This window comes from Acinetobacter sp. 22301, from assembly GCF_052045285.1.
Classification (GTDB): domain Bacteria; phylum Pseudomonadota; class Gammaproteobacteria; order Pseudomonadales; family Moraxellaceae; genus Acinetobacter; species Acinetobacter pittii.
Genome location: NZ_JBQEOR010000005.1, coordinates 115,344 through 230,686 on the forward strand (window position 1 = coordinate 115,344; position 115,343 = coordinate 230,686).

The following is a 115,343-nucleotide window of genomic DNA, read 5'->3' on the forward strand; positions in this document are numbered from 1 at the left end:
CTGAAGAGTTTTATGCAATTATTCAGTTTAAAGAGCAGTATTTAAAATTTGATATTAAAGAAAATGATTCGACAATTATCTTTCAGGATATGAATGGGAACATTTTTAAAAGTAACTTTTAATTTATGAAATAAAATCTAAAAAAAAAGCGACTTAACGTCGCTTTTTTTAATAAATAAATTTGGAAATTTTGTTTGCTGTTTCAACAACTAAACTTGCGATATCTTCTTTAAATGTTCTTTCATCGTAAGTCGTAATTGGACAACTCACAGAGATAACAGCGACCATTTTCCCGTTTGACTGTTTAAAAATAGGTGCCGCACAGGCTGCCATATCATGATTGTAATGACCCCAGCTCACCATGGTTTTTTGAGTTTTTACGTAAGAGAGTCTTTGCAATAAAGCTTTTAAATTAGTTGGCGTCAGTTCAGAGAAACTGTCCCAATCATTGAAGTTACGATAACGCTGACGTACTTCAGTTTCAGGTAAATCAGACAATAACATTTGACCAATGACGGTTGCATGGGCAGGCCAGCGAGTTCCTAAGCTAATGTTGCTCGTAAAGGTTCCCATCGACTGTATATTATTTACAAAGACAATATGAGTGCCTTCTAAAATAGAAAGATGTACCGCGAGTTTGGTCTGGTCACGTAGTTCTTTCATTAAAGGTGTCGATAAATCAAGTAATGAAAGTTTAGATAAACTGTTAAAACCAAGTTCCATGACTTTGGAATCAAGAGCATAAGTTTTTTGAGATGCTTTTCTTAAATAGCCACAAGATTCGAGTGTATAGATCAGACGAAATGCACTAGAACGGTTCACTTCTAAAATTTCAGCAATTTCTGTAATGGTCATTTCTTGCGCTTGTTGGTTAAATGCTTGCAAGATAGCTAAACCCCGTACAAGTCCGGGAACTAAATATCGATCATCATTTTTTGTTGTTTCCGATTCTTGCGAATCTTCATCAATTGCTATGCTCATTCGTGTCATTTTCCTATAAATAAAACATGATTCAATTTGGGGCATGCTGCTTTATTTTATAACTATTGTAATTGTTAAAAATGCATAAAACAATTTTTATATTTAAAACTTTGTTTCCTTCTTGAAACGTAACAAAATATTTATAAATTAATAAACCAATGAATTTTATATTTATTTTTACTTTGACAAAAAATGATCAAGGGGATTATGCTTAGCTTGTGTTTTGAAAATCAAATTATGTTTTGTATATAAAACAAAATGAGGACGCAAGGTATGAGTTGGATCTCAGTTTGTCAGCAGGGTGACGTTAGCGAAGATGAGCCGAAAGCCATCGAAATTGAAGGGAAAAAAATAGGCGTATTTTTCGTCGATGAAAATTACTTTGCTATCGAAAATGTTTGCCCTCATGCGTATGCCTTATTAACCGAAGGATTTATCGAAGATCAGACTGTTGAATGTCCATTGCACGAAGCAATTTTTGACATTCAAACAGGTGAGCTAAAAAGTGGGCCAGGGTGTAGAAACCTATGTACGTACCCAGTTCGTGTTGAAGGACAGGATATTCAAGTTCAACTCTAGTCCTCACATGTACAAGGAAGCAGAACAATGAAGACATTTAATGAAAAGTTGGCAAGCTGGATTCATGCAACGCCGGCAACCGAAGCAGGTATCAACAATATTCAAATTCCAGGTCAATCTGAATTGTTGGTTTGGCAGACACGTTATAAAGAGCCAACGCTCTATGAACAGGATTTTGTAAAAAACTTGATTCAGGCATTTTCTGCGGGCGCAACAGAGTTAGATGACGTTGTTTCTGCACTTAATCAACAGGGTTTCCGCTGTGAATCTGGTGATGAATGGACTTCTGCAAGCTTTACAGAAGAAATGCAACGTTTAGGTTATTGATTCAGGGAAGAATAAAATGAACGCAATCGTATCAACTTCACAAAGCGCTGAAGAATATTTAGAACTTGGTTTACGTGACCAATGGCATCCGGTTTTGGCAAGTTGGGAAGTCGCTGCTAATCCAGTCGGAATTACCCGTTTAGGCGAAAATATTGTGGTTTGGCGTGATGCCGAAGGTCAGGTTCATGCGCTTGAAGATCGCTGTCCACACCGCGGTGCTCGTCTTTCCCTTGGTTGGAACTTAGGTGACCGAGTTGCTTGCTGGTATCACGGTGTTGAAGTTCGTGCTGATGGTGTGGTTGCTGATGTGCCAGCGGTTCATGAATGTCCAATGACTGGAACTAAATGTTTAAAGAACTATCCGGTAATTGAGCAGCATGGCGCAATCTTCATCTGGTTTGGTATTGATGCAAATGAACAACCAGCACCGCTTGAGTTCCCAGAGCAACTTGCAAGTGAAGAGTGGAGTGCATTCCTTTGCCAAGCAGACTGGAAAGTAAACCATCAATACGCGATTGATAACGTGATGGACCCAATGCATGGGACCTATTTACACGCGACATCACACTCGATGGCTGATGGTGAACGTACTGCAGAGATGAAGCACCGCACCACAGATAATGGCTTTGTTTTTGAAAAAGAAGGTCAAACAGGTGTGAACTTTGACTGGGTTGAATACGGTTCAACAGGTGCAAGCTGGTTACGTCTTTCAATTCCATACCGCAAACAATTTGGCCCAGGTGGTGAATTTTGGATTGTGGGCTATGCAACGCCAATTGATGCCAATAACACTCGCGTATTTTTCTGGCGCTGCCGTAAGGTGAGTGGCTGGCAACGTAATGTATGGCGTTTCTTATATCGCAATCATTTAGAACAGTTGCATTGGGATGTATTGGAACAAGACCGAATTATTTTAGAAAACCTTGCTCCAAATGCGCGTGAAAAAGAGTTCCTCTATCAACACGATGTGGGTCTTGCACGTTTACGCCGTTTAATGAAAAAAGAAGCTGAGAAGCAATTAAAGAAAATTGCTGCACTAAATGCATCAAACCGTATCGAGATGCAGGAAGAAGCTCATGGCTAATGTAGCGTTGTTGCAAGGCAAAAAAGTTTTAGTGACTGGTGCTGCGCGTGGTTTAGGCCGAGATTTCGCGCAAGCGATTGCCGAGGCTGGAGCTGAAGTTGTGATGGCAGATATTTTGTCTGACTTGGTGCAACAAGAAGCACAAGCGTTACAGCAACAAGGGCTAAACGTTCATGCTGTCACCGTTGACCTTGCCAATGCAGACTCTATTGAAAGTGCGGTTGCAAAAAGCGTGGAAGTATTACAAGGACTAGATGGCCTTGTGAATTGCGCGGCCCTGGCAACCAATGTGGGTGGAAAAAATATGATTGATTATGATCCTGAACTTTGGGATCGGGTCATGAATATTAATGTGAAAGGCACATGGCTCATCAGTAAGGCATGCGTTCCCCATTTAAAGCAATCGGCTGCTGGCAAAATTATTAATGTCGCTTCCGATACAGCACTTTGGGGCGCACCCAACCTGATGGCTTATGTTGCAAGTAAAGGTGCAATTGTTGCAATGACGCGTTCAATGGCAAGAGAGTTGGGACAATCTAATATCTGTGTCAACACATTGTCACCGGGCCTTACTCTGGTTGAAGCAACCGAATATGTGCCACAGGAGCGCCACGATTTATATGTGAACGGAAGAGCGATTCAACGTCAGCAACTTCCACAAGATTTAAATGGAACAGCATTGTATCTACTGTCGGATTTGTCCTCTTTTGTGACAGGTCAAAATATTCCGGTCAATGGCGGTTTTGTCTTTAACTAAGGAGTAGTCAAATGATTACAGGGATCGAGATTTTAAAGTTTGGAGTTGAAGATAGAGCCGCTTCAAACAAGTTTTTGGCAGATTTTGGTTTAAGCCAAAGTAGTTCGGATATTGAAGGCACTGATCTTTACCAAACCCAAAATGGTAGCAAGATTTATCTATTTAATTGTGATGATGATCGTTTGCCAACTGCTATTGAGCAAGGTTCAACTTTACGTGAAGTGACTTGGGGTGTTGAAAGTGTTCAAGACCTTGATGACTTGGCAGCTCGTTTAGCCGATGTAGAGGGTTTTAAACGTACTGAAACGACAGTTCAGTGTCTTGACCCAAATGGCATGACCATTCGTTTTGAACAAAGTTTTGTTAAAGAAGTACCTGAACTTAAAACGGAAGGTATTAACCAGTACGGCAACATTCAACGTGTGAATGCCGCAAGTCCTGTCTATGAAAAGGGTCAACCTGTTGCGATTGGACACGTGGTGTTCTTCACACCGGATTTGGCAACAACTGAAAACTTCTATATCGAGAAAGTAGGTTTCCATTTATCTGATGCTTACAAAAATCGCGGTGCATTCTTACGTTGTCGCGGTGAAGGGTATCACCATGATTTATTCTTGCTCAGTGTTCCAAATAAACCTGCTGGCTTAAATCATGTTGCGTTTGTAGTACGTGATATTCATGAGGTGATTGGGGGCGGTTTAAATATGAATCGTTCGGAGTGGTCAACCTTTATTGGACCCGGACGTCATCCAATTTCTTCTGCTTATTTCTGGTACGTCAACTCACCATTAGGTGGTGCATTTGAATACTACACTAACGATGATTATTTGACAGAAGAATGGCAACCACGTGTAGAAGAACATCGTCTAGAGCTTTTCACCGAGTGGGCGATTGAAGGTGGTCTTGATGACACAACTCGCCGTCAGGTGAAGCCTGTTTAACAGGTGTTGCTGAACAAGGAAGATGGCTATGGAAAAGATTGTAATTGTAGGTGCCGGACAGGCAGCGGGTTGGGCAGTAAGTACCTTACGTCAAAATGGGTATGTGGGCGAAATTCACGTGGTTTCAAATGAAGATCAAGTGTTTTATGAGCGTCCACCACTGTCTAAGCAAGTACTTTCAAAAGAAGCAACATATGAAAGTTTGAATCTGTTCTCACCTGAACAGGTTCAAGAGTTCAACGTTCAATGGCATAAACCGGAAATTGCAACAAAAGTCGATCGTGAGCAAAAACAGGTTCATTTAGAAAGTGGTCAGATTTTGCCGTATGACAAATTGCTGATTGCAACTGGAAGCCGTGCGCGTGTACCCGTCAATACATGGCAGTTCATTCCAAATGTTGTGACTTTACGCAATGTGCATGACTGTGAACGTTTGGCTGAAATTTTAAAGAATGCAAAAAATGTCGCTGTGATAGGCGGTGGCTGGATTGGTTTAGAAATTGCTGCAACTGCACGTAAGCAAGGTAAAGATGTTCATATTTTTGAGTATGGCGACCGCTTATGTGCAAGAAGCGTGAGTCCGGAAGTTTCTGCATTTTTAAAAAATATGCATGAAACCCAAGGCACAAAAATTCATTTAGACAGCAAGAGCCTTCATTTAGTTGAAGCGCCGAATCAGAAAGTTGAAGTGGTGAACCATCCTCAAAATAGTCAGTTATTTGACTGTGTTGTGGTAGGTGCAGGCGCTGAAATTGCCAAAGAGTTAGGTGTACATGCTGGTCTCGATGTGAAAGATGGCATTGTAGTGAATTGTTTTGGGCAAACTTCAGATCAAAACATTTATGCCGCAGGTGATGTCGCGATTCATCCTGGTTTGGGTTATTGCATTCAGTCTTGGGCAAATGCACAAAATCAGGCAATTGCAGCAGCAAAGTCGATGCTCGGCATTGAAACTGAATATAGCGATATTCCATGGCTTTGGTCAGATCAATATCACTTTAATATCCAGATTTTAGGTACGTATCAGCCTGAAAAAACGAAGGAAGTAGTCATTCGCCAAGGCGGGGAAGATCAGGTGAGCTATTTATATCTGGACCATGAAAATCGTTTGCTCAACATGATAGCCATTAATGATTCTAAACTGGTCAAACTGGCAAAACGTTGGATGCAAGCCAACACCGTTTTAGATCCAAAACTATTAGCAGATGCTGAATTTAATGTCATGAAGTTAAAACCGTAAACATTAAATCTGGTTCTCATTACCAAATCGAAGGAATGACACATGAGTAATGAAGAAAAAAATGGATTGAAGCATTGGGTACCTGCTTTTGTCCTTATGGTATGTGTGGTACTGGCGTTTTTCGACAAGATTAGTATTGCGGTTTTATTTTCAGATCCTCATTTTCAAAGTGCAATGGGAATTGCTGAAGATAAGGCCAAGCTCGGATGGCTCATGACAAGTTTCTTACTTGCTTATGGTTTTTCATCAGTCTTTCTCAGCTTTTTGGGTGACATCTTTAACCCAAAGAAAATGCTGTTCTGGAGCGTAACGTCGTGGGGCGTACTCATGTTCTGTATGGGGTTCACCACCAGTTATTCAGGCATGTTGGTTTTACGTGTACTGCTTGGTTTAGCAGAAGGCCCGTTATTTGCCTTGGCATACACCATTGTTAAGCAGACTTATACGGACCGTCAGCAGGCACGTGCTTCTACCATGTTCTTACTTGGAACACCGATAGGTGCATTCCTTGGGTTCCCGATCACTGCAAATGTTTTAGCTCACCACGACTGGCACACCACTTTTTTTGTGATGGCTGCGCTAACCCTGATTGCGATTTTTAGCATTGTTTTTGGTCTGCGTAACTTGCAGCTCAAGAAAACTGTCGAAATTGAGGGCGAGAGTAAACGCACTAATTTCAAAGGTCACATTGCCAATACTAAATTGCTGCTCAGCAACAGCGCATTCTGGTTGGTTTGTCTCTTTAACATTGCGCTGATGACGTATTTGTGGGGCTTAAACAGCTGGGTTCCTTCTTACTTAATGCAAGACAAAGGATTCAATCTCAAAGAGTTTGGGATGTATTCAAGCTTTCCGTTCATTGCCATGTTAATTGGCGAAATTATCGGTGCGTTTTTATCTGACAAGTTAGGCCGCCGCGCAATTCAAGTATTTAGCGGTTTACTACTCGCAGGCATCTTCATGTATGTGATGGTCATTATGACTGAGCCACTATTGATTATTGCTGCTATGTCTTTAAGTGCTATGGCGTGGGGTTTTGGAGTAGCAGCTGTATTTGCTCTACTTGCAAGAGTAACGACCTCAAATGTAGGGGCGACTGCGGGTGGAATATTTAACGGTTTAGGTAATTTTGCAAGTGCAATTGCGCCTGTTCTTATCGGTTACATCGTGATGCAAACACACAGTTTTAATTTAGGAATTACCTTCTTGGCTGCTGTCGCTGTCATTGGGTCATTGTTCTTGGTTCCTCTTTTAAAACGTTATTAATTCACTGTATAGGAGTTTAAAAAATGACTACACAACAATTCGAATCGTGGGCACAACCAGAGGGTGCTTCTTTAGAAGATTGGTTAAACACACGTATTGCTCGCTTTGAGACACGTAAATACGACTTCGATGCTTTGAAGTTCCAAGCAGATTACGACCCGAAATATCGCCGTGCACAAATGCGTTACATGGGTACGGGTGCAACAGGTGTTGCAAATGACGGTAACACCGTTCCAGCAGAAAACTTCACGTTTTCAACCATGGTTCTACCACCACAGTGTGAAGGCCCTTTGCACATTCACCATGATGTTGAAGAAGTGTTCTTTATGCTTCGCGGCGAAATTGATTTGTTCATTGAACACAACGGCGAAAAATTTGAAACCCGTTTAAAAGAGCGTGACCTGATTTCAATTCCACCGGGTATCTACCGTGGTTTGTTTAACCCAGGTCAAGAAGATGCCTTGATGTGTGTGATGTTGGGAACAGGTAAACCAACCATTCCGAACTATCCACCAGAGCATCCATTGTCTCAAATCAAACGTTAATTGTTTGATGAAGTGAATGAAGGAAAGAATTGAAAATGATGACACTCATTGAAAAGTTAGCAGAATTTCCGGTGAAAACCGTTACTGTTCAAGGCCAGCAGCAAGCCTATCGAGAAGCCGGTCAGGGCGAGTACCTTGTGCTGTTGCATGGTATTAGTTCAGGTTCTGCTTCATGGGTAAACCAACTTGAAGTGCTGTCTCATCATTTTCATGTCATTGCCTGGGACGCACCGGGCTATGGCAAATCAGATGAACTTTTAACTGATCAGCCCAATGCGACCGACTACGCAAAGCGTTTGGCAGGGTTGTTCGATGCTTTAAAAATTGAAAAAGCAATTGTAGTGGGACACTCATTAGGTGCCTTACAGGGCAGTGCATTTGCTGCACTTTACCCAGAGCGAGTGAAACACTTGGTGGTCGCTAACTTGGCGCAAGGCTACCAACGCCACGATGAACAGACACAAATTCAGGTTTTTGAAAAAAGACCAAAAATGTTGAAAGAACTCGGTGCTAAAGGAATGGCCGAAAGCCGTGGACCTCATTTGATTTATAAACAAGAGCCACAAGCCTTAGCTTTAGTTTCAGAGGTGATGCAACAGTTGACCCTACAGGGTTTCACACATGCATCGTACTTACTGGCATATGACGAAATACGTAATTATTTAACCCATTTAAAAGTCCCATGCACAGTGATTGCAGGGCAGCAAGATCAAATCACTCCTGCGTTAGGTATACAAGAGCTTGCTCAGGAATTGCAGTTGGAACAGCGCTTCGTCATAGAAGATGCAGGACATTTAAGTTATGTCGACCAACCGCAAGCATTTAACCAAATTATGTTGACGATTCAGGAACAATCGTAAGAGAGATTAAGGATTATGAGCTTCCAAGTTGAAGGAAAAGTTGCAGTTGTTACCGGTGGCTCATCTGGGATTGGGCTGGCTGCTGTTGAAATACTGGTTGCAGAGGGTGCAAAAGTTGCTTGGTGTGGTCGCGATGAAGAACGTTTAAATGCTTCTAAGCACTATATTTTAGAAAAATTTCCACATGCCAATATTTTTACCAAAGCATGTAATGTTTTGAAAAAAGAAGAAGTTCAGCAATTTGCCAAAGACGTCAAACTCAATTTGGGCAATGTGGACATGCTCATTAACAATGCTGGGCAAGGCCGTGTTTCAAATTTTGAAAACACACAAGATGAAGACTGGATGAAAGAAATCGAGCTGAAATATTTCAGTGTTTTACATCCGGTACGGGCTTTTCTTGATGACTTAAAACAGTCGGCAAATGCCTCAATTACCAATGTGAACTCGTTACTGGCATTGCAACCGGAACCGCACATGATTGCGACGTCATCTGCACGCGCTGCACTGTTGAACTTAACCCATTCTCTGGCACATGAGTTTACTCAATATGGTGTTCGTGTGAATTCGATTTTACTCGGAATGGTTGAGTCTGCGCAGTGGAAACGCCGTTATGAAACCCGTTCAGATTTAAATCTGTCATGGGAAGAATGGACGGGGAATATCGCAAAAAATCGTGGCATTCCCATGCAGCGCTTAGGCCGACCAGAAGAGCCCGCACGTGCTTTGGTTTTCTTGGCATCACCATTGGCATCTTACACCACAGGTTCGGCAATAGATGTCTCAGGTGGTTTTAACAAACATTTATAAATATCAGGTGCTGTCATGAAAAAGTTGATGATGATTGGTTTTGGCGCAATGGCAGCAGAAGTGTATGCCCACTTGCCTCAAGATCTGCAACTCAAATGGATTGTCGTGCCATCTCGCAGTATTGAAAAAGTGCAGTCACAAGTCTCGTCTGACATTCAGGTGATTTCAGATATTGAGCAATGCGATGGTACGCCAGACTATGTCATTGAGGTGGCAGGTCAAGCAGCAGTGAAAGAGCATGTTCAAAAAGTTTTAGCGAAAGGCTGGACCATTGGTCTGATTTCGGTGGGTACTTTGGCTGATAGCGAATTTTTGGTTCAGCTTAAGCAAACTGCCGAAAAAAATGATGCACATTTGCATTTGCTTGCAGGGGCTATCGCAGGTATTGACGGTATTTCTGCGGCCAAAGAAGGTGGTTTGCAAAAAGTCACTTACAAAGGCTGTAAAAGTCCAAAAAGCTGGAAGGGTAGTTATGCAGAGCAATTGGTCGATCTAGACCATGTTGCTGAAGCTACAGTCTTTTTCACAGGAACTGCGCGTGAAGCTGCCATGAAATTTCCAGCTAATGCCAACGTTGCAGCAACCATTGCACTTGCAGGACTTGGTATGGATGAAACCATGGTTGAGTTAACTGTTGATCCAACCATCAACAAAAACAAACACACCATTGTGGCAGAAGGTGGTTTTGGACAAATGACCATTGAACTGGTGGGTGTGCCGCTGCCAAGTAACCCGAAAACATCAACTTTGGCTGCGCTTAGCGTGATTCGTGCTTGTCGCAACAGTGTAGAAGCAATACAGATTTAAGAAGGATTTGATCATGGCAAAGGAAATTTATATTGCGGGTGAATGGCGTTTAGGCCGTGGTGCGGTCATCCAAAGCCTGTTTCCGGCAGATCAGTCTGTCAATGCAGAAATTTCGACTGCAACGCTTGAAGATGTGAATGAAGCGATTGAAAAGGCTGATCAGGCTTGGCGTCAACCCAACTGGAGAAACAGCTTGCCGCATGAGCGCGCACGTATTCTTTACAAAGTTGCAGACATTATTGAAGCGCGTGCAGATGAATTAGCAAAATTACAAACACGCGATAATGGGAAACCTTTAACCGAAACTCGCGGTTTGGTGATGAGTGCTGCGGCGACTGCACGTTATGTTGCAGCGGCATGTGAAACGCTGAATGATGAGCTAACTACTCAACGTGCTCCAGACTTTATGACCATGAGCGTGCATGAACCTGTGGGCGTTGTGGCAGCAATTACACCTTGGAACTCTCCAATTGCGAGTGAAGTTCAAAAGCTTGCTCCAGCTTTGGCAGCAGGAAATGCAGTGGTGTTAAAACCAGCAGAAGCAACCTCACTCATTGCTTTAGAACTTGCCAAAATTTTTGAAGAGGCAGGTTTACCAAAAGGCTTACTCAGTGTGTTAGTTGGTCGTGGTTCGGTAATTGGCGATGCAATTGCTCAACATCCGTTGGTTCGTAAAATCTCTTTTACAGGGGGAACGACCACGGGCCGTCATTTGGCGCATATTGCAGCGGAAAAACTCATTACCACTTCGCTTGAGCTAGGTGGCAAGTCACCAACAATCGTTCTGCCAGATGCTGATGTAGAACTTGCTGCCAAAGGTGTAGCGTACGGTATTTTTAGTTCGGCAGGCCAAGCGTGTATCGCAGGCTCTCGCTTGTTTATTCATAGCAGTCTTTACGATCAGTTTTTAACGCGTCTGGTTGAAATTACCAAAGGCTTACGTGTGGGCCATCCTGAACAGGCTGGTGTGCATTTAGGACCACTCGTAAATGACAAACATTTGCAGTCGGTTGATCGCTATGTGCAGCTTGCTAAAAGTGAAGGTGGGCAAGTTTTGGTGGGTGGCGAAGCATTAACAACTGGTGACTATGCCAAAGGAAGTTATTACTTACCAACCATTATTACGGGTTTAAGTAATAGTGCCCAAACCTGTCAGGAAGAAATTTTTGGTCCTGTTTTAGTCGTTATGAAATATGACAACGAACAAGATTTAATTGCCCAAGCCAATGACAGTTGTTTTGGTCTCGCAGCTGGCATTTGGACTGAAAGCTACCGTAAAGCTTGGCGTATTGCCCGTGTGTTAGAAGTGGGAACCGTGTGGATTAATACCTACAAAAAGTTCTCGATTAGTGCACCGTTTGGTGGCTTTAAAGACAGTGGTATTGGGCGCGAAAAAGGCCGTTTGGGCATTTTATCGTACATGCAGCAAAAGAGTATTTATATGGGGCTGAATGAACAGCCTAACCCTTGGTGCGATTAATAGATTCAAGGACTGAAAACAAATTTTGAGGAACAGACATGACTGAACGTGTAAATGTAGGCGAAGCAATCGCAAGAGTTTTAGAAGCGCACCAAGTTGATAGTATTTATGGTGTTATTTCCATCCACAATTTACCTATTGCTGACGCAGTAGGGCGCCGTGAAAAAATGCGCTTTGTAGCAGCCCGCGGTGAAGCGGGTGCGGTAACCATGGCAGATGCACATTCACGCTTTAAAGGCCTAGGTGTAGCGTTGACCAGTACGGGTGCTGGGGCTGGCAATGCGGTAGGTTCGCTGATTGAAGCGATGAATGCGGGTAGCCCTGTATTGCATTTAACAGGTCAAGTTGAGCGTGAGTATCTCGACCGTGATGCAAGTTTCATTCACGAAACCAAAGATCAACTTACGTTTTTACGCGCATCAAGCAAAGCAGCATTTCGTATTACAAGTCCAGACAATGCAGTGGGCGTAATTCGTGAAGCGATTCGTGTGGCGACAACAGTTCCAATGGGGCCGGTAAGTGTTGAGTTGCCAATTGATGTACAGGCAGCAGAAATTGATTTGCCACTTAACCTTGGACCAGTCAAAGCATTGCAATTGCCACAAGCGGATCAAGCTGAAATTGATCTTCTTGTGAGTGAAATCAAAAAAGCAAAACGCCCAATTTTCTGGATTGGCGGTGGAACTTTAAATAGTGTTGCCGAAGTTAAAGCAATTGCAGATTTAGGTATTCCGGTTGTGTCATCTACACACGGTCGTGGCGTATTGGCAGATGATCATCCACGTAGTTTAGGTGCATTCCACAACTCGGCAGCGGTTGAGCAGTTATTAAAAGATGCCGACTTAATGGTTGTATTGGGTTCTCGTTTACGTAGTAATGAAACCAAAACTTATTCGGTTGAGTTCCCTGAAAACATTATTCAAGTTGATGCCAATCCAGTGGCTCAGCAACGTAATTACAAAATTCGCAACTTCATTTGTGGCGATGCTAAAGATGTCTTAACACGTGTGTTGGCTCAGCTTCAAGGTACTTCAAAAGTTGATGCCGATTACGATGCTGCTGTAGTTGCTGCAAAACAAGCTGCAATTGATGCACTGCGTAAGCAAATCGACCAATACGCTTTAATTTGTGATCACTTGCGTGCAGCTTTACCTCAAGACGGCATTTTTGTACGTGACATCACCATGTCAGGTAGTACATGGGGCAGCCGTTTATTCCCTGTACAAGCACCGAACCAAAACATTCACTCACTCGCGGGTGCAATTGGTTTAGGTCTTGCAACTGCAATCGGTGCTTCGGTTGCTAACCCTGACAAAAAAGTGATTGGTTTGGTCGGTGATGGCGGCTTAATGCTTGGCATTGGCGAAATTGCAACCATGGTGCAAGAAAACACCAACATGGTCTTAATGATTATGAATGATGGTGGCTATGGCGTAATGCGTGGCATTCAAAATAACTACTTTGGTGGTCGTCAGTATTTCAATGAATTGCATACACCAGACTACAAACTTCTTGGCGAATCAATGGGTGTGAAGAGCTGGAAAGTCGGTAGTGCAGATGAGTTTAAAACTGTCATTCAAGAGGCGGTTGCATTTGAAGGACCAACGGTAATTGAGCTCGATATGAACTCGATTGGACCATTAAACTTTGCGGGTCCACCGCAAAAGAAACTGTATTAACCAGTTTGGATGGTTTAGTACATATGCGATGGGAGCTGCTAAGCCATCCTTTTTTTAGATATATTTTTTTATCTAAAAAACAATAAAAACGAAGTTTTACAGGTAAAACAAATAAAGTTCCAGCAGGATGCTGGAACTCAATCAAGGATGTAGAGATGAAAAAGACTTCATTGATCATGGCATTCATTGCACCACTCGCTATGGGGATGAGTGCAAGTGCGTTTGCAAAAGACTCATTACTTGAATGGAAAAGTGATGATGGAACTGACTCTTTAAAGTTAGGTGGGGTGGTTCGGTTAAATCAGCGCTATGAAGATTGGGAAGGGCCAAATCGTGGTTTTGGTAAGCTCTATTTTGATATTTTCAGGGTAGATCTAAAAGGTAAGTTTGATGATGCATACATCAATGCGAGCTATCTGTTCCAAGACCAACAGAAAACCTCGATTGAAAAAGCATATGTCGGTTATAACCTAGATGCCAATAACAGTATTGAAGCAGGTTTGGTCTATAAGCCATTTACCATTTATCCATATCCACAAAATGGCTGGACCTATCACATTCCGTTCTTTTTAGGTTATGGCAACAATATTGCACCGGGACTTAACTGGAATTATCACGACAAAGATTGGGATGTAAAGCTCGGTTATTACCCGCAAATGCTAGAGACCAACTTGCGCTATTCGCCTGAAAGTGCAACTTATGATGACTTAGCAGGAAATGCGTTTCCATCTCAAAAGGCCTACCAGAATGAAAAGCGAAATCAGTTTAATACCCGCATTGTGCGTAAGTTAGAAACTGATTTTGGTAAACAAGAGGTTGGTGTGTCGGGTGCAATTGCCCAGTTACATAACAAAGTCACTGATAAAGATGGCAAGTATTATGCGGTTGGTTTGCATACCGACAACAACTACAAGCGTTTTAACTTACAAAGTTCAGTCATTCACTATCAATATGATGCTAAAAATCCGGACGGTGTAAATAGTGATATGACTTTAATGGGCAATAACGGTTTTACACCTGCCTATTTCATTGCTTCGGAAGGAACGATTGCCAGTTTAAACCTTGCTTATACTTTGCCAGTCACGAATATGGGTAAGCTAAAAGCCATTAAGTTTTATAATGACTATAGTTATCTCGATAAAAAACGTGATGATTGGTCAGATTCGCAAATGAACACCACAGGGATGATGTTTATTGCTTCACCATTTATGGTTTGGGCGGATTATACGTGGGGTAAAAACTCCAACATTATTGGTGGCTCGACTAACTCAACGGGTTATACCTCTGCAACCTCGCCAAACAGCGATAAATGGCTATACCGTATTAACTTTAATATTGGCTTTACTTTCTAAAGTAAGCAGCAATAAAAAACCACGCGATCGGCGTGGTTTTTTATTTAATAAGTGAAAATTTTTAATACCTGTTTTTTTCAAACTTATTCCAAAATACAAAGGCAGTCACAAAGGCCAAAATGGTTAGCGCGAAAATATAATACATCGCACCAATATCACTATATTGACTGAGCCAATGCACTAAAGGCAGAGTCATACCGCCAACAATCGCATAAGACAAATTATAAGAAAATGAAATACCCGAGAAACGCACAGGCGCGGGGAACATTTTGACCATACTGCTCGACACCATGCCGACAGTACCAGAGCATAGACCCAACAACATATATAAACCAAAAATGGTTGAATGTGCTGCGTGTCCTAAACTGTTATAAAAAACTGCTGCTGTGAGTGCTACGGCAAGTGCACCGAACATCATCACTTTGCCACAGCCAAAACGGTCAGCAAAATAGCCTGCTAAAATACAGCCGACCATTTGCATAACAATGGCTGCACTTTGCATTTCAAAAGTTTGAGCACGCTCAAAACCAAACGTACCAGTTAATAAATTTGGCATGGCTAAAATCACCACCACCACACATCCCGTTAAAAACCATGTAAATAACATGCCAATCGCAACAGCTGTTTTATGCGTTTTTAAGACTTGTTTTACAGGCATTTCTTTAGAAATTTCTTTACGGGCCTGCATGGCTTTAAACACAGGTGTTTCTTTTAAATAAGTTCGTAAATAAAGTGCAACGAGACCAAAAATACCACCTGCAATGAAAGGAATACGCCATGCCCAGTCATGGATTTGTCCTTCACTAAAATTCAGTGAAATCCATAAAGACATCAGTGCACCTAGTAAAATTCCTAAAGACAGCCCAGCGGTGAGTAAACCATTGGCCAGTCCGATTTTTCTTTCAGGTACATGTTCAGACACAAATGTCCACGCGGCTGGAATTTCCCCCCCGATTGCAATCCCTTGTACTACACGCATGAGTAACAAAAGTAGCGGTGCCAAATATCCGATATTTTCAAAGGTAGGCAATATCCCGATAAATAGAGTAGGCAGTGCCATCAGCAAAATAGAAAGCGAAAATAGTTTTTTACGCCCGACCAAATCACCAAAATGGGCCATAACAACCCCGCCCAAAGGTCTGAAAAAGTAACCTGCTGCAAAAATACCGTAAGTGTTGAGCATGGCCCAAAACGGACTAAGTGTGCTGGGGAAAAAGAGGTCGGAAATGATTTTGGCGTAGAACACATAAATCACAAAATCATAAAACTCTAAAGCTCCACCCAATGAAGAAAGGGCGAGGGTTCGTTTATCTTCTTTATTAAGATAGTTCGCATCCTGCAAAGTTAATTCCTGATCCATTTTTTACTTAATTGTTGTAATTGAAGTTTGGATATTAATGGAAAAGTGAAGTAAAAGTAAATGGAGGAAATTTGTTCTATGTGGCAACGTCGATTGGACCTGCTCAGATCAAAAAGCTTTAAAACAAAAAACGCTTTAGATGAAACAAAAACAGATGTAGGAATGGCTTTTCTTTTGTTTCGTTCAGCGACACAATAAAACTTGTCATAGCCAGTTTAATGAGAGAGTCAAAGGATGAGTGTAGTTTTACCTGTCGCGAAGCGTGGTGAAGATATTTTGAAATTGATTGCGGCTCCCGTCTCGGCAAATGAGTTAAACAGTAATTGGCTTTATCAGCTTGCTGACGCTATGCACGCGACAATGCTTGAGCGTAATGGGGTAGGGATTGCTGCACCGCAAGTTTATATCTCTAAACGCGTCATTATTGTGGCGTCTCGACCAAACCCACGCTATCCCGATGCACCTGAAATGGAAGCAGTGGTCATGGTGAATCCTGAAATTTTAGAGTTCTCAAACGAAGTTTGTTTAGGTGAAGAAGGCTGCTTAAGTGTGCCAGACGAACGTGGACAAGTGGAACGTGCCGAAATGGTTAAGGTGAAATACTTAACACTTCAGGGCGAGACGGTGGAAACAATTTTTCATGGTTTTCCTGCTCGTATCGTTCAACATGAGGTCGATCATTTAAATGGAATATTGTTTGTAGAAAGAATAAGCTAATCTTCAGTTTAAAGTTTTGAAAAACCTATAATGAGCTTGAAAAGGATAAGTCATCGGAATTACAATACTTATAGCGTAATATTTAAATCATTACAAAAGATATAATTTTAATATTATCAGCAGGTTGTGCTGAAATTTTGCGCGATGTTGTAAATCTCCTCATTTAAGGTTACTGACCATGCAAACCCCTCTCCCAGATTATTTGGCAAATGTTATAGAAGCCTGTGACATCGATAACAGCGGTCATCTCGCCGATTATATTCCTGAGTTGGCAAATGCAAACCCAAATCGATTAGCTTTAGCAATGTCTACGGTAGATGGTGAAATTTATTCGGTTGGCGATGATGATGTTGAATTCACCATACAATCAATTTCTAAACCATTTGTATATGCTTATGTTTTACAACAGCTTGGCATTGATGCAGTACTTGCGAAAGTAGGGGTAGAGCCTTCGGGAGAAGCCTTCAATGAAATTTCATTAGGTAAAGACGGACGTCCAAAAAATCCGATGATTAACTCTGGCGCAATTACTGTACATTCCTTGATTCAGGTCAAGCATGGTTTACATAGCGCAGAAATTCTACGCCGTTTTATGAGCGAGCTTGCTGGTCGTGAATTAAGTTTTGATGAGTCTGTTTATGATTCGGAAGTCAAAACAGCCTACCGTAATCTTTCGATCGGTTATATGTTGCGCACGGTGGGGATTTTGGAAACTGACCCTGTCGATATTGTGAATGGTTACATTCGTCAATGTGCGATCATGGTTACAGTTAAAGACTTGGTACGTATGGGCAGTGTACTTGCTAATGGCGGGGTCGATCCTAGAACTGGAAAGCGCCTATTAAATCGATCTGTAGTTAGACAAGTCCTCAGTGTCATGATGAGCTGTGGTATGTATGATGCCGCGGGTGACTGGCTTTCAACTGTAGGTATTCCTGCTAAAAGCGGTGTAGCAGGGGGTATTTTGGGTGTGCTACCGGGGCAGGTCAGTATCGCTGCTTTTTCACCTCGATTAGATGAGCATGGGCATAGTGTTCGAGGTATCGATATTTTAGAACGATTATCTCGTGATATGGGATTACATCTCATGGAAGGTACACCTTCTGCCCAGACCATTGTACAAAGTCATTACCGTACAGGAAAAGATGCATCATTAAGTGTGTATGTGCTTCGGGGCGTATTGAAATTTACCGAAGCTGAAATGTTGTTGCGTATTTTACAAGACGAGACAACTGATCAAAGCACAATCGTTATTGATTTAACCCAGATTTCACTTATCCACGATGTGGGTAAACGTATGTTTTTAGAAGGCGTAGATCGTCTGATTGATGATGGCCATACTCTTGTCTTAGTCGACCCTGAACAGCGCTTAGATCATGCCAGAACTGGTAAAGATCGTGAGCTTCATGTCTATCATGATTTTGATGATTTGCTCGAAAAGCATGACCTACCTGCAAAAAAAAAGACTTATAGCGACATCGCGGCACTTCTAAACTGCTGAGGTGTTTTTCCTAGATGTCGCTTAAACATTGCACTGAACGCGCTGGGGTTTGTATACCCCAGTGATTCTGAAATTTGAGCAATAGATTCACCATTCGCGATTTTACTCAAGGCGAGTGCAATATGCATTTGTTGCAACCATGCCCGATATGACAGCCCAGTTTCTTTTTGGAACATACGCATTAGGGTTCTAGAACTCGCACCAATATCATCAGCCCAATCTGTTAAATCTTTTGAATGGTCAGGCGTATGTAATAACTCTTGGCAAATTTTTAAGAGTCTTTTGTCTTTCGGCCAAGGAATCTGGATGGGCAACAAATTGGCCCGATGAATTTCTTCAAAAATCAAAATTTGTAAAGAATGGGAAAGCTCTTGAGAAGTGGCCGTATTTGGAGTGCCTTCTCGTTCGATTTCATTTAAACGTATTAAGAGTTCATGCAACAGATTGCTTACCCGAATAATAAAACAATGTTGTCCCATTAAAGCTGCTGCATTTACTTCAACCAATGCCGTATTTAACTTCACGTGACTCAGTGAAATCACGCTGTGCTCTACATGTGCTGGAATCCATAACGCGCACATGGGCGGCACAATCCACACATGATTAGGCGTAAAAACCTGAATAGTTCCAGTAGAGGCATATAAAAACTGCGCACGTGTATGCGTATGGGTAGGCGTGATTTCTCGGTAAGAATGCTCAGAAGATAGCCCAATCACAAGTTCAGACAAATCAGACTGAATAAGAGAATCGGACATAAACTATCCTAAAAATTGTCACTTATACGATGATTATTGGAAGATAACTTTATAAGCGACAATTTACAATAAGCATCTCATTTAAAAATATTGGAGTTTTTCAGGTATGACGTCTTCAATACAATTGAAAGATGGTATTGCCAATACCGTTGCAAATGATCAGCCTCAAGGAATGATTATTAAAATTGTAGGCGCCGTGGCAGTCGCACATTTACTAAATGATTTAATTCAGGCGGTGCTACCAGCTATCTATCCAATGCTAAAAGCAAACTTTTCACTGAGTTTTGCCCAAGTCGGCCTGATCTCGTTTGTATATCAAATTACAGGTTCACTGCTACAGCCTTGGATTGGACTTTATACCGATAAACATCCAAAACCGTATCTTCTCCCACTCGGAATGGTCGTCACATTCTGCGGCATTATCTTGTTAGCATTTTCACCAAGTTTTGCTGTGTTGTTGTGTGCATCTGCGCTTATTGGGGTTGGGTCTGCAACCTTTCACCCAGAAGCTTCGCGGGTGGCACGAATGGCATCGGGCGGGCGCTTCGGTACAGCTCAGTCGACTTTTCAGGTGGGCGGAAACACAGGTACAGCCATTGGGCCATTGTTGGCAGCTTTACTCATTGTCCCATTTGGGCAGCATGCAGTTGCCGGCTTAGTGATATTTGCACTTTTGGCGATTTGGGTTTTATTTGGTGTAAGCCGTTGGACTGTGAGCCATGCTAAAAATCAGATAGCTGCACGTGCAACTCAAGCACATACTAAATTGCATGGTCGTAAGCTCATTATTGCTTTGAGCACAATTAGTGTATTGATGTTTGCCAAATTTACCTACATTGCCAGCATTAGTAACTACTTTACTTTTTACTTAATTCAAAAGTTCCATATCAGTATTCAAACAGCTCAATTGCATTTGTTTGCCTTCTTGGCAGCTGTTGCTTTAGGTACATTTGCAGGTGGCCCAATTGGTGACAAAATTGGCCGTAAAGCGGTTATCTGGGTTTCATTTGTTGGTATGGCGCCGTTTGCATTAATGATGCCGTTTGCAAACCTATTTTGGACAACAGTTTTCTCAATTATTGCAGGTTTAGTGTTGTCATCGGCTTTTGCTGCAATGGTAGTTTACGCACAAGAAGCTGTTCCGGGCCGTGTGGGTATGATTGCAGGTTTAATGTTTGGTCTGATGTTTGGGGTAAGCGGTATTGCCGCAGCTGGGTTAGGACATTTAGCCGATATTAACGGCATTGAATGGGTGTTTGGTTTATGTTCATTGTTGCCATTACTTGGTTTTGCAACTGCATTTTTACCCAACACAAAAGTAAAATAAATGAAAAGACTCTCAGCCATATTTAGCTGAGAGTCTTTGTAATATGAACATAGCCTCATTAGAAAGACTATTTTTGAACACCAAACTTAAATACGGTGACACTGTTATAAGTTTGATTTGGGTTTAAACGTGTAGAAGGGAAAGCTGATTGATTCGGGCTATCTGGAAAATGCTGTGTTTCTAATGCTAGCGCATCTGCTTGTCGATAGAGTACGCCATTTGCACCAGTAACATTTCCGAGTAAATGATTGGCTGTATACATTTGAACGCTTGGTTCAGTGGTTAAAACCTGCATGGTTCGTTTAGATTTTGGGTCAACCACAATAGCTGCAAGATTGAGTTTCCCTTGAGACTTTTGATTAATTACCCAAGTTTGGTCATAGCCATATCCATAGGCCAATTGCTGATTATTCGCTCGAATATCTTTTACGATTGCTTTAGGTGTCCGAAAATCAAAAGGTGTACCTGCAACCGAAGCTATTTCACCTGTGGGTAAAGAGTTTTGATCGGTTACCAATATACGGTCTGCATTGAGTTGTACCACATGATCTAGCACGCCATAAGGGGTATTGCCAGCGCCTGATAAGTTGAAATAACTGTGGTTGGTGAGATTGACGACTGTCGGTTGATCAGTTTTGGCTTTATATTCAATCTGGAATTCATTTTGATCTGAAAGACTGTAGATCACTTCTACATCTAATTTTCCGGGAAAACCTTGATCACCATTTGGACTGGTTAACTTAAGAGAAGCTTTAACGGTTTCACCTTTAGAAACGAGGGGCTTAACTTGCCAAATACGTTTATCAAAACCGGGATTACCGCTATGTAATGAATTCGGCCCATTATTTTTTTCAAGGTTATACGTTTTTCCATCTAAGTTAAATTTAGCATCGCCAATACGGTTCGCATAACGACCAATTAATCCGCCAAAATGAATGCCTTCCTTGGTATCAGTGACTTCATAACCTTTTAGATCATCAAAGCCCAAAACAATATTATTTTGTTTACCTTGTGCATCGGGAGTCAAAATCTGTGTAATTACACCACCGAAGCTAATAAAAGATACCGAGACTCCTTTGTTATTGCTCATGGTGTATAAATCAACTTTTTGACCGTCTTGAGTCGTACCATATGGTTTTACATTTAATGTGGCTGCATTGGTAAGTTGTGCAAAGCTATAAATCGTAACACCTAAAATTGCTAATTTTTTCATGTTTATACTCTATTTTTTAATAGTAAGACTGGATGAATATAAGATTGATTTTTCATCTTTTTAAAGAGGTTTTTATTATATGTAGTGTTAATAATAATTGATTAGTTAATGTTAAATATTGGAAAAACTGGTTCAATTTATGTTTATAAAGAAATTAATCTTATGAGCAAAATTCAACGGTAAGTTATTTTTATGACTCATCCCGACTCGGTTTTAAAATTTTCACTTGGTCTAAATAGTCTCTCGTTTGATGTAGACAGCCAACACATTCACCTTGAGCAGGGCTTAGGTTTTGTTAATTCAAAAAGTGTCAGCGATGGCGTGATTGATGAACTCGCTATCGAAAAGATGATTTATTTTATTGAAGAAATCATCGAGTCAAAGCCCCTCAGAAATTTAAATATAAGTGGGGTAGCTGTTACGTCTGATGCTGCTATGACACACCTCAGTCAGTTATTTTTTAGTGCTAAAAAGCAAATCAGCCGTATTGAGCTTGAGCATGGATTTAATGATTTTATTGAGCGTTTGAGCTACTACACAAATCAAATGGCTCCAAATCAGCTTTATGTTTTTACCTACTTTGTATTTGTTCGAGAGATGATGCATCACTTAAGAGTTGAGCAAATTCAGATCATTTAAGAAATGATTTCTTAGCCTGCCAACTCATCATGAATCCAGTTTAAAAACAGCTCAATTTTAGGAATAAATTGATGGGTTCGTGGATATACCAAATGATGAGCAGAGATAGGAATCGATAACTCATCTGCAAAAACTCTAACCAACTTTCCAGATTCTAAGTAATTTTGAGTGAGTAAATTACTTTCTAAAACAAATCCTAGTCCGTGTGTGGCTGCCTCAAGTGACATATAAGAGCGGTCAAAACTCAAAGTGTAGGGAAACTCAGGAATAGTTAGACCCTGATGGGCAAACCATTGTGGCCAAGTGACTAAGGTCGAGCGCGATAAAATCAGTTCTTTCTTTAATAAATCTTGAGGTTTATAAACCGGACTACGTTCCAGCAGCTTAGGGGACGCAAGCACTTCAAGCTTTTCATTACGAATCGTTCTGATTTCTACCCCTGTCCAGTTGGGCAAACCATGACGAATATCAATGTCGATCTTGTCGCGAGTAAAGTGCAAATTTTCATAGGAACATGACAAGTTAACCTGAACCATGGGGAACTTTTCTTTAAATGATTCAAGGCGCGGTAATAACCAAAGCAAACCAAAACTTGGGGATGAGTGAATATATAAACTGTCTTTAGGGCTTTTATCGGCAGCTTTTTCCGTGGCTAACATCAGGTTATGCAAAATGGTGGTGACATCTTGAAAATAGCGTTCGCCAGAAGGGGTAAGCGTCACACCCCGGGCGCCACGAATAAATAAACTCTGCCCAATCATTTCTTCAAGCTTAGCAATTTGATGACTTACTGCCGAAGGCGTGAGATTCAAATGCTCGGCTGCCTTGGCAACATTGCCGAAACGGGCGGTTTGTTCAAAAGCCTGTAAGGTTTTAATTGAAGGCATGTGGTTGAAATTGTTTTCACTACTATCCATGAAATGATCCATTTTTATCCCTAAAACTTATTTGAAAATAGCACAGGCATGAATTTTTTTCATGTTTTGTTGAATTTGAGCTGATTGCTGGGCTTTGTGAAAAAAGAGATTCTAAGTCAGAACTCAGAAAATAAAGCGTAAAAGAGGATTGAACATGTTACTACAAGAAAAAGTGGCATTAATTACGGGTGCAGCATCAGAACGTGGAATTGGGCGAGCAACCGCAGAAATCTTTGCACAACAGGGTGCCAAAGTCATTATTGTTGATTTAGATCTTGCTCAAAGCCAAAACGCTGCAAAGGCGCTTGGTGAAGGACATTTAGGCCTTGCTGCAAACGTTGCGAACGAAGAACAGGTCAAAGTAGCTGTTGAACAAGCACTACAGCACTATGGCAAGATTGATATTTTAATTAACAATGCTGGTATTACTCAGCCAGTTAAAACCCTCGATATTCAACGCAGTGACTATGACCGTATTTTAGATGTCAGCCTGCGCGGAACACTGATTATGTCGCAAGCTGTTATTCCATCTATGAAAGCAAACGGTGGCGGAAGTATTGTCTGTCTATCTTCAGTTTCAGCACAACGTGGTGGTGGTATTTTTGGCGGGCCACATTATAGCGCTGCCAAAGCAGGCGTGTTAGGTCTGGCAAAAGCGATGGCTCGTGAGTTTGGTGCTGATCAGATTCGTGTAAATTCTCTTACTCCAGGTCTAATCCAGACTGATATTACTGGCGGTTTAATGAATGATGACCGTCGTCACGACATTTTGGCAGGTATTCCACTCGGCCGCTTAGGTAAAGCGCAAGATGTTGCAAATGCAGCATTATTTTTGGCAAGTGATCTGTCAGCTTACTTAACTGGTGTCACACTCGATGTAAATGGTGGCATGCTGATTCATTAATCGCTCACTATTTCAAAACTAAAAATAGAATGATGGTCACAAGAGGATACTGTGGCCAAATGTAAAGGGATTCGCATGATGGATACAGTATTTTCATCTGAAGTAGATACGGCGGTTCGTAAATCTGCCTATCGAAAAATTGCATTTCGGCTCATGCCATTTTTAATGCTTTGTTATTTTTGTGCCTATTTAGATCGAGTAAACGTGGGTTTTGCCAAGCTCCAAATGATGAGCGATTTACAGTTTAGTGAAGCTGTATATGGTCTAGGCGCAGGGATTTTCTTTATTGGTTATTTCCTCTGTGAAGTACCAAGTAACATTGTACTTCACAAGGTAGGCGCAAGACGTTGGATTGCCCGAATCATGATTACATGGGGCATTTTGTCAGGTTGTTTTGCTTTTGTTCAAACCGAATGGCAATTTTACACCTTACGTTTTTTGCTTGGTGTTGCTGAAGCTGGACTAGCTCCGGGTTTGTTGCTCTACCTCACTTATTGGTTTCCATCTTACCGCCGTGCACGCATGACCGTACTTTGGTTTATCGCGATTCCAATTTCAGGAATGATTGGTGGACCACTTTCAGGCTTAATCATGGACCGAATGAGCGGCGTACATGGCTGGTTTGGATGGCAGTGGATGTTTGTAATTGAAGCCATTCCTACTGTACTTGTTGGCCTGCTTGTACTTGCTGTTTTAAAAGATTCAGTTCAAGACGCCAACTGGTTAACCCAAGATGAAAAGAACTTGGTGAAGCAAGAACTTGCTCAGGATAACCAGCACAAAGAAGGTCATGCTAGCGTCAAAGAGTTCATTGCAGATAAACGCTTATGGCTACTGGCAGGTATTTATTTTTGTGTCGTGATGGGGCAATACGCCATTACATTTTGGCTACCAACTCTTATTCGTAATTCGGGCATTAGTAATAACTGGCATATAGGTTTGCTCACAAGCCTGCCTTATATGTGTGCCATTGTGGTCATGATTTTGGCAGGGCGTAGCGGTGACCATTTTCAAGAACGCCGCTGGCACTTAATTATCCCGATGTGTGCAGGCGCTTTAGCACTTACATTTGCGACTTTATTCGCTTCAAATCTAACGCTTTCTTTAATTTGCCTTTGCATCGCAGCCTCAGGTGTGCTGACGGCATCCTCTTTATTCTGGATGTTGCCGACCAACTTTTTGGGTGGTGTTTCCGCAGCGGCAGGTATCGCAGCAGTGAATAGCTTCGCCAATCTTGCAGGATTTTGCTCACCTTATTTAATCGGTTGGGTCACTACCAACACGGGTTCAAATGCAATCGGCATGTTCTTAATCACAGCAGTATTAATTTTCGGTGCCAGTTTGGTTCTGCGTGTTCCGGCAAAACTGGTCAATCGTTAATAAGGAATAGTAAATGACAATGTTAAATGTTGATAAAGCAGGCCAAATTGCCGAGTTGCAACAACGTGCCTACCACATTCGCCAACATGCTTTACGCATGGGGCAAGTACAAGGCCAAGGCTATGTTGGACAAGCTTTAGGTGCAGCAGATTTGCTCGCCGTGTCTTATTTTCATGCGATGAAATATCAGCCAGAAAACCCTGAATGGGAAGGCCGTGACCGTTTTTATCTTTCTATTGGGCACTATGCAATTGCACTCTATGCAGCCTTAATTGAAGCAAAAATTATTCCGCTTGAAGAGCTTGAAACCTACGGAGCCGATGACAGTCGGTTACCAATGTCGGGCATGGCTTCCTATACACCCGGTATGGAAATTACAGGTGGCTCATTGGGTCATGGTCTTGGAATTGCAGTCGGTGCTTGTTTAGGGCTAAAACAGAAAAAGTCGGATGCTTTTGTTTATAACTTACTGTCCGATGGAGAGCTAAATGAAGGCTCAACATGGGAGGCAGTGATGTCTGCTTCGCATTGGAAACTAGATAACTTGATTGCCATTATTGATGTGAATAATCAGCAGGCAGATGGGCACTCCAGCGAAATTTTAGCGTTTGAGCCAATTGTTGATCGTTGGCAGTCATTTGGTTGGTACACCCAACGTGTAGATGGCAACAACATGGAAGCTTTGCTTGAAGCATTCGATCAAGCGCGAAACCATGAAGGAGCATGCCCACGCGTCATTATTTGTGACACCAAAATGGGTAAAGGCGTGTCGTTCTTGGAAAGCCGCGAAAAAACACACTTTATTCGTGTTGATGAACATGAATGGGACGATGCTTTAAATATTTTGACCCACTACGGACAGTAAGGAATACACCATGAGCCAGTTAGCCAATCCTCCTAAGAAAAAACTAACCACTTCGGCAATGATTGCTTCTATTGCTGCCGAGGGCCAACCGACTAAACCAGCTCCATTTGGGCATGCACTGAATGCCTTGGCAAAAGAGCGTGACGATATCGTAGGTTTATCAGCAGATTTATCAAAATATACAGACCTACATATTTTTGCCAAAGAAAACCCCGACAAGTTTTTCCAAATGGGCATGGCAGAACAACTTTTGATGAGCGCAGCAGCAGGACTTGCTCGTGAAGGATTTGTTCCTTTTGCGACGACCTATGCTGTGTTTGCATCACGCCGTGCCTACGATTTTATTTGTATGGCAATTGCGGAAGATAACCTGAATGTCAAAATTGTAGCAGCTCTTCCGGGATTAACCACAGGCTACGGCCCAAGTCATCAGGCAACGGATGATATTGCAATTTTCCGTGCTATGCCGAACTTGATGATTATCGATCCATGTGATGCCTTAGAAATAGAACAGGCAATTCCTCAGATTGCCGCGCATAATGGCCCCGTATATATGCGTTTATTGCGTGGTCAGGTTCCGTTAGTGCTCGATAAATACAACTACCAGTTTAAATTGGGTAAGGCACAGGTGATTAAACCGGGTAAAGATTTACTCATTATTTCCACTGGTCTATTGACTATGCGTGCGCTTGAGGCAGCGGAAGAGCTTGAAAAAGAGGGCATTGAGGTTTCAGTGCTGCATGTGCCTACCATTAAGCCTCTAGATGAACAAACTATTTTGGATGAAGTCGCTAAAGGTGGCCGTCCTGTTTTAACTGCTGAAAATCATTCAGTGGTTGGTGGTTTAGGGGAGGCTGTTGGCTCACTACTTTTAAAAAATGGGCAACATCCTCGTTTTGACATGATTGGTTTGCCAGATGCATTTTTAGATGCAGGCGCATTGCCCACTTTGCATGATCGCTATGGTATTTCAACTGAAGCAGTGAAAGAGAAGATCAAGGCACATTTGAAGTAGAAAGATTAAACTTTCAAATTGAAAAGGGCGTGATGGAATTTCCTTCACGCCCTATTTTTAATCAAGATGATTTAAAAACTTAAGCAATCGAATCATCTAAATTCGGAGCTAACCAACGTTTAGCTTCATCCAGTGTCCAGCCTTTACGTTTTGCATAATCTTCAAGTTGGTCTTGAGAGATCTTGCCCACGTTAAAGTATTCGCTTTGAGGATGCGAATAGTAGAAACCACTTACTGAAGATGGTGGCATCATTGCAAAGTGTTCAGTCAGTTTAGTACCGATTTTGTCGGTAGAACCTAACCAGTCGAACAACACCGCTTTTTCAGAGTGCTCTGGGCAAGCAGGGTAACCCGGTGCAGGGCGAATACCGACATATTTCTCTTTAATCAGTTCTTCATTGCTAAGCTGCTCATCCGCTTTATAGCCCCAGAACTCTTTACGAATGCGTTCATGCAAGTGTTCTGCAAAGGCTTCAGCAAAACGGTCTGCCAATGACTGCACTAAAATTGCAGAGTAGTCATCACCTTTGGCTTTGTATTCATTTGCCAGTTCTTCTGCACCAAAAATCGATACAGTGAATCCGCCTAAGTAGTCCTGTTGTTCACGGTCAGTACGAATATAATCTGCCAAAGACAAGTTTGGTTTACCTGTCACTTTGTCAGATTGCTGGCGTAAGTGTTCAAAAGTATGCGTAACATTTTGACCCGCTTCATCAAATACGCTCACTGTGTCAGCGTTAGTGCGTTGAGCAGGAAACATACCAAATACAGCACGAGCATCAAAACGGTTGTTGTCGATAATATCTTTCAACATCGCTTGAGCTTGGTTGTACAAGTCAGTTGCAGCTTCACCAACTACTTCATCTTCTAAAATTTTCGGGAATTTACCTGCCAAGCTCCAAGAAATGAAGAATGGTGTCCAGTCAAAATACTCTACAAGGGTTGCAAGAGGGTAGTTAGTGAGAACTTGTGTTCCTAAAAGATTTGGTTTTGGTGGTACATAGCTTTCGTCAATTTTAAAACCGTTTTCAACTGACTCAGCATAGGTCAATTTTGCAGCTTTTGGCTGTTTGTTGGCTAAGCGCTCGCGAATCTTGGCATATTCAGCACGGTGCTCTGCAATAAAGTTTCCACGCATTTCTTTCGAAAGCAGGGTGGTTGCAACACCCACAGCACGTGAAGCATCGGCAACATAAATCACGGCATCGTTTTGGTACTGAGGATCAATTTTTACTGCTGTATGGGCTTTAGAAGTAGTCGCACCACCAATTAATAAAGGAATGTTAAAGCCTTTGCGTTGCATTTCTTTCGCAACAAATACCATCTCATCTAAAGATGGAGTAATCAGACCTGACAAACCGATGATGTCACATTTTTCATCAATTGCAGTTTGTAAGATTTTCTCGCAAGGTACCATTACGCCAAGATCAACAATGTCATAACCATTACAGCCGAGTACCACGCCTACGATATTTTTACCAATATCGTGTACGTCACCTTTAACAGTTGCCATCAGGACTTTACCTTTAGATTGGCTACCTGTTTTTTCAGCTTCAATGTACGGGTTGAGCCAAGCCACAGCTTGCTTCATAACACGTGCAGATTTCACAACCTGTGGTAAGAACATTTTGCCCGAACCGAACAAGTCACCAACCACGTTCATACCGTCCATCAAAGCGCCTTCGATTACATCTAAAGGACGTTTGGCTTTGAGGCGAGCTTCTTCGGTATCTTCATCAATGTAAGTGGTAATACCTTTAACTAAAGCATATTCAAGACGTTTTTCGACTGAATCATTACGCCATTCAAGGTTCTCGGCTTCTTTTGTAGCACCGCCTTGTCCACGGTATTTTTCAGCCACTTCAAGCAATTTTTCAGTCGCAGCCTGACCAGACTCACCTTGGTTTTGGTTTAAGATGACATCTTCAACTGCTTGTTTTAGCTCGGCTGGAATATCATCATAAATTGCCATTTGGCCAGCATTCACAATACCCATGGTCATGCCTTGCTTGATAGCATGGTACAAGAACACAGAGTGAATGGCTTCACGAACAGGCTCGTTACCACGGAACGAGAATGAAACGTTCGATACGCCACCAGAAATCATAGCGTGCGGTAAGTTTTGTTTAATCCAACCTGTGGCCTCAATGAAATCGACGCCATAATTGTTGTGTTCTTCAATACCTGTTGCTACTGCAAATACGTTTGGGTCAAAAATAATATCTTCAGCAGGGAAGCCGACATCATTAACCAAAATATCATATGAGCGCTTACAGATTTCACGCTTACGTTCAGCAGTGTCGGCCTGACCTTTTTCATCAAATGCCATGACAATAATCGCAGCACCATATTGACGGCACAGGCGAGCTTTTTCTACAAACTCGTCATAACCTTCTTTTAAAGAAATCGAGTTAACAACGGGTTTACCTTGTACGCATTTTAAGCCAGCTTCAATGATTTCCCATTTTGATGAGTCAATCATGATTGGCACACGTGAAATATCTGGCTCAGAAGCTACAAGGTTTAAGAAATGCACCATCGCATTTTGCGAATCGAGCATCCCTTCATCCATGTTAATGTCAATAATCTGTGCGCCAGCTTCAACTTGTTGCTGTGCAACTTCTAAAGCTTCAGCAAAGTTTTCTTCACGGATTAAGCGTAAGAATTTTTTCGAACCTGTAACGTTAGTACGTTCACCCACGTTAACGAACAATGAGTCATCATAAATATTAAATGGTTCTAAACCACTCAAACGACACGCAGGTACAGTTTCAGGAACTTGACGAGGAGTAATATCTTTTACCGCATTGGCAATCGCACGAATATGGTCAGGTGTTGTACCACAGCAACCACCAGTAATATTGATTAAGCCGCTTTCTGCAAATTCTTTTAAGAATGCTGCAGTTTGTTCCGGCGTTTCATCATATTCGCCAAAAGCGTTTGGTAAGCCCGCATTTGGATGCGCTGAAACGAAAGTATCTGCGACATCGGAAATGGTTTTTACGTGAGGGCGCATTGCATCAGCACCAAGCGCACAGTTAAAGCCAATCGATAGCAAGTCGCCATGACGTACAGAGTTCCAGAACGCTTCGGCAGTTTGGCCTGTTAATGTACGACCCGATGCATCGGTAATGGTCCCTGAAATCATGATTGGTAATTCACGACCAATTTGCTTAAAGACTTCTTTAACCGCAAAAATCGCAGCTTTACAGTTTAGTGTATCAAATACGGTTTCAATCAAAATGATATCTGCACCGCCTTCAATCAGCGCATGCGTCGCTTCAATATAGTTTTCTTTTAGCTCATCAAAAGTGATGTTACGAAAGGCAGGGTCATTTACATTCGGTGAAATGGAACAAGTACGCGATGTTGGTCCAAGTACACCTGCTACAAAACGCGGTTTATCTGGAGTCGAATACTTCTCACAAGCTGCTTTAGCTAAACGTGCTGCTTCACGGTTAATCTCTGGAACAAGATCTTCCATATGATAGTCAGACATTGAAACACGCGTGCCGTTAAAGCTATTAGTTTCAATAATGTCTGCACCAGCATCAAGATAAGCTTCATGAATACCTTGAATGATTTGAGGCTGGGTCAGAACCAAAAGGTCATTGTTACCTTTTAAGTCATGTGCCCAATCGGCAAAACGCTCACCACGGTAGTCGGCTTCTTCCAATTTATGGCGCTGGATCATAGTTCCCATAGCACCATCAATAATCAGAATGCGTTTAGCAAGAAGCGCTTTTAGGGTGGCAAGCGTAGACATAGAAAACCCCGATCTTTTATATGAATTTAAAAATGCGGCGCTATTGTAACAGAATAGTTGCGCAATTGATGACCTATAACGACCCATCATTCACTGTAATAAATTCATTAAAAAACGACTTTTATGACAAATAAAGATCGTTTTTTCATCAAATATTCATAAAATGATCATGATATTGAAATATTTCATCTCCAATATTCGGTTTTATGACAGTTGTGGTGTTTAAAAAGTAGACGTTTAGGTAATTTTTTAGATATTTTTGCTTCAAAAATAGTCATAAAATAGATGGAAGGGGGTTTATGTAAATTATTGTATTTAAATAAAAAAATAAAAACCGTAGAGGAAAGGTGCATCAAATGAGGTCAAAATGTGAAAAATTGACTTCATCGGGCGCCGCTTTGTCATATAATTGTCATAATTTAATTTAAGAATACAGAGGATTTTTTTATCCTCTTACCGTCTGCATGAATTCTAATCTACCCCCTGTTTCGGATTCAAAACTTGCGGCAAACCTGCAAGTCAAATCGACGAATGTACATGTCCCGACACCTAAATTTTTTATGCCGGTGTTTCTGACGATTATTGTTGCAACACTTATTTATATTGGATTTCAGGTGAGTGCTGATTTAGCACATGTACCACCTTTGAGTCTTTATTCAGTTATTCTTTTATCAACTGCACTCTTGATTGCTTTAGGCTTTGAGTTTGTAAATGGCTTCCACGATACTGCAAATGCAGTAGCAACAGTGATTTACACCAATGCTTTACCAGCACCGGTTGCAGTCATGTGGGCTGGTTTTTGTAATTTCCTTGGGGTAATGGTTGCAAGCGGCGCAGTCGCTTACGGCATTATTGCATTGTTGCCGGTTGAATTGATCATGAATATGGGTAGCGGTGCAGGTTTCGCAATGGTTTTTGCATTGCTTATTGCTGCGATTCTCTGGAACTTAGGTACTTGGTTCTTGGGTATTCCTGCTTCTAGCTCTCATACCTTGATTGGTTCAATCTTGGGTGTGGGCATTATGAACCATCTATTGAGTGCATCGACTGGCGTAACGACCAGTGGTGTTGATATGGATCAGGTGATTAAAGTCGGTAAGGCATTATTATTTTCACCTTTAATTGGTTTCGCTTTTGCAGCGATTGTATTCTTGTTGGTTAAAACTATTTTTAAACGCCAATTAGAATTATTCCAGCCACCTGAAGGGAATAAACCACCACCAGCAATCATTCGTGCAATTTTGATCTTTACCTGTACAGGTGTGAGTTTTGCACATGGTTCTAATGACGGTCAAAAGGGTATGGGGCTCATCATGCTGATTTTGGTTGGTCTGGTGCCGTTGGCTTATTCATTAAATAAAAATCTTGATACTCAGCAAGTTCAATCATTCCATCAGCTTTCTTCTCAAACTGCCGTATTTTTGAATCAAAATCAGCCAGAATTAACCGATGAAAAAGCACGTGTTATTCTGACTAAATATATTCAAACTAAACAGCAAACTCCAGAAGTTGTGCCTGCATTGGCAAGTATGACTGATCACTTGGGTGAACGAGTTTCTAGCTATAGCAACTTAAAAGATATTCCTGAAGCTGCAATTAGCGAAATTCGTAATGACATGTATTTAAGCACCACGACGTTTAAACGTTTGGATAAAGCAGATGCTTTACCAAAAATGGATGACTCACAGAAAAAGCTTGTGAAAGAATACCGTAGTAGCTTAGATTCATTCTTACAATACATTCCAACTTGGGTAAAAGTGGCTGTTGCTTTAGCACTTGGTCTAGGCACAATGGTGGGTTGGAAACGTATTGTTGTGACTGTAGGTGAGCGTATTGGTAAGCACCACATGACTTATGGTCAAGGGATGTCTGCTGAGCTTGTTGCAATGAGTACAATTGCAGCTGCTGATGGTTTAGGTATGCCAGTTTCAACCACACACGTTTTAAACAGTGCTGTTGCGGGTACGATGGTCGCGAATAAATCAGGTTTAAACTTTAATACCGTGAAGACAATTCTCTCTGCATGGGTATTTACTCTTCCTGCAACAATCTGTTTGTCAGGTGGTTTGTACTGGTTATTCTTACAGTTTGTATAAACGCATTTAAAAATTAAAGCCACTGTTCACAGTGGCTTTTTTATTTGTTTAGTTTTTAAAGTTGAGACTATTTTTCATGTACATTCATCTATAAATTAATAAGTTGTTATAGGTCATTAAACAGCTTTATAGGCTGGGCTTAAAATTTTATATCAGGATATATTATGAATGCGGTTCAAATAGATCAGCTAAAACAACAATTTCCACTTATTGAAACACTTCAAACCTATCAAGAAACATTTTGGTTTACACCTCATCGCTATCCTTTAAAAGAAGCTTTAGAAAAAGTTGGACTAACCGCTAAAGATGTAAGTGAAGCAGAAGCAAGACTAGCGCGTTTCGCACCTTATTTGGCAAAAGTATTTCCTGAAACTCAAGCACAACAGGGAAAAATTGAATCAGATATTGTTGAAATTGCTCATATGCAACAAGCACTTTCTTCAGCAAAACAAGTACAGCTTAACGGAACATTCTGGCTGAAAAAGGATAGTCATCTACCAATTTCAGGCTCCATCAAAGCACGTGGTGGCATTTATGAAGTGCTCACACATGCTGAAAAACTTGCCATGCAGGCAGGGTTACTCAAACCAGAAGATGATTATAGTAAATTAGATCAAGATTCATTTAGGGCATTCTTTTCTAAGTATCAAATTGCAGTAGGTTCTACGGGCAATCTTGGGCTTTCTATTGGCATTATGAGCGCCAAACTGGGCTTTAGAGTCACTGTTCATATGTCGGCTGATGCTAGACAGTGGAAAAAAGACAAACTACGTTCACTTGGCGTCAACGTTGTAGAATATGCGAGTGATTACGGCGTAGCTGTTGAAGAAGGACGAAAAGCCGCAGAGCAAGATCCACACGGCTTTTTCATTGATGATGAAAACTCAACAACATTATTTTTAGGTTATGCCGTTGCAGGAATACGCTTAAAACAGCAATTTGAACAAAAACAAATTAAAGTCGATGCTGAACACCCATTATTTGTTTATTTGCCATGTGGCGTCGGTGGTGGCCCTGGTGGGGTGAGTTTTGGACTAAAACTGGCTTTTGGTGAGCATGTACATTGTATCTTTGCAGAACCAACACATTCGCCATGTATGTTACTTGGTGTCCACACAGGTTTGCATGATCAGATTTCAGTTAATGACATTGGCATTGATAACGTTACTGCGGCAGACGGACTTGCGGTAGGGCGTGCTTCAGGTTTTGTCGGGCGTGCCATGCAACAATTAATCGATGGCTACTACACCATTCATGATGAACGTTTATACGAGCTCATAGCGCTTTTAAATCAAACTGAGAATATTCAGCTTGAGCCTTCTGCAGTAGCAGGCATGATGGGGCCGTATTATGTTCAGACGAGTCCTGATTACTTGGCTTTACACCAGTTTACAGCTGAGCAGTTGCAACAGGCAAATCATGTAATATGGGCTACTGGGGGCGGCATGGTGCCTCCTGATGAAATGCAAAAATATCTATCACACTTTCAATATAAATAAAGACACATTAGAAAAAAGCCCAATTCTAGGATTGGGCTTTAATCAAATTATTTTTTAGATGATTTTCTAAAAGGGAGTTTTTCGGTAGCAAAACCATAAATTGCAGCGAAAGGCAGGGCAGTTCGTGCTAAATAAGCGACACGCCATAGACCACCATGATTGGCACCTTCCATCATAAGTTCAAGCGGATGGTCTAAGACAGTTTCAGGATTCGCGACAGAAGACTCATTTCTTAAGTCATGAATCCAGAGTGCCGCCATAATGGCATTGGTGGTTTCAGGGCTAAATGCTTCTACATCGAAAAGTTCTGCGCCATTAAAAGCTGCTTTCAATAATGGATTTTTAGTCACTGAATGAGTGGTTGTCGATGGTGCAATATTAATGCTGACACGTTGTCCTTGATGGCGGGCCAAAATAGCACGCCATTGTTGAATACGCTTTGCCAAAGCATAGTTTGGACCTTGTTCAACCACTAAGCAGTCGGCAATACCATAAGTTTTTCCATTTTCACATGTAACCAAGTCTTGATATGGCGCTTGAAAAAAACGATTGAGCGAAAGAGCAGAAACACCTTTTACTGCCAACTTTTGCATTTTTCTGCGGGATTTAAATTTCTCTTGAGCAGCCTCTGCAACTTCTTTTGGTACTGCATAAACATCGGTTGGAGTACACATAAACATAAGGCTTGTATCAGGCTTATGCTCGCTCACAAATTGCATGATGCTATCCATTGCCATGGAAACGCGGACATGCTTTTCACCATCTAAATAGGCGATTGCTGCCAAATCTAACTTTTGTGGAAACTGCACCAGCCACTGCGCTATTTCTGGTAATTGAGTCAGTAAATTTGCACCCAGCTTATCTTTTAACTCAGAAGCTTTTGCTGAGGAATCAACGGCTTCAACACATGGTGCAATGAGTGTTGCATTCCCTTGTTGAATCGTATTTAAGATTTTGCCCCAGACTCGTGAGTTTGGTAAATCTACAGCAACAATATTTGCTTTCCATTTGGCTAACCAAGGCAGTGGTCCTGCTTCTGAGGCTGCACCAAACAGCACCATCGTACGGTCAGACAAATCGAACCATTCAGGATGAGTAATAGCTTCACGAAGTGCTTTTGCATGACTTGGCTCAATAATACCAGCTTCTTCCCAGCGTTGAATTTGGTCCAGTAAGCTTTGTCCACTCAGCTTTTGTCCTTTATAAGGAACATACCACTCTGGTGCTGCCTCACTTTCACCTTTAAGTTTTACTGTATAAAGAGGAGTAGATGAAGCAATATGAACGGCATCTTTTAAAAGGTAGTGTTTACCATCACGATAATAATCAAAAATATGGTGAGCTTTATGCAACCCTTGCTTCGCAATAGTAATTGGGTTGCTGATATTAGAAATCCCTTGTTTAACAAGAGCTTTAAAATATAAAGGATAGTTTTTTCGCCAGTTTTTTTCATTCAACACTTGTTGTGCGGTTTTATTATCTACAATAGATAAGGCCTCTGACAAAATCTCTTGGCCTGTAAGAGATGTACTTTGTTTTTTTGTTGAGGCGTGTACCGGAAATTGTAGACCTTCGACTTGACTTGTGCTGGACATAAAATATCTCGTTTATACGACTGGGTTAATATACATGTGTATACATTATCTATGCCAATGAAAGGAAACGAGTGGCAATAACTGACAAAATAATATTGATTATTTATGTGATGAAACGTGAAAGAGAAAGTTATTATGATAAATTCATCTCATTTTGACCTTAATTTTTTTCACATTTTTAGAACATTTTTATAGACTTACGTTACATAAATGTTTATTTTGTATTAAGCAAATACATCAGTATTAACCTGAAGGTAAAATGTTCAAAATGTATCAATAATAGAGATACAGAAATGATTAAAAACTAGACTTTTTTCTTAAGCGGTAAGAAAAGTCAAACGGAATAAGAAAGAATTGGGGTGAAACTAGATAGAAGACAACGTAAGATTGTCTTTTAAAAATCTTGGGGATATGGTGATTTTTTTACACCATAATTTTCTAGTTTCATCCCATCTATTTTTGGGCTGGAACCCTCCATTTAGTATTCAATTCATCACTTGCTTGAAGTCTATTTCTTTAGAGTAACTTCAAAATTACTTTAAAAGAGGGTATTTCTAACAACGTCCTTTTTTAGCTTGTCCTGGTGGGCAAAAGCCTCCTGGATGTCCGTAATATGGTGAATCAGGGTCAATCACAATACTACCTTCAGGTGTATGGACCGCACAGGCTGATAGTGACATTGTGAAAATTGCTGCGGCACAAAGAAGTAAAGTTTTCATCTTGTTCTCACTTTTTTATCATTCTCATTTGTACTATAAAAATATTTTGATTATTTTTCGACCTAATTTTGGTTAAAAAATATCTTTAATCAGTCGAATTAAGAAGAAATTAAGGAGACCGTAAAATAGTCCGAAATCCAACATGTGTTGCAGCTAAATCAAAATCTTGTGGATAACGGCTACTGCTACGATAACGTGAACAATAATTTTGTGCACAAAGAAAAGATCCACCTTTAATTACATATTGAGTGCTGGTGATTTCTTGTTGACGTAAATCAGAATAATTTCCCATATGCTGGTCATGAGCACCTTGATAAGGAGAAGATGTCCATTCCCATACATTTCCAATCATATCAAATAGTTTGAATTTATTTGCCGCAAAACATCCAACGGGTGCAACACCTTTAAAGTGATCTTGATTTAGGTTTTGAAAAGGGAATTCGCCTTGCCAGTAATTGGCTTGCGGATGTTGATGTTCATCAGTAGGGGCCTGATGTAAAGGGGTATCAGTTTTTGAATTAGCTTTAGCTGCATATTCCCATTCTAGTTCTGTTGGTAAATCATGTCCTAGCCACACTGCATAATGTTCAGCATCATTTTTACTTACATACCTTACAGGCTCCTTAGGATTTGCTATAGCTCCAGTACCGCCGTTTGGCGTTTTCCATGTATACCCTGATTTTAGCTGCCACCATTGCTGTGAGTGATGAGGGTCTGGTGAGAAAACAGCAGCCTGTTTTTGTTTTTCGGCATCGGTAATATAGCCAGTTGCTTTTACAAAACTTGCAAACTGAGCGACCGTAACTTCAGTTTGGTCAATCCAAAATCCTTTGACTTCGCGCTGCTTTTTTCCAAAATTAAGTTCATCGGGATAGGCCTTTTCAGAACCAAAGTTAAAATCTCCATCGGCAATTAAAACCATTCCTGCTGTAGGCTGTTTGAGCCAACCCTGAGGCAGACCACTATAGTTTTGACACTTTTCAATAGACCCTAAATCAGCTAAAGATGTTTGCTGTTGCGTCGAAGGCCTAGATTCAGAAAATTTTGAAGATTCGCTACAGCCCGTCATAATAGACAGGCTGATTGTGGTAACTAAAAATGGCTTCAATTTCATTTGGCGTTATATCCCTGCACACCATTTTTTTCAGTATATTTTTGATAGACCGATAAGAGTTCTTGAACTTTTGCAGGATAAAGCTGAGCAACGTTTTGTCTTTCACCGCGATCTAATTTAATGTTGTATAGCTCCCAAGTCCCTGTGCCTAATTCAGGCCGCCCTTGAAGTGCGATTTTCCATTCACCTTGTTTTGCATATTTGCTGCCATGTAACTCATCGGCAAAGCTAAAATTTGCAGGGCGAATAGTATCGGTTTTGTTTTCAAGCAAAGGTTTCCATGAAATTCCAGATGGCGTATTAATGGCCCGGCCATTATATTGACCTTGTGGTACTGGAATATGAGCATATTCTAGTAAGGTAGGGAAAACATCGAGTACAGATGCAAAGCTATGATTTGTCTCTTCCGCTTTTTTCTGATTTGGTAATTTCACAATAGCAGGGGCAGTCGTTGCGCCTTCGCCCGCTGTATCTTTCCATAAGTGGAAAGGTGCGGCACTGACTTCGGCCCAACGTGGCCCGATATAGTGGTACGAACTAGGTGTACCTACGTTTGCTACAGAGTTATCAAAACCAGATTCACTGCCATATCCGCCACGTACAAAACCTTCTGCACCATTGTCTGAAACAAAGAAAATTAAAGTATTGTCATAAAGATTATTTTGTTTGAGATATTGAATAATGCGGCCTACATTGGCATCAAGATTTTCTACCATGCCCGCATAGATTTCCATCTTACGAGCTTCTAATGCTTTTTGTTCGACTGTTAACTCATCCCATTTCCCATATTTTTGTGGAGCATTTTGAGTCGCAATTGGTTCTGCTGCATCAAAGTTTGCAGGAATAATTCCAAGCTGTTTTTGTCTCGCAATGCGGGCATTACGAATTGCATCGTAGCCTACATCATAAACTCCGCGATATTTTTCACGATATTCGGCTGGGGCTTGAATTGGCCAGTGAGGCGCCGTATAGGCAGCATAAGCAAAGAACGGTTTGCCACTATTTTTGCCTGAATCTAAGTAGCTGAGTAATTTGTCGGTAAAATAGTTGGTAGAGAAAAAGTCATCAGGCAATGCCGAAATTGGAATAATTTGCCCATCTTCTGTATAAGTTGAATTTCGTTTAAAGGCACTTGGAGCTTGTTTAAAATGATGGTCTAAACCTTGTAATAAGGTAAATGAATGATCAAAACCCTTAGCATGTGCATTGCTTTCAGGGGTTAAGCCTAAATGCCATTTACCACTAATATACGTGCGGTAACCATTGTCTTTAAGTACTTGGGCAATCGATAAAGAACGTTCGTTTAAATAGCCCTCATAACCTGGTTGTCCCTTCAAATGCTCTGGGGTGAGTTCCGCCATTGCCCCAATACCAGCTAAATGATGATCAGTACCGGAAATAAGTTGAGAGCGTGTTGGCGAACAGGTCGGGGCAGTATGATAATCCGTTAAAAGTCGACCTTCTTGAGCCAGACTATCAATATTAGGGGTATGAATTTCGCCACCAAAAGCCCCTAAATCTGAATAGCCTAAGTCATCAGCCATAATAAATAAGATATTGGGTTGCTTAGGCGTGCTTACGACATTTTCTTGATTATCATTGTCATTACATCCAGCCAGAGATAAGCTAAATAAAGCAATGGAAAGGCTAGATAAAATTGCTCTGTACTTCATTGTATCATCTGAATTATTAAAAGAATTGGCATGAGTTTAATCAGATGGTTTTTGCAAACAAAACAACGAATTGATCAAAGAAAATCAGAAAAAAGACTGAGAATTTATGCAGATAAATAAATCAGAAAAAAAGAAAAGCCCATAACGGGCTTTTCTTTGATTTATATCGTTTAGAAAGGAAGACGGGTAAGCTGGTCTAAGAAATGTGGAATAACTTTAGGTTCAAGTAAAATGGTTACGATGATTCCGTAAGCTGCACCCCATAAATGAGCACTATGGTTAATATGACTATTACCACGTTTACCAGCCCAAATACTGTACGCCACATATAAAATAGCAAAAATAATAGCGGGTACAGGAATGAAGAATACAAAAATCAGCTTCCATGGCTGAAACAGAATATAAGCAAATAAAACCGCTGAAACAGCACCTGAAGCACCTAGGCTGGCCCAATTCGCATCATTTTTATGTTGTAAATAGCTTGGCAAAATCGCAAAGATTAAGCCACCTAAATAGAACAACACAAAACCCATGTCATAGAAATATTGGCGGTAAAAACTTTCAATGATACTGCCAAAGAAAAACAGGGTAATCATGTTGAACAGTAAATGTGTTCCGTCGGCATGGATAAAGCCATGAGTAATGAATCGATCAATTTGTCCACGTTGCATTGCAGGCGGCCAAAAAATCAATCGGTTCATTACATTTTGATTGCTAAAAGCAAGTAAAGAGATAATGACCGTAATAATAATAAGAGTAACTGTATGGTTAAACGGCAAATGCAACATAAGAAATATTTAAAAAATGATCAATACTGAGGTCAATAATGCCATTAAAAACTTAACTTGAAACCCTGTTGTGTATAAATCCGACAAATTTAGTTGATTTTTTTTAAATCCACCTCATCTTCGGTTAATATAAAGGCATCAGCTTGAGGAATATTGTTATGTCGACTGAGAACACCAACACTGCTGTTGCAGAAGAAATTCCAAACCTTTTGATTACACCATCTGCACAAGAGTATTTGCACGATTTACTAACGAAGCAAAATACTCCGGGAATTGGCGTTCGAATTTTTGTTGAGCATCCGGGTACGCCACGTGCAGAATGCTGTATGGCATATAGTGCGCCAGAAGAAGTGATCCCAACGGATTATAAGCAGGACTATCCTGATTTTCCTGCGTATATTGATGCGCCATCTATTCCTTATCTTTTAGATGCCGTAATTGATTACAACAAAGACCGTTTTGGTGGTCAGCTCACTTTCCGTGCTCCAAATTCTAAAGTTCCACGTGTTGGTCCAGATGCTTCGATTGAAGAACGTATTACTTACATTCTTCAGGCAGAAATTAACCCAGGTCTTGCAGGGCATGGCGGAAATTGTAGCTTGGTAGAAGTACAAGATGATCCAGAACACGGTTTAACTGCTGTATTGAAATTTGGTGGTGGTTGCCAAGGTTGTTCTGCAATTGATGTTACCTTGAAACAAGGTGTAGAAACTACTTTAAGAGAGAACATTCCTGAGCTTCAACGTGTGGTTGACCAAACAGACCATACACAAGCTGAAGGTGCTTATTTCAAATAATCAAATTATTTGAAAAGTGAAATAAAAAAGCCTCGTAATGAGGTTTTTTTATGGCTTTTTAATTGAAAATAATTATCAATATTATTTATTTTTTTATTTAAATTTGTTACATTTGTTTAAGTAAAACTTAATATTTATTCATAATTTAATATGTTGGAGTAGGGTATGACGAAGAGTATTTTCCAATCTGTATTATCAATTTCGGTACTTACAGTAATGTTTCCTGTGGCTTATGCCGCTGAAAGTGAAAATATTTTAGTTGATTCTTCCATAAAAAATGAAAAAGAAAGCGAAGTTACTCAACTTGAAAAAATTGTCGTGACAGCAAGTGGTTTTGAACAAAATATAAAAAAAGCAGCAGCTTCGATTTCGGTTTTAACTCAAGAAGAAATTAATAAAAAAGCATATCGTGATGTAACTGATGCACTTAAAGATGTTCCTGGTGTAGTTGTTACAGGTGGTGGAAGCTCATCTGATATCAGTATTCGTGGGATGGGAAGTGCATATACCGTTATCATGGTTGATGGTAAGAAAGTAAATACACGTTCTGTGCGACCAAATAGTGATAATTCAGGTATTGAGCAAGGTTGGTTACCGGGAATCGAAAGTATCGAACGTATTGAGGTTATTCGTGGTCCAATGTCGGGTCTATATGGTTCGGATGCGATGGGTGGTGTGATTAATATCATTACTAAAAAAGTTGCAGATGTTTGGAACAGTTCTGTTAAGTTAGATACAACAATTCAAGAAAATAATAAATCTGGAAATCTTTACCAAGCCAATACTTATGTGTCGGGACCTTTAATTAAGAATTTACTTGGTTTAAAAGCCAATGGCACATTTTCACAAAGAGATGAAGATGAAATTATTGGTGGTTATAGCAAACAAAAAATCCGTGCTGGTGGGGCTACTTTAAGTCTGACTCCGAATGACCAACATACCATTGAACTTGAATATCAGCGTTCTATCCAAAATCGTAATGCCACAATAGGTAAAACAGTTTCACCAATTCAAACTGGTCGTAATCCACCAGTAGATTCATTAACAGACTATTACCGTACAGAATATAGTTTAACGCACCGTGGTGACATTGGTCCTGTAAAGACTCATTCTTATATTCAACGCGAAGAAAATAAGAACCCGTCTAGAAATATGGAAGCTGTAAATACTACATTTAACACGCTTAACCAGATCACACTTGCAAATCATGCGCTTAGCGTGGGCGGAAGTTATCTAAAAGAAGAATTAGATGATTTAGGTAACCAATTAAAAGTGGGTGGCTCACAACCTGTTTCTAATTTAGATCGTTATAGCTGGGCATTATTTGCAGAAGATGCATGGAATATTATTGATCCTTTCACTTTAACAATGTCATTACGGATGGATCAAGATGAAAAATTTGGGGATCATTTCAGTCCTAAATTATATGGTGTATGGACTTTAAATGATAACTGGATTATTAAAGGCGGCGTATCAACAGGTTATAAAACACCTGCATTAAGAGCGACCGTAGCAGAATGGGGGCAAGCTACAGGTGGCAGCAGTTCTGCTGGAGTGATTGTTGGTAATCCAAATTTAAAACCTGAAAAAAGTACCAACTATGAGCTATCATTCGCGTGGGATAATTTAAATAACTTGAATGCTGGCTTAACGATTTTTAACAGTGAATTTAAAGATAAAATTACCGAAGTTAGAACGTGCTCAGGAGATGCAGGTGCTCGCGAGTGTAAGTGGTTAGGTCTAGATTTTGATTTTGTGAGTCAACGCACAAATGTGGATAAAGCCAATATGAGAGGTGTTGAAGCGACGTTTGGTTGGCTCATTTCACCTGACTTAAAGCTAAATGCCAATTATACCTATACAGATACAGAGCAAAAAAGTGGTCAATTTAAAGGTCAGCCTTTAAATGAGATGCCGGAACATATGTTTAATACCACTTTAGATTGGCAAGTTAATGACTTAGTCAATATGTGGAGTCGCTTGAATTTTCGTAGCAAAACTTCTGAATATTTAAGCCGTACGTCAATGGCTGAAGGAAAGCCTGCTTATGGACTAGTTGATGTTGGTATGAACTATAAACCAACTGACAAAATCCAAGTTGCGGCAGGTATTTATAACTTGTTTGATAAAGAGGTTGATATCGCAACTTATAATTATGTTTTAGACGGACGTCGTTATAATTTAGGAATTATTTATAAATTTTAATTAGTTAAATAACAAAGGCGCTCTAAGCGCCTTTGTTATTTAAAATGTCTAATACTTTTTCAGAATAATAAAACTTTTCTAAGTAAACACGGGCACGGCGTCTTAAATGTCCTGTTGTAATTAACTGCTGTAATACAGGCACAAGTAACGTGGTCAGCTCATGTTGCACTAAGCTTTCATCGATATTGAGGTCACGAAGTAACAAGTCAAAACTACGCTCTTGATTACGTACATACCAAGTATAGATACCATCATGTACTTGTTGTTTTAAATAATCAGTTTGACGAATGTGGTCCCAGATTTCATGTCCTAGGCCAACAGTTTTTGTTAAATCTTGAACTTCTATATAGTTTTTTAAAACAGAAAGTGGCATAGTTTTAACTTTATGCCAAACATTTGCCTGAAAATGGTAGAGCTTATCATTGTCAAAATGTTGGTTTAAAACACGCTCACTCATTTGGCTGAGTTTTAAAATATTCTTTTGCAAATAATGATTAATCGTATCGTCCAGATTTGAATCGGTTACTGTTTCTAAAACAGATTTCCCCATTTTCATAAAACGACCTACACCGGGCACGCGTTTTGACATGGATTCATCTAAATAATCATGCATTGTTTGCTGAATCAGTTGCGTGAGCAGGGCCGAAAAAGCAGGGTTATTCACAATCGTTTTAATCAGTTTTTTACGGTGCTGTTCCTTACTTGCAACGTATTGTGCAATTCGGTCAATCGTTAGAACAGGAATAACATCTTCAACAGTTGCGGTTTCATTTGCAGGATGAATCAATGCAAAGCGAATATGCTCAGCAATTTGTTCAATCAGGAAATCAGAAGCAGGCGTATCTAAAATCTGCTTTTGAATGAGCTGTTGAATTTGTTCAAAAGTCCACAGATGTTGTAATTGCCGACTCCCCAACCAATGATAAAATTGCTCAAACTCTTGCTGGATCACCTGAGTCTGAGCAAATTGCTCATCTAAAAAATCTAGATGAGCTTCAATAAGTTTTTCAATAAGTGGTTGGGTAGACATAAGGTCTCACAAGTCCGAAGTTTTATTAAGGTGTGGTCGTTTTTGACGACTGATTTGTTTCTACTTTAAGTAAAAACGGTAGATATTGTTGCATAACCAACTGTTCAGCTTCCAATATTGGCATATGACCTACATTTTCTAAAATAACTGGAGGCTGAGCATTCTTTAAAAGTCGTTTTAGTTCACTTGCTACTTCGACATTAATAATCTTATCTTGTTTACCCCATAGAATGAGCGTCGGTGCATCGATCGTTTTGGTAAGTACCGCAAAGGAGTCTGGTGTGTAAACTTTATTAAGTGCAATCAATTGATCAACCAATTTTTGTGTTTGAGGTGCTTGATCAATCATCAACTTTTCTTGAGCTTGAAGAAACTCTTTAGGAATAAATGGAGGATTAAACATGGTTTGTTTTAATAAATAATTAAAGTCACCTTTTTTAGACACTAAAAGTTGTTTGAGGTAAGCAGGATCTTTTAAATAAATTGTATTGGCTGAGCGAAAAATACCGCCGCTATCTACTAAAAATAAACTTTTGGTTTCAAATGGATATTGTCCAGCATAGAGCAGGGCAATAGATCCGCCGAGTGAATGCCCAGCAATATGAATTGGACCTTTTAAATTTGCAGCCTCAACAAAGCGACGTAATTTTTCAGCAAGATTTGGTACTGAATAATCGAAGTCTTGGGAAACGATAGTTTCACCACTACCCGGTAAATCAGGAATAATGACATGGTAATTTGTGGTGAGATAACGAGCCACTCGGTTCCAGTTATCACGGCTACCCGCTAGGCCATGAATAAGGAGTAAAGTCGGTTTTGTTGTAGAGCCGCCTTCGCTATATGACCAAGTCACATCACCGACTTTTAAGCTTTTACTTTGTAGACCTGCCCAGCTACGTTCTTGCTGTAACACATTCTGGAATGTCACATCAATATTATCGGCTGCCTGTGTTTGAGAAATACTCATCACTGACAATACGCTACAAGCCAAAGTCAGTGCGGTAGCAGTTTTTTTCATAGAGGCCTTAATTGATGTGGACAGCCTTGTCATAGATTTCATCCTTGAAGCTTGAGCGAGTTTGAAAAATTATTGAAAAACTTTGCCAATGAGTCATTTGCCAAATGTTTGGAATGAAGAAAATTATAGTCAATCCGAGAACCAAAGTATGTCTATTTTTTCACTAAACAGTAGCGAATATGCAGTGAGCTCTACATTAAAGCAGGTTAAGTATTTTTAAATTTTTTCATAGAAAAGGATTTATTTTTTGTCAGTGACATTCAAATTTTGACACATTAAAATGATTTCCAACCTTGAAAAAACAATGGAAATATAAAATGCCTACTGCGCAAGAAGTTTTAGATCGTCTGAAAGCCGGTAATCAACGATTTGTAAATGGAAATACTTCCCTTGCAAAAACCTTATCTCATCAAGAACGCGCTGAAATGGCAAAGGATCAAAATCCGTTTGCAATTGTACTTGGCTGCTCAGATTCTCGTGTTCCAGCAGAGATGGTATTTGACCAAGGTCTTGGTGACTTATTCGTAATCCGTGTAGCTGGTAATGTGGTTGCACCTTCACAAGTCGGTAGTGTTGAGTTCGCAGCAGAGCGTTATGACTGCCCAGTTGTAGTTGTATTAGGACACAGCCATTGTGGTGCGATTCAAGCAACAATTGATACGTTAATGAATCCTGATCACCCGCCATCATCTAACCTAATGTCGATTGTGAACCGCGTTCGTCCATCAGTTGAAATTTTAATGCAGACTGACTTAAAAAATGATTTGAAAAAATTATCATGTCATGCGGTGCGTTCAAACGTTTTTGCTTCGGTAAATCAATTACGCCATGGTTCAGCGGTGTTAGAGAGCCTGATTGCAAAAGGTGAATTAATTGTTGTTGGTGCAGAATATTCACTCGAAACTGGTGAAGTTACTTTTTTTGATTTCTGATCATATTAAAAAAGAATATTTAAAGATAAAAGGTGCCTATAGGGCACCTTTTATATATGGGTAAGCTAAATTAAGTAGTTTTGACTGCGCTTGAGCATTGGGATGAATCAAATCATTTTGCATAAGCTGTTTTTGACCAGCAACACCATCTAGAAAAAACGGTAGTAGTTTCACCTGATATTTTTGGCTTACAACTTTATAATTATTTTCAAAAGCTTTGCTATATGCAGCCCCATAATTTGGCGGAATCTTCATACCAAAAAGAATAACTTTGGCTTTTTGTTTTTGGCTTAATTGAATGAGCTGATCCAGATTTTTTTGAATCATTTGAGGTGGTTGACCACGCAAGCCATCATTCCCGCCTAATTCAATCACGACCACATTGGGCTTATAAGTCTGTAATAACTTAGGTAATCGGGCTAAAGCGCCGCTTGTTGTTTCTCCACTAACACTTGCATTGACCACTTTGTGTTGTTTGGGATACTGTTGATCTAAACGTTTTTGCAGTAATTGTACCCAACCTTGTTTGGGATCAATTCCGTAACCGGCACTAATGCTATCTCCTAAAATTAAAATAGTTTTCGCCGATACAAGCATAGGCAGCATACTTAATGAGATGAGCATGATGCTTTTAGAACCAATCAAAAAAGATTTAGACATTTGTACTTCGACCCTGATTCTGAATACATAGGACTTTTCACATCATGCCACAACCCATCATTGCTGCCCATCAAGTTACACAAACTATTCAGATTAACCAAAATCAGTTTACGATTTTAAAAGATATTGATTTAGAGATTTTTGAAGGGGAACAGGTAGCAATTACGGGACGTTCCGGCTCAGGTAAATCAACCTTACTAGGAATTTTGGCGACTTTAGATCAACCGTCTGAAGGAGAAGTCTGGTTGTGTGGTCAAGCTGTTCATCAGTTAACAGAGGAACAACGTGCCCAAATCAGAATGCAGCATATTGGTTTTGTATTTCAGTCTTTTCAACTTCTGCCTCAGTTGAGTGCGCTTGAAAATGTGATGTTACCTTTACGATTACGTAAAGACTTTGATTATAAAACAGCTGAGAAAAAAGCTTTAGATTGGTTGCATCGAGTAGGGCTCAGTCGTCAAGTTGAACAAACGCCTAAAGTCTTATCTGGTGGCGAGCAGCAGCGTGTAGCCATTGCACGCGCTCTCATTGCAGAACCACAAATTATTTTTGCGGATGAACCGACTGGAAACCTAGATGGTCAGACAGCACAAGAAATTGAAAGCTTACTCTTTGATTTAAACCGAGAGTTAGGTACGACTCTGATTTTAGTCACCCACGATCATAATTTAGCAACCCTATGTCAGCGTCATGTTGAGTTAGATGATGGCCGACTAAAGACAGTACAGGGTGGTTAAACTATGCGTAATCTTCTCAAACCAATTTTGCTACAGAGTTTTCGTACGGGTGGATTATATCTACTCATTATTGCTTTATCGCTTGCGATTAGCGCAACGACAGCCCTGAAATTTAGTAACGACCAAGTTAAAAATGCAGTCAGTCTGCAAGCTTCACAAATGCTGGGTGCTGATTTAGTTCTGTCGAATAACGAGCCTATCGAACAGCAGTGGAAAAAGAAAGCTGAGCAGCTTAGTTTAAAGCAAACTAATGTCACTATATTTAGCTCGATGGCTCATACCCAAGATCAGTTTGTCATGGTGAATGTAAAGGCAATTGAGCCTTTATTTCCACTCAGAGGACAGTTGGAAATTGAACCAAGTACTAAAGCGATTCAATCTGGTGAAGTTTGGCTAAGTCAAAGAGCAGCCGATTTACTTAAAGTAAAGCTAGGAGATACTGTTTCTATTGCTGATGGTACCTTCCGTTTTAGTGGCGTGATTGTGCGTGATTCAAATCAGGAGCTCGGTTTTTCGGGCTTTTCGCCAACCGTTATTATTCATCAAGCCGATATTGCTAAGACTCATGCGATTCAGACAGGGAGCAGAATTGACTATCGTTTATTAATGGCAGGTAGCCCTGAACAGGTTCAGTCATTTTCAAAGCAATTTAAGCAACAGCATCAACCTTCTAAAGATGTAGATGAAGCGGCTGGCTTGCGTTTACGTGATGCAAGTGAATCGAACAGTAGGTTATTACGTCCGCTTGAAAATTTAGATACCTTTTTGCAATTGGCCAATATTTTAACGATTTTATTGTGTGGTATTGCCATCGCTTTAACGAGTCAAAGATATGTTCAACAAAACCAAGATCACATTGCGCTGATCAGATGCTTAGGAGCCGGTAAGTTCCAAATCTTGTGGGCATATATTGGATTGCTTTGTATTGTAAGTGCGATTTCAATTGTGCTGGGAAGCCTATTAGGTTTAATCATGGGGTTTGGTCTGCTGCAACTTATGCTGCAATTGATCCCTCAATTAGAGTTAAATTTTTCGGTTGTACCTCTTTTAATCGGGCCTTTACCAATTGCGATTTTTACCAGCGTGATTGTGCTGCTTGGTTTTATTTTGCCAAGCATTTGGGAGCTTTTAAATACACCTCCAATTCGTGTTATTCGGGAGCAAGCCAAATCTCGCAAATCTTTATTCTTCATGTTTTTTGCAGGAATCACTAGCCTAGTTGTTTTTAGTTTGGTGTTGAGTGAAAACTTAATACTCAGCATTCTGGTTTTAGCGGCAATTATTGTTCTTTGTATTTTGCTTTACACCGTTGTTTGGCTATTGCTTCGTAGCTTAAAAAAGCTGAAAAATCGATTGTCTTTTTATATTCGTTCGCCATCACAAAGCGCCTTACAAATTACCGCATTGGCTTTAGGCTTAAGCCTCATTACGGTACTCAGTGTATTAAGAACAGATTTATTAGAGCGTTGGCAGCAACAACTTCCAGAAGGGACACCGAATCAATTTGTTTACGGATTACCTCCATTTGATTTAAAAGCATTTGAGCAACAATTAAAGCAGAATGGCTGGCAAAGCACGCCGTTATATCCAAATATTCGTGGCCGACTAGTAGCAAAGAATGATGTACCTTTTTCGGAACAAGCCATAAAACAAAATAACTCTTTGCGCCGTGAATTGAATTTAACACAATCAAATCAATTACCGAATGACAACGCAATTACAAATGGTCAAGCCCAGTTTAATGGCATTGGGCAAGTTTCAGTCGAAAGTAAAACTGCCGAAAGTTTAGGAATCCAAATTGGAGATAAGCTTACTTTTAGTTTGCCCGAAGGCAACTTACAGGCCAAAGTGGTAAATTTCCGGAGTGTCAAGTGGGAAAGCTTTAGCCCTAACTTTTTCTTTATTTTTTCACCTAAAACCTTAGACGAAAATGCTGGAAGTTATTTAGGTAGTTTCTATGTGCCTAAGCAAGATCAACCTAAAATGATCACTATTATTCAGCAGTTCTCAAATACAGTATTTATTGATGTTGACCGGATTTTAGATGAAGTAAAACGTTTAATGAATGTTTTGGTCAAAATAGTAACTGTTCTAGCGGCATTAGTCGGTTTTTCTGGAATATTGGTACTGATTGCATGTCTAAATTTATTAATGGATGAGCGGCGCCGTGAAGTGGCTCTGCTACGCTCATTTGGTCTATCTAAAAATAAAATGAAGCAAATACTCAGTTTTGAGATTGGGTTTTTAGGTTTGTTAGCAGGCATAGTTGCCTGCTGTTTTGCAGAAGTGATTAGTGCGATCGCAAGCTATAAAATGAATATGGCAATTCAGTGGCATATTGAAATCTGGCTGATTTTACCTCTTGGCATGATGCTGGTTTGTGCCTTGATTGGTCGTTATAGACTAGGCTATCTCTGTAATTTACCACCTTTACAAAGTTTAAGAGAATTAAACCAATTGTAGTTTAAGGAATAATATCAGGGTTCTGGATGATGATTTCATGCCATAGTGGAAGTAACGGTGAATTGATTTGTACACAGTACATATAAAAACCACCTGTAATAATTACTGCGCCTAATAGGCCGAAAATTTTAAGTATAGCTTTTAACTTGCTGACATAGCTTAAGTACCACATTAGTGCAAGGAATGCTCCAATAATCATGCCGCCAATATGCGCGGCATTATTAATACCAGTTGCGACAAAACCAAAAATAAGGTTGATGGCCATAACCATTAATAAAGCTTTTTTATCGAGTATGTAGGCTTGATGCGGCAGCGGGGGAAATAGAGAAAGTACTGTTAACGCAGCACCTAATCCCATCACGGCACCCGAAGCACCTGCACTGACATGTGGAAGTAAGCTCTGATCAAAATTTTGCAGTAATTCATGCCCATTTTGAATAGTCATATAGCTACTGAGAAGGCTACCGAATAAACCTGCGAGTAAATACATGCCTATAAAATAGAAGCGACCAAATAGAGACTCTGCGACATTACCGAAAATATAGAGGGCCCACATGTTAAGCATGAGGTGCACAAGACCAAAATGAAAAAACATGCTGGTAAATAAGCGTTCAGGCTGCCCAGAAAAAGTAAGTGGTGTAAAATCAGCACCCCAATGAATAGCATCTTTCATGGCTGGGTCGCTAATATCGACGCCAGTTGCAATTTGCCAGACAAACAAACCTACATTAATCAAGATCAATAAGGCGGTCAGCCACCAAGTTTGTACATTGAGTTTACGATTAATGTGCGGAGGCTGATATTGAGTCATGCTATGCTTTTGTTATATATGAACATGCTTAACAGCTTAACATGAAAAAAGTTGAATACAGGAGATCAGGACGAACATGAAAGCTTTTATTGTTCGCGTGTTGTTAATTTTTATAGGGGCAATTCTCCTTATTCAGCTTTGGATTTTCTCAAGTTTAGTTTGGTGGCGTACACATGAAGTTGATACCACCATGTTTATGCGAATTGATTATTGGTCAGATACCTCAGAGCCGATCATTCATGAATGGCTTGACTATGATGATATTAGCGACAATTTCAAGCATGCGATTTTAGCTGGGGAAGATGCAAAATTTATTCATCACCATGGTTTTGACTGGGATGGCATTCGTTTTGCTCTAGAGCGGAATAATGAAGAAGGAGAGGTTGTTGCGGGTGGTTCTACTGTGTCTCAACAACTGGCAAAGAACTTGTTTTTATACAATAAGCGTTCGTTTATTCGAAAAGGCCAAGAAACTATCGCAACTTGGATGATGGAGCGGATGTGGTCAAAACGCCGAATTCTTGAGGTATATATGAACTCTGTTGAATTTGGCAAGAATCGATATGGTGTAGAAGCAGCCGCGCAATATTATTATGGTAAAAGTGCGAGAAGCTTAACGCGCGAACAAGCTGCTTTTTTGGCCGCATTATTGCCTGATCCGAAATATTATCAAGATCACCGCAACGATCGTAAACTACAATATAGAAAACGCGTTATTCTACGTTATATGAATAGCACCCAGATTCCTGAATAATGATGTTTTAAAGATGTGTAAATTTTTTAGTTTTTACCAAATTGTCATATTTTTGCAGCATACTGTTTTATAGAGATTTTGGCTGGATAGAGAATTGAGTTAGACATGAATACAGCGATTACACCAACGACCCCAACAGAATATAGTTATAATGACCGTTATATAAATCGTGAATTGTCTATTCTTGACTTCCATTTGCGTGTATTGGAGCAAGCGGTAGACCCTTTACATCCATTACTTGAGCGAATGAATTTCTTGCTCATTTTTTCTCGTAATCTAGACGAGTTTTTCGAAATTCGTGTTGCGGGGGTGATGGAGCAATTTTCTCTGGGCAATGAGAGTCGTAGCCCTGATGGTTTGACGCCAAGACAAGTCTTACAAAAAATCTCTGAAACTGCTCATGCTGCGATTGAACGTCAATATCGTATTTTAAATGAAGAAATCTTACCTAAGTTACGTGAAGAAGATATTTGCTTCCTCCGTCGTGGTGAACTAACGCCAGCACAGTCAGCTTGGATTAAGAAGTATTTTCAAGAACAAGTTGCACCTGTATTAACCCCAATTAGCTTAGATCCAGCGCATCCGTTCCCACGTCTCGTTAATAAGAGCTTAAACTTTATTATTACCTTAGAAGGTAAAGATGCTTTTGGCCGTCAAATTGATTTAGCCGTGGTTCCAGCCCCACGTTCATTACCTCGCGTTGTCCGCCTGCCAGATGAGTTAACAGGTGGTAAAGAACATCATGTCATGCTATCTGCAATTATCCACGAGCATGTGTCCGATTTATTCCCTGGAATGACCGCAACTGGATGTTATCAATTCCGTGTTACACGTAATGCTGACTTGGCATTAAATGAAGATGTTGAAGATTTAGCAAAAGCTTTAAAAGGTGAATTAAGTTCTCGACGTTTTGGTCGTGCGGTTCGCTTAGAAGTGACTCATAATTGTCCACAGCATATTTATGAGTACTTATTAGAAGAATTTGATTTAACCGATGAGCAATTATATAAAGTTGATGGACCTGTAAACTTAGCTCGTCTGGTTTCAAATTTTAAACGCCCTCATTTGCGTTATGACTCACATACGCCGGTTGTGCCTAAAGTGTTTAAAAAGACCGAGAGTATTTTCTCTGCAATGCAGAAGCAAGACATTCTGCTTCATCATCCGTTTGAATCTTTCGCTCCCGTGATTCAGCTACTTCGTGAAGCTGCTCGCGATCCACAAGTATTGGCAATTAAGCAGACGCTTTACCGTAGTGGTGCTGACTCTGAAATTGTACAGATTTTGGCGGAAGCAGCGCGTAATGGAAAAGAAGTGACCGCAGTTATTGAATTGCGTGCCCGCTTTGATGAAGAATCAAATATTGAAGTAGCTAACGTTTTACAAGAAGCGGGGGCTGTCGTTGTTTACGGTATTGTTGGTTATAAAACTCACGCCAAAATGATTATGGTGGTGCGCCGTGAAAATAACAAACTTGTGCGTTACGTTCATTTAGGCACTGGTAACTACCATGCAATGAATGCTCGAATTTATACCGATTATGGTCTCATGACGACCGATAAAGATCTCTGTGAAGACGTGCATCGTATCTTCCAAGAGTTGACTGGTATGGGCAAAATGGCGAAATTGAAAAAGCTATTACATGCACCATTTACCTTACATGCTCAGCTCATCAACTTTATTGATGAAGAAATTGCCAATGCTAAGGCAGGACGTAAAGCTCAAATTATTGTGAAAGTGAATGCCTTAACGGAAGTTCAATTGATCAATAAATTATATGAAGCATCTCAAGCGGGTGTTCAGATTGATTTGATTATTCGTTCTATTTGCTGTTTACGTCCAGGTTTGCCTAACTTATCAGAAAATATTCGTGTACGTTCAATTGTAGGGCGCTTCCTTGAACATACCCGTGTTTATTACTTCAGCAATAATGGTGATGCACGTATTTACTGCTCAAGCGCAGACTGGATGGATCGTAATTTATTTAACCGTGTTGAAGCATGTTTCCCTGTGGAAGATCCTGCATTGAAAAAACGTATTTATCAACAAGGCCTAGTGAACTATTTGCAAGATAACCAGCAAGCTTGGTTGTTACAGTCAGATGGTACTTGGGTGCGTGCTGAGCCAGCAGAGGGTGAAAAATTGCATAATGCTCAAAGAACGCTATTAGAAATGATTAAGTAATAAGTTTTAAATTGAATTAAAAAAGCCGACAAAATGTCGGCTTTTTTAATTCCCTGAAATTCAAAATATTTTAATTAGTTTTTCTAAATGGTTGTTGGGTAAACGATAATAATTTGAAGCACAGCAAGATGTTTTTAAAATATGTGATTTTCCCCATAAAACATTGAATTTTAAAAATATACAAATCATGTGAAATCTACTTTAATACGCCGCATTAAATATACTTAACTTCGGTAAATGAATAAGATGCAATGCTTTATTAGAAATTTACTTATTAGAATACTTTTGGGGATAATGCCAGTGGCGGCCTACGCAGATCAGAAGTGTTATGGGGATATCATCGTATTTCAAAGGTTTGATGATCAAGCGATATATCCTTATTTTGCACCCGTTTCCAGTGATAAAACTAAAAAGAGTGAGGTAAGGAATAAAACAATAATCATCCAAAAAAGAAAACAAAAGCAAGATGAGTTTTTAACGCAAAAGAAAAATGAGGAAGTTCACACAAAAAAAGTAGAAGAAAAGAAAAATTCTGAAAATAAAAAACAACTTGATGCTGCGATCGCTAAAGAAATTTTAGAAAATGGTGAAAAAAAATGGATGGTACAAGTTGCGCTAGCTTCTAATCAAAATAAAGCAAATAGGATTCAGTCACAGCTTGAAGCAAAGGGCTATAAGGTCGTAACCAGCTCAACCACTAAAGGGGTACGAGTTATGATAGATCCAGCCAACGACTATGCTATAGCACAGATTATTAGAGAAAAAATTATTTCTGATAATAGTTTGAATATGCAATCTGCTTGGGTGTTTAAGTGGGCATCTCTTACACCTCAATAAAATAAAAAGGAGTCCGAAGACTCCTTTTTTTATTCATGTAGGTTTGTCGTGATTTTCTGCATAATTTGCAGTAACACGTCGAATTCACTTTGTAGCGGCGTACTTTTACGAGTGACTAGCGCTAAAGTGCGACTCGGGGCATCTTCAATTGGTTTTGCAGTAATTTGATCATTAAACTTAATCATACTATTTTCAATTGCAATTTCTGGTAAAAGCGTAAAACCTAAATCAGAAGAAACCATTTCAACTAAAGTTGGTAAAGAGCTTGCTTTTAAACGGTTGTCGTTTTTACGTTCACCGATAGGGCATGCACTTAAAACGTGGTCACGTAAACAGTGGCCTTCTTCAAGCAAAATTAATCTCGATAAATCAAGATCATCTAGTGAGTTTGCTTGCAAAGCATTTGTATCTTGCTTACTACATACAAGGTACAAATTTTCTTTCGAGATTTCAGCGACTTTTAGGCCTCTAGTATCAAACGGTAGAGCAAGAACAATCATGTCTAGATTACCGTGTTCTAGACGCTCTACAATTTTTTCACTTTGAGCTTCATGCAGATGCAACTGAATTTTAGGTAACTGCTGATGCACTTCATCAAGTAACCGTGTCAGGATAAAAGGTGCAATGGTTGGGATAACTCCCAAATGCAAATCACCTGTTAACGGTTCACTCATTTCACGGCTCAATCGCATTAAATCTTGAGCATCTGCTAGTAATACACGGGCACGAGCAACAACTTGTTCACCCAATGGTGTTAAACGCACATTCTGACGGTCACGCTCTACCAGAACGCCACCTAATAATCGTTCAAGCTCCATGATGCCGCCTGATAACGTCGATTGCGTGACAAAAGAGCGGCGTGCTGCTTCAGTAAAATGCAAAGTTTCCGACAACGTAACTAAATATGATAGCTGTCTTAGTGAGGGTAATGCAGCCATAGTGTCCTAGTATGATGATTTAAAATGATGCGCAAATAAACCGCTAAGCTGAGGAATAAAATGTGCAGGGATATCATGCCCCATTCCATCAATTAATTCAAACTTAGCACCGGAAATTGCTTTTGCTACAGCCTTACCATGACTAGGTGGAAGTAAGCGATCACGAGAGCCATGCAGGACTAACGCAGGTTGCTTAATTTCACGGTCCAGTTGAAGTAAGGAGCCTGTACATAATATTGCTAAAAACTGTTGAAGTACACCAGCAGGATAATAGCTACGTTGATAAAGTTTGCGTGCAGTTTGCATTGCTTCAATCTGGTTGACGTAACCAGGTGAACCAATCAATTGAAATAATTTTAAACTGTGATTAACAATACCATCTTCGTCACGTGACTCAGGTTTGCCAATTAAACTCAAAAGCTGTTTCGGAAAAGGAGGGGGTAAAAAAGGCTGATTATTACTTGTAAACATGAGCCCCAATTTCTCAACCTTTTCAGGATATTTTGCTGCAAGAATTTGAGCGATCATCCCGCCCATTGATGCACCAATGACATGTGTTTTAGTCACGCCTAAGCGGTCAATAAGCATTGATACATCATCTGCCATATCATGCAGAGTATAAGGGGCACCTTGATTACTTAGTCCGAGCGCAAAGCGACCCATCAATTTAACCGTATTTAACCGTTTACCTTCATGACGTACTTTTGAAGAAAGGCCAATATCACGGTTATCAAAACGAATAACACGAAAACCTTGATCAATGAGTGATTTACAGAAGAAATCCGGCCAGAAAAGCATTTGAGCGCCAAGACCCATAATCAGCAAAATGGTTGGATGTTCCGGTTTTCCACCTACTTCTACATGTAGCTCAATACCATTGCCTAAGTTGACCTTGGTTTCTTGCATGAAAGATGTGTACGGCGAAATGTTAAACTGTAAGGCACTATTCATGTTATTCATTCCTTAAAGGAATACTCACAAAAGAGTATTCCTGATTCAAACCTTATGCTTGGGCTGGAATAAGATCTGGAACAAGCTTTGTTAAAGTTAAGCGTTGTTTACCTGCTGTTGCACCTAACAATACGAAACCACGCAATGTTCCATCATTGTCAATTGCTTTAGCAAGCATACCATCGTCGAACTCTTCTGTTTCCCAGTTCACTTCTACATCCACTGGAGCTGGTAACACTGTAAGTGGAGCTGCAGGAGTTTTTACTGCAACTGGCATAGCAGGGTAGTGCACGGCAGTTTGTTGTCCGCTGAGGGTTTTTGCAAGAGCACGAGCTTGCTGCATAATTGGCATTACATACGGAAGTAGCGTGCCATTTACTTCGGCGCAATCGCCAATTGCATAAATATCGGCTTGATTTGTTTCAAGTAAACTATTAGTAATAATTCCACGGCTTGTTTGAATATCTGCACTTTTAGCAAGTGAAATATTTGGCTGTAAACCAATGGCTGAAAGAACGATGTCGGCTACCAAAGTTTGGCCGTTTGCGAGTGTAATCGCATAATCTTCGCCATTATTAATTTTGCTGACTTTTTCAACGGTTGTACCTAACGCAAATTTAACACCAGCCTCTTCGAGATTTTGCTGGAATGCAGAAGCAATATGACCTGGTAATAAGCGACCTAATGGTTGAGGTGCCAAATCAATGACAGTAATGTCATATTCACTGTGAAGTAAGTCATTGGCGAATTCACAACCAATTAAGCCAGCACCTAAAATAACAACACGTTTGTCTTTACGTTGAGCTAGATTTTCACGGAAAGCACGGTAATCAATCAGCGAGTTCACTACATGAATGTCATCGCTACCATCGCCTGCAATTGCAAGACGAATTGGGTTAGCACCAACCGCTAAAATCAGTTTTGAATAGGGTTGATTCGAAGTTACCCCATCTTTCTCAAGAACAAGCTCATGACGTTCAGCTAAAATTTCTTTTACAAAAGTGAAAGGCTCAATACGCATATTGAGTTGGGTACCCATTTTAGCAGCATCACCTAAAGCAATCTGTTCAGGTGCTTTTTTACCTGCAAATGCATTTGATAATGTTGGTTTTGCATAATTCACTGCATCATCCGCACAAATCATCACAAGTTCTTGCTCTGGGCTAAGTTTACGAAACTCACGTGCTAAGGTATAACCCGCCATGCCTGATCCGATAATGACGATAGGATGCATTTTTCTCTCCAGAGTTAGAATTGTTTATTTAATACGGTAATGGGTAATATACGTAAAAAAGACCATGTCAATCATGGCCTTTTACTGTAAGTCATTAGATTTCGATCATTTCGAAGTCAGCTTTTGAAACGCCGCAATCAGGGCAAGTCCAGTCATCAGGGATATCTTCCCATTTTGTTCCAGCTGCAATGCCGTCTTGTGGCCAACCTTCTGCTTCATCGTAAATCCATCCACAAACGATACATTGATATTTTTTCATGAGACTCTCCGCACTGATAAGTTTGCTCAAAGCTGCCTTTCAGTAAAACTATTCCATCTATTAATAATGTAACCACGATCCGGTCAATAATAACCAATGTGCCTTTGATCGGATATCAAATTTTTACGCAGTTCTACATTTAATGTAAAGCAAATAACGGAGTTTAATCATTCGTAAGCAAAGATGAATGGCAGGTTAGGACAAATAAGTGGTTTTTTAGGCAAAACTTGAGCATAAACTAATAATAACTAATACATTCTTAATGTTAATTTTAAACTTAATGTTGTTCGTGAAATTATTGAGAGATAAAAAAGTATTTGCTCATTTAAAAGATTTATATAATAAGAAAGCTAAATAACAACAAATAAAGATTCAACAGATGTCATTATTAAACACGAAAATTAAAATTCGACAGTATAAGAACTGAATAAATCAGGGAAGTTAAGTATGGAAAATTTAGTATACGAAGTAGAAATTGAGGCGCCTATAGAAAAAGTATGGGAATTACTTTGGAATAACGAGACATATAACGCTTGGACAAAATTTTTTGCTCCAGATTCCTCAATGCGTACCGATTGGCAAATCGGTGGCAAAACTTATTTCCTAGATGGTGAAGGCAATGGCATGGTCTCCACAATCGAAGAATTGAAAAAGCCGGAAATCTTGATTTTTAAACATTTAGGAATGATTAAGGATGGTAAGGAAGATTTAGAAAGTGAAGAAGTTAAAGGCTGGAGTGGTTCCCAAGAAAAATATTTTTTGAGCCAGCGCGATAGTGTAACTACTTTAAAAGTCGAATTAGCCACCTTACCTGAATACATGGGTATGTTGAAAAGTGGCTTCGTTCAAGGATTTGATGTAATCAAGAAATTGGCAGAAGGAAAATAGGCAATCGCCATCAATTTAAGCCAAATATTTTTTATAAATTTTCATAATCAAATCATTGATACGAGAAGGATAGGCCAAACGATGATGTCCGCCTTCAAACGTTTCAATATTCATGTAGGGAGCAAGTTTTTCTTGAACTTGATACATATCGAGTTGCTCATCTCCTAATTCTAAATAAGCCATTTTAGGATTAGAGTGAGTAAGTTCCTCTTCGGAAAGCTGAGGATAATCAGGTCGAAAACTAGGCGTAAGACTTGGATTTGCCACAATCACAGCTAATTTATGTTGAGCGGCGGTTTTTAAGGCCCAATATCCTCCAAGGCTATGACCAACCAGTAAATCTGGTTTGATCGTCTGAATAGCTTGGTGATAAAAGTACTCAACAGATGCATAACTTAGGTTACGATAATCAACGTCAATACAAAATTTTTCAGGATGTAAAATGGCGTGGAACTTTGTTGATTCCCGAGAAGAATCCAAGCCATGTAGAAATAGAATTTTCATTATTTACGACACAATCTCATTGATAAAATACAAGGCAAAAAGGGCCTTTGAATATCGAGGTTATTTAGATTTTTTTATATTTTACTAAAAGCTTTAAAAAATGATCTTAGCGATTGGTCTAAGTCATTTTGCCTTTAAAAAGTACTGCTCGTTTTCATAAATTGTCTTTTTTCATTTTTGTTTGATTGAAATCATTCGAAAAACTCCTGCAATCTGTTAAGCTATGCCACTTCATTTTTACTTAATCGAGGCAGAGATGACGCAACAAAACGCTCAATCGACTTCTGAACCAACTATTTCCGAAAACGATTTAATTGCACAGCGTCATGCCAAATTAAAGCAAATCCAAGATGTTGCGAAGGAAACTGGAAAGAGTCCTTGGCCAAATACTTTTAAGCGTGAACATTACGCAGCTGATCTACAAGAACAATTTAAAGATCAGTCGAAAGAACAAATTGAAAGCGCTGAGCATGTCTATGTAAAAGTGGCTGGCCGTGTCATGTTAAACCGTGGTTCTTTCATGGTGATTCAAGACATGACTGGTCGTATTCAGTTATATGTTGACCGTAAAGGCTTACCAAAAGATATTCTTGAAACCATTAAAGGTTTGGATCTTGGTGACATTATTGCTGCTGAAGGTTATATCGGACGTTCAGGCAAAGGTGACTTATATGTTCATCTTGAAGGTTTTGAACTTCTTACAAAATCGCTTCGTCCGTTACCAGATAAATTTCATGGTTTAAATGACACAGAAGTTAAGTACCGTAAACGTTACCTTGACTTAATCGTGAATGAAGAAACACGTAAGACTTTTGAAATCCGTGCCAAAGTTGTTGCAGGTATTCGAGCATTCTTAAACAATGAACGTTTCATGGAAGTTGAAACGCCAATGATGCATGTGATTCCGGGTGGTGCTTCTGCACGTCCATTCGAAACACATCACAATGCTTTGGATATGCCTTTATTCTTACGTATTGCACCTGAACTTTATTTGAAGCGTTTAGTGGTTGGTGGTTTTGAGCGTGTGTTTGAAATTAACCGTAACTTCCGTAATGAAGGGGTGTCAACACGTCACAACCCTGAATTCACCATGATCGAGTTTTATCAGGCATATGCTGATTATAAAGATTTAATGGCATTGACTGAAAATATGCTTGAAAAGTTGGCTTTGGATATTCTAGGTACAACTGATGTTCCTTACCAAGGTGAAGTGTTTAGCTTCAAAGGACCATTCAAAAAAATCTCTATGTTCGATGCGATCTTAGAGAATAACCCACAGTTCACACCTGAAAATGTAGGTGATCGCGAGTTTCTTGCAAAATTTATTCGTGAAGAATTGAAAGAAGAGGTTAAGCCTGGGTTTGGTTTAGGTAAGCTTCAAACGATCGTATTTGAAGAAACTGTTGAGACTAAACTTCGTCAGCCAACATTTATTACTGATTACCCAGCGGAAACTTCTCCATTGGCGCGTCGTAATGATGACAATCCACACGTTACAGATCGTTTTGAATTCTTCATCGGTGGTCGTGAGTTAGCAAATGGCTTCAGCGAGTTAAATGACCCGATTGATCAGGCTGAACGTTTCCAAGCGCAAGTTGCTGAAAAAGACGCTGGTGATGATGAAGCAATGCATTACGATGCAGAGTTTGTTGAAGCACTTGAATATGGTTTACCTCCAACAGCAGGTGAAGGTATTGGTATTGACCGTTTAGTCATGTTATTTGCTGACGCACCAAGTATTCGTGATGTAATTTTATTCCCGCATATGCGCCGTAAAGAAGGTTAATCTTCTAAGATGCAAAAAGGCAGTATTTATACTGCCTTTTTTATTACCTTTTATATCTAAAAACTTACCTATTTATACTAATCTTAAGATAGCGTTAAAAAATGTAATTGCACAGTTTAACAATTGCAAAGTTGTGATAAAAAATTTAAGGTGTTGCTCATAAATAACTTTGAGAATTGGCTGGCATGTTTCTAAGAAAAACACTTTCGATTGCAATATTGGCAACTGCTTCATCCGCTATTTTTGCACAAGGTTTAGTGCTAAATAATGAAGACTTACGTACCGACTTAAACTGGTTAAATCAACAAGGTGTTATCAGTATTAGCACCTCAACTTGGCCGTTAAGTGGTGATGAAATTCAAAGAGCACTTTCTCAAGCAAAAGTGACGCATCCAGCTCAACAAAAAGTTATTAATTCAGTACTTAATGCATTAAAAGCAGATAACAATACAGTTAAAGTGGGTGCTTTTGCTGAAACTGATATCAAAAATATTCCTCAAGCATTCGGTGATAACCAAAAAGCTCAATATCAAGGTTCATTAGAGTTTAATGCTGGCGGTGAAAACTGGGATGCTAAAATCCGAGTAAATGCAGAAAAAGATCCTCAAATTGATAATGGACAAGACGTTAATGTTGAAGGTTCATATGTCGCTGGTAAACTTTGGAATCAATGGGTAGTTGCAGGTCAAATTCCAACATGGTGGGGATCTGGACACGATGGTAGCTTAATTCGTGGTGATGCTAGTCGACCAGTTTATGGAGTAACTGCACAACGTGCTGTGCAAAATGCTTTTGAGACAAAATGGTTGTCTTGGATTGGGCCTTGGCAATACCAAGCATTTGCTGGTCAATTAGATGATTATAAAGCAATACCAGATGCTAAATTATTAGGCTTACGTGTAACTGCAAGACCGTTACCTTATTTAGAACTAGGTGCTTCCCGAACTTTACAATGGGGTGGTGAGGGACGTTCTGAAAGTTGGGATTCTTTATGGAATGCGATTAAAGGTAATGATAATGTTTATGATGCGTCTGAAGACAGGTCTAACCAAATTGCTGGATTTGATGCTCGTTTGAATCTGCAATCTCTTTTAAATGCTCCTGTTGGTATTTATGGACAATATGTAGGTGAAGATGAGGCTGGGTTACTCCCATCTAAAAAGATGTATTTAGCTGGGGTTGATTATTCGTCAAGCTACAATGATATGCCATATCAACTTTATGCAGAATGGGCTGATACTCGCACCAATGGTGATGTAAAAGGTATTTCTTATAACCATTATATTTATAAAGATGGTTATTACCAACATGGTTTCCCATTAGGTCACGCGATGGGTGGTGATGGGCAAATGTATTCGGTGGGTGGCGATATCCGCTTTGATGTCATGAACCGTTTAAGTGGTCGCGCTATGGTGGTTAAAGTTAACCAATCTAACTTAGCAATCAATAAAGCATTCCCTAAAGATGATGAAATCAAAGCCCTTGATTTAACTTGGACGCATTTCATCAAACCTGATCTTCCATTAAAAATTAATGGGTGGGTAAGTGACTCGGATCTTGAGGGTAATGATGCAGGTGCATCTATTGGAATTGAAATTCCATTAGAACGTAAAATGTTTGGTTTCTAAGAATAGATCATGTTTTAGAAAAGAGAAGCGATCAAAGCTTCTCTTTTTTATGGTTTTAAAGAAATATAAAGACTAGAACATGATTTGCTTAAGTTGACTACACAAGCTACGATTGTGAAGTTATGCAAGTGAATCAGCATATTACATGTATATGATTAAATCGAATATCAATATGAAAAAACAAGCAAAAGGAATCGGTTTTAAATCACTATAATGCATAACTAATGCTATAAGCCATATAAAGGCTTGTGGTTGGATTATCTATCACGAAAAATTGGAGTTGTTATGGCACTCGTTCCTCCACATGGTCTTCTAGGTGGTGGTTTAATACTACTTCTAGATTTTATGGGCAAAATGGATAGAGAAGGGCGTGTTCATGACTGAATCAAGACTTACACATCTCAAGCAACTTGAAGCTGAGAGTATTCATATCATCCGTGAAGTTGCTGCAGAATTCGAAAATCCAGTCATGCTTTACTCAATTGGTAAAGACTCGGCTGTGATGCTTCATCTAGCGTTAAAAGCATTTTATCCAGCTAAACTTCCATTCCCATTATTACATGTAGATACGGGTTGGAAATTTAAAGACATGATCGCGTTTCGCGATAACATGGCAAAAACTCATGGTTTTGACTTAATTGTTCATCAGAACAAAGAAGGCCGTGAAGCTGGGATCAACCCATTTGATCATGGTAGTTCAAAATATACCGATATTATGAAAACCCAAGCCTTAAAACAGGCTTTGGATAAATATCAATTTGATGCTGCTTTTGGTGGTGCACGTCGTGATGAAGAAAAATCACGTGCGAAAGAGCGTGTATATTCATTCCGCGATAGCAAGCACCGTTGGGACCCGAAAAACCAACGTCCTGAACTTTGGAATCTTTACAATGGTAAAGTGAACAAAGGTGAAAGTATTCGTGTATTCCCTTTATCTAACTGGACTGAGTTAGATATCTGGCAATATATCTATTTAGAAAATATTCAAATCGTTCCTCTTTATTTCTCTGCTGTTCGTCCAGTAGTAGAGCGTAGCGGTACGTTAATCATGGTTGATGATGAGCGTATGCGTCTAAAAGAGGGTGAAGTTCCACAGATGAAGTCTGTACGTTTCCGTACGCTTGGCTGTTACCCGTTAACTGGTGCAGTTGAGTCTGAAGCAGATACGTTACCTGAAATTATCCAAGAGATGCTTTTAGCCACGAGTTCTGAGCGTCAAGGTCGTATGATTGACCATGATGAAGCGGGCTCAATGGAAAAGAAAAAGCAAGAAGGCTATTTCTAAGACAATTTCTAAATTTGTGGAGTTTGAGCAATGTCTCATCAATCAGAATTAATCAGTCAAGATATCTTGGCCTATTTAAAGCAACATGAACAAAAAGACCTTCTACGCTTTTTGACTTGCGGTAACGTAGACGATGGTAAAAGTACGCTTATTGGACGTTTACTCTACGATTCAAAATTGATTTATGAAGATCAATTGCAAGCAGTAACGCGTGACAGTAAAAAAGTAGGAACTACGGGTGATGCACCAGACTTGGCGTTACTAGTAGATGGCCTTCAAGCAGAACGTGAACAAGGTATTACCATTGACGTAGCTTACCGTTATTTCTCAACAGAAAAGCGTAAGTTTATTATTGCGGATACCCCGGGACATGAGCAATATACACGTAACATGGCAACAGGTGCGTCAACTGCGGACTTGGCAATCATCTTGATTGATGCGCGTTATGGTGTGCAAACTCAAACTCGTCGCCATACGTTTATTGCAAGTTTGCTTGGTATTAAAAATATCGTTGTTGCAATCAATAAGATGGACTTGGTTGAATATTCACCTGAACGTTTCACTGAAATTCAGATTGAATATGATGCTTTCGTAAGCCAATTAGGTGATCGTCGTCCAGCCAATATTCAGTTTGTACCAATCTCTGCCTTAAATGGCGATAATGTTGTGAATCCGTCAGCTCATACGCCGTGGTACAAGGGTCAAACCTTGATGAGCATTCTTGAGTCGGTGGAAATTAGTCGTGAATCAAACAAACACGAATTCCGTTTCCCTGTTCAGTATGTAAATCGTCCAAACCTTGATTTCCGTGGTTTTGCGGGTACTGTTGCTTTAGGTGAAATCAATGTTGGTGATGAGATTGTTGCACTGCCATCAGGTAAGCGTTCAACAGTTAAAGAAATCGTTACTTTTGATGGAAACCTTGAGCAGGCTGTAGCGGGTCAAGCGGTTACATTGACCCTGAATGATGAAATTGATATTAGCCGTGGTAACGTTTTGGTACGTGCTGGCGAGCAACCGTTAATTTCACGTAGTGTTCGTGCTTCAGTGGTGTGGATGAATGAACATCCGCTCGTGAAAGGTAAGTTATACAACGTTAAGATTGGTACCCAGACTGTTCCTGCTAAAGTCACTAATATTCACTATCGAGTGAATGTGAATACACTTGAACATACTCATGTGGAAGAGCTTGAATTAAATGCAATTGCAGATGTTGTAGTTGAGTTCGATGCGCCAGTTGTGTTTGATCAATATCAAGATTCTCGTTATACAGGTTCATTCATCTTCATTGACCGCTTAAGCAACGTAACTGTTGGTGCAGGTATGGTTGAGGCTGCTGTTGAATGGACTGCACATAGCAATCCTGTAACAGCTGAAGATCGTGCTGCACGTTTGGGCCAAAAGCCAGCGGTGATTGGGATTTCTGCACAGTTAATCGAGAAAGCTCAAGTTTTAGAAAGTTTATTGATCCAACAAGGTGTAGTTGCGATTGCAAAAGCCAACTTAACTGCTGAACAAATTACTTTATTGCGTGAGACAGGTGTTGTGGTTATCACAACTTCTGTGGAAGGTACGGATACAGAAGTTACTGCTGAAACCGTTGAAGAGGCAGCTGAAAAAGTTGTGGAATTAGTTCGTCTTTAATAGACTGAATTGATTTTGAAAAAACCCGCGTAAGCGGGTTTTTTATTGGGTTTAGAAAATACTTTGAGTTTTTAAAGTTAAATATTCTCTTAAATCTTTGGGATAGCTCTGAATCATCTTTAAAAATATATCTCGATCACCTTGATATAAGGCACGTGTTGCTTCTTCGTAATTTGGCATATTGCCCAACATGGCAGACATAAAACGGTCGATGGCTTGTTTAGCGAGCATAATATTACCTTCAGAATTTGGGTTATTTAACTCTTTATCAATTAACTTACGAATTACTGCTGATGCACTCGCACTTTGTTGATCTAACCAATCCCAATGTTTTTTCTGTAAAGTGATTTCACGAGAAATTACTCCGAGTTTAGGTCGTCCAACTTTTTTAATTTCTTCCGGTTCACCATAACGTTGATGAAATTCTTGTTCCGAACCAGAAAGATCAAGATCAATTTGTTGACCTGTTTGATCATTAAAAATCAGAATATTTTCCGTTGTTTTCGGAAGATCTTTGAGTTTTTTTGCAAGTTCAATAAGGGAGTCACTCGCAATAAGTGTGCTTCCAGTGAAGGCAGTATAGGTGATTTTAGTATTCATTTTAGCCATATATTTTTATCTGGGTAAAATAATATTATCAGGGTAAAATTAATTTGGCAAATAATTAAAATTATAACCAAAGAATTATTTGATTTTATGAGTGTAGTCTATGAAGTTAGGACTATAAAAATAGTCAAGATAATGAGCTATTTAAAATTTTACTCTGCTTTAGTATCGCTTTTATGAGAGAATACGCCTTTAGTTGTATGTATAGAGACTCCTATGTTTGAGCAATCTCCTGAATCTTTAAGCGATATCGAAATTTTAGACATTTTACAGTCGATGAAAAAAGATAAGCTAGATACGGAAGCAAATGAGATCATCCGTAACGGGGGGAAAGCAGGACGTCAGGAAGCACATAAGCAGGCTTTAGTGGCACTGAATACAAATTTTGAAGAAAAGTTTGTAGAGGCAGTTACTCTTGCACTAGGTTTAAATGCAGCTCAAGCTAAAAAAATTCGCTATAAAAAAGATCGAATTCGTATTTTAAAAGCGCGTGGTATTGATTATTTAGCTATTGATGGTGCAGAAACAGCGCAAGTTTTGGCACAAATTTCACAAGCGATTGTTCGAGAAGATGCAATAGTTACTCATGACTTACATGACATCTTCCCATTTTGGAAAGAAGGTTGGCCAATGGTGCAATTTGATAATGCCTATAAAATTTTAGAAGAAGATATTAGCTTGCACTTTCATGCGTTCTTAGACGCCATGATTGAGTATATAAATAAATAAAAATAAAAGCCCCGTTTGGGGCTTTTATTTTTAGGGGAATAATTAAAGTGTACTAAAGAGCGGGAAAACGCCAATCACTAATGCAGTGCCCATCAAAACCATACATGTTATAAATGCCCATTTAAATGTGAACTTTTGATGGTCAGCAAAGTCAACTTTAGCAAGACCGCATAACAAGTAAGTTGATGGAACAAGAGGCGATAGTAAGTGTACTGGTTGACCTACAATTGATGCACGAGCAATAGCTTCTGGGCTAATACCGTAATGTGAAGCCGCTTCAGCAAGAATTGGTAAAACACCATAGAAGAATGCATCATTTGACATAAAGAATGTCAAAGGCATACTGACTAAAGCGGTAATCGGTGCAAGATATGGACCCATGCTTGGAGGAATCATTGCGACGAATTCTTTAGACATCGCCTCAACCATACCTGTACCAGATAGAATACCTGTGAAAATACCTGCTGCGAAAATTAAACCTACAACAGCTAAAATACTATCTGCATGCATTGCGATACGCTTTTTCTGCATATCAACATCTGGATAGTTAATCAGCATTGCAATACAGAACGCTAGCATGAATAGCACTGACATTGGCAAAATGCCTTTGATTAATGCAATCATGAGAATAATAGTAAGTACCATATTTACTTTGCGTAAATGTGGACGTGTCGCTTCAGGGTCTTTCGACACGGTAATATTATCACCATGATGACTTTCAAGCTCAATCACGCCTAAACGTTTTTGCTCATAGCGGCCATATAAATATGCCAAGAAGAATAACCAACCAATACTAATGATCATTGGAAGGATCATTGGTACGAAAATATGGCTTGGATCAACTTGTAACGCACTTGCAGCACGAGCAGTAGGACCGCCCCATGGCGTTAGGTTCATTACACCACTACATAAAAGCATAAGCGCAGTCATGATGAGTGTGTTCATTCCTAGGCGTTGATAAAGTGGCAACATTGCAGCCACACAAATCATATAGGTGGTTGAGCCATCACCATCTAAAGAAACGAGAGTGGTTAAAAAGACAGTTCCTAGTGTAATTTTTAAAGGATCGCCTTTAACTTTTTTCAAAATCCATTTAACCGGTGGGTCGAAAAGACCTGCATCGATCATTAAGGCAAAATACAAAATTGCGAATAAAAGCATTACGCCAGTTGGCGCTAATTTTTTGATGCCATCCAGCATCATCTCACTGAGACCTTTAAGTTCAATGTGACTTAAACTTTCAAAGTAATGACCTAGGCCCCAAGCAATGAGAGAAAAAATAAACGGGATGAGAATTAAAGCAATAATAGGGCTTAAACGTTTGGACATGATTAAGTACATGAAGCACAAAATCATGCCAACACCAAGTAATGTCAGCATACAATCAATCCTTTGCCTATAGTTTTACTGAACAAGTTTATTCAAAACTCTGACCTTGGTTATTCTTATTAATTTTTATTAAAAAGACAAATAATATATTTAGTTTATTTGGTTAATATATATTCATTTGGATGGGTATATTTAGATGAAATACTGAACATATATATTAAGGTTATAATGGTTTTATAATAAATGAATGCTATTATAAAATAATATAAAGGTATTATAAAAATAAAAATTATATGGCATTTTTTTTAATTATATATATTTTGATGATTGAAATGAGAAGAAGAAGCATTTAGAGATTGACTTTGAGCTAAGTTACATAAGTTTGTTTGCAATGTAAATGGGCTTAATCACTTTATAGGCAGTTAAGAGATATAGATTATTTTATTAATTTTCAGTATTTAAGCTTTAATAGAGTTACTAAATAAAATAATAATACTTTTAAATTAAAAGAGCAAATTGAATAAATGAATCTAAAATAATTATTACATATATTTAAAAAATTTATTTAGTTTAAAAAATACCCCAGCTAAATTGTGGGGCATTTAAATTAATAACGATTAGTTTTCATCAATTGATGAGTGTGTTTCGGTTTGTTCTAAAATTCGAGTTACAAGAAGTTGGTCAATTTTAAAATGGTCGACATCGACAACTTCAAATTTATATCCACCAAATTCCACAAAATCTGCTGGACGTGGAATTTTGCGTAAACGGTACATCATGAAACCTGCGAGCGTCTCATAGTTTTCTTCATCAGGCATTTCATCAATTTCAAGAGCATGTCTTAGATCATCAATTGGTGTACTGCCATCAATTAACCATGAGTTATTATCACGTTTAATGATTTGCTGCTCTTCTTCAATAGGAGTAACCCAATCACCCATAACTGTAATCATGATATCGCTTAACGTAATCACTCCTACAACAAGTGCATATTCATTGATAACGACAGCAAATTTCTCTTTTGTAGAACGAAAACGGTCAAGTAGTTCAGAGAGTGTGAGAGTGTCGGGAATCATGAGTACAGTACGAATGGTAGACTCATTTAATTGAGTTGGTGATTGATTATTTAAAATGCGTACTAAGAAATCTTTAGCATCAACATAACCAATAACCTGATCAATATTTTCATTACACACTAAAAATTTTGAGTAAGGATATTCTGCTAATTTTTGACGAATACTATCTTCATGTTCGTTTAAGGTGAAATAAACGACGTTCTCCCGTGTCGTCATGCTTGAAGGTACGGTACGTTCTTCTAGTTCAAAAACATTCTCAATAAAGTGGTGTTCTTGTTTTTGAAGTACGCCGGCTTGAGCGCCCGCATCCATGACCGCTGAAATATCATCAAAAGTAATGTTGTCTTCGCGTGTTGTATTGACTTTAAACAAGCGAAATAACAGATTCGCAATAGCATTAATTCCCCAAGCTAAGGGTTTACACACCTTAATAAAAACTTGAATCGGGTTAATAACGCTAATTGCAATTTTTTCAGGTGCAATCATTGCCAAGCGCTTTGGCATAAGATCGGCAAATAAAATAAATAGAGAAGTTACTAAAGTGAAGGAAAGGGCAAAACCGATAGTTTGTGTCCAAGGCCCTTCATAAAAGCGGTCAACTAAAGTGACAAAAAAGGGACGAAAAGCAGCTTCACCCAAAATACCGCCTAAAATTGCAACTGCATTTAGGCCAATTTGAGAAGCTGCAAAAAAATCGGCAGATTGTTCTTGTAGATCAAGTACTTGTTGGGCACGTTCTTCGCCAGCTTCGGCTAAAATTTTTAACTTTACTTTTCTGGCACCAGCCAATGCAATTTCAGTTAAAGATAAAAAGCCTGCTGCGATGATGAGCAGTACGATGATAATGATATTTTGAAAGAGACTCACAAATCACCCGAGGTTCATCATTATTATGACTATGTTTTAACACAAAAAAGCGCTGAGGTAATCAGATTGATTGCTCAGCGCTTGAAGATAATGTCTAAAATCGACAATTAAATCAAAATTTACTTAATAGTGAGAAAATTGCGAATTGTTGGTTAGAAATTCACGATTTTCTTCTTCAATCATTTGACGAGCAACAAATAAAATAAGTTGGCGTAACCAGCGATGAGCTGGGTGATGATGTAATAATGGGCACCAAGCCATTTTAAGTTCAAATTCTGGAATATAAAAAGGAGGATCTTTTATAACCAGTTTAGGATTTTGAGTTTGTAGGCGTGCCATTCGAGTTGGAAGCGTGGCAATCAGGTCAACATTTTGAGCAAGTAATGCTGGCATTTGGTAGTGACGAGTAAATACAGAAATTTTACGACGTTGACCAATACGTTCTAATGCCTGATCGATCCAGCCTAAACCGCCTTGTTTATCTGGATTTACACCAAAGCCTACACCCATACCAGTTTTAGAAACCCAGATATGCTGTGCATCTAGATAACTTTTAAGATTCAAATGGGTTACAGCAGGGTGTTTGTCATTAAGAATACAGCTGAAACTATCACGCCAAACTAAAACTTGGTGGAAACTTTGCGGTATTTCATTAAATCTATTAATTGCAAGATCAACTTTACCTTGTTCCATGTCTCTATAAGACACATCACTTGGTGTAAGAAAGTCGAGTACAACATTTGGAGCTTCAGAGCGTAGAGCTTTGACAAGACGAGGAACTAAAGTTGCCTCGGCATAGTCAGATGTCATAATGCGGAAAACGCGATTACTTGTATAAGGGCGGAATTCGGTACGGGGTTCCAAAATCATGGAAAGATCAGAAAGGGCATCACGAATACGAGGTTGTAATTCAAGTGCACGTTCTGTTGGGGTCATCCCTTCGGAAGAACGGATAAGAAGCGGATCATTAAATAAATTACGTAAGCGTCGTAAAATATTACTCATTGCAGGCTGAGTTACCCCAAGCTGTTCGGCTGCGCGCGTAACATTTTTTTCACGAAGAAGTACATCAAGATATATTAATAGATTAAGATCTACTCGCTCCAGATTCATAAAAAAAATACCGAAAATAAAACCCTGAAATTGTTTCAAATTATGCCATATTTAATGATCATTGTGTGAAAAAATGATGAGAAAAGCGACATTTTTTGTAGGAATTAAGTAGGGTGGAAAGGCGTTTCAAAGGCACGATTTTACTGTCTTTGCTCAGTTTTGAATGAAAGAAATCTAAATAGAATATATTTATGAATAACTTCTCAATTTCTAGCATATCAATTGACTTTTTGCATTGGCAAAAATAGCCTAATTTACAATTGACTTTTAGATTTAAAAATGAGTGGAAAATCTCCAAAAATTGTATAAAAATAAGACTTAGTGAGTTTTTAAAATAAAACTCTATACTCCTTTAGGATAATTTTATTTTTATAAACAAAGTGTTAAAGTTTTTGGTTTTATCTATAATATCGATTTATTGGTATATTTTTTAAATAAATACTGAAGATTAACAAAGGATATTGGATTAATTGATTGGCTAAGTCTAAGCTGTGTTCATGAGGAAGCAGCTGGTGTCATAAGAAATTTAAGTAACGTGACTCTAGGCTTCAATCGATGAAATCCTAAAATGAATACAGGACAATATCATGACTACATATCAAACAGCGATTGATGCAGTACGTCAATTAAAAGCAAAATTCGGCAATACTTGGGCAGACATTAGCCCAGAAGATGCTGCTCGTATGCAACTTCAAAACCGTTTCAAAACTGGTTTAGATATTGCTAAGTATACAGCTGCGATTATGCGTCGTGATATGGCTGAATACGATGCTGACTCAAGCAAATACACTCAATCATTAGGTTGCTGGCATGGTTTCATCGCACAACAAAAAATGATTGCGAACAAAAAATATTTCGGTACTACAAGCAAACGTTATATCTACCTTTCTGGTTGGATGGTTGCTGCTCTTCGTTCTGAATTTGGTCCACTTCCTGACCAATCTATGCACGAAAAAACTTCTGTTCCTGCATTGATCGAAGAAATCTATACTTTCTTACGTCAAGCTGACGCAAAAGAATTAAACGATTTATTCCGTGCGCTTAAAAAAGCACAAGAAGCTGGTGATACTGCTAAAGCAGCTGAAATCACAGCTCAAATCGACAACTTTGAAACTCACGTTGTGCCAATTATTGCGGACATCGATGCAGGTTTCGGTAACGAAGAAGCAACTTACTTACTTGCTAAGAAAATGATCGAAGCTGGTGCTTGTGCGCTTCAAATCGAAAACCAAGTATCTGATGCTAAACAATGTGGTCACCAAGCTGGTAAAGTAACTGTTCCACACGAAGACTTCATCGCTAAGATCCATGCATTACGTTATGCATTCTTAGAAATGGGTCTTGAAGAAGGTATCATTGTTGCGCGTACTGACTCTGAAGGCGCTGACTTGACTCAAAAAATCCCTGTGGTTAAAGAGCCAGGTGACATCGCTTCTCAATACATCAGCTACTTAGATACTCAAGAAATTGACATTGCTGATGCTCAAGAAGATGAAATCTTAATCAAGCGTGATGGTAAACTACACCGTCCTAAGCGTTTACCTTCTGGCTTATATCAGTTCCGTGCTGACACGCAAATTGACCGTGTTGTACTTGACTGTGTGTCTAGCTTACAAAATGGTGCTGACCTTCTTTGGATCGAAACTGCGACTCCAAACGTAGAAGAAATCGCACACATGGTTAACCGTGTTAAAGAAGTTGTTCCAAATGCTAAGCTTGTTTATAACAACAGCCCATCATTCAACTGGACTTTAAACTTCCGTCAACAAGCTTACGACCGTTGGGTTGCAGAAGGTAAAGACGTTTCTGCATATGACCGCGCTAAATTAATGAGTGCTGAATATGACAATACTGAATTAGCTGCTGATGCTGATGACAAGATCCGTACTTTCCAAGCAGATGCTTCTCGTGAAGCGGGTGTGTTCCATCACTTGATCACACTTCCGACTTACCACACTGCTGCTCTTTCTACTCATGAGCTTGCACAAGGTTACTTCGGTTCTGAAGGTATGTTGGCTTATGTTGCTGGCGTACAACGTAAAGAAATCCGCGGTGGTATCGCTTGTGTTAAACACCAAGCAATGGCGGGTTCTGACATCGGTGATGATCACAAAGAAATCTTCTCTGGTGACAACGCTCTTAAAGCACATGACGATGCTAAAAACACAATGAACCAATTCGCAGCTCACTAAGAATTGATTCATAAAAAAACCCGCTCAAATGAGCGGGTTTTTTAATTATTAAAAATTATTTTTTCAAAACATAGTGTTCAGCTAAAGATCCTTCAACTTTTTTACCTTCCATATCTAAAGCAGTTGCAGTGTTTTCACCGATAAAGAACTTACGGTTTTGGCCTTTATCATCTAACGTAATAACTGAAGTATTATCTTTGTCAAAAGTAAAGGTACCATGGGTTTCAAATGGGTTTGTATCACCTTTACCAAGATAAGTTTCAGTCAGCTCGTAGGTTTTATCATCTTTAAGTTCTAATTCGGTTTTAATACCTTCACAGTCTGCGCATGGGAGAGTGCCTTTATATGTGCCGTCCCAATCGAGTGAGTTTTCAGCTGTGTGCGCGGTATCTACAGTATTATTATTCGCTTCAGTAGTTTGCGCTGGAGCAGATGCTTGAGTTGTCGTGTCGGCTTTATTTTCATTTTTGCTACAAGCGGCAAGAAGGATACTTAAGAGTGCTACTGATAATAATGTTTTTTTCATGATGCTCTAAACCTCGGAAAATAAATAAAAAACAAGTAAACAGGCTATGAAATATAAGAGCCTAATAAAAGTTTAAGTATGTAATTTAATTTTAACAAAAGGTAAAGTGAGTGAAAATTAATCAAAAAAGAAAGATATAAAATTAAAAAAAAGGTATCCACTAAAAAATTAGCGAATACCTCTATATATTAAGGTTGAGAAGAAACCCCACCTAAAGAATCACAAGCTGATTTATAAAGTTGATATTGTTGCTTTAAAACTTCATCTAGCGGCATATCAAATAACTCTTCACCATTTTTATAGCTCTCTACATATGAAGTCGCCTTTTCTTTGCTTACCGCTAAAGACTGTTGGTAGTAAGAATTAATTGAGCTTGTTGCAATCTGACTTGTCTCAACATTTTTACATTCAAAATTATGGAGAATTTTTTCTGCACGTTTGACCTCACTAGATTGGCCAAAAATACACCCAGTTAAAAAGACAAGTGGCGTTAACACGAAAAAAAGTTTCATGGAGAGCAAGTATGGAAGCAACGGTGGGCGCTATTGTATAAATAATTCCATAAGTTACTGTGGTTTTATGTTAGACATTGATTGTTTTTTAACTCATTAAAATCAAAAAATTGTATCTAATTTTATCATTTTGCTTATTTTTATATTTGGTGCGTATTTTGCTTATAACTTTAAGCACTTATTTTGAACATATGAACCAGAATGAATCAGGTACAAACGTTTTCAAAAAACTCTTTAGCACCATTTTGGTATGCGCGATTAGAGCTCGGATTTTGTTTTGAAAATTCACGCACCATAATGAGTCATAGAAAGCACCATGGCCCTGTAAGGGTGCAAAAAATGCTCTGGCCTGAAAAAACAGGCGTATGTCATGCGATTATTGTACATCCTCCAGCAGGAATCGCAGGAGGAGATCATCTTACTTTTCAAATTGAAACCAAAGATCAAGCTCATGCGGTTGTAACGACTCCTGGTGCGGGAAAGTGGTATAAAACCAATGGGAAGCAGGCCTTTCAGCATATTCATCTTCATGTCCGAGATCGGTCTATTTTGGAGTGGGTTCCACAAGAAACGATGCTGTTTGACGGAGCTCTAGCACACTCAGAAACTCATATTCACCTTGATCTTGCTGCCAGTTTTATTGGCTGGGATATGTTGGTACTCGGGCGGCAGGCACGTGCTGAACGTTTTGTGCAGGGAAGTTATCACAACCAGTTTAAGTTGTGGCGAGAACAAAAATTATTGGTTGCAGATACATTGTTTTTTGAAGGTGAAGATCGTTGGCTTAGTTCTTGTTTAGGTATGGATAATCAAGCCGTAATAGGAAATTTTTGGGCCGTAGCACCTGAGAAATATCGGTCTTCATTTTATTTAGAACAACAGCTCGAACTCATTCGCGAATTGATGATGCGTATGCAAGCACCTGTAACTTTAACATTATTAGATGATGTGGTTTGTGCGCGTTTCTTGGGAAATGATGTCCGACATTGTCATGATGCTTTTGCAGCCATAAGAGCAAGATTAAGACGTTACTGGTTTGATTTGGATGAAGAATTCCCAAGAATCTGGAGAACCTAAGTTACGTTAAATTGCGTATTTAAAAAACGATTAAAATAAGTATGCTGCTTTTGAGCACGTATTTTGCTTAAAGAAAGTTAGATGCTATTTAGGAAAGAGATATGGAACTCAATCCAACAGAAAAAGATAAATTACTTATTTTTACCGCAGGGCTAGTCGCTGAGCGCCGTAAATCTCGCGGCTTAAAGCTAAATTATCCGGAAGCTATCGCTTTTATTTCTGCTGCTTTGCTTGAAGGAGCGCGGGACGGTATGACGGTGAGTGACTTGATGCATTACGGAACAACTTTATTAAAGCGCGAAGATGTGATGGATGGCGTGCCAGAAATGATTGCTGAGGTTCAGGTCGAAGCAACTTTTCCTGATGGCTCGAAGTTAGTCACTGTTCATCAGCCAATCGTATAAAAGGAGCGTTTATGATCCCTGGTGAAATCATTACTCCAGATATAGACATTGAGCTGAATGTTGGGCGACAAACTTTAAAAATTGTAGTTGCTAATATTGGCGATCGACCTATTCAGGTGGGTTCTCATTTTCATTTTTATGAAGCAAATGATGCACTACAGTTTGATCGTGAAACAGCGAAAGGCTTTCGATTAAATATCGCGGCAGGCACGGCAATACGTTTTGAACCGGGACAAAGTCGAGAAGTAGAGCTTGTTGCTTTAGCGGGTAAGCGAGAAGTATATGGTTTTGCAGGCCGCGTCATGGGCAAGTTGGATTAAACATAACAACGATAATGAAAGAGATGAGTAATAAGTTATGAAAATGTCACGTCGTGCATATGCTGAAATGTTTGGTCCAACGGTTGGTGATCGTATTCGCTTGGCTGATACAGAGCTTTTTATTGAGGTTGAGCAAGATCTAACGACTTATGGTGAAGAAGTTAAGTTTGGCGGTGGCAAAGTCATTCGTGATGGAATGGGGCAATCTCAACTTTTAGCTGATGAAGTTGCTGACACAGTGATTACCAATGCTTTAATTGTGGATTGGTGGGGTATTGTAAAGGCAGATGTCGGTTTAAAAAATGGCCGAATTTGGAAAATAGGAAAAGCTGGGAATCCTGATATTCAACCGGACATTACCATTCCTTTAGGCGCTGCAACAGAAGTGATTGCAGGTGAAGGGCAAATTTTAACGGCAGGTGGTATTGATACTCACATTCACTGGATTTGCCCACAGCAAGTTGAAACTGCACTTATGTCGGGTACAACAACAATGGTGGGTGGAGGAACAGGACCTGCGGCAGGTACTTCGGCAACGACAGTGACTCCAGGGCCTTGGCATATTGCGACTATGTTGCAGGCGATTGATGATTTACCTATGAATATTGGCCTGCTAGGTAAAGGTAATTTGAGTTTGCCAGACCCAATTCGAGAGCAAATTAAAGCTGGGGTAATTGGGTTAAAACTACATGAAGATTGGGGCTCAACACCGGCAGCCATTGATAACTGTTTAAGTGTTGCAGACGAGTTTGATGTGCAGGTTGCTATTCATACAGATACTTTAAATGAAGGTGGATTTTTAGAAGAAACACTGGCTGCGTTTAAAGACCGTACCATTCATACGTACCATACCGAAGGTGCGGGTGGTGGGCATGCACCTGACATTTTAAAGGCAATTGGACAAAGTAATGTGTTGCCATCTTCGACTAACCCAACACGTCCTTATACGATTAATACCATTGATGAGCATTTAGACATGCTCATGGTTTGCCACCATTTAGACCCAGCAATTGCTGAGGATATTGCATTTGCCGAAAGTCGTATTCGCCGTGAAACCATTGCCGCTGAAGATATTCTGCAAGACTTAGGCGCAATTGCCATGATGTCTTCTGACTCTCAGGCGATGGGTCGTGTGGGTGAAGTGATTTTACGTACTTGGCAAACTGCTCATAAAATGAAAATTCAACGTGGCCCGCTTGAGGGTGATAATGAGTTTCATGATAACAATCGCGTTAAACGCTACATTGCCAAATATACAATTAACCCAGCCATTACCCATGGTTTAAGTCATGAAATCGGTTCGATTGAGGTCGGAAAACTTGCTGATTTAGTGTTATGGAAGCCTGCTTTTTTTGGTGTAAAACCTTCCATGATTATTAAAGGTGGCATGATTGCAGCGGCACCGATGGGTGATATCAATGCTTCAATTCCAACCCCACAACCCGTGCACTACCGTCCAATGTTTGGTGCCTATCCGCGTGGTGTACATAACACCTGTATTACCTTTTTATCTCAAGTAGCAATTGATGAAAAAGTTGCTGAGAAACTAAATCTTAAAAAGTTAATTAGCCCATGTAAAAACACGCGTGCAATTACTAAAGCCGATATGAAGCACAACACATATTGTCCTGTCATGCAGGTTCATCCTGAAACTTATGAGGTGCGGGCTGATGGTGAATTATTAACGTGTGAACCTGCAGACGTGTTACCAATGGCTCAGCGATATTTCTTATTTTGATGAATTTTATAGAGGTGATTTGCCTCATTACTTTAGATATGAATGAAAGAAATAAGGAGAGAAAAGCTAAATGAAAATTTACACGCAACGACTTGAAGATATTTCTCCTGATCAGGCATTTGAAACGGTTGAACTGACTTTTGATACCCGTCAAAAATCACGGTTTCGAGCGGCTTTAGCGAGTGGCATCGATATTGGTGCTGATTTACCGCGTACTGGCATTTTGCGTAGTGGCTCATATATTGCAACGCAACAGGGCGATGTATTACGTATTGATGCCAAACCTGAGCGATTAATGCAAGTCACTGCTCAAACCGATTTTGATTTGCTTAAAGCTGCCTATCACTTAGGTAATAGACATGTACCATTAATGTTGACCCCTACAGCTTTGTATTTTGAGCCTGATCATGTGCTTGCAGAAATGGTGGAAGGGTTAGGGCTTACAGTTTCAGAAACTGATCATCCATTTGAACCTGAAAGCGGTGCCTATGCACAGCATAGTCATGATCATCGTTTAAGCCCAATCAAAGCCTTACATCATGTCCATTCATAGTGCCGCGCAATTACTGCAACTGCTGACACTGTCTTCTACAGCATTGCCAGTTGGGGCGTATTGTTATTCACAAGGTGTGGAAACGGCGATTGATATTGGCCTAATACATGACGAAACCTCGGCAATTGCTTACTTTGAAGAAGTGCTTGAGATGTTGTTGGTGAGGTTTGAGTTGCCCGTATTAAAGCGTCTTATGCAGCATCATGATGACTCAGAACAGTTTCTGGTTTGGGCAAATTTGTATAAGGCCAGCCGAGAAAGTAAAGAACTTTTGGCAGAATCTCAACAGCTGGCATTTTCTTTAAATGCGTGGATTAAAGATGTTTTAAAAAAAGCAGTTGAGGTTAAAAAGCAGTTTGGTTTCGTGCCGGTCTATGCACAGCTGTGTGGCCGACTGGAACTCAACGACATGGATGTACTTACGGCTTATACCTTCACTGTTTTAGAAAATCAGGTTTTAGCCGCAGTAAAAACAGTTCCTTTAGGACAAATGGCTGGGCAAAGAATTTTATGGCATTTGCATGGTTTAGTCCCACAAGCGGTAGAGAAAGCTTTGAAGCTTAGTGATGAACAATTGAGCAGCGCTTTACCTCGTTATGCCATGCTGAGCATGAAACACGAAACACAATATTCACGGTTATTCAGATCTTAAGTTTAGGAAAAAAGGATAAAAATCATGACAGAACGTAGTCCATTACGAGTTGGAATTGGCGGACCAGTGGGTTCGGGTAAAACAGCACTTACACTTAATTTATGTTTAGCCTTGCGTAATAAATACAATATGGCTGTGGTGACAAATGATATTTACACCAAAGAAGATTCAAACTTTTTAACCCGTAATGAAGCGATGTCGCCAGATCGTATTGTGGGTGTTGAAACAGGTGGTTGCCCGCATACGGCAATTCGTGAAGATGCTTCAATTAACTTGGCTGCAATTGATGATTTGTGTGAAAAATTCGAAGGCTTAGAACTCATTATCATTGAAAGCGGTGGTGATAATTTAGCTGCAACATTTAGTCCTGAACTCTCTGATTTAACTTTATATGTCATTGATGTGGCTGGTGGTGAAAAAATTCCTCGTAAAGGTGGCCCGGGTATTACCAAGTCAGATTTACTCATTATTAATAAAACTGACCTTGCGCCAATGGTAGGTGCAAACCTTGATGTAATGGACCAAGATGCGAAACGCATGCGCGGAGAAAAGCCATTCTTATTTTCAAACATGAAAACACAAGATGGTCTTGAAGAAATTATTCAGTTTATTGAGAAACAAGGGCTGTTTAAAGCTTAAGGAGAGATTATGGACTTCATGAAAAAATGGAGTGTAGTGCTCCTTTCATTATTGCCAGCACTTGCAATGGCTCATCCGGGACATGACCATGCACATTCTGGTTTTATGGCGGGCTTTATTCATCCCTTTACTGGGTTAGACCATTTAGTGATGGCTTTAGGTTTTGGTGTCTTGTTGTGGTCAGCTGCTAAACAGTGGAAAATTGCTGGAGTTATTGCCTTAAGTATTACCTTAATTATAGGCTTTTTAGTAGGTGCTCAAGGTTTGGTACCAGTTAATATGGCTGAATACGGCATTGTTGCTTCTTTAGTTATTACAGCAATTGCCCTATGGACAAAATCCAATAAAGTTTTACCAATTGCCGCGGCATTACTTGCAAGCTTCCATGGCATGGCTCATGGTGTTGAGTTAGCACATGCAGGGCATATTGTTGCATTAGTAACTGGTATGGTTGCTGGTATGGCGCTCATTTATTGCGGTGGACTTGCACTAGGTGCCATTTTTACGCGATATGTACCTTATGGCAAAAAAATTGTTGGCACCTGTGCAGCAGTTGTAGCAGTGATTGGTTTAAGTTAATTAAAACCTTGCAAAAAAAGGTAGCATTAAGCTACCTTTTTGGATTTGCAAAATAAAATGTGTGTGCATAAAAATATTGATACTGTTTTTATAGCGCTGATTATCTTTTACAGTGGATATGTTCAGGCTTATGATTTTTTTCAACCAGAAAGTGATTCTACTTTACTAGATACAGACCAGTTGTTAGATCAATCAGATTTAAACTTGGACCAAAGGCGGTTAGCCATTGAGCATGATGATGAAGTTAATAACTATAATGTGCTCAAAAACGAGTTTTATTCAAATGAGCGTTGGGTAATTTATAATTATACAGCCTATGATACTGGGCAACTTCAGAATAAAAACAGTAATGGTTTTACGAATCATATTAATATTCAAGATTTATCTATTTCAGTTGGATATGGGGTTAATTATAGTGTTAATCCAAGACTGAAAATTGGTTATGAATATATTTCGAGTTTTCCTTATGATCGAGGTCAACTCATACGATTTTTTACGATCTATTTATTCTGAAATATGAAATAAAAATAATCTAATTCAACTAAATAGATCAGGTAAATTAATTTGCCATAAAATCCTACATGTTTAAATTTTCTGATAAAGCCCAGCGTGGACTGTGCCAGCTTTAGTGGTTTTAACTTGTTGCCATGTTGCGGGAAGTTGAAGCTGAGCTAAATCTCGGTCAGCTTCAACATAAATGTATCCATTCTTTTTAATATGTGAATCTGCCAAATGAGCGAGCTCTTGCCATAGATCAAGACTATAAGGTGGATCTAAAAAAACCACATCGAACTGTTCTTTTAAGCGGGGTAGGGCTTGTTGAGCCGTTGTATTAATTAGATGACAGTTTTGGGCTTTTAATAGTTCAATATTATCTTTTAAAAATCGTGCCTGAGCTTTGTCAGGCTCAATCATATAAACAGATGCAGCACCACGTGACAGAGCCTCAAAACCTAATGCACCAGAGCCTGTACAGATGTCGAGAACTTGAGCATTTTGAATATCCCACATGAGCCAGTTAAATAGAGTTTCGCGTACTCTATCTGGGGTTGGGCGTAAGCCATCAATGCTAGCGAAAGGCAGTACTCGTCTTTTCCATTCGCCGCCAATTATACGTAGTTGATTTTTCATTATTCATCGGCCTCATTGGTAGCAGGACGAGCAGGAGCAGCTTGCTGTGTTGATGCTGCTGGTTTGTTGGTGGTAGCTGTAGCCGATGCTGGACCAGAACTTTCACCGCCGCTTGGAAGTTCACCTGGTTTAATACCTGCTGTCATTAACCCGCCATTGACTTGGTGATTTGCTGGACGAATCGGGTTTTTCTTACGAGTTAATAGCCAGTAATCAAAGACAGGTCTTGCAAGTTGAGCAGCTGAACCACCATGACGACCATTTTCCCAAATGACTGCAATCGCAATTTCAGGTTTTTCAGCAGGGGCAAATCCAACGAATAAACCATGGTCAAGTTGACGTTCACTCAAGGCTGCTTCGTTATAGCGTTTACCCTGTGCAATACTCTTAACCTGTGCTGTACCTGTTTTCCCTGCAATTTGGTAGAGGGGAGTACGAATACCGCGGCCAGTACCTGATTGAATTACATCAATCATGGCATCACGCATTTGAATCCAGTCTTCATCCGTGCCGTTGAATTTGATTTTGCCATCAGGCGCATTACGTACTGTAAATGGTTTTGCACCATGCGTTGCGCGTAAAACATGAGGCGTTACATGAGAACCATGATTTGCCGTAATTGCTGTTGCCATCGCAAGCTGTAATGGAGTGGCTGTAAACGCGCCTTGACCAATACTGACAGAAATAGTTTCACCCTTCATCCATTTCGCTTTACGCGTACGCATTTTCCATTCAGGACTTGGATAAAGGCCTTCACTTTCACTTGGTAAATCGACACCTGTTTTTTGACCAAATCCAAATTGGCGCATCCATTGGTTCATTTGATCAATACCCATTTGATGGGCAAGAATATAAAAATAGGTATCACATGACATAATGATGGCTTTATGCATGTTCACGATGCCATGACCAGATTTTTTCCAGTCACGGAACTTATGTGAATCACCTGGTAGATGGAAATAACCAGGGTCAGAAATTGCCGTTGACCAGTCTACAATACCGTAGTGTAGGCCACCCATTGCTTCCATTGGTTTAATGGTAGAACCAGGGGGATATACACCCTGCACAGCACGGTTATAAAGAGGTTGGTCTAAATTGTCACGTAGTGAACTGTAGTCAGTATGACTAATGCCTGTCACAAACAAATTAGGGTTAAAACTTGGACTAGACACTAAAGCTAGAATTTCACCTGTACGAGGATCAATAGCGACAATAGCTCCACGACGACCTGCGAGCTGCTGAGATGCAACTACCTGTAAACCGTAATCTAAAGATAAATAGAGGTCATTACCGCGAGTAGGGTCTTTACGACCTAAATGACGCAATACATTACTATGTGCATCTGCTTCAACAGATTCGTAACCCGGTGTTCCATGCAATAGGTCTTCATAGCTTTTCTCAACGCCAATTTTTCCAATTAGGTTGGTCCCAGCATATAAGTCTTTATCAATACTTTTTAATTCTTTATCGTTGATACGCCCGACATAGCCAATTACATGAGCAAATAACTCACCGTGTGGATAATAGCGAGTCATTTGTGTCTCGATTCTAACACCCGGAAACTTATATTTGGCTTCACTAAATTTAGCAATATTGGCTTCAGTTAGATTGAGCTTAATCGCGACGCGTTCAGTTTTACGGGCAGTTTTTATACGGCTTTTAAAACGGTCAATATCTTCTTGCGTTAAATCTAAAATAGGCTGTAATTGCTCAATGACACTATCAACATCTTCTACATCTGTTTTACTTAAAGTTGCTGTAAAAACAGGATAGTTATCTGCTAGTAATACACCGTTTCTGTCATAGATATAACCACGAGCAGGCGGAAGTGGTTGCAAGCGAATTCGGTTTTTATCAGATGCAGTCGAGAATTCGTCGTAGTGAAAAATTTGTAGATAAGCGTATCGGCTAATTAAGACTAATAAGCAGATGGTCACGATCCCTATGGCAAAAAAGATACGACCTCGATAAATGCGCTTTTCTTGCTGGATATCTTTTAAAGGAAAGTGCTGTTTCATAAGGATCGACTTAATGACATAGGGTAGAAAAATAGCTGCTTATTCTAACGCAAGAGCACTTAAAATATTGCATAATTTTCAAAGTTTCATTGCATTTTAATAAGATACTTTTTGACTTTGCAGACAACAAAATTGTAGATACTTGTATATAAGAAGCAAAATAATTCTGTTAAAGTCTCTCATTCAATAGAATAGGGTTGTTCTCACCATACGATTAGGGAAAATGGAGAAAATAATGAGAAAAATTTATCCCTTACTTGCAGTTTTGACAGTAAGTAGTTGGGCCCATGCTCAAGACTACTCGTTTCTTCCAGAAGCAAAATTAGCAGGACATAATGCATCTACCTGGAATGTGGGTGCAGGCGTTACTCAAAAATTATTACATCTTAACGGTGAGTGGGTAAATCCATATGGTATTGCCTATGCGAAAGCCGGCGCATTTTTGAATGGTGACAAAACCGCTGGTGGTCAAGTTGGCTTCCGATATCCTTATTATCTTACTGGCACAGACAAAAATGGTTACTATATCGGTTTCTATGCTGGTCATCTTGATAGTAAAGAGGTCGATGGTGATTTTAAATCCCGTTTAGGTGCGGGTGTTGATTTGGCCTATGTGTGGTTAAATTCAGAAAGAATTAGCACTTTTAGTGTGGGTATCGGTGCGGCTGAAAAATTAACTGACCAGAACGGAAATGTTGCTGCAGATACTAAACCACAAATTCAATTTTCTTATTCTCTAAGTTTTGGTTTATAAAACAAAGCAGTTTATCGTTAACTCGCCATAAGCAGAGCACAAATAAATACGAGAGTCTTACATGTTAGAGTACGTCAGTGGATTGTGGCAGACCTTTTTACACAGACCTGATTTTTGGGCCGTTTTGAGTATCATTCCCGTAACGGCTTTTGTCACATGGGCACATGTGTGGATGGCTTTAAAAATGGTATTTTACCCAATTAAATTTTGGGGATTCCATTTAGGACCATTGCCAGTAGGTTGGCAAGGTATCGTGCCACGTAAAGCAGGACGTATCTCTGGGATTATTACCGATAACACTTTATCTAAATTAGGTTCATTGCGTGAATTTTTAGAAGCAATGGATCCTGAAGATATGGCGCGTATTATTGGTGAACAAGTCGGTTTTGAACTTGAACATCTTATTGATGAAGTCATGATCGATCGTAATGCGGTGCTTTGGGAAAATCTACCTTATTCAATTAAACGCCGTATTTATGCTCAAGCACATAAGCAATTGCCGGGTGTGTTAAAAGAATTAGTGACTGAGCTGACCATGAATGTAGAGTCACTGGTTAACATGCGTGAAATGGTCGTGAGCCAGATGGAAGGTGATCGCCGTTTAATGGTACGTATGTTCTTAAAGGTGGGTCAAAAAGAAATTAACTTTATTTGGCATATTAGTGCACTGATTGGCATGTTCTTTGGTATTTTCCAAATGGTGGTTTGGTTTGTAGTACCATGGCACTGGACAGTACCATTTTGGGCTGCGATTTGGGGCTTTTTAACTAACTGGATCGCAATCTGGATGGTGTTTAACCCAATTGAGCCGCATTATATTCGTTATCCACAGATTTTTAGATTAACAAAAGATCGTAAGTTTCCATGGATTGTACCAGTTCTTCGAATTGGGACCTATAATGTCCAAGGCGCTTTTATGAAGCGTCAAGAGGAAGTCTCTGATGTGTTTTCGAGCGTAGTCACAGAAGATCTGATCACGTTAAAATCGATTATGACCGAAATGATGTATGGGCCGCGTAAAGATAAAACGCGCCGCATTGTTAAGCGTCATATTAACGAAATCATGGAAACCCCGTTAGTTCGCACCTCTTTACAGCTTTCTTTAGGGCCAAGAGAGTACGCAAGATTAAAGACGGACTTGATTGATCGTTCAATTGAAATTACGATGGGACCCGTATGTGACCCAGCACTGAACGCAAGCCGGGCACAGAAGATTTTTCAAATGTTTAAAGAGCGTATTCGTGAACTAACACCAAAAGAATTTCAGAATTTATTACGTCCTGCATTTCAGGAGGATGAGTGGATTCTTATTGTACTAGGTGGGGTAACCGGATTTATTGCTGGTACAATACATTTGTTTGTAGCTTTCTTATAATTCGATGTCAGGCAGGATCTATTGAAGATTAACGAGACTTTTTCTGCCGGACTTCATATTCATTGTTTTAAATGAGGATGTTTTTTATGCGCATTATTTTACTCGGACCACCTGGAGCAGGCAAAGGGACTCAGGCTCAGTTGATCTGTAAGCGCTACAATGTCCCACAAATTTCAACCGGTGATATGCTCCGTGCTGCGATTCGTGAAGGTACTGAATTAGGTCTAAAAGCTAAAAGTGTAATGGAATCTGGTGGATTGGTTTCAGATGAACTTATTATCGGTTTAGTAAAAGAACGTATTGCTCAACCTGACTGTGCAAATGGCTGCATTTTTGATGGTTTCCCACGTACTATTCCACAAGCTGAAGCTTTGGAAAAAGAAGGGATTAGCATTGATCACGTGATTGAAATTGATGTTCCTGATGAAGAAATCGTAAAACGTCTTTCTGGTCGTCGTCAGCATCCAGCTTCTGGTCGTGTTTATCATACTGTATACAATCCACCTAAAGTGGAAGGTAAAGATGATGAAACTGGTGAAGATCTTGTTCAACGTCCAGATGACCAAGAAGAAACAATCCGTAAACGTTTAGCGTCTTATCATACTGAAACAGAGCAATTGGTTGGTTTCTACCAAGGCCGTGCTGCTTCTGGTGAAAATGCTCCAACTTATGACAAGCTTGATGGCTTGCGTACAATTGAAGATGTACAAAAAGATTTGTTCAACATCTTAGACAAATAATTTAATATTGTTTGTGATAATGAGCCCTCTTTGTGAGGGCTCTTTTCTTTCATTCAGTGCAGGAGAACAATATGAAAATCATATTGATTTTGGTGGTATTGCTGAGTCTGGCACTATTAATATTTTTGGCTTTTCAAAGCTACAAAATGCTAAGACAGGTTCAAAAACAAGCAAAAAAAGAGCGTAATGAAAAAAAGCGTCTAAAGTAAGTTTGATTGGGTATGATCCCTATACCCAACTATATTTTTAAGCTTCAATATTTTTAATGGCAATTTGCTTTTGTGCGCCAAATTCAAAGCGATCAGGCCAGTTACAGACATCTGCAACAACACATTCTGCACATTTAGGTTTACGGGCGATACAACAATAACGACCGTGTAATATGAGCCAGTGATGTGAATCTAAAATAAATTCTTTAGGAATAACCTTAATTAAGCGGTGCTCAACCTCAAGAACATTTTTACCTATTGCTAAACCGGTTCGATTCCCCACACGGAAAATATGGGTATCGACAGCCATAGTTGGTTGTCCAAATGCCGTATTTAAAACCACGTTGGCTGTTTTACGCCCGACACCTGGTAAAGCTTCTAAATCTTTTCTGTTGCTTGGAACTTCGCCGTTAAATTGTTCCATTAAAATCTTACAGGTCTTAATGACATTTTCGGCTTTTGCGTTATAGAGACCAATTGTCTTGATATATTCCTTTAACCCATCTACGCCCAAGTTATAGATTTTTTCAGCTGTATTCGCCACAGGGTAGAGTTTATCAGTTGCTTTATTAACACTTACGTCGGTCGCTTGAGCTGACAACATAACTGCAATAAGTAGCTCAAATGGAGATGAATATTTTAACTCGGTTTGAGGTGAAGGTCGTTGTTCGCGAAGGCGTTCAAAGAAAATTTGAATCTGCTTTTTCGTCATATTCTTGACGGCCATTCAGACCTCCTGTAATTGCATGAGTTGCTGTTGAAGTTCTTCAAGTTGAAGACGTTTTTTAGCATCTTCACGAACACTGAGCTGTTTTTCCAGTTTCTTAATTTGCGTACGAATTTTCGCTAACTCAATTGTAGTTTTTGCATCAGTTGACACAACTTCTTTGGATTTCTCGATGAGCTCGATTGAAGGTACTTCATCAAGTGCCTGAGAGAATTGGGCAAACAGTTGGGTATCAATTTCAGCACGTACTACAGGCCCTTTACGGTGAGTACGACGTTTTTCTTCGCGCTGAATGTGAGCATAATAACGTTGTCTTAAATCATTTTGTTCAGCGATACGCTGTTGCTCATTTGGTAATGCTTGCGTGTCTTCGACCAAATCAATGCAATCTACCGGACAAGGTGGAATACATAACTCACAACCTGTACATAAGTCAGTCAAGATGGTATGCATGAGCTTACCACTTCCAATAATAGCATCTACAGGGCAAGCACTAATACATTTGGTGCAACCAATACATTCATCTTCCCGAATAATCGCTTTCATTCGTTGGGGACGACCATCGGCCTGTACAGGCCATACGCTAGTTTCAGCGGTTAACACAGGACGATTTAATAGATTTGCGAGTGCATCGGCTACAGGCTGACCACCTGGAACACATTTATTTGCTTCTTCACCTTCAGCAATCGACTTTGCGTAGGGTAGACATCCATCACGATGTCCACATAAACCACACTGAGTCTGTGGTAATAACGCATCAATCTCGCGTATGAGAGAAATAGATGAATTCATAGTGGGCAAATAGCTTGGTTAAAACGATGCGATAATGAAGAAAAACCTAAGTAAGGTCAATGGATTTTAACGAATTTATTGGCTTTTTGATTGACCTAAAATGTAGCTAATATTGCACAATAATAGATCAATAAAAATGAAAAGATAAATGACTATTTCTTATTTTTAAGTAGTTTTTCTAAAAATAAGTTTTTGATAATTAAGATAAATAAAATAATTTAAAATAAGTATTGTTAAAATTGATGGAAAGGGATTTAATATTTTGCTGCTAAATGATGCATTTAAAAATGTATTGCACCAATTTAATTCATTACTATGCTGAGGACCGTGCATTGAAATACAACAACCTGAATGAATTCCTGAATTACGTGCAAGCGCGTGATCCGCATCAACCTGAGTTCTTGCAAGCTGTCGAAGAAGTCATGACGAGTTTGTGGCCATTTATTGAAAAAAATCCGGAATATGCAGAGCAGGGATTGCTAGAACGTTTGGTTGAACCTGAGCGTGTGATTCAATTCCGTGTTTCATGGATGGATGATCAAGGCCAGACTCAAGTTAACCGTGCTTTCCGCGTTCAATACAATTCAGCAATTGGTCCATTCAAAGGTGGAATGCGTTTCCATCCATCGGTCAATCTATCAATTTTAAAATTTTTAGGTTTTGAGCAGACTTTTAAAAACTCACTTACTACTTTACCAATGGGTGGGGGGAAAGGTGGTTCAGATTTTGATCCTAAAGGTAAATCTGATGCTGAAATTATGCGCTTCTGCCAGGCATTAATCATTGAGCTTTATCGCCATTTAGGACCCAATACGGATATTCCAGCTGGGGATATTGGCGTGGGGGCACGTGAAGTTGGTTATATGGCAGGCATGATGAAAAAGCTGAGTAACGACACCGCTTGTGTCTTTACCGGTAAGGGAATTTCATTTGGTGGTAGCTTAATGCGTCCTGAAGCAACTGGTTATGGTACGGTTTATTTTGCAGAAGAAATGCTAAAAGCCCGTGGACAATCTTTTGCTGGTAAAACTGTTTCTGTTTCAGGCTCTGGTAACGTCGCACAATATGCGGCAGAAAAGGCGATGTTCTTAGGAGCAAAAGTTGTTACCTTGTCGGACTCAAACGGTACAGTTTATTTAAAAAATGGTTTTACAGATGATTTGCTTGCTGAAGTAATGGAACTGAAAAACGTTAAACGTGGTCGTATTTCCGAGTTTGCTTCTAAACATGGTTTTGAATATTTTGAAGGAAAAACGCCTTGGCATATTCCTGTTGATATTGCTTTGCCATGTGCTACGCAAAATGAATTAACGGGTGAAGACGCTAAAACGCTTATTGCAAATGGTGTCATTTGTGTAGCTGAAGGCGCTAATATGCCATCTACACTTGAAGCAGTTGAACATTTTATTGAAGCTAAAATTTTGTATGCGCCAGGTAAAGCATCTAATGCGGGTGGTGTGGCAACTTCTGGTTTAGAAATGTCTCAAAATGCAATTCGTTTAGGCTGGACCCATGCTGAGGTCGATGAACGTTTACATGCAATTATGAAAGACATTCATGCCAACTGTGTAAGATATGGTACTAAAGAAGACGGTAGTGTGAACTATGTAGACGGTGCCAATATTGCAGGTTTTGTAAAAGTTGCTGATGCAATGCTTGCTCAAGGTATTTTCTAAGATAGAAATAAAAAATCCGATGCATAAGCATCGGATTTTTTTAGTCTAAAAACTTATTTTTTAGGTTTTTTAACTAACTCTTGTTCTACAACCATATCTAATACATCTGCTTGACTAGATTGGTCTGCAGCTGGGTTTTTCACTTCAAAACGTTTTACACGCAAAATTACGCGTTGGTCCGGTTTATGTTCAAACCCTTCGATTTGACCGTAATATAATGACCAGTTTTTGTCAGCGTAAGTTTTAACACCTTTGTCATCATATTTAATTTCACGAACTTGCATACAAGTTTGTGGCGCAACACCAGTACAAGATTTAGTTTCTGGAGCAACTTCTAGGAAAACTGTTTTTCCTTCAGATTGATATTTTGCTTCAGGTGTCATTTTACCAGTGAAAGTATATTTCTGACCTTGAGCATCAGATACTGTCAATGTTGGTTGATCAACATTTGTAGTATTGAGTTCAAACGGAACTGCACGTTTTTGGAAGAGGCTGCTAGAGAACTGTTCCTGTTTCATTAAAGCAGGTTCACATGCCATCATTGTCGACATTACGTCAGCTGTTACAATCGTATTATTTTCAACTTTCCAAGTTGTTCCTTGGCGGTTACAACCTGTTGCGATAGATAAACGATCATTTGTAAAGTTAAGAACGATTGGCTTTTTAGTATTTTCAGGCTGATATGACCAAGAGTAATCTGTTAAAGCTTGAGTATTAACTGCTTTTTGACCTTGGAAAATGTGTTTTTGACCAGTTTTATCTGTCACCGTTAAAATCACCTGACCATTAGTGTTGCTAATTTCAATTGGTAATTTTGCTTCATTAAAGATGCTAGTAGAAAGTTGTTCTTGTTTCATTAAATCATCTTGGCAAGCCATCATCGTTGAAACAAGATTAGAAGTAACAAGTTGGTTGCCTTCAACTTTCCAAGTACCGCCTTGGCCATTACAGTCCGTATTAATGGCTAATTTACCATCTGCATTAAAGTTAAGAATAAGTGGTTTAGAAGCTTTTACATTTTGATAAGTCCATGCATATTCACCTAAAGTGGTTGCAAGGTTTTGTTGTTGCTCAGAAACAATTGGAGCAGGAGTATTAGTAACTGTTTGACACGCCATCAAAGAAAAAGGTAATAACGCAAGAATTAAATATTTAATTTTCATTTAAAAACTTCAAGTAAAAAAACAACAGTAATAAGCTTAAAACATTCTTAAAAAAAGAAAATGTAAACATTTGATTGTTTCGGTTTTTAAAATGTATAAGTTTGTAAATTATTCTAATTTTCAACAAAAATAATGGTATACCCCGCAAAACGGGGTATTTCTTAATAATTAATCAAAACGATAGATGTCCATTCCTAATGAGCCCATTGTGAAGCTACTATGAACAATCGTAAAGCGATTGCCTGTACCCATAGCAAAAAACAAAGGTGCAAAATGTTCAAGCGTAGGGTGGTTGCGTTTCACAAACGGCAGTGATTGCCAGTCTAAAACTCCATCATAATCTTGATGGGAAAGCTTATTAACGACAGTATTTCTAAAAGTTGAAGCCCATTCAGGAACTTTAGAGTTGTCTCCTTGCCAAGATAACTCTGCAAGATTATGAGTAATACTTCCTGAACCAATGAGTAAGATTTGTTTATCACGTAAAGGGGTAAGCGTTTGTCCTATACGATAAATTTCTTGTGCACTTAAATTTGATGGCAAAGAAATTTCGACTACAGGAATGTCTGCATCTGGGTACATATGCAATAAAGGCATCCATACGCCATGATCACGAGGACGGGTACTATTGGCATGTGCAACAAAGTGAGCATCGGCCAATAATTTTAAGATTTCTTCTGCTAATGCTGGTTCGCCAGGCGCACTGTAGCGAATTTCATATAACTCTTTAGGAAATCCACGGAAGTCATGCCATGTTTCAGGACGAGTCGAAATGCTCACTTCAAGTGCTTTACTTTCCCAGTGCGCAGACATCACAATGATTGCCTTAGGTATAGGAAGATTTGTGCCTAAACGGTGTAGAGCAGGTCCCACTTGTTCTGGATCAAGTGCAAGCATGGGCGAGCCATGGGAAATAAACAGTCCAGGAAGGGTTTGTAGTTCCATTTCATTACACCTGAGTTGAAAAGCAGAATAATAGTCATTATGCCAAAATCAGGACATGTTAAAAGTATCCTGATTTCAACGGATTGTTCTTAAAATGAAACGTTTGTTCCTTTTATGCACGGTGATAAGGATGATTATGATTAATGCTCATCGCTCGGTAAAGCTGCTCGATTAATAAAACACGTACTAAAGGATGGGGCATGGTAAGTTTTGAGAGTGACCAATGCCAAGCAGCTGCTTTACGTACTTGATCTGACAAACCATCTGGACCGCCAATCGCAAGTGCTACATCATTACCCTCAAGCATCCATTGTTTCATTGTATCAGCTAATTTTTCTGTACTTAGTTCCCGACCACCAACTTCAAGAGCAATTAAGGTTTCATTCGGTTTTAAAGCATTTAAAATACTTTCGCCTTCAATTTGGCAATACTTTAAAATATCCGCTTCTGAATCATTCTTACCACGTTTGGCCATAGGTAGTTCAATAACTTGAGTTTGAACAAAAGGTTGGATGCGTTTGAAATAATCTTCAAAACCAGTAAGAACCCAAGCAGGCATTTTTTGACCAATGGTCAGAATACGAATTTTCATGTTATCTATTCATTCAAATACAGCTGGCGCATTATACCTGATGAATGAAAGTATCTGACGATCTAAAAAGCTGGCATAAAAAACGCAGTCCAAAAAACAGTGTTGGACTGCGATCAAATGATCATCTGTCTGGAGTTCAGATGATCATAGAGAATAAAAACAAGGCTATCTAAGAATTAGATAGTTAAGAGTACTCATTTATTTAAATACTCTTATTACCTATTATGAGGATGGTTGGATATTTTTCAATCAAATTGTGTAACAAAAAAAAGAGAGCCGAAGCTCTCTTTTTCTATATTTTTAATTAGTGACGTGCTGCTTTTGAGCCTTCCACCGGTTTTACAATCGGTGTTTTAGGTAAAGGCTTTGGCAACGAAACTAATGCTAAAGGTAAGATGTCATCAATACTTTTCACAGCTTTGATTTCCAAACCTTCTTTAACATTCGCAGGAATTTCTGCTAAGTCTCGAACGTTGTCTTGAGGAATAAATACAAGTTTAATTCCACCGCGGTGTGCTGCAAGAAGTTTTTCTTTTAAGCCACCAATACGCATTGCACGACCACCTAAGCTTGTTTCACCAGTCATTGCAATATCAGGACGAATTGCAATACCTGTAAATGCTGATACAAGCGCAGTTGTTAATGCTAAACCAGCAGATGGGCCATCTTTTGGTGTTGCACCTTCAGGTAAGTGAACGTGTACATCAGTTTCTTCAAAACGAGAAGCTTCAATACCTAGCTCATCGGCACGTGTACGCACTAAAGTCATTGCTGTAGTAATAGATTCTTTCATTACGTCACCGAGTGAACCGGTTGTAATGAATTTACCTTTACCTTTAACCGCTGCAACTTCAATAGTTAGTAACTCACCACCTACAGATGTCCAAGCTAGACCATTTACGCGTCCTACTTGTGCTTCATCTTCTGCGATACCAAAGTCAAACTTATGTGGACCTAAGTATTCTGGAAGATTGGCAGAAGTCACATCAAGTTGTAAGTTTTTAGACTTTTTACTTACTGCTTCTTTTACCACTTTACGCGCAATTTTAGACACTTCACGTTCTAAACTACGTACACCAGCTTCACGTGTATAGCGTTGAACAATGTCACGGATCGCTTCTTCATGAATTGTTAACTCTTTTGGACGTAGACCATTGTTCTTAATTGCTTTTGGAACAAGATAACGTTCAGCAATGTTAACTTTCTCATCTTCGGTATAACCCGGTAGACGAATAACTTCCATACGGTCAAGCAAGGCTTCTGGAATATTCATACTGTTTGCAGTACAGATGAACATCACTTCAGATAGGTCAAGATCAAGATCTAAATAGTGATCGTTGAACTTACTGTTTTGTGATGGATCTAATACTTCAAGCAATGCAGAAGCAGGATCACCGCGGTAGTCTTGTGCCATCTTGTCAATTTCGTCAAGTAAGAACAGTGGGTTCTTCACGCCAACTTTTGTTAAAGACTGCACAATTTTACCTGGCATCGCACCAATATAAGTACGACGGTGACCACGAATTTCAGCTTCGTCACGTACACCACCGAGTGCCATACGAACAAATTCACGACCTGTTGCTTTCGCGACAGACTCACCAAGTGAAGTTTTACCTACACCAGGAGGGCCTACTAAACATAGAATCGGACCTTTGAGCTTTTTAACACGCGACTGAACAGCTAAGTATTCAACAATACGGTCTTTTACGTCATCTAAACCGTAGTGATCTGTATCGAGAATTTCCTGTGCTTTCGCAAGGTTAATACTCACTTTGCTCGCTTTATTCCACGGCGTATCTAAAATTACTTCTAGATAGTTACGTACAACAGCTGCTTCACTAGACGCTGGTTGCATTGCTTTAAGCTTACGGAACTCAGCTTCAGCTTTTTTACGTACGTGTTCAGGTAAATCAGCTTCAGCAAGACGTTTCTCTATCTCAGCAACGTCATCTTCAGCACCGCCATTCATGTCAGAAAGTTCACGTTGAATGACTTTCATTTTTTCATTTAGAAAGTATTCACGTTGGTTTTTTTCCATTTGACGTTTTACGCTGTCATGCAAAGTTTGTTCAATTTGCTGTTCAGCAGATTGATTTACCAAGTAGCTCATAAGCTCTTGCAAATGTGCTTCAAACTCATCGTGCTCTAAAAACTTCTGTTTAATTTCAATATTTAGAGGCACACGTGTTGCTACGAAGAACATGAGTTGTAGCAAATCTTCAATTTTATTAGCCGCAGCAACAAGTTCGCGTGCATTACGTAATTTTGCTTCAGCATATTGAGCAAATAAAGTACGTAACTCTTGCAAACGAGTTTCTTGAGTAGCTTTATCTACGTTAATTGTCATTGGACTTAAGCTGTGTTCAGCAGTCAAATGGCTATCTTCATCGATAATCTTTTCAAGTTTAGAGCGATGTAAACCTTCAATAAGTACTTTAATGCAGTTTTCATCATTCTCATGATTTACGACTTGAACAATCTTAGCGACAGTTCCGTACTGATAAAGGTTATCGTGATCAATTTCTTCTGTAAGCGAATCTTTTTGCGCAACTACAAATACTAAATTGTCACTGTTACGAGCCACATCAACTGCATTGATCGATTTTTCACGACCCACGAATAACGCAATTTGCATGTGTGGGTAAACCACAACATCACGCAACGCTAAAAGTGGTAATACACTTGGAACCTGAGGCTCTAAGTCAGTTTTTTCATTCATAATAAGTTCAGACATGGGCACTCCTAATGAGTGACAACGAGGTTGCCATGTTTTTTATAGTGATGTGTATTTTAAAAATTACAAGGGCCTCACTAGAGAAAATGTGGAAAAAAGGACTAATTTAGTCAACTTTTTTTTAAAAATGTTATGAATCAAGAGATTAATTCTTAAGAAGAATAAAATTTTGTATTAATGCTAAGTAATTTAGCTTAATAATTATAAATATTCATATCACAAAAAATGTTTATGAATAGAAAATAATCATTTTACGGGCGATTTATAGACATTATATGGTTAACAATAATTCACAACTTATTCAATGTTTGGTGCCTAATAGAGGTGGTAATATAAATTGGTGAAACGGTCTGTCACGTAAAAGTAACCATCTTTAGGGTGGTTACTTTTATGATTTTGAAAGACATAAAAGTAAAAAAATGGTTTTATATGACTAAATTTTATTAGTTTTTATATAAATATTATCTTTTAAAATAATAAACACGTTGAGGTGTGAGTAAAGCATCTAATGGCTGATCCCAACTCTGACGTTTTAAAGTATGTTCGATAAATTGAAATTGATGAGCTAACCCTAAACGATAAGGTTTGTGTTTTGCACTTGCCAAGGTACGATCATAATAACCACCTCCCATGCCAATACGCGTACCATATCGGTCGCATGCCAGAAGTGGCATGATCAATAAATCAAGTGATGAAACATGTTTTGCTCTAGTGGCCATCGGTTCTTTCATTCCCAATGGGTGATGCGAAAAACGTCGGTTTATATATTGGTTTTTAGATATTTTTACCCAGACCAAACGCTGGTTCATAGAACAAATCATCGGCAAATAAACCTGCTTATTTTTTTTAAAACATAATTCTATGAGAAGCTCTGTGTGAACTTCTCCAAAGGCATGCAAATATAAACCAATTTTTTTGGAAGAATGAAAAATAGGCAGGGTATTTAAATGATGAAGAACATCAAGCTGAGCTTGTTTTTGCTCAAATGAACTTAAAGAACGTCTTTTAGATCTTAAATTTTTTCTAATAAAGCTGAGTTCATTCATGTATAAATCTAACTAAGATTAAAGATCAGTCGTGCAAAATTATACCTATTTTTCGACAGCTTTATGGAAATAGAAGGGTAATTCGAAAATAACTTAAATTCGTTAGACCAAAAGTCATAAATTGATCTGATCTATTGTGTTTAACTATTAAAAATTCTATTTCTTTACGTATTGTCAGTATTTCTTTACATTTAATAAGGTTAAGTATATTTAAAAGATTAATGCAGAATTGTTAAGCCTATGAAGTTGAAAATTTTAACCATTACAATAAGTATTGGTCTGCTACTTGGTGGGTGTACAAAACAAACAGAACCTGAAGCTGCTGAAGTTGACTATAAAGCTCAATTTGAAGAATCTGACCGTAAAATAGGAGAGTTTTTAGATCAACTAGATAACCCGAATACGCCTCAAGAAATTAGAGTCAAAATCTTATGTCATGACTATCCAGAAGTTTATAAGACCCAATATATGCCTGCCTTAATAAAAATTTCGCCTAAACCTTATACCGAAGAGAAATTATTAGCGGATTTGAAAAGTGCGACTGACTACTATAAGGATGCTTTTGCAATTAGATGCACTCAATAATTTTGTATTGAGTTTAATCTCAAAAAATCCGATAAATGTGAATTGATTGGCATTATTGTGTTGTGATAAATTTTCTTCTGTCTTTATAAGTGAAAGTTTAGGGGATTTAGATATGGAAATCTTAAAGTTCTTACAGAGTTTTAATACAGTTGGTACATACTTAACGATCGCTTCAACCGTTTTAGTAGGTCTAATTATTTATTTTTATGTGATTAATCCAGCATAAAAACCTTTAAAAGAAATAGGGATCAATTTCCTATTTCTTTATTAATAATAAAATTCTGTAATTAATTTAAAGCTATAAAAATAAGGTAGGTATATGAAGTTTAAATTATTTTTTCTTAGTTTTTTAGCTTTTGGCTGTTATGCCGATGAAAGTGTAAATGACCCCGAAATTTGTAATGTAGTGAAGAAAGTTTCTTATACTGTCATGGAAGCGCGTCAACAAAAAGTCCCATCTGAAGACTTGCAGCATATAGCGAATAGTCTTGAAGATCCAAAGGCAAAACAACTTTATGAAGATTTAATTACTTCTGCTTATTCAACCAAAGTATTCAAGACCAGCTTCTTTAAACGAAAAGCCATAGAAGATTTTCAAACAGCTTGGTATCAAGAATGCCTGAGTAGAAAAGAAAAGTAATTTTGAATGCAGAGACTCGTTCATCTCTAAAATAATAATGTGATGCTTATTGAATGCTTGAGAAAATATCGTACCGACAGGTCTGTATTAAAAGGCAAATTAAAATAAATATTTGAAATTTTATTATTTAATTAAAAGTAAATGCTCCGAAGATGCCGCTGCATGTGTCGTTACCCTGAACCCGATGAGTTCAAGGTGGACGCGACGTATACTTGCTGGGTTTCCTACTCAAGGTAGGCATACACTCTAAATATACAGAACGCAATCCATAAGTTTAAGTATCGGCAGGGGAATAGACCCGCTGGCGAACATCCCAGAGATAGCTTAAGTATAACCGATCTGACTATGTTGGCAATCACTTGAGTCTATGGAACTGTAAACTTAGTTTGCGTTTGATGAAGCTTTGTACATTGAAAGTGGATAAAACGATATTCGACCGTAATGGATAGTCAAAAATAAAAAAGCCTTGCATCTATGATTTATAGAGCAAGGCATTTTGTGGTAATCAAAGCTTGTTAAATAACTTGTTCCACATCTTCTAAAATCGTTTGCAGTAGGCGTTCACAGTGAGTGTATTCCTGCAAAGATTTATTAAGACTCAGCACTTCTTGAGTTAACTGTAGAGCGACCATAATGACTAGTTTGTTGTGCTCAACACGTGGGGCACTACGGCGCATGTCATTAAATTTCTCATTGAGAAGTTGCGCTGCGCGTTCAAGTTCATCTTTTTTATCTGAGGTAGTCGCGAGTCTAAAAGTCTGCTCAATCAGCCTAAGCTCTACCATGACTTGTTCACTCATGATTGGATCTCCTCACCAGTTTCAGCATTAGGATGGGCAAGTTGCTGGATTTCTTGAGCGTGTTGATCTTGAGCAGTGCCTAAAATTCCTAAACGCTGAATAATGGCTTCAACTTTTGATTTGGCAAGCTCATTTTTTTGTAACAAACGGTCACGATCTTGTTGTAAATCATGCAGCTCTTGTTGGGTTTGACGCTGGTGAGCTTGTAACTTCTCTTTTGCAACACGTAATTCATTTCGTTCTGCAAGAATTTCTTGAAAACGATTTTTCAAATCAGTCGTACTTTTTTCTAATCGGCTATAACGTTCGGCAAGTGTGTTAGCATCTTGATTCAATTGTTGAAATTGGCCTTTTAACTGAGAAAGTTGCTCAGTTACCGACTCAATTTCCTCTTGTTTTTTAGTGATAATACTATTTTTTTGCACAACTTGTGCGTGATGCTCTGTTTCAGCCAGTTCTTTAGCTTCCGAGAGTGCCGCATGTTCACTCTCTAAATGATGTAAGCGTGTTTTTAAAACGCTAATATGCGCTTGTAGCCGCTGTAATTGTTCTAACATAACGAGGTCGCACAGAATTGCAATCAAAGGTAATATATACAAAGTATAGAGATTGGATAAACGAATGCAAGACGATATTTCAGGCTGGACAGATTGGAACGCTCATTTTGAAGGAATTGAAGAAATTTCAAGCCCTAGTGAGTTACATGGTCTATTAACAGGTATTGTTTGTGTGACAGAAGCGCCTACGCGTGAAGAATGGTCACAAATTTTAACAACCCTTAATGTGCCAGAGTTAAGTGAAGATGCTTTAGCGCTTTTGACTAACGAAGCAGAAGATGTGGTTCATGCTTTATCTGAAGATGAATTAGATTATCTACCAATGCTTCCAGATGATGAACATTTACTTCAAGAGCGTGTGCAAGCATTATCTGATTGGTGTGCGGGTGTTGTATTAGGTTTCGGTTTGGCATCGGGTCATGTTCGTAGTGATGAGCGAGAATTGATTGAACACCTTCAAGATGTTGCAGCAGTTGAATTTGAAGATTCTGACAATGATGAGGAAGGTGAAAGCAGTTACGAAGAATTGTATGAATTTGTACGCTTAATCCCTGTGAGCTTGTCTATTGGCAGAAAAAAAATCACTGTAGCTGAAAGTTCATTATTGAAAAACTTTCATGCAAAAAGTAAAACTGCGGCTCTAGGTACAGATCAGAATATTGTAGAAATGTTCACACCACATCGTCCAAGCTAATTGAGGCGATGTGTTATTGGTTGTATTTTATTTTTTGACTTTAAAATTCTAAATCAAGTAGATCATTATGAAATTGCCTCAAGCTGATTTTCAACATCGTAGAGACCGTTTAGCAGAAAAAATGGGTCCTAACAGTATTGCAATTATTGCAACGCGTGAGGAGATGTACCGTAATCGTGATGCGGATTATAAATTCCGTGCCGATAGTAGTTTTTTCTATTTGACGGGCTTTGCTGAGCCTGAAGCAGTTGCAGTTATTGAAACTTTTGAGGATGTAACTGACTATAGCTATAGTCTTTTTTGCCGTGAACGTAACCGCGAGATGGAAATCTGGAATGGTTACCGTGCCGGAATTGACGGTGCAATCGAAGACTATGATGCAGATGAAGCCTATGCGATTGATCTGCTTGATGAAGAAATTATTGAAAAGTTATTAAATAAAGAACGCCTTTATTATCGGATTGGGCAAAATGCTGCGTTTGATGCACGAGTGAGCCAGTGGATTAAAAAAGCAGATGCGGAGCATCGACATCAAGGTGCTCCAGCTCAACTGGTACAGCTCGACCGTATTGTCGATGAAATGCGTTTAATCAAGTCACCACAAGAACTTGAGCTGATGCAAACTGCTTCAAAAATTAGTGCTCAGGCACATACTCGCGCGATGCAAATGGTGCGTCCAGGTATGATGGAATATGCGCTTGAAGCCGAGCTCAAGTATATATTTGGGCAAAACGGCTGCGTCCCGTCTTATAACAGTATTGTTGGTGGTGGGGCTAATGCCTGCATTTTGCACTATGTTGAAAATAACCAACCTCTTAAAGACGGTGATTTAGTCTTAATTGATGCTGCATGCGAATATGAGTTCTATGCCTCAGATATTACCCGTACTTTTCCAGTAAATGGTAAGTTTAGTGCTGAACAAAAAGCATTATATGAAGTTGTATTGGCTTCTCAATATGCGGCGATTGATGCAGTACGCATTGGTAATTCGTACCGAGAGCCTCATGAAGTAGCCGTTAAAATTTTAACCGAAGGCTTAGTGGATTTAGGTTTGCTCAAAGGTGATGTTAACGAACTTATTGAAACCGAAGCATACCGTCAATTTTATATGCATGGTACAGGTCATTGGTTAGGAATGGATGTACATGATGTTGGGTCTTACAAAAAAGGTGAAGACTGGCGTCAATATGAAGAAGGTATGGTCGTTACCGTTGAACCCGGCCTCTACATTGCACCAGACGATGAAACTGTAGATAAAAAATGGCGTGGTATTGGTATTCGTATTGAAGATGATGTGGTCGCAACCTCGAAAGGACCACGAGTTTTAACTGCTGATGTAGTTAAAAATATTGCAGATATTGAACATTTAATGGCGCAAGCTAAATCATAATTAAACGTATTCGCCAAAGGAGCACAACTCGATGCAACAACAAGTGATTATTGTAGGTGGGGGAATGGTTGGACTTAGCCTTTCACTCATGCTCGCGAAGGCTAATATTGCAGTAAAGCTGTTAGAAGCTGTGAAATACCCAAACTATGATGATCAAAATGTTGCCCCTTATCATTCCAGTTTCGATGCGCGTAATACGGCTTTATCGCGTCGTAGCGTCCAGATTTATCAGAAGCTGGAGTTATGGGATGCATTACAGCAGCACGCGACTCCAATTTTACAAGTTCACATTACTGAACAAGGCAGTTTTGGTAAGGCGCGTTTAATTGCAGAACAAGAAAAAGTCGAAAGTTTTGGACAGGTGATTGAAAATGCTTGGCTGGGTCGTGTTTTATTGACTCAAGTACGTCAGCAGCCTTTGATTGAGCTGATTGATGGCGTTCAAGTGACTGCTTTAACTCAAGATGCTGAGCAAGTACATATTGAGGCCAAGCGTGGTGATGAAGTTTTAAAACTTGAGTCAAAGCTATTAATTGCCGCAGATGGACGTGACTCTTTCTGTCGTCAGGCAATCGGCGTTGATGTTGATGTTCATGACTATGATCAGGTTGCAATTGTCACTACCGTTCAGACTTCAAAACCACATGAACAAGTCGGTTTTGAGCGTTTTAGTGCATTAGGTCCTTTAGCGTTGTTGCCTTTACCGGGTGAATATCGCCGTTCGGTTGTATGGCCTGTTAAAAAAGGCACTGAAAGTGAGTGGTTAGGCGATGAAAATGATCAGCATTTCTTAAGTGCGTTACAACAAACTTACGGTGACCGAGCGGGCAAATTTGAAAAAACCGGCAAACGCTTTAGTTATCCGCTTTCACAAGTGCTCGCACATAAACAAGCTGTCGGACGCGTTATTTTAATGGGTAATGCGGCGCATACAATCCATCCTGTTGCAGGACAGGGCTTTAACCTATGCCTACGTGATGCGGATGTTTTAGTACGTTATTTAGTAAACCAGCTAACCGCTTCTGACGATATTGGCACCCCTGATAATTTACTGGCCTATGAACAAGCCCGTTTGTCAGATCAACAGCGAGTAATTAAGTTCTGTGACACAGTGGTTCGTGGTTTTAGTAACCAAAATCCATTATTAAAATTAATTCGTAATACGGGATTAATTGCATTTGATGTCATTCCAGGTATTAAGCCACTGGTAGCGAACTATGCAATGGGGTTAAAAGCATGAGTGAAATACTAGATGTTGTCATTGTTGGTGGTGGACTGGTTGGTGGTTTAACAGCTTTATTACTTGCCCAAGGTGGTGTACAGCCTACTGTGCTTGATGCTGCTCCTGTACTGGATGTTGAAAAAACACTAAGTGTGATGAACCCGCGTGTTTTAGCACTCAGCCAAGCGACCATTCATTTACTTAAAACTGTCAATGTTTGGGATGATCTAGCACGTCAAATGCCATATACAGGAATGCAGGTGTGGAATCTGAATGGCTATGGTGAAATTAATTTTGGCCACGAGTCCGTACAAAGACCAATGCCAGAACAGTCCTTGGGTTCTATGGTTGAGCCAAGTGTATTGAATGTTGCCATTCAGCAAAAAATGCTTGAGCAACTAACAGATTATCGTACTCAAGTTCGTGTGACTCGCATTGAGCAGGGTGTTGGTTGTTGGCATATTCAATTGGCAGATGGTACGACACTTAAAACAAAACTGCTGATTGGGGCAGATGGTGCCAATTCATTTGTACGAGAACAGGCCTTTATTGACCTAGATGTCTTAGATTATAAGCAAGCAGCGATTAGTTGTGCCATTAAAACATATAAACCCCACAATCATGTTGCTCGTCAAATTTTCTTACCTACAGGGCCTTTAGCCTATTTACCGATGGCTAGTCTTGAAGAAAGTGAAAATGGCTACTGGCAGTCAATTGTCTGGACACTACCTGATGATTATGCCGATGAATATTCTGCTTTAACCGATCATGAGTTTATGCAGCTTTTAACTCGAGAAAGCCAACATATGTTGGGTGAAGTGTTAGATGTACGTTCAAGAGCACAATTCCCGCTCAAAGCGCGCGCCGCAAAACAGTATGTGAAAGCTGGTTTAGCTTTAATTGGGGATGCAGCACATGTGATTCATCCACTTGCTGGACAAGGGGTAAATATTGGTTGTTTAGATGCGGCTGTACTCTGTGATGCATTACTACATGACTTAGCGCGTGGCGTATGGGCAAATGAGCAGACATTGTTGCGTTATGAGCATCGTCGTAAAGGCCAGAATGATGCAATGATGCATAGCATGTCGGCAATTGGCTGGTTGGAAAGTAGTGAGCTATTTCCATTTATCTGGGCTCGGAATGTGGGACTCAAGCAAGTTGAACAAATTTCCTTCTTAAAAGAGCATTTTATGCAACAAGCAAACGGTTTAGGGTCTTTGCAAAACACCCAGTATAGTCGTTAAAATAATTACGAAGTTTATGCTCTACTGGTCTAAATAAATATCAGTAGATATTTTTTAAACAATCATTTATATATCATTACCAATTGGGTTGAAAAAGATACACATTTGACCAATTTGGCTCTTTGCTAAATGCAAAGAGATTGCTAAATTTCTGAGGTCTTGGGACCATAGCGATGATGCAATAGAAATCATTCTGGGGAGTGAAAAATGTCAGATATCAATGATTATGAAGATGCAGAAGATTCTGCTGTAGATGAAGATGAAGCGAAAGCAGCTGAAAGCGGTGCGGCTGATGAAGAAGCAAGCAGTATTAATGATACTGATATTGCTGAGGCAGAAACACTGACTGTGACTGCTAAGCAAAAACAGCGCCAAGCGCTGGAAGATGAAGTTGCCGCATTTTTAGCTCGAGGGGGGAGAATTACTGAAGTTCCTCCAGATGAACATAGCGACCATTAATCCTAAAAAGCATCACATGAGTGATGCTTTTTTTATTTTTAAGGTGCGTTCTGAAGTTCTTTCAAGATCCCGCATTCATCTACTGTTCGATTGGTAGAGCAGTGCTGTTTTAAATCAATCAAAGATTCTTTTAAAAGTAATAATCGTTCGATTTTTTCAGATACTTCTTTTAAGTATTTATCGACTAAATTATCAATTTCTGTGCAGGCCTGTTTAGGCTGAGTTTTCATTTCCTTTAACGTTTTAATATCACTCAGTGAAATATCTAATTCACGACAATGCTTAATAAATAAAAGGTCTGCAAGTGTTTGTTCGGTATAAACACGATAATTATTTTCTGAACGTTGGATGCGATCAAGTACACCTACTTTTTCGTAATAACGGATCGTATCAATTGGAATATCCGCTTTTTTTGATAATTGACCAATAGAAAGACTCATAAGACTTGACTCTGGAGCTACTCGAGGGTTTTTAATCACTATAAAAGAGTTTTTGAGGAAATAAAATGGCTGGATGTGGTTGTGCTTCAACATGTTCTCCTTCAAAAAAAGTGAGTCCACGTTTTAGAAAAGCGTTATGGATCGCACTTGTGATCAATGCCTTAATGTTTGTGGTGGAAATATTGGGAGGTTATAAGGCCCAATCTGTTTCACTTTGGGCAGATGCATTGGACTTCGCCGGAGATGCAGCAAACTATGCATTATCTTTAGTCGTTCTTTCGATGAGTTTATATTGGCGTGCGACAGCGGCACTACTTAAAGGAATAACGATGGCGGCTTTCGGCGTTTTTGTCATTGCGAAAGTGATCTGGTCGTATTTTTATGGTGTTTCACCCGAACCAATGGTGATGGGGGCAATTGGTGTAATGGCTCTAATTGCTAACGTTTCTGTTGCGCTTATGCTTTATGCATTTCGTGATGGGGATGCCAACATGCGCTCTGTGTGGCTGTGCAGTAGAAATGACTCAATTGCCAATATTGCTGTAATTTTAGCGGCCGTTGGGGTATTTGGAACAGGCAGTGTCTTTCCCGATTTATTTGTTGCTTTTGTCATTGCATACTTAGGTGTATCTTCTGGCTATGCTGTTATAAAACAGTCACAACAAGAAAGAAAACAGGCAAGAGTTATAGTTGCGAGTGAAGCGTAATACTAAAGAGTAATAAAAAAGGATCTTTTTATGATCCTTTTTTAATTTTAAGCCGTTAAAACAAGAGGGTTATAGCGATACTCCACATAACGCAACCAATAATGAAATCTAAAATTTTCCAAGCTTTGGGATTGGTAAATAGTGGCTTTAATAATCTTGCACCATAGCCCAGACTAAAAAAGAAAATCCAAGAGGCAAAAATGCTGCCCAAAGCAAAACTCACTTTGTCTTCAAGCTGAGTTGCAACTGAACCAATCAGAACAATAGTGTCTAAATAGACATGAGGATTAAGCCAAGTAAAGGCAAGACAGGTCACTAATGCTTGAGTTAATGTTTGTTTTTGACTGCTATCAAGGTCCATACTTTGGGTAGTCTTAAATGCAGCATAAAATGCTTTGGCACCGTAAACTAATAAAAACGTTGCCCCTAAATATTTAGCTACGGTAATTAAGATAGGTGATGCCGTCATGATTTCGGCAAAGCCTAATACACCACAGGCAATTAAAATTGAGTCGGACAGAGCGCAGATTAAACACAACCAAAATACATATTGCTGTTTAAGTCCTTGTTTTAGGACAAAAGCATTTTGAGCTCCAATTGCTACGATAAGCCCACTGCCAATACCGAAACCTTTAAAAAATATACTAAGAGAGAACATAACAATAAGGTGAAAAAATCAGATGTGCGAATTATCTGACTTTTTATCAAGAAATAAGTAAAATTAAGAATATTTAGGTTTGGCTAAAAAAAATTTAGGCTTGATATGTTAGATAGCAAACAGTGTGAAGCCTTTCTTGCAGTAGCAGAATTGGGAAGTTTTGATGCGGCAGGGGAGCATTTATATATTACGCCATCAGCAGTGTCCTTACGCGTACAGGCTTTAGAAAAGTATTTAGGACAAATTCTAATTATACGAGGCCGCCCGTGTTTACTCACTCAAGCGGGGCAAACTTTATTACAACATTTACGTCATACGAGATTAATGGAGCAAAATTTATTACAAGGTTTGATGGGAAAATCATCAGAATCTGAATTTTATAAAATTGCTCTAGCTTCAAATGCAGATTCATTAGCTACTTGGCTTTTACCAAATATTCAGCAAACACTTTTTAAAGAAAAAATAGTATTAGAACTAAAAATTGATGATCAATCTCACACGCACACTTTATTGGAGACAGGACAAGTCAATGCCTGTATTTCGGCAGAAGAGCAGGTCATGTCAGGTTGTTTAGCTCAACCACTAGGAAAAATGCGTTATAAAATGTTGGCCTCTGCTGAATTTGTAAATAAATGGTTTAGTGCCGGAGTGAATAGAGACGCATTAAGAAAAGCACCAGCAGTTATTTTTAATCATAAAGACTTAATGCATTCAGAGGTCTTACTAAAAGGATACGGTTTACCGATGCAAAGTTATCCTTATAGTTTTATTCCAGCAACAGATGCTTTCGTCAAAGCAATTCAATTAGGTTTAGGCTATGGCATGGTGCCCGAGTTGCAGGTTCAGCCACTACTCGAAAATGGAACACTTGTTGATATTATGCCTGAAGCCGAACTTGATGTTCCTTTATATTGGCACCACTGGAAAAGACAGTCGAAGCAACTTGATGTATTAACTGAGACAATTGTTCAGTCAGCGAAAAAGATATTGAGATAAATTTAAGTCCGTGAGCGGGCATAAAAATTTGAAACATGCTGAATATAAAACTCTATATCTTGTGTTGAGTAACCTAAAAGTTGTCCGATTCTACGGTCAAGCTCTAAGCGATCTTCGAGCTGAGTCTCCTTTAGTGATTTTTCAATACATAACACAAGTTCATTTAAATTTGCTAAAGGTGCATCTTTGTAGATCAGCATAATTGAAAATGGTAAAGGTAAAGAGGTTTCAATATCTTTACTCAGCATAGATAAAGTACCTTGCTCGAGATGCTCTAAAAACTCGGTAGGTAATAGATCATAAAACAAAGCGATAGGTTTCTCGCCTGAAAGTAATAATTCTAGTTCACACTCTTCATGCGGCCCAAGTTTTCCAAGCTGTACAGTCATGTAAATACTCTTATTTTTATCTTTAATATTATTATGCAAAATTTATGCACAGTGATGATGAAGGCTATTTATTGTTCATCACTGTGCTTAATCAAAAGATTAAGATTGTGTTAACTCAAGCGCACGTTGATAAGCGACTTTTTTCTTAACTCCTGTTAAATCAGCAGCCAGTTGAGATGCCGCTTTAACAGATAAATCTTGAAGTAAGCGCTTTAAAAGCTCATCTAGTTTTTCTTGTTCCAGATCTGTTTTTTCTGGTGCACCGCCAACTACAAGAACAATTTCGCCTTTTTCTTGGTTGTGATCATTTTCTATAAAACTGACCAAATCTTTTAAAGTCATTTTTTTGATGGTTTCAAAGGTTTTGGTAATTTCACGTGCGAAACCTACAGGGCGGTTTTCACCAAATACCTCAGCCATATTTTTTACACATTCTAAAATACGGTGTGGTGCTTCATAGAAAATTAAGGTCTGAGTTTCATTTTTGAGTTTTTCTAATTGAGAAATACGTTGAGAAGCTTTTGATGGCAAAAATCCTTCAAAACTAAAACGATCGCTCGGTAGACCTACTGCACTTAGAGCGGCAATTGCAGCACATGCGCCAGGCACAGGAACAACTTTAATGCCATGTTCTTGAGCAGCTCGAACTAACTTAAAACCGGGGTCACTAATAAGCGGCGTACCTGCATCACTAATTAAAGCAACATTGTCGCCCGCAAGTAATCTTTGAACTAACTGCTCAATTTTATTGCTTTCATTGTGATCATGACATGCAGTAAGTTGAGTCGATATATTATAGTGCTTAAATAATTGTGCTGATTGACGCGTATCTTCGGCAGCTACAATAGAAACTGATTTTAAAATATCAATTGCACGGAAAGTCATATCATCTAAGTGCCCGATTGGGGTGGCTACAACGAATAACTGAGCACTCATTTGGTTTTACTCCGTACAGATAAACAATTTTAATGGGGTAGTTTACCCGAAATTATGATTTGGGCGTGAACAATGTCTGCCAACCTTTGCTTTTCCAAAATGATCTGATTTTCATTTGTTCAATTTAAATCAAAAAGTACGGGTGGATTTAATGAAATAATTTAAGCATCAAAATATGTGGTGCTACTTTTAATTTGGGGAAGATAAAAATGTTAATTGCGCAGCAGTTGGGGAAATGGGCAGAGCAAACGGCTTTAAACCTGTTACAAAAGCAAAACTATGTATGGGTAACCAGTAATTATCATTCACGCCGTGGGGAAGTGGATTTGATTGTTAAAAGAGGGCAAGAGCTGGTTTTTGTTGAGGTAAAGGCGCGGACTATAGGAAATTATGGACAAGCTTGCGAAATGGTAACGAGAACAAAGCAGAAGAAAATTATTAAAACCGCGATGCGTTTTTTACAGCGCTACCCATCTTATCAGGATTTTTATTGTCGTTTTGATGTGATTTGTTTTGATTTTCCACAGAAAATTGCAAAAACAGTACAGCAAGACTTTTCAAATTTCCATTATGATCTGCAATGGATCGAAAATGCATTTACTTTGGATTAAGAGTTCATTACTCTTTTGAGCAAATTAAAATCGATATTTTATGATCAAGCCAAGAAGAGATTGATAGGAGTCTGGTGGAGTGTTGAAACGTATTGCTGTAACAGCGCTTTGTGTCGCAAGTTTGTCAGGTTGCGCAAGTTTTATTTCTGGTGGAACAGGTACAGCTCCAGTCGGAACAGATAGTGGTGTACGTAGCTTAGGTCAGGTATTCATTGATTCTTCAATTAAACGTACAGCGAATATTAACCTCTATAAGCTTGATCAGCGTTTTAAACAATCACGTATTAATATCGAAAGTTTCCATAGTACTGTTTTATTAACAGGACAAGTGCCAGACCCATACTTGAAACAATTGGCAGAAGACAATCTTAAAGCCATGAGTGATGTAAAAGCTGTACATAACTACATTACCGTGGGTAATAAGGTCAGCTATAACACGATCATGCAAGATGCTGGTGTAACTGCAAATACACGTGCTCTATTAATGAAAGCGCCAGTTGTATCGGACAGTAAAGTACTTGTCCATACCGAAGACGGCGTACTTTATGTGATGGGCCGTTTAAATACAGCTGAAATTAATGATTTAAATAATGTGCTTCAAAATGTTGGTAACGTGACCAAAATTGTGACACTCATTGATAACGTTGATTTAGCACCTGCGCCAGCGGCGAGTACTGCTAGTGCAACAACTACACCAATTATTAATAACGTCATTGCTCAACCAACAGTTCAAACTCCTGTTGCAATTGATCCTGACCAAACAGATCCAGCTTCGAATGCACAGTAATATATGAATCTGATTGAACAACTACAAAGTAAAATTGAACAGGCGCGAACTCTTTATAAAGAGTTCCGCCTTTATGATTTGGGGAGTTTTGCTTTAAACCGTTTTACGCCAAAAGATGGTTTTGAACAGGTCGCAAATGTACGTTATGGTCTAAAGCCGCGTCATCGTTTGGATATTTACCGATCTGTTAAAAAACTAGCACATCAGCCCCTTATTGTTTTTGTACATGGTGGTGCTTGGCAACATGGTAATAAGCGAGATTATCTTTTTATTGGTGAGACGTTTGCTAAAGAAGGCTATGACGTTGCAGTTATCAACTATCAATTAGCTCCTAAAAATATTTTTCCGAGTTTTGTTGATGACCTGACTCAGGCATTGAATTATTTACATCAAAACCAAGACAAACTCGAAATTTCTACAGAAAATGTTGTGCTTATGGGGCATTCGGCAGGGGCATTTAATGTAATGTCTGCTGTTTATCACCCAACGCCAAATCCTATTCAATGTTTAGGAAATATTAAGGCGATTTTCGGTTTAGCTGGACCTTATCATTTTGATTATAAGGGGGATCCACTAGCTGAAGATGCTTTTGATCAAAGTATTTCTTATCAAGAAGTGATGCCATACTATTTCGTCAATCAAAATAGTATTAAACATTACTTGCTCATGGCTGAAAATGATCAGCTTGTCGGCAAAGAGAATACGTTGGATTTGGATCGGGCTTTAAGACAGAGTGGAAATCACAGTCATATCGCTGTGATTCCTAAAACTGGACATATTACAATTTTGGCCAGTCTTTCTAGCTTTATTAGCCACTATTTCAGAACGAAAAGAACGATCTTACATTTTCTCGAAGAAGTGTTTTAAACGAGAGTCTCGTTTAAAACACGGCAGATTACCCAGCTTGGGTAATCTGCATAATCATTGAATGAGCAATACTTCCTTTAAACGGAATCTCAGGTAATTGATCAATTTTGAAGAATTGGGCATCTGCAATTTCTTCTTCTTGAAGCTTAATTTCACCCGACTCATATTCTGCCCGAAATGCCACCATAAGGTTACTTGGGAATGGCCAAGGCTGGCTGGACATATACTGAATATTTTTAAGTTTTAAACCGACTTCTTCAAAGGCTTCACGTTGTACTGCCTCTTCAAGTGTTTCGCCTACCTCAACAAAACCTGCAATCAAACCATACATATTGGTTTTGTTATGAACTGACTTAGCCAGCAAGATTTCATCATCACCACGAGTAATGACGGTAATAATGCAAGGGTTTACACGAGGATATTGGTGGTAGCGACAAGAAGGGCATACCATTGCATATTCGGTTGGATGAACTTCTGTCGGATGTCCACAGTGGCTACAAAACTTATGGTTACGTCGCCATTCAAGTAATTGAACAGCACGGCTCGCTTGCAAAAACTGTTCTTTCGACCAGCTGGTAATAAGCTGGCGAATTGGGACAAGTTGTAAGCCTTCGGGGATAGGTTCCTCAGCAAGCAAGTCACGTGCAATGACCTGCTCATCATGAGTGAAAAGTAAATCACTTGCTAACTTTTCGACTTTGGGTAGTTGGAGATTCTGGTCAACCAGTAATTGTTGATGATGGAAAATATAAGCAAGTGATAATTCAGACATTAAGCTGCCTTTTTTTGAAGTTGTTGACTACTCGACAATGCTACATTAAACATGGATTGTAGAACAGGTTGTTTATTTTTTAAATTGTCAACTAACATGTCAATGCCTGCTAATACGTTAAAAATACAGTGAATTTGGTCTGTATTAAAAGGCTGGTTTTGTTCAAGTTGCTCTTGAACAAATTGGGCAGTTTGGAGTAAAGCATGTTGTTGAGCCGTGCTTCCTAAAAATTCGGCTGCACCTGCTAACTCTTTTAATGAACCTGCAATGGCTTCAATATTTTGTCTTTGGTCATTGGCATACAACGTAAGACTCTGACAGATAAAATCAATTAAATTTTTTGTCTCGGTAAGCAAAGCTTGATGAGCTTCATCAAGACGATCTAAAGAAATAGCCGTATTATTCACGCTAAGTTGTAGACGATTTGACGTGTAATTGCGTACCAAAATACCAATTGAGTTCATAGCAGATAAAATGCTGTTCATCAGCTGCTGAGCATAGTTTTCATCACTTAAAATGTTAAGTTGGCTTAAACTGCTGGCTTGTTGAGAAAGAGCAGATGCGGCTTCATCAAGGTTTAGAAGTTTAAAGGTATGAGCTAGTTGTAAAAGGCTCGCTTGTAGTTGCTGTGCTTTTTCAGGCGACATATTTTGATAGTTGTATTCAATATCGTTCCGCACCTTATTCATTTCATCCAAGATTAATTGGCTGACAGTGTGCATCGTGTCAAAGTCAGGACCAAAAAGATGGCGACTTAAAACGAGTAATTGAGTATCAGTCGGTGTTTCATCACCAATATGAAGTTGGTTACGAATAAGGTGAGCAATTTCATCTTCTTGAGCAATAACAATACTTAAAATATCTGCAAATGCCGCTAAATTAGGTTCAAAACTTTCGGGTGCTGCCAAAAATAGAGCAATATGACTTTCAATATTAATCAGTACACGTAGGCGTGAATCATTTAAAAGTAAGTCATCAATATGGTTAAAAGCGTAATTGACGAGCTGCCAATATTTTTGGCTTGGCTGAGTGTTCGCCATGCTGACCAAATAGGTTGCAATAAGTTTAAAGGCTTGAAAATTCTGAGCTGATGCTGTCTTTTTTAAAAATTGATGGAGAGATAGTTTGTAGAGTTGATGGATAAACTGAGTTTTTTCACTAATTAATATTTCAGGCAAGGGTAGTTCAAGCGAAGTATTTGCAAGTAAAGGAACAATAGCTTGTCCCAATGTAGTCAGGGGCTTATTCAAAGCTAATTCTAAATTATTTAAGGTCGTAAGAAGAAATTGTGGAACTTGTATTTCACGCAAACAGATAAATTCAATATAGCGCTTTACCATGGTCGTGCCTTCGCTTAGGGCAACCACATCATCCGTATTAATTTGGGTTGGATTCGCAATAATTTTTTGCATCAACTCAGTCGAATATTGAGTGATTTTTGCAAGATAAGGAACATCAATTAAACGTAGAACTTGAGTGCATTGTTTAAATTGTTCTAATGCATCATCAATACCAAAAGGGAGAGCCTGTTCTTCAATTAAGGTACTTACCGCACCTTCAACCAATTTTATTGAACGATCAATTTCATGTTTAATGATGAGTAAAGCTGTTGGATCGAAATGAATCGACGTATGCTCAGACATAAACGTTCCCCTTTGCAAAAAATCAATTGTTATATTCGTAGTGCTCAATAACTTGAGCTAAAAATCTATGCGACTAATATAACTTAACTTACAAAGGGGAAAAGCTAAAAACACTAAAGAATCAAAAATTTATTTTGCAAAAAGGCAAGGTTCTCCGTGTTTTTCCTCATATTCTTTGACCCAAGTCTCATGTGTATTTAACTCTTCATCTGAAGGGTAAATTACAGGGAGGTCAATTTGAACTCTGCTTCTATTGGTTGTTTGCTGGCTATTTTCACTCTGAGATAAGGCATCTATATCAAAAGAAACCTGACCACCAGTCATTGCCAAGTAAACATCAGCAAGAATTTCAGCATCGAGTAATGCGCCGTGGAAAGTACGGTCACGTGCTGGAATTTCATAACGTCTTACAAGCGCATCAAGGGAGTTTTTTTGTCCCGGATGTTTGTTTTTCGCTAAAGCTAAAGTATCTGTTACCTCACATACTTCAGAAAGTGCAGGAAGCCCTACGCGTTTAAACTCCATATCAAGGAAGTTCATATCGAAGGTCGCGTTATGGGCAATAATCTCTGCACCTTTGAGATAGTCAAATAAGGTGTCAGCAATGTCTGCATAGAGCGGTTTATCTTTTAAGAAATCATCACTGATACCGTGGATGTTTTCTGAGTCTCCCACTGGTTTTTGTGGGTTAATATAAATATGAATCGAGCTACCCGTAAGCTTACGGTTAATCATCTCAATCGCACCCACCTCAATAATGCGGTCGCCATCTTGGAAATAAAAACCAGTAGTTTCCGTATCGAGAATCAGTTGTCGAGGGCCTTGTAATTTTAATTTGGCTTCGGTCACAACGATTTGAGGATGAATGTTATTGGTTGGCTGCTTACTTTCTTGTTCGGCAGTTTCAACTTCAATAATTTCTTCTTCCACAATAATCATCTCAACTTCTTCAGATGCTTCAAGATGAATATTTTCTTCTTCTGTTGCGTCAGCCAGATCAAACCCGAAAGGGTCATCTAGCAACCAGTCCTGTTCAGGCTTTTTTATATCTTGCGATACAGTGGCAGACTGTGGTTGCTTGAGTTCTTTCGCAGTTTTGTCTGCACCTAAATTAGCAAGCTGGTCTGCCATTTCATTGCCTGGGTGTCCTGCATGGCCTTTAATCCAGTTCCACTCAATATTTCTACCTGCGCAGACAGCATCTAATTTCTGCCAAAGGTCAGGATTTTTTACATCTTTCCAATTTTTCTTTTTCCAGCCATGAATCCACTCAGTAATACCTTGCTTCACATAATTTGAATCTGTCCAGATAATCAAATGTGCATCGGCTGGGCAAAATGAAACACCTTCAATGGCAGCAGTGAGTTCCATACGGTTATTGGTCGTATCAGGCTCACCGCCAAATAATTTATGTTCACCCTGCTCAGTAATGACATATGCGCCCCAACCACCTAAACCCGGATTGCCACGACATGCACCATCAACATACAGTGTGATTGTTTGAGACATAAATCGAAACCTAAACTAAAAGAAAAAGAACTGAATATGGTGTATTGTATACGCAAAAAGTTCGGTTCCATCGTATCAAAGCAAGGTTTTTTTAATTTCTTGTAACATTTCCATGCAAATGACATTAAATTATTGCCTTGTCTATCTTGCATGCTTTACTACAATGGCATCGAAGACCTAGGGTTTGTGGGCAGACCCCAAAAAAATATTACGCGAGTTGTTTGGAAGTTTTTATGTATAAACCAACCACATTTGTGTGGCAGCCATCTGCAGCATCATTGTTTAAAATTACCGTACTTAGCTCTGCGTTAGCTGCGTTGGGTATTACAACAGGCTGTTCATCGACTCCGCAATCTGCAAAAACCTCAAAATCGAAACAGGTCAGTGGTGCAGGTTATTTAGATGCGAGTAGTCTTGATTCATTGGAAGACTTACTTTCAGCAACTGATATGCGTGCTGTAGAGGGTGACCGCCTGCTTATTTTAAAGCACGGTGATGTCTGGAAACGTATGTCTGTTGGTTTC

114 protein-coding genes and 1 other RNA gene (2 of these 115 cut by a window edge) are annotated in these 115,343 nt (G+C 39.3%); 69 read left to right on the plus strand and 46 right to left on the minus strand.

Annotated elements, in window-relative coordinates; translation table 11 throughout:
• A protein-coding gene (locus tag ACTJJH_RS10020) for a hypothetical protein (protein WP_238516805.1) crosses the window boundary here: on the plus strand, positions 1–122 show its 3' portion. The gene continues 178 nt to the left of window position 1, outside the view; the window shows 122 of its 300 coding nt (coding positions 179–300); its start codon lies beyond the left edge, outside the window; the stop codon is at positions 120–122.
• 46 nt (positions 123–168) lie between these two features.
• Here ACTJJH_RS10020 and ACTJJH_RS10025 read toward each other — a convergent pair whose 3' ends face one another.
• Positions 169–981, minus strand: a complete 813-nt coding sequence (locus ACTJJH_RS10025; protein ID WP_069037293.1) for an IclR family transcriptional regulator — start codon at positions 979–981, stop codon at positions 169–171.
• Between the two features lie 273 nt (positions 982–1,254).
• Between ACTJJH_RS10025 and ACTJJH_RS10030 the strand changes: the two genes are divergently transcribed.
• The 14 genes from ACTJJH_RS10030 (at position 1,255) to ACTJJH_RS10095 (ending at position 14,708) form a co-directional block, all read left to right on the plus strand.
• Complete coding sequence (locus tag ACTJJH_RS10030) at positions 1,255–1,560, plus strand: non-heme iron oxygenase ferredoxin subunit (protein WP_336031508.1); 306 nt, start codon at positions 1,255–1,257, stop codon at positions 1,558–1,560.
• Between the two features lie 27 nt (positions 1,561–1,587).
• Positions 1,588–1,887 (plus strand): recombinase-like helix-turn-helix domain-containing protein, encoded by a 300-nt coding sequence (locus tag ACTJJH_RS10035; protein WP_005070730.1) that lies wholly within the window; start codon positions 1,588–1,590, stop codon positions 1,885–1,887.
• Between the two features lie 16 nt (positions 1,888–1,903).
• A complete protein-coding gene (locus ACTJJH_RS10040) occupies positions 1,904–2,971 on the plus strand; it encodes an aromatic ring-hydroxylating oxygenase subunit alpha (protein ID WP_005070727.1) in 1,068 nt (355 codons plus the stop codon).
• On the plus strand, positions 2,964–3,728 hold the full coding sequence (locus ACTJJH_RS10045) for an SDR family oxidoreductase (protein WP_206222069.1): 765 nt from the start codon (positions 2,964–2,966) through the stop codon (positions 3,726–3,728). The genes ACTJJH_RS10040 and ACTJJH_RS10045 overlap by 8 nt, the downstream gene beginning before the upstream one ends.
• 11 nt (positions 3,729–3,739) lie before the next feature.
• Positions 3,740–4,669: a VOC family protein gene (locus tag ACTJJH_RS10050; protein WP_440601084.1), complete on the plus strand. Its 930-nt coding sequence runs from the start codon at positions 3,740–3,742 to the stop codon at positions 4,667–4,669.
• A gap of 28 nt (positions 4,670–4,697) precedes the next feature.
• Positions 4,698–5,909 (plus strand): NAD(P)/FAD-dependent oxidoreductase, encoded by a 1,212-nt coding sequence (locus ACTJJH_RS10055; RefSeq protein ID WP_017387113.1) that lies wholly within the window; start codon positions 4,698–4,700, stop codon positions 5,907–5,909.
• Between the two features lie 42 nt (positions 5,910–5,951).
• Positions 5,952–7,175 (plus strand): MFS transporter, encoded by a 1,224-nt coding sequence (locus ACTJJH_RS10060; protein WP_440601085.1) that lies wholly within the window; start codon positions 5,952–5,954, stop codon positions 7,173–7,175.
• Between the two features lie 23 nt (positions 7,176–7,198).
• Positions 7,199–7,720, plus strand: coding sequence for a cupin domain-containing protein (locus tag ACTJJH_RS10065; protein ID WP_002117566.1), 522 nt, complete (start codon positions 7,199–7,201; stop codon positions 7,718–7,720).
• Positions 7,721–7,755: 35 nt separating this feature from the next.
• Entirely contained in the window at positions 7,756–8,580 is an 825-nt protein-coding gene (locus tag ACTJJH_RS10070; protein WP_068614640.1) for an alpha/beta fold hydrolase, read from the plus strand.
• 15 nt (positions 8,581–8,595) lie between these two features.
• Positions 8,596–9,390, plus strand: a complete 795-nt coding sequence (locus ACTJJH_RS10075) for an SDR family oxidoreductase (RefSeq protein WP_004703156.1) — start codon at positions 8,596–8,598, stop codon at positions 9,388–9,390.
• A gap of 15 nt (positions 9,391–9,405) precedes the next feature.
• A complete protein-coding gene (locus ACTJJH_RS10080) occupies positions 9,406–10,197 on the plus strand; it encodes an aspartate dehydrogenase (protein ID WP_032063609.1) in 792 nt (263 codons plus the stop codon).
• Between the two features lie 13 nt (positions 10,198–10,210).
• On the plus strand, positions 10,211–11,677 hold the full coding sequence (locus tag ACTJJH_RS10085; protein WP_231761715.1) for an aldehyde dehydrogenase: 1,467 nt from the start codon (positions 10,211–10,213) through the stop codon (positions 11,675–11,677).
• A 38-nt stretch (positions 11,678–11,715) separates the two neighbouring features.
• Positions 11,716–13,356 (plus strand): thiamine pyrophosphate-binding protein, encoded by a 1,641-nt coding sequence (locus ACTJJH_RS10090; protein ID WP_440601086.1) that lies wholly within the window; start codon positions 11,716–11,718, stop codon positions 13,354–13,356.
• A 155-nt stretch (positions 13,357–13,511) separates the two neighbouring features.
• Complete coding sequence (locus tag ACTJJH_RS10095) at positions 13,512–14,708, plus strand: hypothetical protein (RefSeq protein WP_215901097.1); 1,197 nt, start codon at positions 13,512–13,514, stop codon at positions 14,706–14,708.
• A gap of 61 nt (positions 14,709–14,769) precedes the next feature.
• On the opposite strand, the gene ACTJJH_RS10100 is transcribed toward ACTJJH_RS10095, so the two are convergent.
• Complete coding sequence (locus tag ACTJJH_RS10100) at positions 14,770–16,068, minus strand: MFS transporter (protein WP_005070697.1); 1,299 nt, start codon at positions 16,066–16,068, stop codon at positions 14,770–14,772.
• A 234-nt stretch (positions 16,069–16,302) separates the two neighbouring features.
• On the opposite strand from ACTJJH_RS10100, the gene def reads away from it, so the two are divergent.
• Both def and ACTJJH_RS10110 read left to right on the plus strand, forming a co-directional pair.
• The gene (gene def, locus ACTJJH_RS10105) at positions 16,303–16,785 is read left to right on the plus strand and encodes a peptide deformylase (RefSeq protein ID WP_057074091.1); all 483 of its coding nucleotides are present in this window, start codon (positions 16,303–16,305) and stop codon (positions 16,783–16,785) included.
• Positions 16,786–16,963: 178 nt separating this feature from the next.
• Positions 16,964–18,286 carry a glutaminase gene (locus tag ACTJJH_RS10110; protein WP_002060167.1) on the plus strand — a complete coding sequence of 441 codons (1,323 nt, stop codon included), beginning with the start codon at positions 16,964–16,966 and terminating at the stop codon, positions 18,284–18,286.
• On the opposite strand, the gene ACTJJH_RS10115 is transcribed toward ACTJJH_RS10110, so the two are convergent.
• Entirely contained in the window at positions 18,253–19,041 is a 789-nt protein-coding gene (locus ACTJJH_RS10115; protein ID WP_440601087.1) for an AraC family transcriptional regulator, read from the minus strand. The two genes, ACTJJH_RS10110 and ACTJJH_RS10115, sit on opposite strands and share 34 nt — an antisense overlap.
• A 106-nt stretch (positions 19,042–19,147) precedes the next feature.
• On the opposite strand from ACTJJH_RS10115, the gene ACTJJH_RS10120 reads away from it, so the two are divergent.
• Positions 19,148–20,368, plus strand: coding sequence for an MFS transporter (locus ACTJJH_RS10120; protein WP_440601088.1), 1,221 nt, complete (start codon positions 19,148–19,150; stop codon positions 20,366–20,368).
• Between the two features lie 67 nt (positions 20,369–20,435).
• On the opposite strand, the gene ACTJJH_RS10125 is transcribed toward ACTJJH_RS10120, so the two are convergent.
• A complete protein-coding gene (locus ACTJJH_RS10125) occupies positions 20,436–21,581 on the minus strand; it encodes an aldose epimerase family protein (protein ID WP_440601089.1) in 1,146 nt (381 codons plus the stop codon).
• Between the two features lie 192 nt (positions 21,582–21,773).
• On the opposite strand from ACTJJH_RS10125, the gene ACTJJH_RS10130 reads away from it, so the two are divergent.
• Complete coding sequence (locus tag ACTJJH_RS10130; RefSeq protein ID WP_005139903.1) at positions 21,774–22,220, plus strand: hypothetical protein; 447 nt, start codon at positions 21,774–21,776, stop codon at positions 22,218–22,220.
• Between the two features lie 11 nt (positions 22,221–22,231).
• On the opposite strand, the gene ACTJJH_RS10135 is transcribed toward ACTJJH_RS10130, so the two are convergent.
• The gene (locus ACTJJH_RS10135) at positions 22,232–23,107 is read right to left on the minus strand and encodes a LysR substrate-binding domain-containing protein (RefSeq protein ID WP_440601116.1); all 876 of its coding nucleotides are present in this window, start codon (positions 23,105–23,107) and stop codon (positions 22,232–22,234) included.
• A gap of 184 nt (positions 23,108–23,291) precedes the next feature.
• On the opposite strand from ACTJJH_RS10135, the gene ACTJJH_RS10140 reads away from it, so the two are divergent.
• From ACTJJH_RS10140 to ACTJJH_RS10155, 4 genes are all read left to right on the plus strand, one after another.
• A complete protein-coding gene (locus tag ACTJJH_RS10140) occupies positions 23,292–24,041 on the plus strand; it encodes an SDR family NAD(P)-dependent oxidoreductase (protein ID WP_440601090.1) in 750 nt (249 codons plus the stop codon).
• Between the two features lie 78 nt (positions 24,042–24,119).
• A complete protein-coding gene (locus ACTJJH_RS10145) occupies positions 24,120–25,421 on the plus strand; it encodes an MFS transporter (RefSeq protein WP_440601091.1) in 1,302 nt (433 codons plus the stop codon).
• Positions 25,422–25,440: 19 nt separating this feature from the next.
• Positions 25,441–26,286 (plus strand): transketolase, encoded by an 846-nt coding sequence (locus ACTJJH_RS10150; RefSeq protein WP_000935658.1) that lies wholly within the window; start codon positions 25,441–25,443, stop codon positions 26,284–26,286.
• Positions 26,287–26,296: 10 nt separating this feature from the next.
• The gene (locus ACTJJH_RS10155; RefSeq protein WP_304591614.1) at positions 26,297–27,301 is read left to right on the plus strand and encodes a transketolase family protein; all 1,005 of its coding nucleotides are present in this window, start codon (positions 26,297–26,299) and stop codon (positions 27,299–27,301) included.
• Between the two features lie 79 nt (positions 27,302–27,380).
• Here ACTJJH_RS10155 and metH read toward each other — a convergent pair whose 3' ends face one another.
• Positions 27,381–31,067, minus strand: a complete 3,687-nt coding sequence (gene metH / locus ACTJJH_RS10160) for a methionine synthase (protein ID WP_440601092.1) — start codon at positions 31,065–31,067, stop codon at positions 27,381–27,383.
• Positions 31,068–31,531: 464 nt separating this feature from the next.
• On the opposite strand from metH, the gene ACTJJH_RS10165 reads away from it, so the two are divergent.
• Positions 31,532–33,163, plus strand: coding sequence for an inorganic phosphate transporter (locus ACTJJH_RS10165; RefSeq protein WP_005070664.1), 1,632 nt, complete (start codon positions 31,532–31,534; stop codon positions 33,161–33,163).
• Positions 33,164–33,327: 164 nt separating this feature from the next.
• A complete protein-coding gene (locus ACTJJH_RS10170; protein ID WP_440601093.1) occupies positions 33,328–34,662 on the plus strand; it encodes a D-serine ammonia-lyase in 1,335 nt (444 codons plus the stop codon).
• A gap of 47 nt (positions 34,663–34,709) precedes the next feature.
• Here the strand turns inward: ACTJJH_RS10170 and ACTJJH_RS10175 are convergent, their stop codons facing one another.
• From ACTJJH_RS10175 to ACTJJH_RS10195, 5 genes are all read right to left on the minus strand, one after another.
• Positions 34,710–36,257 carry a hypothetical protein gene (locus tag ACTJJH_RS10175; RefSeq protein WP_032037206.1) on the minus strand — a complete coding sequence of 516 codons (1,548 nt, stop codon included), beginning with the start codon at positions 36,255–36,257 and terminating at the stop codon, positions 34,710–34,712.
• Between the two features lie 554 nt (positions 36,258–36,811).
• Positions 36,812–36,976 carry a hypothetical protein gene (locus ACTJJH_RS10180; protein ID WP_000854552.1) on the minus strand — a complete coding sequence of 55 codons (165 nt, stop codon included), beginning with the start codon at positions 36,974–36,976 and terminating at the stop codon, positions 36,812–36,814.
• A gap of 109 nt (positions 36,977–37,085) precedes the next feature.
• Positions 37,086–38,090, minus strand: coding sequence for a formylglycine-generating enzyme family protein (locus tag ACTJJH_RS10185; RefSeq protein ID WP_032037208.1), 1,005 nt, complete (start codon positions 38,088–38,090; stop codon positions 37,086–37,088).
• Positions 38,087–39,763, minus strand: coding sequence for an arylsulfatase (locus tag ACTJJH_RS10190; RefSeq protein ID WP_440601094.1), 1,677 nt, complete (start codon positions 39,761–39,763; stop codon positions 38,087–38,089). The genes ACTJJH_RS10185 and ACTJJH_RS10190 overlap by 4 nt, the downstream gene beginning before the upstream one ends.
• Positions 39,764–39,933: 170 nt before the next feature.
• On the minus strand, positions 39,934–40,551 hold the full coding sequence (locus tag ACTJJH_RS10195) for a rhomboid family intramembrane serine protease (protein ID WP_002117778.1): 618 nt from the start codon (positions 40,549–40,551) through the stop codon (positions 39,934–39,936).
• A 158-nt stretch (positions 40,552–40,709) separates the two neighbouring features.
• Between ACTJJH_RS10195 and nfuA the strand changes: the two genes are divergently transcribed.
• Together nfuA and ACTJJH_RS10205 are read left to right on the plus strand one after the other, a co-directional pair.
• Positions 40,710–41,348, plus strand: a complete 639-nt coding sequence (gene nfuA, locus ACTJJH_RS10200) for a Fe-S biogenesis protein NfuA (protein ID WP_002117617.1) — start codon at positions 40,710–40,712, stop codon at positions 41,346–41,348.
• Between the two features lie 165 nt (positions 41,349–41,513).
• Entirely contained in the window at positions 41,514–43,553 is a 2,040-nt protein-coding gene (locus ACTJJH_RS10205) for a ligand-gated channel protein (protein WP_440601095.1), read from the plus strand.
• A gap of 22 nt (positions 43,554–43,575) precedes the next feature.
• On the opposite strand, the gene ACTJJH_RS10210 is transcribed toward ACTJJH_RS10205, so the two are convergent.
• Both ACTJJH_RS10210 and ACTJJH_RS10215 read right to left on the minus strand, forming a co-directional pair.
• Positions 43,576–44,583: a hypothetical protein gene (locus tag ACTJJH_RS10210; RefSeq protein ID WP_262727980.1), complete on the minus strand. Its 1,008-nt coding sequence runs from the start codon at positions 44,581–44,583 to the stop codon at positions 43,576–43,578.
• Positions 44,584–44,608: 25 nt separating this feature from the next.
• Positions 44,609–45,634, minus strand: coding sequence for an alpha/beta fold hydrolase (locus tag ACTJJH_RS10215; protein ID WP_078220348.1), 1,026 nt, complete (start codon positions 45,632–45,634; stop codon positions 44,609–44,611).
• Positions 45,635–45,918: 284 nt separating this feature from the next.
• On the opposite strand from ACTJJH_RS10215, the gene ACTJJH_RS10220 reads away from it, so the two are divergent.
• Positions 45,919–46,533 carry a carbonic anhydrase gene (locus ACTJJH_RS10220; RefSeq protein ID WP_002117769.1) on the plus strand — a complete coding sequence of 205 codons (615 nt, stop codon included), beginning with the start codon at positions 45,919–45,921 and terminating at the stop codon, positions 46,531–46,533.
• 36 nt (positions 46,534–46,569) lie between these two features.
• Here ACTJJH_RS10220 and ACTJJH_RS10225 read toward each other — a convergent pair whose 3' ends face one another.
• The gene (locus tag ACTJJH_RS10225) at positions 46,570–47,193 is read right to left on the minus strand and encodes an arylesterase (protein WP_005129345.1); all 624 of its coding nucleotides are present in this window, start codon (positions 47,191–47,193) and stop codon (positions 46,570–46,572) included.
• Between the two features lie 44 nt (positions 47,194–47,237).
• Here ACTJJH_RS10225 and ACTJJH_RS10230 point away from each other — a divergent pair, with 44 nt between their 5' ends.
• Together ACTJJH_RS10230 and ACTJJH_RS10235 are read left to right on the plus strand one after the other, a co-directional pair.
• Entirely contained in the window at positions 47,238–47,930 is a 693-nt protein-coding gene (locus ACTJJH_RS10230) for an ABC transporter ATP-binding protein (protein WP_440601096.1), read from the plus strand.
• 3 nt (positions 47,931–47,933) lie between these two features.
• Complete coding sequence (locus ACTJJH_RS10235; protein WP_440601097.1) at positions 47,934–50,393, plus strand: ABC transporter permease; 2,460 nt, start codon at positions 47,934–47,936, stop codon at positions 50,391–50,393.
• Between the two features lies 1 nt (position 50,394).
• Here the strand turns inward: ACTJJH_RS10235 and ACTJJH_RS10240 are convergent, their stop codons facing one another.
• Entirely contained in the window at positions 50,395–51,204 is an 810-nt protein-coding gene (locus ACTJJH_RS10240) for a rhomboid family intramembrane serine protease (RefSeq protein WP_440601098.1), read from the minus strand.
• Positions 51,205–51,280: 76 nt separating this feature from the next.
• Here ACTJJH_RS10240 and mtgA point away from each other — a divergent pair, with 76 nt between their 5' ends.
• Together mtgA and ppk1 are read left to right on the plus strand one after the other, a co-directional pair.
• The gene (gene mtgA / locus ACTJJH_RS10245) at positions 51,281–51,958 is read left to right on the plus strand and encodes a monofunctional biosynthetic peptidoglycan transglycosylase (RefSeq protein WP_002117784.1); all 678 of its coding nucleotides are present in this window, start codon (positions 51,281–51,283) and stop codon (positions 51,956–51,958) included.
• A gap of 105 nt (positions 51,959–52,063) precedes the next feature.
• The gene (gene ppk1, locus ACTJJH_RS10250; RefSeq protein WP_032037223.1) at positions 52,064–54,142 is read left to right on the plus strand and encodes a polyphosphate kinase 1; all 2,079 of its coding nucleotides are present in this window, start codon (positions 52,064–52,066) and stop codon (positions 54,140–54,142) included.
• Between the two features lie 60 nt (positions 54,143–54,202).
• Here ppk1 and ACTJJH_RS10255 read toward each other — a convergent pair whose 3' ends face one another.
• Entirely contained in the window at positions 54,203–54,331 is a 129-nt protein-coding gene (locus tag ACTJJH_RS10255) for a hypothetical protein (protein ID WP_081405220.1), read from the minus strand.
• Positions 54,332–54,388: 57 nt separating this feature from the next.
• On the opposite strand from ACTJJH_RS10255, the gene ACTJJH_RS10260 reads away from it, so the two are divergent.
• A complete protein-coding gene (locus ACTJJH_RS10260) occupies positions 54,389–54,979 on the plus strand; it encodes an SPOR domain-containing protein (RefSeq protein ID WP_440601117.1) in 591 nt (196 codons plus the stop codon).
• Positions 54,980–55,008: 29 nt separating this feature from the next.
• On the opposite strand, the gene oxyR is transcribed toward ACTJJH_RS10260, so the two are convergent.
• The 4 genes from oxyR to rubA all read right to left on the minus strand — a co-directional run bounded on the left by oxyR (position 55,009) and on the right by rubA (position 58,361).
• Positions 55,009–55,917 (minus strand): LysR family transcriptional regulator OxyR, encoded by a 909-nt coding sequence (oxyR, locus tag ACTJJH_RS10265; protein WP_002117503.1) that lies wholly within the window; start codon positions 55,915–55,917, stop codon positions 55,009–55,011.
• Between the two features lie 6 nt (positions 55,918–55,923).
• Entirely contained in the window at positions 55,924–56,868 is a 945-nt protein-coding gene (gene estB, locus ACTJJH_RS10270) for an esterase EstB (RefSeq protein WP_002117541.1), read from the minus strand.
• A 52-nt stretch (positions 56,869–56,920) separates the two neighbouring features.
• Positions 56,921–58,102, minus strand: a complete 1,182-nt coding sequence (rubB, locus tag ACTJJH_RS10275) for a rubredoxin reductase RubB (protein ID WP_057068522.1) — start codon at positions 58,100–58,102, stop codon at positions 56,921–56,923.
• A 94-nt stretch (positions 58,103–58,196) separates the two neighbouring features.
• Entirely contained in the window at positions 58,197–58,361 is a 165-nt protein-coding gene (gene rubA, locus ACTJJH_RS10280) for a rubredoxin RubA (protein WP_000760495.1), read from the minus strand.
• Between the two features lie 447 nt (positions 58,362–58,808).
• On the opposite strand from rubA, the gene ACTJJH_RS10285 reads away from it, so the two are divergent.
• Positions 58,809–59,249: an SRPBCC family protein gene (locus ACTJJH_RS10285; protein ID WP_002117644.1), complete on the plus strand. Its 441-nt coding sequence runs from the start codon at positions 58,809–58,811 to the stop codon at positions 59,247–59,249.
• Between the two features lie 15 nt (positions 59,250–59,264).
• Here ACTJJH_RS10285 and ACTJJH_RS10290 read toward each other — a convergent pair whose 3' ends face one another.
• On the minus strand, positions 59,265–59,753 hold the full coding sequence (locus tag ACTJJH_RS10290) for a YqiA/YcfP family alpha/beta fold hydrolase (RefSeq protein ID WP_002117608.1): 489 nt from the start codon (positions 59,751–59,753) through the stop codon (positions 59,265–59,267).
• A 256-nt stretch (positions 59,754–60,009) separates the two neighbouring features.
• Between ACTJJH_RS10290 and lysS the strand changes: the two genes are divergently transcribed.
• From lysS to cysN, 5 genes are all read left to right on the plus strand, one after another.
• Positions 60,010–61,539, plus strand: coding sequence for a lysine--tRNA ligase (gene lysS, locus ACTJJH_RS10295; RefSeq protein WP_002117806.1), 1,530 nt, complete (start codon positions 60,010–60,012; stop codon positions 61,537–61,539).
• A gap of 185 nt (positions 61,540–61,724) precedes the next feature.
• Positions 61,725–63,167, plus strand: coding sequence for a capsule assembly Wzi family protein (locus ACTJJH_RS10300; protein ID WP_440601099.1), 1,443 nt, complete (start codon positions 61,725–61,727; stop codon positions 63,165–63,167).
• Positions 63,168–63,419: 252 nt separating this feature from the next.
• Positions 63,420–63,551 carry a hypothetical protein gene (locus tag ACTJJH_RS10305; RefSeq protein WP_002117520.1) on the plus strand — a complete coding sequence of 44 codons (132 nt, stop codon included), beginning with the start codon at positions 63,420–63,422 and terminating at the stop codon, positions 63,549–63,551.
• Positions 63,544–64,452, plus strand: a complete 909-nt coding sequence (gene cysD / locus ACTJJH_RS10310; protein ID WP_000140408.1) for a sulfate adenylyltransferase subunit CysD — start codon at positions 63,544–63,546, stop codon at positions 64,450–64,452. Before ACTJJH_RS10305 ends, cysD begins: the two co-directional genes overlap by 8 nt.
• A 30-nt stretch (positions 64,453–64,482) precedes the next feature.
• Complete coding sequence (gene cysN / locus ACTJJH_RS10315; RefSeq protein ID WP_002117513.1) at positions 64,483–66,096, plus strand: sulfate adenylyltransferase subunit CysN; 1,614 nt, start codon at positions 64,483–64,485, stop codon at positions 66,094–66,096.
• A 51-nt stretch (positions 66,097–66,147) separates the two neighbouring features.
• On the opposite strand, the gene ACTJJH_RS10320 is transcribed toward cysN, so the two are convergent.
• Positions 66,148–66,705 carry a DUF2239 family protein gene (locus ACTJJH_RS10320; protein ID WP_014206078.1) on the minus strand — a complete coding sequence of 186 codons (558 nt, stop codon included), beginning with the start codon at positions 66,703–66,705 and terminating at the stop codon, positions 66,148–66,150.
• A 213-nt stretch (positions 66,706–66,918) separates the two neighbouring features.
• On the opposite strand from ACTJJH_RS10320, the gene ACTJJH_RS10325 reads away from it, so the two are divergent.
• The gene (locus ACTJJH_RS10325) at positions 66,919–67,431 is read left to right on the plus strand and encodes a hypothetical protein (RefSeq protein ID WP_002117749.1); all 513 of its coding nucleotides are present in this window, start codon (positions 66,919–66,921) and stop codon (positions 67,429–67,431) included.
• 42 nt (positions 67,432–67,473) lie between these two features.
• On the opposite strand, the gene ACTJJH_RS10330 is transcribed toward ACTJJH_RS10325, so the two are convergent.
• The 3 genes from ACTJJH_RS10330 to ACTJJH_RS10340 form a co-directional block, all read right to left on the minus strand.
• A complete protein-coding gene (locus ACTJJH_RS10330; RefSeq protein ID WP_002117607.1) occupies positions 67,474–68,811 on the minus strand; it encodes a CitMHS family transporter in 1,338 nt (445 codons plus the stop codon).
• Between the two features lie 566 nt (positions 68,812–69,377).
• Entirely contained in the window at positions 69,378–70,703 is a 1,326-nt protein-coding gene (locus ACTJJH_RS10335; protein ID WP_002117726.1) for a hemolysin family protein, read from the minus strand.
• A 123-nt stretch (positions 70,704–70,826) separates the two neighbouring features.
• Entirely contained in the window at positions 70,827–71,816 is a 990-nt protein-coding gene (locus ACTJJH_RS10340) for a LysR family transcriptional regulator (protein WP_004703082.1), read from the minus strand.
• A gap of 587 nt (positions 71,817–72,403) precedes the next feature.
• On the opposite strand from ACTJJH_RS10340, the gene ACTJJH_RS10345 reads away from it, so the two are divergent.
• Positions 72,404–74,008 carry an isocitrate lyase gene (locus tag ACTJJH_RS10345; RefSeq protein ID WP_002117581.1) on the plus strand — a complete coding sequence of 535 codons (1,605 nt, stop codon included), beginning with the start codon at positions 72,404–72,406 and terminating at the stop codon, positions 74,006–74,008.
• Between the two features lie 55 nt (positions 74,009–74,063).
• Here the strand turns inward: ACTJJH_RS10345 and ACTJJH_RS10350 are convergent, their stop codons facing one another.
• Both ACTJJH_RS10350 and ACTJJH_RS10355 read right to left on the minus strand, forming a co-directional pair.
• Positions 74,064–74,534, minus strand: coding sequence for a copper resistance protein NlpE (locus ACTJJH_RS10350; protein WP_440601100.1), 471 nt, complete (start codon positions 74,532–74,534; stop codon positions 74,064–74,066).
• A gap of 188 nt (positions 74,535–74,722) precedes the next feature.
• Positions 74,723–75,046: a hypothetical protein gene (locus ACTJJH_RS10355; RefSeq protein WP_005070594.1), complete on the minus strand. Its 324-nt coding sequence runs from the start codon at positions 75,044–75,046 to the stop codon at positions 74,723–74,725.
• Between the two features lie 201 nt (positions 75,047–75,247).
• Here ACTJJH_RS10355 and ACTJJH_RS10360 point away from each other — a divergent pair, with 201 nt between their 5' ends.
• The 9 genes from ACTJJH_RS10360 (at position 75,248) to ACTJJH_RS10400 (ending at position 81,521) form a co-directional block, all read left to right on the plus strand.
• Positions 75,248–76,123: an urease accessory protein UreD gene (locus tag ACTJJH_RS10360; RefSeq protein ID WP_320539260.1), complete on the plus strand. Its 876-nt coding sequence runs from the start codon at positions 75,248–75,250 to the stop codon at positions 76,121–76,123.
• 101 nt (positions 76,124–76,224) lie between these two features.
• Positions 76,225–76,527 (plus strand): urease subunit gamma, encoded by a 303-nt coding sequence (gene ureA, locus ACTJJH_RS10365; protein WP_032056833.1) that lies wholly within the window; start codon positions 76,225–76,227, stop codon positions 76,525–76,527.
• Between the two features lie 11 nt (positions 76,528–76,538).
• Positions 76,539–76,847, plus strand: coding sequence for an urease subunit beta (locus ACTJJH_RS10370; RefSeq protein ID WP_440601101.1), 309 nt, complete (start codon positions 76,539–76,541; stop codon positions 76,845–76,847).
• Between the two features lie 37 nt (positions 76,848–76,884).
• Complete coding sequence (gene ureC, locus ACTJJH_RS10375; protein WP_440601102.1) at positions 76,885–78,585, plus strand: urease subunit alpha; 1,701 nt, start codon at positions 76,885–76,887, stop codon at positions 78,583–78,585.
• Positions 78,586–78,655: 70 nt separating this feature from the next.
• Entirely contained in the window at positions 78,656–79,138 is a 483-nt protein-coding gene (ureE, locus tag ACTJJH_RS10380) for an urease accessory protein UreE (protein WP_069036870.1), read from the plus strand.
• Positions 79,125–79,790 carry an urease accessory protein UreF gene (locus ACTJJH_RS10385; protein ID WP_069030948.1) on the plus strand — a complete coding sequence of 222 codons (666 nt, stop codon included), beginning with the start codon at positions 79,125–79,127 and terminating at the stop codon, positions 79,788–79,790. Before ureE ends, ACTJJH_RS10385 begins: the two co-directional genes overlap by 14 nt.
• A 24-nt stretch (positions 79,791–79,814) precedes the next feature.
• Positions 79,815–80,429: an urease accessory protein UreG gene (gene ureG, locus ACTJJH_RS10390; protein WP_002117800.1), complete on the plus strand. Its 615-nt coding sequence runs from the start codon at positions 79,815–79,817 to the stop codon at positions 80,427–80,429.
• 9 nt (positions 80,430–80,438) lie between these two features.
• Positions 80,439–81,008: a HupE/UreJ family protein gene (locus ACTJJH_RS10395; protein WP_327742275.1), complete on the plus strand. Its 570-nt coding sequence runs from the start codon at positions 80,439–80,441 to the stop codon at positions 81,006–81,008.
• Between the two features lie 57 nt (positions 81,009–81,065).
• Positions 81,066–81,521 carry a hypothetical protein gene (locus ACTJJH_RS10400; protein ID WP_327742327.1) on the plus strand — a complete coding sequence of 152 codons (456 nt, stop codon included), beginning with the start codon at positions 81,066–81,068 and terminating at the stop codon, positions 81,519–81,521.
• A 72-nt stretch (positions 81,522–81,593) separates the two neighbouring features.
• Here ACTJJH_RS10400 and rsmD read toward each other — a convergent pair whose 3' ends face one another.
• The gene (gene rsmD / locus ACTJJH_RS10405; RefSeq protein ID WP_347739202.1) at positions 81,594–82,139 is read right to left on the minus strand and encodes a 16S rRNA (guanine(966)-N(2))-methyltransferase RsmD; all 546 of its coding nucleotides are present in this window, start codon (positions 82,137–82,139) and stop codon (positions 81,594–81,596) included.
• A complete protein-coding gene (gene mrdA, locus ACTJJH_RS10410) occupies positions 82,139–84,157 on the minus strand; it encodes a penicillin-binding protein 2 (RefSeq protein WP_440601103.1) in 2,019 nt (672 codons plus the stop codon). The genes rsmD and mrdA overlap by 1 nt, the downstream gene beginning before the upstream one ends.
• A 235-nt stretch (positions 84,158–84,392) precedes the next feature.
• Here mrdA and ACTJJH_RS10415 point away from each other — a divergent pair, with 235 nt between their 5' ends.
• The 4 genes from ACTJJH_RS10415 (at position 84,393) to ACTJJH_RS10430 (ending at position 87,235) form a co-directional block, all read left to right on the plus strand.
• Positions 84,393–84,911, plus strand: coding sequence for a hypothetical protein (locus ACTJJH_RS10415; RefSeq protein WP_002117557.1), 519 nt, complete (start codon positions 84,393–84,395; stop codon positions 84,909–84,911).
• Positions 84,912–84,972: 61 nt separating this feature from the next.
• Positions 84,973–86,286: a membrane protein gene (locus ACTJJH_RS10420; RefSeq protein WP_005070566.1), complete on the plus strand. Its 1,314-nt coding sequence runs from the start codon at positions 84,973–84,975 to the stop codon at positions 86,284–86,286.
• Positions 86,287–86,372: 86 nt separating this feature from the next.
• Complete coding sequence (gene adk / locus ACTJJH_RS10425) at positions 86,373–87,026, plus strand: adenylate kinase (RefSeq protein ID WP_002117671.1); 654 nt, start codon at positions 86,373–86,375, stop codon at positions 87,024–87,026.
• Positions 87,027–87,097: 71 nt separating this feature from the next.
• Positions 87,098–87,235 carry a hypothetical protein gene (locus ACTJJH_RS10430; RefSeq protein WP_350308399.1) on the plus strand — a complete coding sequence of 46 codons (138 nt, stop codon included), beginning with the start codon at positions 87,098–87,100 and terminating at the stop codon, positions 87,233–87,235.
• A 37-nt stretch (positions 87,236–87,272) separates the two neighbouring features.
• On the opposite strand, the gene nth is transcribed toward ACTJJH_RS10430, so the two are convergent.
• Positions 87,273–87,962: an endonuclease III gene (gene nth / locus ACTJJH_RS10435; RefSeq protein ID WP_017398664.1), complete on the minus strand. Its 690-nt coding sequence runs from the start codon at positions 87,960–87,962 to the stop codon at positions 87,273–87,275.
• Entirely contained in the window at positions 87,963–88,754 is a 792-nt protein-coding gene (locus ACTJJH_RS10440; RefSeq protein WP_130120956.1) for an RnfABCDGE type electron transport complex subunit B, read from the minus strand.
• A gap of 272 nt (positions 88,755–89,026) precedes the next feature.
• Here ACTJJH_RS10440 and gdhA point away from each other — a divergent pair, with 272 nt between their 5' ends.
• Positions 89,027–90,430 (plus strand): NADP-specific glutamate dehydrogenase, encoded by a 1,404-nt coding sequence (gene gdhA, locus ACTJJH_RS10445; protein ID WP_130120955.1) that lies wholly within the window; start codon positions 89,027–89,029, stop codon positions 90,428–90,430.
• A gap of 53 nt (positions 90,431–90,483) precedes the next feature.
• On the opposite strand, the gene ACTJJH_RS10450 is transcribed toward gdhA, so the two are convergent.
• The 5 genes from ACTJJH_RS10450 to ACTJJH_RS10470 all read right to left on the minus strand — a co-directional run bounded on the left by ACTJJH_RS10450 (position 90,484) and on the right by ACTJJH_RS10470 (position 96,910).
• Positions 90,484–91,593, minus strand: coding sequence for an META domain-containing protein (locus tag ACTJJH_RS10450; protein WP_440601104.1), 1,110 nt, complete (start codon positions 91,591–91,593; stop codon positions 90,484–90,486).
• Positions 91,594–91,761: 168 nt separating this feature from the next.
• Entirely contained in the window at positions 91,762–92,538 is a 777-nt protein-coding gene (locus ACTJJH_RS10455; RefSeq protein WP_032005893.1) for a DODA-type extradiol aromatic ring-opening family dioxygenase, read from the minus strand.
• Positions 92,539–92,650: 112 nt separating this feature from the next.
• Complete coding sequence (rlmH, locus tag ACTJJH_RS10460; RefSeq protein ID WP_002054393.1) at positions 92,651–93,130, minus strand: 23S rRNA (pseudouridine(1915)-N(3))-methyltransferase RlmH; 480 nt, start codon at positions 93,128–93,130, stop codon at positions 92,651–92,653.
• Between the two features lie 304 nt (positions 93,131–93,434).
• On the minus strand, positions 93,435–95,864 hold the full coding sequence (gene lon / locus ACTJJH_RS10465; RefSeq protein ID WP_032037256.1) for an endopeptidase La: 2,430 nt from the start codon (positions 95,862–95,864) through the stop codon (positions 93,435–93,437).
• Between the two features lie 461 nt (positions 95,865–96,325).
• On the minus strand, positions 96,326–96,910 hold the full coding sequence (locus ACTJJH_RS10470; RefSeq protein WP_032037258.1) for a 5-formyltetrahydrofolate cyclo-ligase: 585 nt from the start codon (positions 96,908–96,910) through the stop codon (positions 96,326–96,328).
• 240 nt (positions 96,911–97,150) lie between these two features.
• Between ACTJJH_RS10470 and ACTJJH_RS10475 the strand changes: the two genes are divergently transcribed.
• The 3 genes from ACTJJH_RS10475 (at position 97,151) to ACTJJH_RS10485 (ending at position 98,135) form a co-directional block, all read left to right on the plus strand.
• Complete coding sequence (locus tag ACTJJH_RS10475; protein WP_440601105.1) at positions 97,151–97,495, plus strand: hypothetical protein; 345 nt, start codon at positions 97,151–97,153, stop codon at positions 97,493–97,495.
• A gap of 112 nt (positions 97,496–97,607) precedes the next feature.
• Positions 97,608–97,721, plus strand: a complete 114-nt coding sequence (locus ACTJJH_RS10480) for a hypothetical protein (RefSeq protein WP_002117788.1) — start codon at positions 97,608–97,610, stop codon at positions 97,719–97,721.
• Between the two features lie 93 nt (positions 97,722–97,814).
• Entirely contained in the window at positions 97,815–98,135 is a 321-nt protein-coding gene (locus tag ACTJJH_RS10485; RefSeq protein ID WP_206217076.1) for a hypothetical protein, read from the plus strand.
• Between the two features lie 139 nt (positions 98,136–98,274).
• On the opposite strand, the gene ssrS is transcribed toward ACTJJH_RS10485, so the two are convergent.
• The 3 genes from ssrS to ACTJJH_RS10500 form a co-directional block, all read right to left on the minus strand.
• Positions 98,275–98,458: non-coding RNA, 6S RNA (ssrS, locus tag ACTJJH_RS10490), on the minus strand.
• Positions 98,459–98,650: 192 nt separating this feature from the next.
• Positions 98,651–98,935, minus strand: coding sequence for a cell division protein ZapA (locus ACTJJH_RS10495; RefSeq protein ID WP_005070547.1), 285 nt, complete (start codon positions 98,933–98,935; stop codon positions 98,651–98,653).
• Complete coding sequence (locus ACTJJH_RS10500; protein ID WP_002117619.1) at positions 98,932–99,492, minus strand: hypothetical protein; 561 nt, start codon at positions 99,490–99,492, stop codon at positions 98,932–98,934. The genes ACTJJH_RS10495 and ACTJJH_RS10500 overlap by 4 nt, the downstream gene beginning before the upstream one ends.
• A gap of 64 nt (positions 99,493–99,556) precedes the next feature.
• Here ACTJJH_RS10500 and ACTJJH_RS10505 point away from each other — a divergent pair, with 64 nt between their 5' ends.
• The 5 genes from ACTJJH_RS10505 to ACTJJH_RS10525 all read left to right on the plus strand — a co-directional run bounded on the left by ACTJJH_RS10505 (position 99,557) and on the right by ACTJJH_RS10525 (position 104,504).
• Positions 99,557–100,186 (plus strand): UPF0149 family protein, encoded by a 630-nt coding sequence (locus ACTJJH_RS10505; RefSeq protein ID WP_347741996.1) that lies wholly within the window; start codon positions 99,557–99,559, stop codon positions 100,184–100,186.
• A gap of 67 nt (positions 100,187–100,253) precedes the next feature.
• A complete protein-coding gene (pepP, locus tag ACTJJH_RS10510; RefSeq protein ID WP_440601106.1) occupies positions 100,254–101,576 on the plus strand; it encodes a Xaa-Pro aminopeptidase in 1,323 nt (440 codons plus the stop codon).
• Between the two features lie 31 nt (positions 101,577–101,607).
• Complete coding sequence (gene ubiH, locus ACTJJH_RS10515; RefSeq protein WP_440601107.1) at positions 101,608–102,816, plus strand: 2-octaprenyl-6-methoxyphenyl hydroxylase; 1,209 nt, start codon at positions 101,608–101,610, stop codon at positions 102,814–102,816.
• Positions 102,813–104,045 carry an FAD-dependent monooxygenase gene (locus ACTJJH_RS10520; protein ID WP_068529178.1) on the plus strand — a complete coding sequence of 411 codons (1,233 nt, stop codon included), beginning with the start codon at positions 102,813–102,815 and terminating at the stop codon, positions 104,043–104,045. The genes ubiH and ACTJJH_RS10520 overlap by 4 nt, the downstream gene beginning before the upstream one ends.
• 207 nt (positions 104,046–104,252) lie before the next feature.
• The gene (locus ACTJJH_RS10525) at positions 104,253–104,504 is read left to right on the plus strand and encodes a hypothetical protein (protein ID WP_002117665.1); all 252 of its coding nucleotides are present in this window, start codon (positions 104,253–104,255) and stop codon (positions 104,502–104,504) included.
• A gap of 38 nt (positions 104,505–104,542) precedes the next feature.
• Here the strand turns inward: ACTJJH_RS10525 and ACTJJH_RS10530 are convergent, their stop codons facing one another.
• The gene (locus tag ACTJJH_RS10530; protein WP_017398653.1) at positions 104,543–104,944 is read right to left on the minus strand and encodes a Cd(II)/Pb(II)-responsive transcriptional regulator; all 402 of its coding nucleotides are present in this window, start codon (positions 104,942–104,944) and stop codon (positions 104,543–104,545) included.
• A 65-nt stretch (positions 104,945–105,009) separates the two neighbouring features.
• On the opposite strand from ACTJJH_RS10530, the gene ACTJJH_RS10535 reads away from it, so the two are divergent.
• Positions 105,010–105,651, plus strand: coding sequence for a cation transporter (locus tag ACTJJH_RS10535; RefSeq protein WP_039757208.1), 642 nt, complete (start codon positions 105,010–105,012; stop codon positions 105,649–105,651).
• 55 nt (positions 105,652–105,706) lie between these two features.
• Here ACTJJH_RS10535 and ACTJJH_RS10540 read toward each other — a convergent pair whose 3' ends face one another.
• Entirely contained in the window at positions 105,707–106,309 is a 603-nt protein-coding gene (locus ACTJJH_RS10540) for a LysE/ArgO family amino acid transporter (RefSeq protein ID WP_068529175.1), read from the minus strand.
• Between the two features lie 105 nt (positions 106,310–106,414).
• Between ACTJJH_RS10540 and ACTJJH_RS10545 the strand changes: the two genes are divergently transcribed.
• On the plus strand, positions 106,415–107,305 hold the full coding sequence (locus ACTJJH_RS10545) for a LysR family transcriptional regulator ArgP (RefSeq protein WP_206242873.1): 891 nt from the start codon (positions 106,415–106,417) through the stop codon (positions 107,303–107,305).
• 2 nt (positions 107,306–107,307) lie between these two features.
• Here ACTJJH_RS10545 and ACTJJH_RS10550 read toward each other — a convergent pair whose 3' ends face one another.
• Together ACTJJH_RS10550 and rsmI are read right to left on the minus strand one after the other, a co-directional pair.
• Positions 107,308–107,694, minus strand: coding sequence for a hemin receptor (locus ACTJJH_RS10550; RefSeq protein ID WP_032037274.1), 387 nt, complete (start codon positions 107,692–107,694; stop codon positions 107,308–107,310).
• A 99-nt stretch (positions 107,695–107,793) separates the two neighbouring features.
• On the minus strand, positions 107,794–108,630 hold the full coding sequence (gene rsmI, locus ACTJJH_RS10555; RefSeq protein ID WP_033848667.1) for a 16S rRNA (cytidine(1402)-2'-O)-methyltransferase: 837 nt from the start codon (positions 108,628–108,630) through the stop codon (positions 107,794–107,796).
• A gap of 209 nt (positions 108,631–108,839) precedes the next feature.
• Between rsmI and ACTJJH_RS10560 the strand changes: the two genes are divergently transcribed.
• From ACTJJH_RS10560 to ACTJJH_RS10570, 3 genes are all read left to right on the plus strand, one after another.
• Positions 108,840–109,241, plus strand: coding sequence for a YraN family protein (locus tag ACTJJH_RS10560; RefSeq protein ID WP_014206105.1), 402 nt, complete (start codon positions 108,840–108,842; stop codon positions 109,239–109,241).
• A gap of 79 nt (positions 109,242–109,320) precedes the next feature.
• Complete coding sequence (locus ACTJJH_RS10565; protein WP_002117601.1) at positions 109,321–110,028, plus strand: BON domain-containing protein; 708 nt, start codon at positions 109,321–109,323, stop codon at positions 110,026–110,028.
• A 3-nt stretch (positions 110,029–110,031) separates the two neighbouring features.
• Positions 110,032–110,895 (plus strand): alpha/beta hydrolase, encoded by an 864-nt coding sequence (locus ACTJJH_RS10570; protein ID WP_014206106.1) that lies wholly within the window; start codon positions 110,032–110,034, stop codon positions 110,893–110,895.
• A gap of 28 nt (positions 110,896–110,923) precedes the next feature.
• On the opposite strand, the gene nudC is transcribed toward ACTJJH_RS10570, so the two are convergent.
• The 3 genes from nudC to dnaQ all read right to left on the minus strand — a co-directional run bounded on the left by nudC (position 110,924) and on the right by dnaQ (position 114,819).
• Complete coding sequence (nudC, locus tag ACTJJH_RS10575; protein ID WP_005070517.1) at positions 110,924–111,667, minus strand: NAD(+) diphosphatase; 744 nt, start codon at positions 111,665–111,667, stop codon at positions 110,924–110,926.
• Entirely contained in the window at positions 111,667–113,310 is a 1,644-nt protein-coding gene (locus ACTJJH_RS10580; protein WP_440601108.1) for a chemotaxis protein, read from the minus strand. The genes nudC and ACTJJH_RS10580 overlap by 1 nt, the downstream gene beginning before the upstream one ends.
• A gap of 129 nt (positions 113,311–113,439) precedes the next feature.
• Positions 113,440–114,819, minus strand: coding sequence for a DNA polymerase III subunit epsilon (dnaQ, locus tag ACTJJH_RS10585; RefSeq protein ID WP_032063866.1), 1,380 nt, complete (start codon positions 114,817–114,819; stop codon positions 113,440–113,442).
• Positions 114,820–115,052: 233 nt separating this feature from the next.
• On the opposite strand from dnaQ, the gene ACTJJH_RS10590 reads away from it, so the two are divergent.
• A protein-coding gene (locus ACTJJH_RS10590) for a LysM peptidoglycan-binding domain-containing protein (protein ID WP_440601109.1) crosses the window boundary here: on the plus strand, positions 115,053–115,343 show its 5' end (the start). It continues 2,925 nt past the right edge of the window; 291 of the gene's 3,216 nt are visible here — the first part of the coding sequence; the start codon lies at positions 115,053–115,055; its stop codon lies beyond the right edge, outside the window.

Bases quoted from the DNA above. Each gene is read 5' to 3' on its own strand.
- ACTJJH_RS10025 (WP_069037293.1), bottom strand. From the start codon at position 981: ATGAGCATAGCAATTGATGAAGATTCGCAAGAATCGGAAACAACAAAA.
- ACTJJH_RS10030 (WP_336031508.1), top strand. From the start codon at position 1,255: ATGAGTTGGATCTCAGTTTGTCAGCAGGGTGACGTTAGCGAAGATGAG.
- ACTJJH_RS10035 (WP_005070730.1), top strand. From the start codon at position 1,588: ATGAAGACATTTAATGAAAAGTTGGCAAGCTGGATTCATGCAACGCCG.
- ACTJJH_RS10040 (WP_005070727.1), top strand. From the start codon at position 1,904: ATGAACGCAATCGTATCAACTTCACAAAGCGCTGAAGAATATTTAGAA.
- ACTJJH_RS10045 (WP_206222069.1), top strand. From the start codon at position 2,964: ATGGCTAATGTAGCGTTGTTGCAAGGCAAAAAAGTTTTAGTGACTGGT.
- ACTJJH_RS10050 (WP_440601084.1), top strand. From the start codon at position 3,740: ATGATTACAGGGATCGAGATTTTAAAGTTTGGAGTTGAAGATAGAGCC.
- ACTJJH_RS10055 (WP_017387113.1), top strand. From the start codon at position 4,698: ATGGAAAAGATTGTAATTGTAGGTGCCGGACAGGCAGCGGGTTGGGCA.
- ACTJJH_RS10060 (WP_440601085.1), top strand. From the start codon at position 5,952: ATGAGTAATGAAGAAAAAAATGGATTGAAGCATTGGGTACCTGCTTTT.
- ACTJJH_RS10065 (WP_002117566.1), top strand. From the start codon at position 7,199: ATGACTACACAACAATTCGAATCGTGGGCACAACCAGAGGGTGCTTCT.
- ACTJJH_RS10070 (WP_068614640.1), top strand. From the start codon at position 7,756: ATGATGACACTCATTGAAAAGTTAGCAGAATTTCCGGTGAAAACCGTT.
- ACTJJH_RS10075 (WP_004703156.1), top strand. From the start codon at position 8,596: ATGAGCTTCCAAGTTGAAGGAAAAGTTGCAGTTGTTACCGGTGGCTCA.
- ACTJJH_RS10080 (WP_032063609.1), top strand. From the start codon at position 9,406: ATGAAAAAGTTGATGATGATTGGTTTTGGCGCAATGGCAGCAGAAGTG.
- ACTJJH_RS10085 (WP_231761715.1), top strand. From the start codon at position 10,211: ATGGCAAAGGAAATTTATATTGCGGGTGAATGGCGTTTAGGCCGTGGT.
- ACTJJH_RS10090 (WP_440601086.1), top strand. From the start codon at position 11,716: ATGACTGAACGTGTAAATGTAGGCGAAGCAATCGCAAGAGTTTTAGAA.
- ACTJJH_RS10095 (WP_215901097.1), top strand. From the start codon at position 13,512: ATGAAAAAGACTTCATTGATCATGGCATTCATTGCACCACTCGCTATG.
- ACTJJH_RS10100 (WP_005070697.1), bottom strand. From the start codon at position 16,068: ATGGATCAGGAATTAACTTTGCAGGATGCGAACTATCTTAATAAAGAA.
- def (WP_057074091.1), top strand. From the start codon at position 16,303: ATGAGTGTAGTTTTACCTGTCGCGAAGCGTGGTGAAGATATTTTGAAA.
- ACTJJH_RS10110 (WP_002060167.1), top strand. From the start codon at position 16,964: ATGCAAACCCCTCTCCCAGATTATTTGGCAAATGTTATAGAAGCCTGT.
- ACTJJH_RS10115 (WP_440601087.1), bottom strand. From the start codon at position 19,041: ATGTCCGATTCTCTTATTCAGTCTGATTTGTCTGAACTTGTGATTGGG.
- ACTJJH_RS10120 (WP_440601088.1), top strand. From the start codon at position 19,148: ATGACGTCTTCAATACAATTGAAAGATGGTATTGCCAATACCGTTGCA.
- ACTJJH_RS10125 (WP_440601089.1), bottom strand. From the start codon at position 21,581: ATGAAAAAATTAGCAATTTTAGGTGTTACGATTTATAGCTTTGCACAA.
- ACTJJH_RS10130 (WP_005139903.1), top strand. From the start codon at position 21,774: ATGACTCATCCCGACTCGGTTTTAAAATTTTCACTTGGTCTAAATAGT.
- ACTJJH_RS10135 (WP_440601116.1), bottom strand. From the start codon at position 23,107: ATGCCTTCAATTAAAACCTTACAGGCTTTTGAACAAACCGCCCGTTTC.
- ACTJJH_RS10140 (WP_440601090.1), top strand. From the start codon at position 23,292: ATGTTACTACAAGAAAAAGTGGCATTAATTACGGGTGCAGCATCAGAA.
- ACTJJH_RS10145 (WP_440601091.1), top strand. From the start codon at position 24,120: ATGGATACAGTATTTTCATCTGAAGTAGATACGGCGGTTCGTAAATCT.
- ACTJJH_RS10150 (WP_000935658.1), top strand. From the start codon at position 25,441: ATGTTAAATGTTGATAAAGCAGGCCAAATTGCCGAGTTGCAACAACGT.
- ACTJJH_RS10155 (WP_304591614.1), top strand. From the start codon at position 26,297: ATGAGCCAGTTAGCCAATCCTCCTAAGAAAAAACTAACCACTTCGGCA.
- metH (WP_440601092.1), bottom strand. From the start codon at position 31,067: ATGTCTACGCTTGCCACCCTAAAAGCGCTTCTTGCTAAACGCATTCTG.
- ACTJJH_RS10165 (WP_005070664.1), top strand. From the start codon at position 31,532: ATGAATTCTAATCTACCCCCTGTTTCGGATTCAAAACTTGCGGCAAAC.
- ACTJJH_RS10170 (WP_440601093.1), top strand. From the start codon at position 33,328: ATGAATGCGGTTCAAATAGATCAGCTAAAACAACAATTTCCACTTATT.
- ACTJJH_RS10175 (WP_032037206.1), bottom strand. From the start codon at position 36,257: ATGTCCAGCACAAGTCAAGTCGAAGGTCTACAATTTCCGGTACACGCC.
- ACTJJH_RS10180 (WP_000854552.1), bottom strand. From the start codon at position 36,976: ATGAAAACTTTACTTCTTTGTGCCGCAGCAATTTTCACAATGTCACTA.
- ACTJJH_RS10185 (WP_032037208.1), bottom strand. From the start codon at position 38,090: ATGAAATTGAAGCCATTTTTAGTTACCACAATCAGCCTGTCTATTATG.
- ACTJJH_RS10190 (WP_440601094.1), bottom strand. From the start codon at position 39,763: ATGAAGTACAGAGCAATTTTATCTAGCCTTTCCATTGCTTTATTTAGC.
- ACTJJH_RS10195 (WP_002117778.1), bottom strand. From the start codon at position 40,551: ATGTTGCATTTGCCGTTTAACCATACAGTTACTCTTATTATTATTACG.
- nfuA (WP_002117617.1), top strand. From the start codon at position 40,710: ATGTCGACTGAGAACACCAACACTGCTGTTGCAGAAGAAATTCCAAAC.
- ACTJJH_RS10205 (WP_440601095.1), top strand. From the start codon at position 41,514: ATGACGAAGAGTATTTTCCAATCTGTATTATCAATTTCGGTACTTACA.
- ACTJJH_RS10210 (WP_262727980.1), bottom strand. From the start codon at position 44,583: ATGTCTACCCAACCACTTATTGAAAAACTTATTGAAGCTCATCTAGAT.
- ACTJJH_RS10215 (WP_078220348.1), bottom strand. From the start codon at position 45,634: ATGACAAGGCTGTCCACATCAATTAAGGCCTCTATGAAAAAAACTGCT.
- ACTJJH_RS10220 (WP_002117769.1), top strand. From the start codon at position 45,919: ATGCCTACTGCGCAAGAAGTTTTAGATCGTCTGAAAGCCGGTAATCAA.
- ACTJJH_RS10225 (WP_005129345.1), bottom strand. From the start codon at position 47,193: ATGTCTAAATCTTTTTTGATTGGTTCTAAAAGCATCATGCTCATCTCA.
- ACTJJH_RS10230 (WP_440601096.1), top strand. From the start codon at position 47,238: ATGCCACAACCCATCATTGCTGCCCATCAAGTTACACAAACTATTCAG.
- ACTJJH_RS10235 (WP_440601097.1), top strand. From the start codon at position 47,934: ATGCGTAATCTTCTCAAACCAATTTTGCTACAGAGTTTTCGTACGGGT.
- ACTJJH_RS10240 (WP_440601098.1), bottom strand. From the start codon at position 51,204: ATGACTCAATATCAGCCTCCGCACATTAATCGTAAACTCAATGTACAA.
- mtgA (WP_002117784.1), top strand. From the start codon at position 51,281: ATGAAAGCTTTTATTGTTCGCGTGTTGTTAATTTTTATAGGGGCAATT.
- ppk1 (WP_032037223.1), top strand. From the start codon at position 52,064: ATGAATACAGCGATTACACCAACGACCCCAACAGAATATAGTTATAAT.
- ACTJJH_RS10255 (WP_081405220.1), bottom strand. From the start codon at position 54,331: ATGATTTGTATATTTTTAAAATTCAATGTTTTATGGGGAAAATCACAT.
- ACTJJH_RS10260 (WP_440601117.1), top strand. From the start codon at position 54,389: ATGCAATGCTTTATTAGAAATTTACTTATTAGAATACTTTTGGGGATA.
- oxyR (WP_002117503.1), bottom strand. From the start codon at position 55,917: ATGGCTGCATTACCCTCACTAAGACAGCTATCATATTTAGTTACGTTG.
- estB (WP_002117541.1), bottom strand. From the start codon at position 56,868: ATGAATAGTGCCTTACAGTTTAACATTTCGCCGTACACATCTTTCATG.
- rubB (WP_057068522.1), bottom strand. From the start codon at position 58,102: ATGCATCCTATCGTCATTATCGGATCAGGCATGGCGGGTTATACCTTA.
- rubA (WP_000760495.1), bottom strand. From the start codon at position 58,361: ATGAAAAAATATCAATGTATCGTTTGTGGATGGATTTACGATGAAGCA.
- ACTJJH_RS10285 (WP_002117644.1), top strand. From the start codon at position 58,809: ATGGAAAATTTAGTATACGAAGTAGAAATTGAGGCGCCTATAGAAAAA.
- ACTJJH_RS10290 (WP_002117608.1), bottom strand. From the start codon at position 59,753: ATGAAAATTCTATTTCTACATGGCTTGGATTCTTCTCGGGAATCAACA.
- lysS (WP_002117806.1), top strand. From the start codon at position 60,010: ATGACGCAACAAAACGCTCAATCGACTTCTGAACCAACTATTTCCGAA.
- ACTJJH_RS10300 (WP_440601099.1), top strand. From the start codon at position 61,725: ATGTTTCTAAGAAAAACACTTTCGATTGCAATATTGGCAACTGCTTCA.
- cysD (WP_000140408.1), top strand. From the start codon at position 63,544: ATGACTGAATCAAGACTTACACATCTCAAGCAACTTGAAGCTGAGAGT.
- cysN (WP_002117513.1), top strand. From the start codon at position 64,483: ATGTCTCATCAATCAGAATTAATCAGTCAAGATATCTTGGCCTATTTA.
- ACTJJH_RS10320 (WP_014206078.1), bottom strand. From the start codon at position 66,705: ATGGCTAAAATGAATACTAAAATCACCTATACTGCCTTCACTGGAAGC.
- ACTJJH_RS10325 (WP_002117749.1), top strand. From the start codon at position 66,919: ATGTTTGAGCAATCTCCTGAATCTTTAAGCGATATCGAAATTTTAGAC.
- ACTJJH_RS10330 (WP_002117607.1), bottom strand. From the start codon at position 68,811: ATGCTGACATTACTTGGTGTTGGCATGATTTTGTGCTTCATGTACTTA.
- ACTJJH_RS10340 (WP_004703082.1), bottom strand. From the start codon at position 71,816: ATGAATCTGGAGCGAGTAGATCTTAATCTATTAATATATCTTGATGTA.
- ACTJJH_RS10345 (WP_002117581.1), top strand. From the start codon at position 72,404: ATGACTACATATCAAACAGCGATTGATGCAGTACGTCAATTAAAAGCA.
- ACTJJH_RS10350 (WP_440601100.1), bottom strand. From the start codon at position 74,534: ATGAAAAAAACATTATTATCAGTAGCACTCTTAAGTATCCTTCTTGCC.
- ACTJJH_RS10355 (WP_005070594.1), bottom strand. From the start codon at position 75,046: ATGAAACTTTTTTTCGTGTTAACGCCACTTGTCTTTTTAACTGGGTGT.
- ACTJJH_RS10360 (WP_320539260.1), top strand. From the start codon at position 75,248: ATGAATCAGGTACAAACGTTTTCAAAAAACTCTTTAGCACCATTTTGG.
- ureA (WP_032056833.1), top strand. From the start codon at position 76,225: ATGGAACTCAATCCAACAGAAAAAGATAAATTACTTATTTTTACCGCA.
- ACTJJH_RS10370 (WP_440601101.1), top strand. From the start codon at position 76,539: ATGATCCCTGGTGAAATCATTACTCCAGATATAGACATTGAGCTGAAT.
- ureC (WP_440601102.1), top strand. From the start codon at position 76,885: ATGAAAATGTCACGTCGTGCATATGCTGAAATGTTTGGTCCAACGGTT.
- ureE (WP_069036870.1), top strand. From the start codon at position 78,656: ATGAAAATTTACACGCAACGACTTGAAGATATTTCTCCTGATCAGGCA.
- ACTJJH_RS10385 (WP_069030948.1), top strand. From the start codon at position 79,125: ATGTCCATTCATAGTGCCGCGCAATTACTGCAACTGCTGACACTGTCT.
- ureG (WP_002117800.1), top strand. From the start codon at position 79,815: ATGACAGAACGTAGTCCATTACGAGTTGGAATTGGCGGACCAGTGGGT.
- ACTJJH_RS10395 (WP_327742275.1), top strand. From the start codon at position 80,439: ATGGACTTCATGAAAAAATGGAGTGTAGTGCTCCTTTCATTATTGCCA.
- ACTJJH_RS10400 (WP_327742327.1), top strand. From the start codon at position 81,066: ATGTGTGTGCATAAAAATATTGATACTGTTTTTATAGCGCTGATTATC.
- rsmD (WP_347739202.1), bottom strand. From the start codon at position 82,139: ATGAAAAATCAACTACGTATAATTGGCGGCGAATGGAAAAGACGAGTA.
- mrdA (WP_440601103.1), bottom strand. From the start codon at position 84,157: ATGAAACAGCACTTTCCTTTAAAAGATATCCAGCAAGAAAAGCGCATT.
- ACTJJH_RS10415 (WP_002117557.1), top strand. From the start codon at position 84,393: ATGAGAAAAATTTATCCCTTACTTGCAGTTTTGACAGTAAGTAGTTGG.
- ACTJJH_RS10420 (WP_005070566.1), top strand. From the start codon at position 84,973: ATGTTAGAGTACGTCAGTGGATTGTGGCAGACCTTTTTACACAGACCT.
- adk (WP_002117671.1), top strand. From the start codon at position 86,373: ATGCGCATTATTTTACTCGGACCACCTGGAGCAGGCAAAGGGACTCAG.
- ACTJJH_RS10430 (WP_350308399.1), top strand. From the start codon at position 87,098: ATGAAAATCATATTGATTTTGGTGGTATTGCTGAGTCTGGCACTATTA.
- nth (WP_017398664.1), bottom strand. From the start codon at position 87,962: ATGGCCGTCAAGAATATGACGAAAAAGCAGATTCAAATTTTCTTTGAA.
- ACTJJH_RS10440 (WP_130120956.1), bottom strand. From the start codon at position 88,754: ATGAATTCATCTATTTCTCTCATACGCGAGATTGATGCGTTATTACCA.
- gdhA (WP_130120955.1), top strand. From the start codon at position 89,027: ATGATGCATTTAAAAATGTATTGCACCAATTTAATTCATTACTATGCT.
- ACTJJH_RS10450 (WP_440601104.1), bottom strand. From the start codon at position 91,593: ATGAAAATTAAATATTTAATTCTTGCGTTATTACCTTTTTCTTTGATG.
- ACTJJH_RS10455 (WP_032005893.1), bottom strand. From the start codon at position 92,538: ATGGAACTACAAACCCTTCCTGGACTGTTTATTTCCCATGGCTCGCCC.
- rlmH (WP_002054393.1), bottom strand. From the start codon at position 93,130: ATGAAAATTCGTATTCTGACCATTGGTCAAAAAATGCCTGCTTGGGTT.
- lon (WP_032037256.1), bottom strand. From the start codon at position 95,864: ATGTCTGAACTTATTATGAATGAAAAAACTGACTTAGAGCCTCAGGTT.
- ACTJJH_RS10470 (WP_032037258.1), bottom strand. From the start codon at position 96,910: ATGAATGAACTCAGCTTTATTAGAAAAAATTTAAGATCTAAAAGACGT.
- ACTJJH_RS10475 (WP_440601105.1), top strand. From the start codon at position 97,151: ATGAAGTTGAAAATTTTAACCATTACAATAAGTATTGGTCTGCTACTT.
- ACTJJH_RS10480 (WP_002117788.1), top strand. From the start codon at position 97,608: ATGGAAATCTTAAAGTTCTTACAGAGTTTTAATACAGTTGGTACATAC.
- ACTJJH_RS10485 (WP_206217076.1), top strand. From the start codon at position 97,815: ATGAAGTTTAAATTATTTTTTCTTAGTTTTTTAGCTTTTGGCTGTTAT.
- ACTJJH_RS10495 (WP_005070547.1), bottom strand. From the start codon at position 98,935: ATGAGTGAACAAGTCATGGTAGAGCTTAGGCTGATTGAGCAGACTTTT.
- ACTJJH_RS10500 (WP_002117619.1), bottom strand. From the start codon at position 99,492: ATGTTAGAACAATTACAGCGGCTACAAGCGCATATTAGCGTTTTAAAA.
- ACTJJH_RS10505 (WP_347741996.1), top strand. From the start codon at position 99,557: ATGCAAGACGATATTTCAGGCTGGACAGATTGGAACGCTCATTTTGAA.
- pepP (WP_440601106.1), top strand. From the start codon at position 100,254: ATGAAATTGCCTCAAGCTGATTTTCAACATCGTAGAGACCGTTTAGCA.
- ubiH (WP_440601107.1), top strand. From the start codon at position 101,608: ATGCAACAACAAGTGATTATTGTAGGTGGGGGAATGGTTGGACTTAGC.
- ACTJJH_RS10520 (WP_068529178.1), top strand. From the start codon at position 102,813: ATGAGTGAAATACTAGATGTTGTCATTGTTGGTGGTGGACTGGTTGGT.
- ACTJJH_RS10525 (WP_002117665.1), top strand. From the start codon at position 104,253: ATGTCAGATATCAATGATTATGAAGATGCAGAAGATTCTGCTGTAGAT.
- ACTJJH_RS10530 (WP_017398653.1), bottom strand. From the start codon at position 104,944: ATGAGTCTTTCTATTGGTCAATTATCAAAAAAAGCGGATATTCCAATT.
- ACTJJH_RS10535 (WP_039757208.1), top strand. From the start codon at position 105,010: ATGGCTGGATGTGGTTGTGCTTCAACATGTTCTCCTTCAAAAAAAGTG.
- ACTJJH_RS10540 (WP_068529175.1), bottom strand. From the start codon at position 106,309: ATGTTCTCTCTTAGTATATTTTTTAAAGGTTTCGGTATTGGCAGTGGG.
- ACTJJH_RS10545 (WP_206242873.1), top strand. From the start codon at position 106,415: ATGTTAGATAGCAAACAGTGTGAAGCCTTTCTTGCAGTAGCAGAATTG.
- ACTJJH_RS10550 (WP_032037274.1), bottom strand. From the start codon at position 107,694: ATGACTGTACAGCTTGGAAAACTTGGGCCGCATGAAGAGTGTGAACTA.
- rsmI (WP_033848667.1), bottom strand. From the start codon at position 108,630: ATGAGTGCTCAGTTATTCGTTGTAGCCACCCCAATCGGGCACTTAGAT.
- ACTJJH_RS10560 (WP_014206105.1), top strand. From the start codon at position 108,840: ATGTTAATTGCGCAGCAGTTGGGGAAATGGGCAGAGCAAACGGCTTTA.
- ACTJJH_RS10570 (WP_014206106.1), top strand. From the start codon at position 110,032: ATGAATCTGATTGAACAACTACAAAGTAAAATTGAACAGGCGCGAACT.
- nudC (WP_005070517.1), bottom strand. From the start codon at position 111,667: ATGTCTGAATTATCACTTGCTTATATTTTCCATCATCAACAATTACTG.
- ACTJJH_RS10580 (WP_440601108.1), bottom strand. From the start codon at position 113,310: ATGTCTGAGCATACGTCGATTCATTTCGATCCAACAGCTTTACTCATC.
- dnaQ (WP_032063866.1), bottom strand. From the start codon at position 114,819: ATGTCTCAAACAATCACACTGTATGTTGATGGTGCATGTCGTGGCAAT.